An 85,579-nucleotide genomic window follows, 5' to 3' on the forward strand; every position below is an offset into this window, starting at 1 on the left:
GGGTCATATGAGCGAAAACCCGCCAGAGCGAGCAAGGTGCCTTGAAGCAAGGCGGCATAGACCTTCTGGTCATGCCGCCGAAGCTGAAAGGCAGATTGCCGCTCTGGCGGGCTTGCAGCGTCGGCCCGTTACGGCGTTTGGTAAAACGCCGTAACTAAAAACGGTTGCCGCGGAAGCCACCGCCGTTGCGGCCGCCACGGTCGCCGCCTCGACCGCCACGGTCGCCGCCACGGTTGCCGCCGAAGCCGCCACGGTTGCCACCGCGGTCGCCATAGCCACCACGGTTGCCGCCAAAGCCACCGCGACCGCCACGATCGCCGCCACGGTCACCAAAGCCGCCACGGCCACCGCGACCACTACGGTCGCCGCCACGGCCACCGCGGTCGCCAAAGCCGCCGCGACCGCCACGGTCGCCGCCACGGCCACCACGGTCGTCACGGCCGCCGCGAGGACCGCGATCCTCGTCCAGACCCATGGCGACGAGCGGAGCGATAACCTTATCGAGCGCGGCCATCAGCTCGGTGGCCTCCTCGTAAGAAAGCTCGGGCAGGAGCTTCTCCTTCTTGTTGGCAAGCTCGACCAGGCCCTCAGCGGCATCCTCGGCAGCGAAGACGACAATCTTGCGCATATCGCCCTCGGCGTTGTCGATGCGGCCGACCAGATCGGCAGCCTCAGCCTCGGCCATCAGGCCATCGAGCTCACGAAGGCGCATGCCCAGCAGATCGGACATTTCCTTCTGCTCCATCTTGGGCTTGAGGTCAAGGAGCTTGATGGCGCGCTCGATGTTCGCCATACGCTCGGCCTTAGCCTCTTCCTCCTTGGAAATAGCAAAGCGACGGCTACGCAGCAGGCGGGCGGCCTTCTGCATCTTGTCCATCAGCTCTTCGTCATCGTAATCAACGGCGGCCTCGACAACCTCGGCCTCCTCCTCGGCGGAAACCTCGTCACCAGCCTCAACCTCGGTAGCTTCGGTCTCCACGGTCTCGACTGCCTCGACCTCGGCAGCCATGGTCTCGTTCTCGGTCTCGTTCATGATCTCTTCGTTCTCGGACATGAGACTCCTTCTTGGCCCTCTCGGGCATCATCGCCCCATTCGCGGGGCCCGTCGCGCACTCTTTGCGCTTTAAACATTCATGCCTCTCGGCAAAACGTCCATTAGTTTATGGTGTCGCCATCCAATCTAGCTGCAGAATCTATGTGCACACATTAATGCGACATGTCGCGGTATCATGGCCTGAACCAAACGTGTCCACCTTAAGGAGCCCGCCATGATTAAGCCCATCATGAAATCCGAGTTCTTTTTGCGCCTGCCTTCCGAAGACGCAGGGCCCGACGATGCCGTGATCGGGCAGGACCTCCTGGATACGCTCCACGAGCATGAGCACGAGTGCGTGGGGCTCGCCGCCAACATGATCGGCGTGCGCAAACGCATCATCTGCGTAAAGGACGGCAACAGGACGCTCCTGATGTACAACCCTCAAATTCTTGAGCAGGTCAATGCCTATCAGACCAGCGAAGGATGCCTCTCGCTGATCGGCGAGCGTCCCTGTACCCGCTATCGTCGCATTAAGGTGGAGTATTTGGACGAGAACTTCGTCCACCGCATCAAAAACTTCTCGGGCTACACCGCCGAGATCATCCAGCACGAAATCGACCACTGCAACGGCGTCGTTATATAGTTCCGCGAGTCAAGGAAAATGATCTGTTTTCCTCCGTCCCCTTTGGATCATGGTAACGACGCAGGCTGAGCACACGACAGCGAGCGAGCCGCATTTGCGCCAAGGTGACGTGAAATGAGAGGGCGCTGACCTTCTGGTCGCGCCCTCGAAATTGAACGTCAGATTGGCGTGAATGCGGCTCGCGTAGCGTCAAGCGGTCCGCCGTTCGGTAGAACGGCGGAACCAATTAGGACTGGCGGTAATGGTCAAAGAAATCGGCGAGGTCTTCGAGCGACTCTTTGAGCACTTCCATGCGCGGCAGGTACACGATGCGGAAGTGATCGGGCTCAGCCCAGTTGAAGCCGCCGCCACGCGTGATGAGGATCTTCTTCTCGTGCAGCAGGTCGAGGGCAAACTGCTCGTCATCGGTGATGTTGAACTTTTTAACATCCATCTTGGGGAAGATATAAAACGCCGCACGCGGCTTGACCACCGAGATGCCGTCGATCTTGCTGAGCGCCTCATACACAAAGTTGCGCTGCTCGTAGACACGACCGCCGGGGCGGATGTAGTCGTTGACCGACTGATGGCCGCCAAGCGCCGTCTGGACGATCGACTGGGCCGGCACGTTGGAGCACAGGCGCATGTTGGAGAGCATGTTGATGCCCATGATGAAGTCGCTCATGCAGCGCTGGTTGCCCGAAAGCACCATCCAGCCAATGCGATAGCCCGCGATCATATGCGACTTGGACAGGCCGCTAAACGTAATGCAGGGCAGGTCGGGGGCGAGCGATGCAATGGAGACGTGCTCGTAGCCGTCCATGCACAGGCGGTCATAGATCTCGTCGGCAAAAATCATGAGCTGGTGCCTGCGCGCGATCTCAACGATGCCCTCGAGCACCTCGCGCGGATAGACAGAGCCCGTGGGGTTGTTGGGGTTGATGATGACGAGGGCCTTGGTCGCGCTCGTGACCTTGGACTCCATATCCTGCAGATCGGGATACCAATCGGCCTGCTCATCACACAGATAGTGCACGGGATGTCCACCGGCAAGAGTTGCGCACGCCGTCCACAGCGGATAATCGGGGCTGGGAATCAGAATCTCGTCGCCATTGTCGAGCAGCGCGTTCATCGAAAGCTGAATGAGCTCGGACACGCCGTTGCCCGTGTAGATATGTTCCATCTGAACATTGGGCAGGCCCTTGATCTGCGAATACTGCATGATCGCCTTGCGCGCAGAGAACAGACCGCGCGAGTTGGAATAGCCTTCGCAGTCGGGCAGCTGCTGGCGCATGTCCTTAATGACCTCATCGGGCGTGCGGAAACCAAAGGGCGCCGGATTACCGATGTTGAGCTTGAGGATGCACTCGCCTTCGTCCTCCATACGGGCTGCCTCGTCGACAACGGGGCCGCGCACGTCATACAGAACGTTCTCGAGTTTGGTGGATTTAGAAAAAGTACGCATGGTGGTGCTCCTTGCAATTTGAGCTGAGGGATAGGGTTCGGGCTTGGAAACGTTGTGGGTCGATGATGTCTCGCCTTGATCGGCGTCACCGGCGAGCAGCCAGGTAACATCGACCTCCAAAATGCGGGCAAGCAGCTCTGCCACATCGCGCCGCGGAATCGTCTTGCCGCTCACATATTGGCTCATCTGACTCTTGCCTAGTTTTTTGCCGAGCATCTCAGATGCGCGGATTACGTCCGACTGGCGAGCGTCGCGATCGGACATAGCCTGTCGCAGGCGATCGCTAAACGTCTCTTGGGTCACAGGAACCTCCTTGCTGGCAAAGTTCAATTTATAGAACACGAATTGAACCAAGGTTCAATTTAGCAAGCAGTATAGCGCCGTGCTATTTCTAAAAGTTCAATTTCAAAAATAACATGACCCAAACCTCAAGATTTACCCCAAGGCGGTAACGACGTGCGCCCATTTAGAGGTATTCGAGAAAACGGGCGGCGGCAAGCGAAACATCGGCCGTTCGATATATGGCGTTGATCTGCCGATGGGGATGCCCTTCGAGCGGACGCACGGCAACATCGAACTGACAACGGCGCATGATGAGCGCGGGAAGAATGCTCACACCCAGGCCGTCCTCGACCATAGCCATAATCGCATAGTCATCCCAGGTCGACAGTTTTGAGTGCACTGCCAGTCCCGCCCGACGAAACAGCGGCGTAATCTCGTCATCGGTGCCGCGTTCTAGCAGAATAAACTGCTCGTTGGCCAAGTCGGCAAGAGAGACGACCTCCGCCGTGGCAAACAACGAGCCTGACGGCGCTACCGCCATTAACTCGTCGCGCACCAAAGGCAGCGATGTCATGCCGCTTTCTCGGGGCTCACGCGGGATAAAGCCCAAATCGCAGCGACCCTCTGCCACCCATTGTTCAATCTCTGAATAGTCGCCCATCAGCAACTCGTAATCGACGTCTGGATGATCAGCACGAAAACGCGCAATCACCGGAGGCAGCACATGGGTCGCCACGCTCGAAAACGTACCGATGCAGATTTTGCCGCGCATGAGCCCGCGCATCTCATCCACCCGTCGCTGCAAGCGAACGAATTCCTCGCAGAGCGCCTCGACAGCCGGCATGACCTGCCGCCCGTCGGCAGAAAGAGCAACACCTTCACGACTGCGGTCGAGCACCTTAAAGCCCCAATCGGCCTCAAGATCGGCCACCATGCGGCTCACGCCCGATTGCGAGTAGCTCAGGCGCTCGGCAGCACGCGTAAAGCTTCCAGCGCGCACGGTCTCCAGCAGCACCTGCATCTTTTGAATATTCGTTTCCACGACATGCCTCCACCTTTGCATGAGTTTTTGTCATGTTTTCCATGCATTATATTCGCTTTTCTTCTAAAGCCAGTTCACCCATAGTGAACATGCACAGATATAGAGGGGACGGCAGCGCATGAACAACGGATTGATTACGTATTTAGCAGCATTGTTGTTGTTTGGCTCCAACGGCATCATCGCTGCGGCCATCGCACTCCCGAGCTCCGATATCGTGCTGCTACGCACTTTTCTGGGAGCCCTTTCGCTTGTCGCCATCCTCGCCATTACCCAACGCCATAAGCTGCAGGCGCCTTCTCGCCCCCGCGAAGCCGCAGCCCTCCTCCTCTCGGGAGCCGCGCTGGGCGCCAGCTGGATTTTTCTGTTCCGTGCTTATCAGACGATCGGCGTCGGCGTTTCTTCGCTGCTGTACTACTGCGGCCCCATCATCGTCATGGCCCTCTCGCCGTTTATCTTTGGCGAAAAACTAACCGGTGGCAAAATCGCCGGGTTTATCGCAGTCGCCTGCGGCGCTTTTCTCATTGCAGCGCAAGGTCTAGGCGGCAATATGCCCATTGCGGGCATCGTCTGCGGAATCGCCTCGGCCTTCTGTTATGCATTGATGGTCATCGCCAGCAAGGGCGCTCCGCACATCGAAGGCCTCGAGAACTCCGCGCTCCAGGTGAGCGCCGCTTTTGTGACCGCGCTGGTCCTTACACTCGTCACCCAAGGCACCCCCTCATTCCTGTCCGCCAGCATCGCCGCAACCATCGATTGGCGCGCCGTCGCTATGCTCGGCGTCGTCAACACCGGCATCGGTTGTCTGCTCTACTTTAGCGCCGTCGCCAAACTGCCCGTGCAGACCGTCGCTGTCGTCGGCTACCTCGAGCCGCTTTCGGCCGTCGTGTTCTCGTCCGCCCTTTTGGGCGAAGTCATAACACCGGTCCGCCTGATGGGCGCCGTGCTTATCATCGGCGGCGCGATCTTTTGCGAACTCGCCGGTAAACGCGCAGGCGCCAAGACCGGTATCGCTCAGGCAGCACGCGTCTAAAAGTTCCCTTTTCAGTTTCAAAGCAGGAGCGCGTCCGCGGTTATTACATTGCAGCAAAGCCATACAGCGGATGCGCCCCTGTTTTGAAATGCTACCTGCGTACATAAATAATCCCCAGCTGGGGATTATTGTCTAAAATTACCCGATGTGCCAAACAGCTCTTGTATGTATAAAGACGGCATAAAAGTTATCTGTCCAAGACAGATAACCGGATGTCCAAGGGAGTCCACGTGGCGCACGCCAAACTGGAGGCAAACCTCCAAGACCAGCACGGTCAAGTACGTGGTAATCGCCATGAAGGCCGACAACCACAGCGAGAGCGGCATCTTCGCCCTGTTTAGCCCGGTGCGCAAAGTGGCGCCGTGGCTGATCCTACCTGCCATGATCGGCGGCGCGGCTCTGCTCGCCAATAACTCCAGCTCGAAGTTCAGATCGAGGAAGCCGAGGAAATGGATGTCGATATCTTCTCGAACGACCTTGTCAACGGCAACGAAGCCGGTAGGGACATGAACGTCGACCCCACCGAGCTGCTCGGGAGCGTCGCCGATACGCCCGAACAGCAACAGTTCGACGGCCTCGAGAGCGAACAACTCAGCGACGCCAACTTCTAACGACGTCGCGCGTCGACGACAGCGGCCCTGCGCCTCACAGGAGGCGCAGGGCCGCTTTGCATTGCAGTAAAACCGCCGGCTACGAACGACGCGGCTCGGGAACCACGAGCCTATCGGGGCTCGCGCCCTCGGCATCCATCAGGCTCACGTAGCGAATCGACGGATCCTCATACGTTGAGTAATAGTAATTGCCCGTGCGCGCGCTAAAGCATCCGGTGTAGATAGTCTTCTCGAACTTGCCGTCACCCATCTTGGACGCACCCTCGATCATCGCCACCCCCTCGAGCGAGCGGAACATGCGAATGACGTTCTCGGCCTCGCTGTCTTTTTGCGGGTAATTGGCATTGAGGTACGCCGCCTTTACAAAACGGCTCGGCGAATAGCAGTCACCCGGAATACCGCGCATGCCGGCACCCGCGCCATAGGGCTTGAGCTCGGCGCCACGCCATGTCGCCGTCTGAGGAAAATCGCTTGTGGCGGTGATATAGGTGCGCAGGTTTTCCATGTGCCACGGGAAGGTCGGCTGATTGGCAAGGGTGTCGACCGGATCGTCGTATACATGCAGACCGTCAGCCATCATCTCGACCACGATGCTGCGTCGGCTGTCGCCGATAATCCAATGGAGCAGCGACACACCCAGCCCCTCTCCGGCAGATTTGGCAACAATCACCGTGTCGCGCAGCGCAGCCTCGACCTCGTCGACCGTCGAGAACGTCGCTGCCACCCACAGGGGAAACTCATAGGCCGCGATATTGGTCTTGCCATCAACCGGGTCCTCGGCATACTCGGCATAACCGGGAAAGTTGAGCCCTGCCACAGCCAGACCCGCATCGTTACCACAGTCGAAAAACATAGGATAGTTCTTGTAATCGATGCACATGCCGATTACCGCGTGTGCCGCCGACGCATCGTTGATAAACGAATACGGGATATGGAACCCGCGGGGCATCACGCGAACCTGTTGGCCGTAGCTAAAGCTCCAGTCGAGGTTGCGACCCAGATACATGTTGCCGGAATTATCGGTAAATCGAATGCTCGTGCACATGGCGCCTCCTAGCCATACGTCCTTGTTAAGCTCATTGTTACCAAACAAATAGGCGCTAAACACAAAAGCCCGGACATGACAATAACGTCACGCCCGGACCACACAAGCAAGATAAACTCAACCAAGTCAACCCCTCGCAGGTCGTCTAAGGAGTCAAAATACCGCAGATTGCCACGAAAGAGGAGCGAAGCGTACTTAAGGTACGCGAGCGATGATTGAGCGGCAAGGTGCGGCGCTTTGGTCCCCTTAGACCAACTTTCCAAGACAGTGATCGATCATATGCTGGATCATCTGTGCCTCAAAGCCCGTGTAGTCGCGGCGGCACTCCTTCATCTTGCCGTCGACGATCTGGTCAAAGGCAACCTTGCACTTGATATAGCGCGTGGACTTGGTGATTTCGTCGTGCGTCAGGCAGCTCTCCTCCATCTTGCTGGCGCCCAGGCCAAACACCAGACGGGGGTTGTAGAGCACGTGGGGCTCGCCGGCGTCGTCCAGATAGACGCAGACCTTCTTGGTGACGCCAATCTGGTTGGCGGCAAGGCAGCCGGCGTCCTCGAGCGACTTGATGGTGTCGATCAGGTCCTGTGCGACCGACTCGTCCTCGACAGTCGCAACCTCGCAACGCTGGGACAGGATAGCCTCGTCGCGGCAGAGCTCTTTAATCATACGTTCCTCCAAAGAGTTCAATGTAACTGCTTAAGTATACGGTACCTACACATTTTCATGCGAACAATACCGTCCGCCTGTTACAAAGCGCCGAACTTCAACATGCGAGAAGCATCGACCTTCCAAAGGCGATATAGTAGGTAAGTTCGTGTCAATCGGCCTAAACTCGGGGCCGAACAAGGAAAGGGTATGCATGGACGAACTTTTTCACGTCAGTGAGCGCAAGTCCACAATCGGGACCGAACTTCGCGCTGGACTGACAACATTCCTGGCGATGGCCTACATCATCGCCGTCAACCCTGCGGTGCTCTCGGGCGCTGGCATCGATGCGGGAGCGCTCGCCTGCGCCACCTGTCTGGGCGCCGGCATCATGACCATCTGCATGGGCATCTTCGCCAACCGCCCGCTCGCCTGCGCGTCGGGCTTAGGCGTCAACGCGATGATCGCTGGAATCACCACCACCGTCTGCGGCGGTGACTGGCACGTGGCCATGAGCGTCATCTTCCTTGAGGGCGTCGTCATCTTGCTGCTCGTGCTTTGTGGCCTGCGCGAGGCCATCATGGATGCCATCCCGGTTGTCCTGCGCCACGCCATCTCGGTGGGTCTGGGCCTGTTTATCGCCATGATCGGCCTGTGCGACGCCGGCATCATCACCGCTGGCGCCGGTACGCTCGTCGGCCTGGGCGACATCACCTCCCCCACCTTTATCGTCGGCATCATCTCCATCGTCGTGACGGTTGCCCTTGCTTCCCGCAACGTGCCGGGCTCGCTGCTCATCGGCATCATCGTCGCCGTTATCGCCGGTATCCCCCTAGGTGTGACCCATGCTCCGACCGGTATTATCGCCCCGCTCGACTTCTCGAGCATCGGTGGCCCCATCGCCGACGCCGGCGGCGTGCCCGCCATCGTCAAGGTCCTTACCGACCCCACGCTCCTCGTCATCTCGTTCTCGCTGCTCATGAGTGACTTCTTCGACACCATGGGCACCGCGATGGCCGTGGCCAAGCAGGGCGAGTTCCTCACCGACGACGGCAACGTCGAGAATATCAAGGAGATCCTGGTCGTCGACTCCGTGGCCGCCGCTGCCGGTGGCTTTATGGGCGTCTCCTCCATCACCACCTTCGTCGAGTCCACCTCTGGTGCTGCCGACGGTGGCCGCACGGGCCTCACCTCCGTCACCACCGGCGTGCTGTTCATTCTCGCCGCGTTCTTCTCCCCCATCGTCACCATCGTTTCCAGCGCCGCCACCTGCGGTGCTCTGGTCTACGTCGGCTACCTCATGATGAGCGAGGTCTCCGAGATCGACTGGTCCGACGTGTCGCAGGGTTTCCCAGCGTTCATGATTGTCGCCGGCGTGCCCTTCACCTACTCCATCTCTGCCGGCATCGGTCTGGGCTTTATCGCCTACGTGGTCGTCGCGCTCTTTAAGGGCGAGGCATCCAAGATCAAGCCGCTCATGTGGATCGCAGCACTCGCCTTCCTCGTCTACTTCTTTGTAGCGTAAGGGCAAAGCTGCCAAAGCAAAACCTCAAGGCGCAGAGTCGTATCAAGCGGCTCTGCGCCTTTCTTTTAGCGACGGTCCCTACGCCGACGTGCGACAATCGTATTTGTAGATGTCGAAATGCAGAGAGAAGCTTGTCATGGAAGCGCGTCAAAAGCAGATAACCATTCATTCAAAACATGTCGAAAGCGCGCCCGTCATTTACCTTCCCGCGGTCATGGGTGACGGCACCGAGGTCTATAGCCGTTGTCTTGAGCTTGATTGCCCGCCATTCACCCTGGTCGCCATTGGCGGGCTCAATTGGAATCGCGAGCTGAGCCCTTGGGAATGCGACGGAACCGTGCGCGATGCCGAGCCCTTTGGTGGACAGGCGTCCGAGTTTCTCGATGAACTGCTGAATCGGATAATCCCAGAGGTCGAGCCATCACTTCCCTGCCCGCCTACCTGGCGCGGCATTGCCGGTTACTCATTGGCGGGCCTCTTTTCGCTTTGGTCGCTCTGGCAGACCGATGCCTTTGACCGCGCCGCAAGCGCATCGGGGTCCCTATGGTTTCCCGGATTTCTCGATTACGCACACGGGCACACGATGCCAGCCGCGCCCAACGCCGTCTATCTATCACTCGGCAAAAAGGAGACCAAGACGCCCAACCGCATGATGCGGCACGTACTCGACGACACACGCGCAATGGAAAAACTACTCGGCGACCGAGGCATCCCCGCGACCTTCGAGCTCAACCCCGGTAACCACTTTGCCCAAACCGGTCTGCGCATGGCCCGCGGCATACACTGGATACTGACGCATTAAAAATGGCGCCCACGCGTACGCACGGGCGCCATTTTTTTTGATTTAGCTGAACACAACTACTACTCGACAGTCTCCTCGAGTTCAGAAACGGCGAACTCAAAGTCGTTGCCAGGCAGAATCGCGTTGAGCACAATGCCCACCAGCGAGCCCACGGCAAGGCCCGAAAGCGAAATCGTCACGCCGAACAGCTTCAGCACGATGCCACCGGCGGCGCTGTAGGCAATGCCGAGTGAAAGCACGAGCACCAGAGCGGCCACCAGCACGTTGCGGTTGTTCTGGAAATCGACCTGGTTCTCGATGAGGTTACGGACGCCCACGGCGCTGATCATGCCATAGAGCACGAGCGACACGCCGCCGATAACGCATGCCGGCATGGCGGCGATCACGGCAGCGAACTTGGGGCAGAACGAAAGCACGATGGCGCAGCACGCGGCAATGCGAATCACGCGCGGGTCAAACACACGCGTCAGGGCGAGCACGCCGGTGTTCTCGCCATACGTGGTGTTGGCCGGAGCGCCAAAGAGCGAAGCCAGAATCGTGGCGAGACCATCACCGAGCAGCGTGCGATGCAGACCGGGATCGGCGATGTAGTTGCGCTCGCAGGTGGAGCCAATAGCGGATATATCGCCGATATGCTCGATCATGGTTGCAAAGGCCAGCGGCATGATGGTGATGATGGCCGTCGTGGCAAGGCCGCTATCGAACTGCGGCCCAAAGAGTGCAAACACCGTGTTGTCCCACACGACAGGCAAGCCAAGCCAGGGAGCGGCTGCGACGCCGGAGAAATCGACCTCGCCCAGCGCAGCCGCAACGGCATAGCTCACCACGACGCCCAGTAAAATCGGCACGATCTTGACCATGCCGCGACCCCAAATATTGCAGATGACGATTACGGCGACGGCAACCACGGCAACGAGCCAGTTAGTCTGGCAGTTGGCAATAGCGGAACTCGCCAGGATCAGACCGATCGAAATGACAATGGGGCCAGTCACCACCGGCGGGAAGAAGCGCATGACGCGCTTGGCACCAAACGCGCGGAAGAGCGCCGCAAGCACTGGGTAGAGCAAACCGGCGCAGGCAACGCCCAGGCAAGCGTAGGGCAATAGCTCGGCCTCGCCGTTGGGCGCGATTGCGGCATAACCGGCAATAAAGGCAAACGATGAGCCCAAAAATGCGGGGACCTTACCGCGTGACAGGAAGTGGAAGAGCAGCGTGCCCAAGCCGGCAAACAAAAGCGTTGCCGATACCGAAAGGCCGGTGAGCACGGGCACCAGCACCGTGGCACCAAACATGGCAAACAGGTGCTGCAGACCGAGCAGGAACATGCGCGGGCGGCCGAGCGACGAAGCGTCGTAGATGGCATCGGTGACGGCGGGCGTCGAGGACTGGGACATGGATGTCCTTTCGAATGGAAGGGCGCTCGGGCATAGCGGATAACCTGCCCGAACGATACGGTCCGAACCATTGTACGCGATACACCATGTCTCGCACGCGCCGTCACTTGCAAACGGTACCGCTATTTCCAAACACGTTCGGCAATACGCTTGACCAGCGCGATCTTTGCCCACTGCTCGCCTTCGGTCAGCTTGTTGCCAATCTCGCAGCTGGCAAAGCCACACTGCGGAGACAGATACAGATTCTCAAGCGGCACGTACTTTGCTGCCTCATGAATACGCCCGACGATCGCGTCCTCGTCCTCGAGCTCGGCTGCCTTGGTGGTCACCAGGCCCAACACGACCTTCTTACCGGGCGCAACATACCTGAGCGGCTCAAAACCACCGGCGCGCGGAGTGTCGAACTCCAGATAGAACGCGTCAACGTCCTCATGCGCAAACAGGTACGGGGCGATGGGATCATAGCCGCCCTCAAAGGCATAAGTAGAGTGGTAGTTGCCACGGCATACATGCGTATTGATCACCAAGTCGTCAGGCTTGCCCGCGATGGCAGCATTGTTGAGCGCCACGCCCAGCTCGCTCACCTTTTGCAGGTCAACCGGGCTCATGCCGGTCTTGGACACAAAGTCAGTATCGCAATAGATGCCCCAGGTGCAGTCATCAAATTGGATGTTGCGGCAACCCGCGGCATACAGATCGGCAATCACGGTGCGGTATGCTGCGGTGATGGCATCGGCGAGCTCTTCGTCGGTCTTGTAGACGGCGCGCAGGCTCTCCTGCTGGCCATCGCAGCGGTCGAGCGTGACTTCGGAGAACGTCTGGATCGGCGCCGGGATGGTTTGCCGCGCAACCTGGCCCTCGCCCTCGAGCGCCTTGACAAACTTGAAGTGCTCGACGAACGGATGGTTCTCGCCGCTAATAGGCCCGGTCACCACGGCGGTGTCGGCGGTAGTCTCCTCATCGTGGAACATATAGCCCGTACGCGAGGTGCGGCGCTCGATGCCGTTGAGACCCCACATAAAATCGAGGTGCCAGTAGCTGCGGCGGAACTCGCCGTCGGTGATGACCTGCAGACCGGCGGCCTTTTGCTTTGCCACCAAATCGCGAATGGCCTCGTCCTCGACTGCCTTAAGTCCCTCGGCATCAAGCGCGCCTGCCGCATAGGCAGCGCGGGCGTCCTTTACGGCCTGCGGACGAAGAAAACTGCCGACGATATCGGCGCGAAACGGCGCTTTGAGCTGGGTGGAATTGCTCATAGGAATCTCCTTTTGCATGGACTGCTTTGGCGAGAAAGAGTATGAGCGCACTCCTGGTTATCGTAAAATATGCGTTTATATATGTTTGCCATATAGTTTTCCTATAGCCATTTCGACAGCTCAAGACAGCAACATCAAACGCTACCGGTTAGATATGCCTCCGGATGGCCTCGACATAAGCCTGTCCATAGCGCGTGAGCGTCGTATTCTTGCGCGTGATAATGCCAATCTCCATGTATTCATCTACATCGAGCGGAATCGAGATAATACCGGGGCCATTAAGCTCGTGGCTAATCACGCCCGAACACACCGTGTAGCCGTTGAGGCCCATGGCTAGGTTGAACAAGGTCGCACGGTCGCGCACGCGGATATTCTTGCGGCGCTCAAACGTCGAGGTCAGTTCCTCGGAATAGTAAAACGAGTTGTAGCTGCCTTGCTCGTAGGACAAAAACGGATACTCCTCGAGGTCATCGAGCGTCACGCTGGCGTGGTCCGCCAGTGGATGGTCGGCGCATACAAAGACGTGCGGCGTGGCGCAGAAGAGTCCTTCGAATACGAGCTCGTTGGCCGCCAGCATGCGCTCGATAACCTCGCGGTTATGTTCGGATAAGTACAGAATGCCCAGTTCACTCTTCATGTGCGCGACATCTTCGATGATCTCGTGAGTCTGTTCCTCGCGCAGGGTAAAGTCGTAGCGCGCGGCATCGAACTCACGGATCACGTCGACAAACGCATTAACGGCAAAGGAATAATGCTGACAGCTCACACTAAAGTGCGGCACTTGCTCGGATGCGCCCTTGTACTTGCCCTCGAGCAGGTCGGCCTGATCGAGTACCTGGCGCGCGTAGCCCAAGAATGTCTCGCCTTCCTCGGACACAATGACGCCCTTGTTGGTGCGCTCAAAGATGTGCACACCCATCTCGTTTTCGAGATCGCGAATCGACGCGGTAATCGAAGGCTGCGACACAAAGAGCCGGCGCGAGGCCTCGGTAATGCTGCCGCATTCGGCAACTTTAACGACATACCTGAGCTGCTGAAGCTTCATGACTTTCTCCCTAGACGTTCGTGACGCCATGACCCGTCGCGTCCACCTGGCGCATAAACGACGGCATCGCCCCCGTCGCGGCGCAGGCGGCAATCTCATGCAGAGCCCCGGCAACCGCATCGTCTGCCGCAGCACCGATATGCCAACGCGCGGAAGCCGTGACGGCCTCATTGGCATTGGCGACTGCAACGGAGTTGGGAACGGCATTAATCATGGGCAGATCGTTATCGGAATCGCCGAACACCGCCACCTCGTCGGGCGTTAGGCCCAAAGCACGCGCCAGCTCCAGCGTGGCACAGCCCTTGTCCCAACCAGCCGGAAGAATGTCAAACAGGCGCACTCGGTTGTTGGGAAACACAAGCGAGAGTTCCGGCACCTCGGCGGCAACGCGCTCGCGTAGCTCCGCGAGCCCTTCACGCGAACGGGCACTCCAGATATTCGCCTTGAACACCGGCGCGTCACCGACAACGGGACGGCACGGGGCCTCTTCGCCTTTGAGCCACGCGTTGCCGCCCGACTCCATAGCGCGATGCACGCGCTCGGGGTCGCTCGTCACACAATAGGCGTCATTGTCCCAAAAGTCATCACCCAGGCTGTAGACCTTCAGATAGGTATCATCGGTCTCTTGCTCCAAGTAGTCAGCCAAGCGAATAAGGGCGGTATTGTCGGTCGCATGCGAGGCTACCACCTCGCCGTCGACAAACATGACCTGGCCGTTGCAGAACGCACCGGTCGAGAAGCACTCGGAGCGATTACGAAACATCCAGCCCATCGCGGACGGCTGACGGCCCGAAACCGGGCCAAAGTGCAGGCCCGCCGCCTGCATGGCATGAATGCCCTCGATGGCGTAGTCGCTGGCGCCGTCATGCCCGGCTGGAATCAGCGTATCGTCCATATCGGTCAGCACAAGTTTGATCATAGAGTCCCCCAGTCATTTTCACCGTATCCATTGTAGCGACCTGCCAATAAGGGACAGGTTTATTTTGGCAGGTTTTATCTGGGAAAATGCGACGCCCCAGTTGCCACCTACCAAAATAAACCTGTCCCTTTTTGGCAGGTGCGCTAGTATAGGGAACAACAGATTCGATGCGGGAGTGCCGGCGGTGCAAACCACAAGGCTGAGAGGGCATGGGGCCCAATCCTTTGAACCTGTCAGTTAATGCTGGCGTAGGGAGCATGCCGCCTTTACAGGGGCGCTGTCTATGCACAGCGCCCCTTTTCTATGCCAAGGAGGCATGTGCAGTGATTGATTCGAAACAGCTTAAACAAAATGTGGTCAAGGCCGTGGAGGAGATTCGCGCCACCAACCCGATGGCCGGCTCCATCACCAACACGGTGACGATCGACTTTGTCGCCAACGCGCAGCTCGCCGTAGGCGGTTCGGCCGCCATGGTCTATCTGCCCGACGAGGGCGAGGCGCTCGTTGCCGGCGGCGGCGCCATCTATCTCAACATGGGCACGCTCTTCCCCATCTACGAGCAGACGATTCCCCGTGCGGCCAAGGCGGCACACGACGCCGGCAAGCCCTGGGTGCTCGATCCGGTGGGCCTGGGCATCGGTAGTCTGCGCACCCAGTTGGTAAACGAGCTCAAGCAGTACAAGCCCGCCATCGTGCGCGGCAACGCCTCCGAGATCATCGCGCTCGCCGGCCTATGGGGTCTTGAAGGCGAGGCGGCTGACCTGAGCCGCGTGCGCGGTGTCGATACCACCGATACGGTCGACGCCGCCCGCGGCGCTGCCGTGGCACTCGCCCGCTACACCGGCGGCGCCGTAGTGGTCTCGGGCGAAGTCGACCTGATTACCGACGGCACGACCGTGGCCAAGTCCCACGGCGGCAGCCCGCTCATGTCCAAGATTACCGGCTGTGGCTGCTCGCAGGGCGGCGTCCTGGCCGTGTACGCTTGCGCCGCCGATCCGTTTACGGCAGCCATCTGCGGTACCGCTGTCTACAACGTTGCCGGCACGCGTGCCGCCTCTGTCGCCGATGCCCCGGCAAGATTTAAGGTCGCCTTTATCGACGAACTCTACCGCGCGACCGCTCAGGATATTGCGAATAACCGCCTCGAGCTCGAGGAGGCATAAGCCATGTCCGAACCCGCAACCGCTGCCGACATGAACACGCTCGTCGCCGTAGCCATCGCCCCGTGCGGCACAGGCGACGAGCTGTCCGCCGAGGTCGCCGAGGTCGTGCGCGTCATTCGCGAGAGCGGCCTTCCCAACCGCACCACCTCGATGTTCACCGAGATCGAGGGCGACTGGGACGAGGTCATGCAGGTCGTACGCGACGCAACCTTTGTGTTGGCAAGCAAGGGCATCCGCACCGAAGTCGTGCTCAAAGCCGATATTCGACCCGGTTTTACCGACACCATGACCGGCAAACTCGAGCGCATGGAAGCGCAGATCAAAAAGCAGGAGGAAGCACGATGAGCATCCGCGACAACCTTGATATCTCGGCCTATCTGGTACTCGGCCCCGAAAACACGCTGGGACGTCCCGTGGGCGATGTGGTAGCGCAGGCGCTGGATGCCGGCTTTACCTGCATCCAGGTGCGCTCCAAGGTGGCAAGTGCCCGCGAGATCATCGCGCTGACCGGCGATGCCGCGCAGGCTATCGCTCGCGCCGGCAAGACCGGCAAGGTCGCCCTGCTTATCGACGACCGTCTGGACTGCGTACTCGCCGCACGCGAACAGGGTATCGCCGTCGACGGCGTGCATGTGGGCCAGAGCGATATTCCCGTCGAGGTCTGCCGCAAGCTTCTGGGCCCCGATGCCATCGTGGGCCTTTCGGCCCGTTGCGAGGAAATGCTCGAGTACGTCAAGACCGCCGACATGAGTCTAGTCGACTACCTGGGCATCGGCCCGCTCCACGAGACCGAGACCAAGCGCGACTGTGGACGCGCGGCAGATGGCTCCATCATCACCAAGAGCTTTGAGGACCTGGCCGCGCTCCATGCGGCAAGCCCCGTTCCCATCGTGGTCGGCGGCGGCGTCAAAAAAGCCGATCTGCCGCAGCTCAAGGCCACCGGCGTCGAGGGCTTCTTTGTGGTGAGCGCCGTCTGCAGCGCTGACGACCCCCACGCCGCAGCCAAGGAGCTTGTCGACACCTGGCAGCAGGCATAGGCATAGGCCGAGCAGCTGATTCGCAGCCTCATATCTTCAATAGCGCAAAGCGCATCCCAGTTTGGACCTCCATTCTGGGATGCGCTTTCCATATAGAGAGTCAGCGGGAAACTGTGTCCCAGTCTAGACGTAGATTCCGGGATGCACTTTCCGGAATCCGCCGTCTGGGAAACTGTATCCCGTTCTGGGCGCAAATTCTGGGACATGCTTTCCGAAATCCGCCCAACGGGAAACTGTGTCCCAAACTACGGCCGAAAAGTGGGGCACGCTTTCCCGAGCGGTCTCCATGGGAAACTATGCCCCATTTCGAAGGCTCATTCTGAGATGCACTTTCCGCCGAGTCAGCGACCGTGGCTCTACCCTGCCAGATACACCTCTAGTGCGGGCAACGTGGCCTCCGCATCACGCCGACCGACCTGGTAGATACGTTCGAGCTCCTCTGGCTCACGACACAGCGATGGCACCTTCACCGATTCGCTCGGACGCACCACAAAAACCTCGTCGCCGGCCTCGCGACGCGTCAGGTCATCGAGCGTGGCGTTATAAACCTCGTGCCGGTGCTCAAGCGCCGCGACAAACTCTGGATAGCGGCGAAACACGCGGCGCAGCATAGGCATCAAGCTATTGGGTTGTTTCACAAAGCCCGCCGGCTGCGTCAGCACCACGATGTTACGGTCATACCCCTGCGCAAACAGCCATGCGCTGGGAATAGAATCGGCCACACCGCCATCCAGATATCGATGTCCATCAATCCAGACGGGCTTGGTCGCCACGGGAATCGCCGACGATGCCCGAATCCACTCGATATCGCGCTCGTCGCCATACGGCAGATCGTGATAGACGGCCTTGCCCGTCTCGATATCGGTACACACGCACGTAAATCGCATGGGGCAGGCGCGATACGCCTCCAAGTCGATGGGATCGCGCTCGATAGGCACCTCGTGATAGGCAAAATCGGCATTGAACATGTCACCGGTTCGCAACCAGCTTGTCACGCTCGCATAGCGCTTGTCGGCACAATAGGCTTTGTTGTAGCGAATGGCGCGGCCGATCTGGCGCGATTTAAAGTTGTAGCCAAACGCCGCGCCCGCCGAGACACCCACCATATGATCGCAGGTCAAACCGTGCTCCATCCAAACGTCGAGCACGCCCGCCGTATACATACCGCGGTAGCCGCCTCCCTCGAGCGCAAGCCCCACTGTGTGTGATGTCTCCGGCTGTGCCATGCAACCATCTCCGTTCCCATGCTTTTGAACTCAACAAGTATATCTGTCAACGTATGCCGTCAAAAACGTGTTTATAAGCATTTATCGAACGTTTCCCAATGCATTCCCCATGCCGTACCGCAATGCCCCTAGATGGCCTTAGGCATGAACGCCCTTAAGAACGTTGCGGGATAAACATCGCCCGCACCATGCCAACGTCATCGCACGCAACGTGAGATAATTCTCAGCAGAAGTCACCGACAGCAGAGGGAGTTTGTGATGAAGGTTCTTTTGGTCAACGGCAGTCCCAAGGCAAACGGAAACACCGCCCGGGCGCTCGCCGAGATTGCAGAGCAGCTTAAAGCCGAAGGCATCGATAGTGAGGTATTTCAGCTGGGCGCCAAGCCCATTCGCGATTGTATCGGTTGCGGCCAGTGTGGCAAGCTTGGGGGTCGCTGCACCTTTGACGACGACGTGGTGAACGAGCTCATCGCTGCCGCTGAGCAGGCAGACGGCTTTGTCTTTGGCTCACCCGTCTACTATGCGCACCCCAGCGGACGCATCCTTTCGGCCCTCGATCGCACCTTCTATGCGGGCGGGCACGCCTTTGCGCACAAACCCGGCGCCGCGGTCGCTGTCGCCCGTCGCGGTGGCACGTCGACCACCTTCGATGTGCTCAACAAGTACTTCACCATCAACCAGATGCCCGTGGTCGCCTCCACGTACTGGAACAACGTCTTTGGTCGCGTGCCCGGCGACGCCGATGGGGATGCCGAGGGCCTTGCCACCATGCGCAACATCGGCAAGAACATGGCCTGGCTCCTGCAATGTATCGAAGCAGGACAGGCCGCCGGCATCAGCGCGCCCGAAGCCGATCGCGAGCGCACCAACTTCATTCGTTAGAACGGCGGAACATGCTATGAACGTGCAAATCTTCGGCACCAAAAAGTCCTTCGATACCAAGAAGGCCCAGCGCTATTTTAAGGAGCGCCGCATTAAGGTGCAGTTTATTGACCTTAAGGAAAAGGAGATGAGCAAAGGCGAGCTCACGAGCGTGATGCAGGCGGTCGGCGGCATCGACAAGCTGCTCAACCCCAAAGCCAAGGACGAGGAGACACTCGCACTTATCCAGCACCTCACTCCCAGCCAGCGCTTTGATAAGCTGCTCGAGAATCAGCAGGTACTGGCCGAGCCCATCGTGCGCAACGGCAAAAAGGCCACCGTCGGCTATTGCCCCGATGTATGGGGAGCCTGGGAGTAGCCTGTGTTATTTGCCGGCGCGTGGGTATAAGAGCAGGCGTTTGGCATATGATTATACTGTAAGCCATGTCTAACAAAGGAGGGCACATGCCCAACAAACCCGTGAAGATCATCATGCTTACCGGATACCTCGGTGCCGGCAAGACCACGCTGCTCAACCATATCCTCGCCAACGACGGCGGTATCCGCGCCGCCGTGATCGTCAACGATATCGGCGAGATCAACGTCGACGCCAGCCTTATCGCCGACGGTGGCCTTTCCGAGACCGACGACCTCATCCCGCTCACCAACGGCTGCATCTGCTGCACGCTTTCGGACGACCTGGCCAACCAGCTGCAGGGCATCGCCGATTCGGGCAAGTTCGACTACATCATCATCGAGGCCTCCGGTATTTGCGAGCCTATCCCCATCGCCTACACCATCTCGAGCTTCTGCGACGAGGCCAAAGTGGGCGGCGAGCCCAAGCTCGCGCTCGACAACATCGTTGCCGTGGTCGACTGCGCCCGCATGTACGACGAGTTCAACGGCGGTCGCGACCTGCTGGCCGAGGATATCGACGAGGACGACATCGAGAGCCTGCTCATCCAGCAGATCGAGTTTTGCTCCACGCTGATCCTCAACAAGACCGATACCGTGAGCCCTGAGCAGATCGCCGAGCTCAAGGCCATCGTGCGCAGTCTGCAGAAGGACGCCGTGATTATCGAGGCTCAAAACGGCGAGGTCCCCATGGAGGAGCTGCTCGATACCGATCGCTTCGACTTTATGCGCGCCTACAACTCCGCCGCCTGGATCGAGGCCATGGAGCATCCCGAGGAGCACGACGACCCCGAGGTGCTCGAGTACGACATCGAGACCTTTGTGTACTCGCGCCGTAAGCCGTTTGACCTGCAGAAGTTCACCGATTTTGTTGAGCAGGAGTGGCCCGACGAGGTCATTCGCGTCAAGGGTCCGCTGTGGCAGACCGGCGATCCGGACATGTGCTACATGTTCGAGCAGGCCGGCCGCCAGATGCGCCTGATGGAGAACGGCTTGTTCGTTGACTCGGCGCCCGAGGGCGAGAAGCAGAAGATCATCGACGAGAACCCCGAGATCATGCAGATTTGGGACGACGAGACGGGCGACCGCATGACGAGCCTGTGCATCATCGGCCGTCACATGGACAAGGATGCGCTCATCGCCGCCCTCGATGCCTGCCTGACCGACTGGCACCGCGCTTAGGTTATCCAAGTGGGCGTTTTCCGCCCACGTAACCATCAAACCACCACGAAGGCGACTGTGAACTGCCCCTTCGTGGTGGTTTTTCGTTCTATGCCAAGGAGATTCATGTTCAATATCGTGCTGTATGCGCCCGAGATTCCGGCCAATACGGGTAATATCGGCCGTACCTGCGTGGTCACCGGCGCCCGCCTGCATCTGGTGGAGCCACTGGGCTTTTCGCTCGACGACAAAACGGTGCGTCGCGCCGGCCTGGGCTACTGGCAAAACTTGGACGTGACGACCTATGCCAGCTGGGAGGATTTCCTTGCGCGCAATGACCTCTCCCCCGCTGACGACCGCTTGCATCTGCTGACCAAAAAGGCACGCCGAACCTATGCGCAAAGCACTTACCGTGACGGCGACTATTTGGTCTTTGGCAGCGAAAGCTCGGGGATTCCCGAAGGGCTGCTCGCCGCAGCGCCCGAGCGCTGTGAGCGCATCCCCATGCTGCGCGATTGCGACTCACTCGACAACGCCGAGGCCTGGGAAGCCCACGAGGAATCGCTCGGACATACCGAGGACGGCCATGAGGCCATCCTTCGGCAGGATATCTGCGGCAACTTCGTCAATCCGGACGACTACCGCATCAGCGCACTCAACCTCTCCAACAGCGCCGCCATCGTCCTCTACGAAGCCCTGCGCCAGACAGGCTTTCCGGGAATGTGACAAAGGAACTGCCCCTTTGTCACATTCAAGCGCCACGCCGATGGCACACACGCCTAATTGACGCTCTTGATAAAGAGCCCTTACTTTTAATCAGAATTAACTAAAGTAAAATGAAGTTAAACGGCGGTGTGAAAGGAGAGCCTTGTGAAATATCTCGAGAACCCGTTTACCCCCCAGTTTTGGTGAGGTTCCTGCCCATCTCGCTGGCAGACAACAGATTATTCGGGATTTGGACCGTGCCTTCTTGAGCCAGCGCAGACGCCCAGAATTGACCTCGATCTTCTCAGGCGCGCGTGGAACCGGCAAAACCGCTCTCATGTCGTCGCTCGCGACAAGGGCGGAATCCCACGGCTGGATAGCCGTAAAGACGACCGCGCTCCCGGGAATGCTTGAGGAAATCGAGTTCGGGGCGAAACGCGCTGCCGGCCATCTTATCGATCCGTCTAAGAACTTCGAAGTCACCGGTCTCGGAATTGCACCGCTCGGCAGCATCGAGGTCGATCGCGTTCACGATGCCTCAACCTGGCGTTATCGCATGAGCGATATCATCGACCAGCTCAACGAGGCGGGCATCGGCCTGCTCGTCACGGTTGACGAGGTGGACCCGCCACTCGACGAGATGATTCAGCTCGCAGCCACGTATCAGCACTTTGTGACCGATGGGAAACGCATCGCCCTGCTCATGGCGGGACTTCCCAACAACGTATCGACGCTACTGAACCACAAGACGGTCTCGTTCCTTCGCCGCGCCCAACAATATCATCTGGGTCGCATTGCCGACTATGACGTACGCGAGGTCTTGATTCGCACAATCCAGGAAAACGACCGCCTGGCAGATGCTGAGGGAATCGATAGAGCCGTTCGCTCGATCTCTGGTTTTCCCTTCCTATTGCAACTCGTAGGCTACCGTGCCTGGGATCTCACAAGCGATTCGAAGGAAATCTCGTCACGCGACTTTGGCCTGGGAATCAAAATCGCGCGCGACGAGATGGACGACCGAATCCTCGCGGCAACCTATCGGGAACTCACGGCAAAGGACAAGCGATTCCTCATCGCCATGCTCGATGACGAGGAAGAATCCACCACCGCTGACCTTGTCGAGCGCCTTAAGCGTTCGCCGCAGCAGGTCTCCCGCTACCGACGCCGCATGATAGATGCCGGCATCATTGGAGAACGCGGGCGCGGAATCGTCGCTTTTGAATTGCCATTCTTCCGCGACTATCTCGCCGCTCAATGCGTGAAATAGGCATCAATGAGGCAAAGGGACTGTCCCTTTGCCTCATTGTCTATAGGTAGCGGCCAGTAATGCTCTTGGAGCAAGCAGCGATATCCGCCGGAGTGCCGGCGCAGACGACTTGCCCGCCCGCATCGCCACCGCCCGGCCCCATGTCGATCACATAATCGGCATTGCGGATAAGGTCGAGATCGTGCTCGATCACGATAACCGTGGCGCCCTTGGCGACGAGGCCGTCAAACACGTTCAGCAGCACCTGAACATCGAGCGGATGCAGGCCGATCGTGGGCTCGTCGAATACGAATACGGCATCGTCCTGCACGCGGCCCATCTCGCTCGCAAGCTTTAAACGCTGCGCCTCGCCGCCCGAAAGCGCCGGCGTGGGCTCACCGAGTGTAAGATAGCCCAAGCCCAGGTCGTGCAAGGTCAGCAAGCGCGCCTGAACCTTCTTGAGCCCCACCGTGGCGTCGAGAGCCTCGTCCACGCTCATGTCCATGAGCTGCGGCAACGTAAGCTTGCTCCCGTCCTTGCCCTCGCGATGGATATGCGAGGCGGCCTCGGCGTAGCGCGAACCACGGCATGCCGGGCAGACGATTTCGACATCGGGCAAAAATTGCACGTCGAGCGATATCGAGCCCGTGCCATCGCATGTAGGGCAGCGCAAGGCGCCAGTGTTGTAGCTAAAGGCACCCGCCTTGTAGCCGGCTGCCTTGGCCTCGGGTGTACGGGCGAAAGCGCGACGCAGCTCATCATGGATGTCGGCATAGGTCGCTACCGTCGAGCGCACGTTGGCGCCGATAGGTGTAGCGTCAATCAGGTTTGCGCGTGCGATACCCTCAGCGTCGACCCAGCGCACATGGCTTGGCACGCGCTCGCCAGCTGCCTGGGCCTTAAGCGCCGGGATGAGTGTCTCGAGCACCAACGTCGTCTTACCCGAACCCGAAACGCCCGTCACCGCGACAAGGCGACCGCGCGGTATATCGACTTCGAGCGGTTTGACGGTATGGATGGCATCGGTTGCCATGCGGATGTGGCCCTGATCGAACATTTCCTCGTCAGTCACCTGCGGACGCATACGCTTGGGGTCTGCGCGCAAAAACGGGGCGATGCGGCTGCCCTGCGATTGTTCGACCTCGTCCACCGTGCCAGCGGCAATCACATTACCGCCGCCTGCTCCGGCAACGGGGCCCATCTCGACCAGATAGTCGGCTTCCGCCAGCACACGTGTATCGTGGTCGACAACAACCACGGTGTTGCCGTCATCAACCAGATCGCGCATCACGCCTACCAGACCATCAACATTGGCAGGATGCAAGCCAATCGAAGGCTCGTCCAACACATAGAGCACGCCCGTCGATCGGTTGCGCACCACGCGGGCGAGCTGCACGCGCTGACGCTCGCCCGTGGAGAGCGTGGCGCCGGCGCGATCGAGCGAAAGGTAGTCGAGACCCAGATCGACCAGGCGACGGGCCGCGCTCAAAAACGAATCGCAGATATCCATCGCCATGGGCCGAATCTCGGGCGGCAAGGATGCGGGCACCCCGTGCACCCACTCAACCGCATCACCAAGCGTCATGGCCGCGGCCTGCGCCAGATTGATACCGCGCACCTGGGGCTGGCGCGCAGCCTCGGAGAGGCGCGTGCCACCACAGTCACGACATGGCCCCTCGCGCAAAAAGCGCGCCACACGTTTTAAGCCCTTATCGTCCTTAACCTTGGCGAGCGCGTTCTCGACGGTATAGACGGCATTGTAATAGGTGAAGTCGAGCGGCGTAGCGCCCTCGCCGTTTTTGGGAACGTAGAGAATGTGCTTCTTAACCGCCGGGCCGTGGAACACAATGTCACGCTCTTGAGGCGTGAGCTGGTTAAACGGCACGTCGGTACGCACACCCATCTCGCCTGCCACTTGCTTCATCAGATCCCACATGAGCGTGCCCCAAGGAAGCACCGCGCCTTCGTTGATAGTCTTGGACTCGTCGGGCACCAGGCTCGCCTCGTCCACCTCGCGCATGACACCGGTGCCGCCGCAGGTGGGACACGCGCCGCTGCTGTTAAAGGCAAGGTCCTCGGCACCCGGCGCGCAGAACTCACGGCCGCACTCGGGGCACGTGAGCGACAGGCCCGCGGCCACGTTAAGGCTCGGCTCCACGCGCGCCCCGCAGTGCGGGCACACGTGATGGGCGCAACGGCTAAAGAGCAGACGCAGGCTATTGTTGAGCTCGGTCATGGTACCAAAGGTCGAGCGCACACCCGGCACGCTGGGGCGCTGATGCAATGCGAGCGCCGCCGGTACGTGCAGCACCTCGTCCACCTGGGCATGTTCGGCCTGCGTCAGACGACGGCGGGTATAGGTGCTAAGCGCCTCCAGGTAGCGACGCGAGCCCTCGGCGTAAAGAACGCCCAGTGCCAGCGAACTCTTGCCCGAACCCGATACGCCAGCAATACCCACGAGCTTTCCCAGCGGAATATCGATATCGATGTCCTTGAGGTTGTGCACACGCGCGCCACGTACCTCTATAGCCTGCGGGCTCATCTTCTGTTCCGTCACCTTTATCACCCTACTCATGCCATAAAACGCGGTCGCGGATGTACTCGCCCAGCATGGGCACGGTAAACCGGACGAGGCCGTATCCGGCAGCCTCGATGACGCGCTCGCGAATCAGGCTTGCGCGATATTTACTCGCCCAGCTTTGGGTGCGGTCGCAGCGCTCAATGATGTCAGCCATGCGCGTCGGCTTGCCCCCATCAGCCGCCATGGCCTCGATAAAGAGGCGCTGCGGACTGCGCAACCCGTAATACAAAGGGGCGTCCACTGCTTCATAGAACTCGGAGATGGCATCGGCGTAGCCAGCCTCGACATCGCACACTTCAATGACCCGCGAGTCACGCCGGACAGCAGACCTCCACATGTAATATCCCACCAGCTGAACCATATAGGGATACCCCATGCTCTTGCGCGCCGCAAGGTCCGCCGTCTCCGCATCAACGCAAAGACCAGTGCCTCTGACCGTCTGGATATATGAATCGCGCACTTTGGGCAAAGAAATCGCCCCCAGCGTACGCTGCTGGGCGCGGCGCAAAAACGTTACGCTCGGCTCTTCGAGCAAGTCATCGACCATGCTGGGCAAGCCGGCAAAAACCAGCGCAAGACCGCGCTGGTCGCTATCGGGCAAGCCCGTAGCATCCTGGTCTCCGAGCACCTGCTGATAGAGAACGGCCAGCGCCGCCAGCTCCTCGATAGATGCCGATTGGGCCTCGTCAATCGCAAACAGTAAGCCCTTTCCTGGCCCGAGTTTCTTGAGGCGTTCGTTGACTAACCCGCGCAACGTCTCGCCTTTTGCCCGCGCCGCCTCGACCGACATTCGGCCAAACGACGGACCAAACTCCATTGACGTCACAACGGGTTTATTCGAGCGAAGCGCGTCGGCCAAGCGGTCGCATAGGCCAAGCGAGGCGGAATCGGAGACAACCGCCCATCCGCGCTCGCTAGCTAAACGCTGCAGCTCCCGCAAGAGAACTGTTTTGCCACAGCCGCGGTTTCCCGTAATGAGCATGAGCCTGCCCGGCGCTCCGGCGCCGTTATCGAGCCCTTCCTCGAAATCTTCGATGACCGACTCGCGGCCGATGAGTATCGGAGGCCGCTTGCCAGCCGTGGGCTTAAAGGGATTTGGATTCATGTCGGCCTCCTCGGATTGGCAAACCCTGGTAACAGTTATACCAACTTATACCGAGTTATACCAACAGGATGCGACAAAGAGACTGACCCTCTATCACCTATGGCCGAAAAACTCGACGTCCGCCGCTCGCCAGGGGCGGAAGGTGGCGGGATCGACCTTTACGTGGGCTGCCTCGGGGACGTCGTACCACTTGACCGTGTAGCCAGCGCCGTGAGAGCAAAAGACCGAGTCGGGCGTGTTGGGTAGATCGGCCTCGGGCTCATAGGCGACAGTCTCGATGATGCGCTCGGCATCATGGCATGCCGCATAACCGGCAAACTCCAGGTACAGATGCCCGCGACCGCTCGTGTAGGCGGCCACCTCCAGCGCATAATCCTGGACCTCGGATGCCGGCACGCGACCCACAAGCTTTGCCCGTTCGCCCGCCATCGTCGGCGGCTCGTAGTCGGCTCCCATACGCGTGGCGTCTGACAACGCCCTGCCCACACACTCCCCCGGCACCTCGAGCTCAAAGCGATACCACGGCTCCAACAGCACCGCCGCGCCGGCCTCACGCGCCTGCATGAGCCCCTGGCGAATCGCGCGGTACGTGGCCTGGCGAAAGTCGCCGCCCTCGGTGTGTTTGGCATGCGCACGGCCACCTGTGAGCGTAATGCGCACATCGGTGATGGGCGAGCCGGTCAGCACGCCCAGGTGATCTCGCTCCATGGCGTTTGTGAGCGCCAGGCGTTGCCAGTTAAGATCGAGCTCGTCGGTCGAAGTCACGGTGCCAAACTGCACGCCCGAACCCGCCGGCAACGGCTCTAGGCGCAGATGCACCTCGGCATAGTGGCGCAGCGGCTCAAAGTGGCCCACGCCCTCGACCGGCTGCGAAATGGTCTCCTTATAGAGAATGCCGCCGGGCTCAAACGAAATCGAAAGGCCGAAGCGATCGGCCAACACCCGCTGCACGACCTCGAGTTGCACGGCGCCCATCAGCTGCAGGTGAATCTGCTCCAGATGAGTATTCCAGCTTACGCCGAGCATGGGATCTTCGTCCGCCAACTCAGTCAGCGCTTTAAACACCGCATGGACATCGTGTTCACCCGGAAGCACCGTATAGGTGAGGACCGGAGCGATGACGGGCGCATCACACACGGGCTCCGCACCCAAGGCGTCCCCTGGGCGAACGTGCGCAAGACCCGTCACGGCACAAATACCGCCAGCAGCAACTTCTTGGGCAAGCTCATACTTTTCGCCGTTATAGATGCGCACCTGATCGACCTTCTGCTCCCATACCTCGGCACCGGAACGTCCGCTGATCATCTGTTTTGCACACAGCGTGCCGCCGGTCACTTTAACCCATGCCAAGCGCTCACCGCGATCCCCGCGGCTGACACGATAGACGCGCGCGGCAAACTCCGGAAGCCATAACTGTTCGCGCATCAGCACGCATATGCCATCCAGCAGCTCGCTCACGCCCTGGACCTTGAGCGCCGAGCCGGCAAAGCAGGGAAAGAGCTTGCGCTCGGCAACCATGCGCGACAGCGTTGCGACGGAAAGCTCACCTGCCTCAAGAAACTCCTCGAGCGCCGCCTCGTCCAACGCAGCAGCGTCCTCCTGAACGGCGCCGCCCTCCAACAGTTCGTTGGCATCCAGGCAGCCTTCGGAAAGACGCCGCCCAAGTTGTGCCAGTAAAACATCGCGGCCGGGATTCTCCAAATCGATTTTGTTAATATAGATGAACGTCGGAATGTCATAGCGCGCAAGCAGGCGCCACAGGGTTTCGGTGTGCCCCTGCACGCCGTCGTTGGCGCCCACAACTAAAATCGCGTAGTCGAGTGCGCGCAGCGTGCGCTCCGCCTCGGCAGAAAAATCGACATGCCCCGGTGCATCCACGAGCATGACGCGGGTATCACCGTGGTCGAGCACGGCCTGCGACGAGAAAATCGTAATGCCGCGCTCGCGCTCGATCGCGTCAGTGTCCAGATGCGAATCGCCATCGTCCACGCGGCCGCGCTTACGAATGCGACCCGCATCGAACAGCATGGCCTCGGCCAGCGTGGTCTTGCCAGCATCGACATGCGCCAAGATTCCAACGACCGCTTGCTTCGACATGGCTCTCCTCTTATTGCAAGCCCGTCGCACGCGGCAACGGGCGCTATCGTTCCACACTGGATGATACAATTTACGGGCCGGCGGGCGAAGCGGGCCCTATCCCCCGACCGAGCTCATTGCCCCGCGTTGCCGCGCGGCGATTTTCGTAGGTTCGCGCCTTGCGAAAGCCGGCACCTCCCCTTTTTGCCTGCTCGGGCTCATCCGGGGCGGTAACAACGCTAACCCCACAACAGCGAGGAGTCATCATGAAGACATTGCTCAACGAGTTCAAGGAATTCATCAATCGCGGCAACGTGATGGACATGGCCGTCGGCGTGATTATCGGTGGCGCATTCACCGCCATCGTGACCTCACTTACCGATAACATCATCAACCCGCTTATCTCCGTGATTGCCGGCGGTAGCGCTACCGAGATCTCGGGGCTGGTGGTGCCGGGCACTAATATCGACTTTGGCGCCTTTATCGGCTCGTGCATCAATTTTTTGATTGTGGCGGCAATCGTCTTTGCCATCGTCAAGGCATTCAACAAGGCGCAGGAGATCGGCGACAGGCTCGCCGGCGTCACCGCCGAGGAAGCCGCACCGGCGCCCGTCTGTCCGTATTGCCTGGAAGAGGTGCACGAAGGCGCGACCAAGTGTTGCCACTGCGGAAGCGAGCTGCCCCGAGCGTAGGTGCCTTAGAGCCGACAGCGAGCGACATCTACCACCTTGCAAAACAGCGCAGCGATCAAAATGGCCCCATCCGGGGCCATTTTCGCTTACATGGAGCGTAGATACGCGCCCCCGCTCTTATGCCTCGCGCAGCCAGTCAAATGCAACACGCGGCGTGCCGTCCGACACATACACGACGCCGGCACGCTCAAACCCCGCTTTAATACTCGCGCCCTGCATGGGCAGGTTGTCCCGATGCGTATCGATACGCAGATGGTCGGCACGCTCTTTGGCAAAGGCGAACATCGCAGCCGCGATACCGTGCACGGTGCCGTCGGACGCCACACGGTGCAGCACGGCGTACGGAGTGTCGCTACGCCATTGCCCATCCTCAATTACGTCATAGCACTCGTCCGGGCCCGGTAAAAAGGCAAACGTCGCCACCACGCGGCCGTCGACTTCGAACACATAGCTACCACCGGCGGCGATATCGGCAGCCAGCTGCTCGGCAGAAGGCGTGCCCTCGGGCCACTGCGTGGCGTTGCCATGCGCGCGCATAAAGGCACGGGCCGCGTCATAGATAGCCATGACGGCGGGAATGTCGGTATCGAGGGTTTTTCTGATCATCACGCGGCGACCTCACGTTTATTGGTATCACTTTGATTGAGCAATGATACCAGCGTTTGAAGAGGGGTGAGAAGCAGATGGGAAGCAAAAAGCGAGCCGCCTGGTCAAAGGCCAAAAGCGAGTTTTTGGGCGCTGCCACCGGCGGCGCTATGAGCGACCTGTTTGCGCGCGAGGACGAGCGCCGCGACGCCCTGAACGCCGAGCGCGATGAAGCCTGGCGCTACAAGTCGTGCGAGCGCAAAAACCGTTACGACACACGCGCCGAGGCCGAGGCCGTTATGGCCGACTGCGAAAACCGCGGGCGGCGTGGTTTGGCCTGCTACAAATGCGAATACTGCGGCGGCTGGCACCTGACGTCGCACCCTTGGAAATAGGCCCCGCATCGGCACGGCACTGACGGAGCGCCAACCATCGCACGCAAGCTACGGGCGCGGCGGCACCAAAACATCGTAACGAACGGCCTTGCCCGCAAGTTGATAGCTCGGCTTAACGCCGGCAAGCAGCGGCCCCTTCACCGGCCGCTTGATAACGACCTTGCGCGGGCGCACCGCAAGCGCAGCTTCGACCAGCGTCTCCTCATCGGCACACGGCTGTTCCAGATGATGCAAGAGTTGAAACTTCTTTTTAACCGCCGCGCTCTTTGTGCGCTCGGGAAACATGGGGTCCAGATACACCACATCGGGAGCGGTGAGCTCGCCCTGCCCGATCAACTCAGTTATATGGTGAAGGCCGGCAATGCTGTCCTCGCCCGCATGCAAGCGCATGTGGGCCACGGCAGTCGCAAGCGCCGGATCATCTGCCGCGCGATCCAAGGCATCCTTGAGGAGCGCCGCGATCACGCAATCCTGCTCATACAGATCGACGGTAAAGCCCGCAGCCGCCAGCAGCAGCGAATCCTCGCCAAAGCCTGCCGTGGCATCAATCGCCCATGGGCACTCGACGCCTTTTGCGCGCGCAGCCTTTACCAACAGCTCTTGCTGCAGACGACCCTGTTTGAGCCGTGGCAGCATGCGGACAAAATCGGCACGCAACTCCATCGTGCCGTCGGTGAGCGTGAGGCCCGCGGACTTCCCGATCAGCTCAAGCCCCGCGGCCCGAGCAACAGAAAAGGGATCGACGACGCCCATGGGTACTCCTTAACAAGCAAAATGAATACGTGAGCGCCGTTTATGCCAGCACCCAACCGTCCGCTATTGTCCCACATGCGACATGGCCCACAGCATCCCAATGCAAAGCACCGCCATCAATCCCGTGCACACGGCAGCGATCACAGAATCGCCCATGCGCCTTCCCAACGACCGCGGCTCATGCACTCGCCCCGCTCCGTACATCATGGCTCCTCCTTAAGAACAGCTCCTTGTTACGGTCTCATCATCGCAGCGCCGCACATGAGCTGCCATCGATTTGGCTTACGTCCAGCTTTCCTTTTTGAAAGGTCGAATTGGGCTGCGCGGGCTCAAAGCGCTTTCAGGCGCACGCATCGCTGCGTTGAACTACAATGTGCTTCACCATATGTGCAGCACATGGGCTACGCCAGATCGGCGTACTCGTATCGAAAGGACCAGCCATGAGCTCCGCTCGCAAGACTCTCAAAATCCTTGCCCTCATCTACTTTGTTTTGGGCATCGCCAGCCTCGTCATCGCCGGTATCGGTATCGCCAGGGGCAGCCTCGATTCCACGTACGGGTCGAACGCCATGCTCGCCGCGGTCGTGCTTGTCGTCAAGGGCATTGTCGATCTTTCCGCAGGTGTTGCGGGCATCAAGGGCGCCAACAAGCCCTCGCAGGTGGATAGCGCGTTTAAGCTCGGCATCGTTGCCGCAATCGCCACGATTGCGCAGGCCGTGCTCACGCTTCCCGCACTCGGCGGCAGCGCCGTCAATATCGGCGCCTTTGTCATCGTGGTCTACGACCTGTTCTTTGTTCAGCAGGCGCGCGCCGTTAAGGCCGAGAACAAGGACCGCCTGTAGGCACTCGCTTCTCATAACCCCTGCAGCCAAGCAACTAACATGGGCCGATCGCGCAGTAACGCGGTCGGCCCTTTACATTTGCCCAGATAAAACCTGCCAAAATAAACCTGTCCCTTTTTGGCAGGTTGGTTAGCTGTGGCGGTACTCGGCAATGATGAAGTCGATGTCGGTTTTAAGGGTGTCCAGGTTTGCCAGGCGCTCTTTGTCGGTAGGGCGTGTGCGGTAGTAGTACGGCGTCATCTGGAACACCGCCTCGATGTCGGCCTGGGTCTGGAGCGTAATATTCGCGGACACCCGCTGTGTGCCGACCAGTTTAAGCTCCATCGTCTTCGGAAGCTTTTCGTCGTTGAGGTACGGCGTGTCGTAGAGCACCTCCTTGAGCCCAAAGAGATGACGGGCACCCGGCACCACGGTGTAGAGCGAACCCTCCGGCGCCAACACGCGGGCAAACTCGCGCTCGTTAAAGGGAGCAAAGAGCTCGGTCACCATATCGAAGGCGCCATCGGCCACTGGGATGTCTTTCATGTTGGCCACAAAATAGGTCGCATCGCCGCGCTTGGCGGCCAGGCGTACCATTTCTTTGCCCAGGTCAAAGCCATAAGCGTCCACGCCCGGCACCGCGCCCATGGCGCTGGTGTAGTAACCCTCGCCGCAGCAAATATCGAGCAGCGTCATGGGACCGCCTGTAGACGCAGCACGCCCAGAAACCCGTTTGCGCACCAGCTCGACCATTGCATCGCGCAGCGGCGCATAGTAGCCACGGTTCAAAAAGTCACGACGGCTGCGTGCCTGCGACTTGGGATCGCCCATGGAGTCGCCGCTCTTGGACGAACGTAGCAGATATAGATAACCCTCGCGCGCACGGTCAAACCGGTGTCCGCCCGCGCATGCAGCACCGCGCTCGTCGTCCACCAACGGCTCATGGCAAACGGGACACAACAACATGGCAACTCCTTAGCGCGAACAACACAACGTACACCATTGTCGCACGCCTTCCCCACCTAGTCATTGGGGACGTTCTTGAATGACTAGTCGTTTAAGAACGCCCCCAATGACTAGGTGATTAGGAGTATCATCGTCTGCGCAAATAAGCACGAAATAGCACGTTAGAGATTGAGAGCGTATGGCTGATACCGCATCTAAGCACATCGACATGACCACCGGCTCACTGTGGCGCAATATCCCCCTGTTCGCCTTGCCCGTGGCCGCCACGAGCATCTTGGAGCAGCTGTCAAACCTCATCGCCACGGTCATTATCGGTAACTTCTCGGGCGACCAGGGAACCCTCGCCATGGCGGCAGTCGGCTCCAATGTTCCGCTTACCAGCCTTATGCTCAACCTGTTTATTGGCATGTCGCTTGGCTCCAACGTGGTCATCGCCAACGCTATCGGCCGCAACGATCAGAATATGGTCAAACGCGCCGTCCATACCTCGATTTTAATGGCGCTCGTGGGCTTTGTCGTCATCGCTCTGGGCGAGATCTTTGCCGAGCCCATGCTCGCCGCGCTCAACGTTCCCTCCGAAACCATGCCGCTCGCTTCGCTCTATCTACGCGTCTTTTTGCTCAGCATGCCCTCAATCTTGCTCTACAACTTTGAGGCCGCGATCTTCCGCTCCGTCGGCATCACCCGCATGCCGCTGCAAGCGCTTGCCGTGTCCACCGTCCTCAACATTGGCCTGGACCTCATCTTTGTCCCCGTACTCCACTGGGGCGTCGCGGGTGTCGCCATCGCCACCGTCATCGCCTACACCGTCAGCGCCGCTACACTCTTTATCCGCCTGCTCAAGACCGACTCCGTCGTCCGCGTCACCCCGCGCGACCTTGCTATCGACCCCGTCGCCCTCAAGCGCATCGTCAAGATCGGCCTGCCCGCCGGCATCCAAAGCGCCGTCTTTGCCGTCGCCAACATCATCATCCAGTCCGCCATCAACAGCCTGGGCACCGAGGTCATGGCGGCCTCGAGCGCCGCCATGAGCCTGGAGTACGTGTGCTACAACCTGCTCAACAGCTTTAGCCAGGCTTGCACCACCTTTGTGGGGCAAAACCACGGTGCCCGTCAGATCGACCGCTGCACCAAGACCCTTAAGGTCTGCCTGGTCGAAGGCGGTATCGTCGCGCTCACCACGATTATTGTTATTGTCGGCCTGGGGCGCGAGATCTTGTCGTTGTTCAACAGCGATCCCAACATCGTCTCGATCGGCTATATCCGCGTGTGCTCGATCTTCCCTGCGTATGCCTTTAGCATGTTCTACGAGAACATGTCCGGCTACCTGCGCGGCTTTGGTATCTCGCTCATACCCGCCCTTATCACCATGATCTGCGTCTGCGGCATCCGCTTCTATTGGGTATTCTGCGTGTTCCCGCACTTCCGCACCTTTGCGAACATCATGATGGTCTACCCCATCAGCCTGGGCACCACGGCGTTCTTTATGGTCGTGGCGGTACTACTCTGCCACCCGGCACGCACCTATCGCGCCACCCAAGCCAAAGCAACAGCCTGCTAAACACCGCACTCAACGCCACGCCAGTCATTAATTGACAATATGCGAGCTCATGTAGTCGATAAAGCGCCTCGTGGCGATAGGCATGGTGTCCCAGCTGCGCCAGGCCGCCACTACGTCGCGTGAGGGAGCGTGCACGATGGGACGTACGCGAATATCGGCCTGCATGCCCTCCACAGTACGACGGTAGAGCATACTCACGCCTAGGCCCTCCTCCACCATCGCCATGATGGTGTAGTCGTCGGTGACCTCGCTCGTCACGTGCGGCGACAGGCCATGCGCCGCGAATGCATCGAGCACCAGGCTCTGTTCGCCCTCATCCAGCAGCACAAACGGCTCGGAAGCCAGGTCGGCGAGCGTCACTTTTTCCTTTGCCGCCAGCGGATGCGCGACAGGCAACAGTGCCACCAACTCGTCGTGATAGACCACGCGCTTCTCGAGCCCTGCGGTAAACCCACGTGCCGTAAAGCAAAAATCCACTACGCCGTCGTGCACCCATTGGGCGTTGCGCGTGTAGTCGCCCTGCTTGAGGGTAAAGCGTACGCCCGGGTGCAGCGCCCCAAAGTCGCGGATCACGCGCGGTAACACGGTTCGACTCACGTTGGTAAACGTCGCGATGCGAATATCGGACGACGAAAGCCCCAGTAGCTCCTGGCGCTTGCCCTCGAGCTCAGCCTCGGCAGTCACAATCTGGCGCAGATACGGCAGATATTGTTTACCGTCGCGCGTAAGCGAAACGCCCTGCTTACCGCGCTCGATAAGCGTGGTACCCAGCTCGCGCTCGAGTGCCTTGACGGCCTGGCTCACCGCACTTTGCGTATAGCCCAGCTCGTCCGCCGCGCCCTTAAGGCTGCCGCAATCGACCACCATACAAACAATCTGATACCGCGACGCCATCGTGCCTCCACAACAATGCAGCCGTAAAACATTTTGCCAGTGCTTTTCCTAATGACATTAGCATTTCTTAATCATACTGAAGATACATTCGCTTTACTACATCCAAATCTGGGAGCAGAATCCTTTTTACGAAACCGTTCTGCAACAAAAGGAGTCCCATGGATCGCAAAAAAGCAATCGCGCTCTCATTTTCCGTTCCCGTCGCATGGGGCTTTTCGTATCCCCTCATGAAGATCGGCATGGACAGCATGAACGCCACGAGTATCGTCGCGCTACGCTGCATCATCGCTTTTGTGGCCTGCCTGCTGCTCTTCCACAAGCGCGCGTTGCGCATTAACCGCGACCTTATGGTCCGTACCGCCATCATCGGCGCCATCATGGCAACCGAGCTCACCTGCATGTGCCTGGGCTCCAGCCTCACCTCTGCCTCCACTGCCGGCTTTTTGCAGAGCCTGACGGTCGTGATCGTGCCGTTTGCCAACGCCGCCCTGCTGCACCGCGCCCCCGAGCGCAAAGTGCTCGTCGGCACCGCCATCGTCACCTGCGGTATGTTGCTGCTCTCGGGCGCCGACTTCACCAGCCTGAACCCGGGCGCGCTCATCATGCTGCTCTCCGCCTTTGTCTATGCCGGCCACATTATCGTGGCCAAGCGCTTTGTCGAAGAAGTCGATCCGCTTGCTCTGGGCGTTTGGCAGCTGGGCTTCGGCGGCTTATTCTCGGGCATCGCCGCATTCACCTTTGGCGGTTTCACACTCCCCGGCACGCCGGGCGAGGTCGTGGTCGTCGTCGCACTCGCACTCATCTGCTCTGCCTACGGCTTTATCACCCAGACGCTCGTGCAGCCCCACGTGCCCGCCGAGACCACCGGCTTTGCCTTCTCGCTCGAGCCAGTCTGTTCCGCCGTCTTTTCGTTCTTCCTAGTCGGCGAGGTCCTGAGCCCCATCGCCTTCCTGGGTGCAGCTCTCATCCTCACCGGCGTCATGGCGGCAACCGTCGAGCTTCCGCACCTCCGCGCACATGGACGCGCTCATATGGCAGGAGTGCCCGAGCGCGCCTCGTAGACCCCGCTCTTCATGCAGCCGCGGCATAAAGGCAACCGGTGCGCCTTTACAATAGATGCCAACATAGCATTTGCCATAAAGGAGCTCCATGGACACCGCAACTCGCGACCGCAACATAGCAACTTGGTTGGGCGATGCGCCGCAGCCGGTACGTGACACTACGAACCAGCTGCTCGAGCGCATCGCCCTTTTGCGTGCCGAGCAGACCATCTACCCGGCACAAGACGACATCCTCAATGCCCTCGCCTACACGCCGGCCGACCAGGTCAAAGTTGTCATCTTGGGCCAAGATCCTTATCACGGGCCCAACCAGGCCATGGGGTTATCGTTCTCGGTCCCCGCGACGCAAACCAAGCTGCCGCCAAGCCTGCGCAACATCTATAAGGAACTCAAAGCCGATCTGAGTTGTCCCATTCCCGCCACGGGAGATCTGACGCCATGGGCACAACAGGGCGTCCTGCTCCTCAACACTACGCTTACCGTGCGCGAGCATGCCGCGAACTCACACGCCAAGCTGGGCTGGAGTACGCTCACCGACTACGTTATCGAACGCTGCTGCCAGCTACCCCAACCGGTAGTCTTTTTGGCATGGGGCCGCTTTGCCCAGCAGATGGTTGAGGGCAAGCTCGCCGCAATCGACGCGGGCAAAACAACCGGCAAGTTCTGCCTTGCCTCCACGCACCCCTCGCCGCTTTCGGCCAACCGTGCCACGGCAGAACTCCCCGCTTTTATGGGGTCGCGACCCTTCTCGGCAGCCAATCGGCTACTCGAACAGCACGGCTCGACCCCCGTCAACTGGACTTGTCTCGGCTAAAAATCGATACATCAAAAATACGCCCGACGGCTTTCCATCGGGCGCGTTTCCTATTCGGGCCAAATAAATTGTGTGCGGCCGGCCTCGCCACCATCAATGAGCAGGCTCTGCCCGGTCATAAACCGGTTGGTCACGCCCACAAAGTAGATCCATTCGGCGATCTCTTGGGCGGTTGCCCAGCGTTTAAGCGGTGTAAGCTCCATAATCTGGTTCCACAGGTGTTCGTCTTCCATCACGCAACGGTTGAGCGGCGTGATAACTCCACCCGGGTCCACACTGTTGGCGATGGCCTGCGGTGCCAGGCGGTTTGCAAGGTTCTTGGTGTAGGCGATAACGCCGCCCTTGCTGGCAGCATAGGCGGGAAACTCCGATCCCGTATGCCCGCTCGCCGACCCCACATTGACCACGGATTTGATGGCGGGCGCCGGCTTGGCAGCAAGCCCCTCCCCCACAAAGGCGTAGCGCTCGGTCACGTTGATGGTGCCACACAGGTTGGCGGCGATATCGTCGACCGAATCCTGCGTACCGGCAACGTTCACGATTACCTGGGGTTCAAGATCGCCTGGAAACGAGTCAGGCTCGCGTACATCAACGACCAGATGGCGGTAGCGCTCGTGTTCGATCACCGCCGGCAGCAGATCAAAGCCCACGACCTCGTGGCCCTCGTCCAAAAAGCGCTGCACGCACGCGGCTCCGATACCGCCCGAAGCGCCCGTAATCAAAACCCGCATACTTGCTCCTTAGGCGGTTGCGTGGCGCTCAAGGTACTCGGCGCCCACATTCTCACGCTCCCAGCCGCGCACGACCTTATAGCCCACGGGGCTCAGGAAGACCTCGCACAGCAGCTCGGCAACAGCGCCGGTCAGCGAGCACATAAGGACCTGCACCCAGGTCCAACCAAAGAACGTGTGGCTCACCACAATGGCAAAGACCAGGTTGTCGATAAACTGGCCAACACCCGTGGACACATAGGAGCGGAAGGCGAAGCTCGCAAAGTTATTCTTTTTGAGCATACGGCCGAGCGACTGGTTGAGCGTGGAGTTAACCACGGCAGAAACGAACATTGCCAGCGAAGAGCCCAGCACCACGTACCAGGTGCCGCCGATGGTGGCGTTAAGGGCGGTGTTGACCTCGATCATGCCCGTGTCGTAGTAGGCGCCCCACATACCGGGTGTGAGCGAGCACACCCAAAAGCACAGGCTCACGGCAAGGTTGACCGCCAGTGCGAGGATAGAGATTTTGATGGATGCCTTGGCGCCAAAGCGCTTGCAGATCATGTCCTGGCACAAAAACGAGACCCAGCTCACCACAAAGCCGCAATCGAGTGCCAGATACGGCAGGCTGATGAGCTCTTTGTTGGCCAGCAGGTTCATCATGATGACGCTCACGAAAAACAGCGAAACCGTTGCCGCGGGAATGCTCCGCAACAGGACCTTGTAGTCCTCCATGACCTTCTTGATCATTATGTACTCCTTTGGTTTTAGGTTTAACGAGCAGGATATCGGACCCGAACTGCTCGGACGCCCCGGTCTTGAGGCGACGGTGGGCATGATAGCCGCTCATGCGGCATCAGGCAAGCAGGCAGCGCGGCAGCCCCGCAGGGCCACCGCGCCGATGCGTTAAAAGACTACGTTGCCAAACTCCGACAGGATAAGGTCGGGGTTGTGGTCGGTTGCCCAATCCACGTTCCACGGGCTCGTAAACAGCAACAGCTTGCCACCGCGCATGTCCTCGACGCGCAGCGTGTCGCGCGTGAGCGAAAGGCCCGGGATATCGATGGTGTCGGGGTCGTTCTGGATCCAGCGAATGTCCGTATAGGGCAGCGGCTGACGACGAACCTCAACACGGTACTCGGCCTTGAGGCGGCGCTCGAGTACCTCAAACTGTAGCACGCCGACCACGCCCACGATGACGCTCTCCATGCCGGCACCAAGCTCGCGGAAGATCTGGATGGCGCCCTCCTGGGCAAGCTCCTCCATGCCCTTGACGAACTGCTTGCGCTTGAGCGTGTCGACCTGCGTAATGCGAGCGAACATCTCGGGGGCAAACGTCGGGATCTGCGGATACTGCACATGGCGCTTGCCGGAGCACACGGTGTCGCCGACGCTAAAGATACCCGGGTCGAACAGGCCCACGATATCGCCCGCGTACGCCTCGTCCACGATGGCGCGGTCGTCGGCCATCATCGACGTGCCCGTGGCAAGCTTAAGCTTGCGGTTGCCCTGCACGTGGAAGGCATCCATGCCGCGCTCGAACTTACCCGAGCAAATGCGCACAAAGGCGATGCGGTCGCGGTGGTTCTTGTCCATGTTGGCCTGGATCTTAAACACAAAGCCGCTAAAGTCGTCGCGGCAGGGATCGACCGGTTCACTGGTAAGCGTATCGGTATAGGCACGCGGCGTCGGGGCCAGACGCAGGAACTCCTTAAGGAAGGGTTCCACGCCAAAGTTGGTAAGCGCCGAGCCAAAGAACGCCGGGCTCAGCTTGCCGCAGGCCACGGCATCCAAGTCGAGCTCGTCGCCGGCACCATCGAGCAACTCGATGTCGTCCATCAGGTTCTTATGGTTCTCCTCGCCGATGAGCTCATCCATAGAAGAATCGCCAAGCTCGGCCTCGACCTCGGCGACCTTCTTGGTGGCGTTGGCGTGACCGTCGCCCTCAAAGGCAATGACGCGACGGGTCTGACGATCGAACACGCCGCGGAAATTGCGGCCGCTGCCGATCGGCCAGTTCATGGGATACGTATTGATGCCCAGGACATTCTCGATCTCTTCCATGAGCTCAAACGGATCGCGGGCCTCGTGGTCGAGCTTGTTCACAAAGGTGAAGATGGGAATGTGGCGCAGCGTACAGACCTTAAAGAGCTTCTTGGTCTGGGCCTCGACGCCCTTGGCGCCGTCGATGACCATGACTGCGGCGTCAGCGGCCATAAGGGTACGGTAGGTATCCTCCGAAAAGTCCTGGTGACCGGGGGTATCGAGGATGTTGACGCAGGCGCCGTTGTAAGTGAACTGCAGCACCGAGGAGGTGACGGAAATGCCGCGCTCCTTCTCGATGTCCATCCAGTCCGAGACGGCATGCTTGGCCGAGCTCTTGCCCTTGACCGAGCCGGCGGTCTGGATGCTGCCGGTATAGAGCAGCAGCTTCTCGGTAAGCGTGGTCTTACCGGCATCCGGGTGGCTGATGATCGCGAATGTGCGGCGCGACGAGATTTCATCCGACAGGCTTGCCATGCGGATCCTTTCTTGCATTGAGTGCATTACGTCGTTGTAACCGCACTATTGTAGCCGCGAAATCTCACTCTAGGGCGCCTATCAGGACAAATTCATCAGTTGGGGCCTGTGTAGCAGTCGATGACGGCACTCCGCAGCACTTTGTCTCGATCTGTAACATCTAGACGGTTTTTGAACCTCTACCTGTTACAGATTTAGACAAACAGGTGGGCGTCCCAGAAAGATCTCGATCTGTAACATCTAGCAGCCAAAAACTTCTCCAGTTGTTACAGATTGAGACAACCAGGTGGGGCCCACCAGCAAAATCTCAATCTGTAACAGGTAGCCGTCCAAATCGGTTCCAGATGTTACAGATTGAGATGAATGAACGAGCGGACAATCCCTATTTACCTCTTGCATAACTGTGCATAGTGTATATATACTGTGCTTACCGGTTATATACACGTGTAGCCCAACAGCTAAGGAGCCGCTGTGGACATCATCCTATCCAATTCGAGCGACAAGCCCATCTACGAGCAGATAACCTCGCAAGTCAAAGCTCAGATCTTATCGGGCACGCTCGCTGCGGGAGCCAAACTCCCCAGCATCCGTGCACTCGCGAGCGACCTGGGTGTGAGCGTCATCACCACCAAGCGCGCCTACGCCGACCTAGAGCAACTCGGGTTTATCTGCACCGTGCAGGGCAAGGGCTGTTTTGTCGCCGAGGGCAACCAGGAGCTCTTGCGCGAAAACCAGCTATGCCATATCGAAGACCTGCTTGCGAAAGCGGCGAGCCAAGCCGAAGCCTTGGGCGTCACGCGCGACAAACTGCACGAAATGCTCGACCTGGTAGCCCCCGAAACCATGCAGTAGCCATCTGCAAGAAAGGCTATACCATGCAAAACTTGCTTGAACTCAAAGGCGTCTCGCGCCGCGTGAGTGACCGTTTTTCGCTGCGCGATGTCACGCTCGCCGTGGAGCCCGGCCAGATTGTTGGCTTTGTGGGCGCAAACGGCGCCGGCAAGACAACGACCATTCGCGCCGCTCTCGGGCTTATCAAACTCGATGCCGGCGAGGTGCACCTGTTTGGGCAGCACTGCGGCGCCGACGCGCCCGGTGAAGCGCAGCGTTGTCTGCGCACTCGTGTCGGCCTCGTGCTGGACACATGCCCCTTCCCTTCCACACTCAAGGTGACCGAAGTTGAGGCACTCGTAAGTCCGGCGTACCCCACCTGGAGCCACGACACCTTCGCCAGCCTCATCGACCGATTTGGCTTGGATCCCAAGGCGAAGGTCAAGGACCTCTCCCGCGGCATGGGCATGAAGCTGCAGCTTGCCTGTGCGCTCAGTCACAAGGCCAAGCTGCTCGTTTTGGACGAAGCCACCGCGGGTCTTGATCCCATGGCACGCGAGGAGCTGCTCGATGAGCTGCTTGCCTTTGTCGCCGACGGCCAGCGCAGCGTGCTGCTCTCGAGTCACATTACGTCCGACCTCGATCGCGCTGCCGACCGCATCATTTGCATCGATAACGGCTCGATTGTGTTTGACCTGCCGCGCGAGGACATTACCGACCGCGCCGGCATCGCCCACTGTACCCAAGCGCAGGCCGCCGAGCTTATGGCTTGCGTCGAAGGCGCCCGTGCCTCCCACCACGCTTACAGCGTGGACGTGCTCGTGCCCAACCGTCGCGAAACGCTCGAGGCCTTCCCCGAGATTCCCTGCGATCGGGCAACCATTGACGATTATCTACGCCTCACGCTGAAAGGGGCTTCGAAATGAAACGCGCCTTTATGTCCGAGCTCGCCATCGTTCGCACGCTTGTCCCAAGCATAGCGGGCGTCGGCCTGTTCATATTCGTTGTGCTGACCCTCGCCAACACGTCAGGTGGCGACTCCGGCATGAGTGCCGGCGCCTGCGCGCTCAGCGCCATGTCACCCATCATGGTCATGAGCTCGCTGGCAGGCTTTGACAATCAAAACGGATGGGAGCGTTATCGGGCAACGCTGCCCCTCACGCGCAAAGACATCATCTGCGCACGCTACCTGAGCATCGTTGTCTTCTCGGCCGTCATGACGTGCGCCGCCACGCTTTTGAGCATCGCCTCCATCCCGCTCTTCAACAGCGCGGGCATTCCTTCGACCGGACAGACGGTCTTTGAAATCGCAATCGCCTCGGCAGCATCGATGCTTATCTCCCTCATGATGGTATTCTTGGCGCAGCCGCTGTTCTTTCGATTTGGACACATGGAGGCGCTGCGCCTATCCGTTGGCCTGTTTGCCCTGCTCGGATGCCTTGCCATGGCCACGCTAAGCTCCTCCAACCCCATCAGCAACTGGCTCATGTCGATTGCCGGGGCGAATCCCGATCCCGCCGTCCTTGGCTGTCTGTGTGCAGGAACTGCAGTACTGGCGCTCGCACTATGTGTAATCAGCTGCGCTGTCAGCACCAAGGTTTATCGAGTACGCGATCTGTAATCGACGGCTAAAAAAGCTTAGGTGGTACCCCGCTTATTTTTTCAATGAAACGAGGCGGCATAGCGTCACCACCGCCCTTCACAGCAGGCCGTCTAGTTCTTGGCAACCAAAAAGACACCGTCAGCATATCGAAGGTGAATACTTTTCCGAGAAGTGAACGAGTAAAAACAGTGCCCTGTAGCATCGACATTTTTAAGGACTCAATTCCTGCGGTTTTTGTCTAAGAATCCTGCAGTTTTGTTCGAAAAAAGTGTGCATGTTCCAGGGGTCCAGATTTACTCGTTCACTTCGCGGAAAACCATTCACCTTCGATTCGAGCCTTAACCAAATGCCCTCTCGAACTATGGCCCCTGTCTCACCACAGCGATATCAAAGCTTCATGGCGGGACGGTATCATCGGACGAGCGCCGTAAATCTGGCGCGGTCGTTCTTTGGGGAGGCATTTCACCCGTGTCGTGGGTCGCAGCAGCATTTGTGTCGGCTTTCTTTGCCGGCGTCACATCAGTCCTGGCCAAATGCGGCATCAAGCAGACCGACTCCGATGTCGCGACGGCCATTCGCACCTGCGTGGTGCTCGTTTTCGCCTGGGCAATGGCGGGCATTTCTGGATCCATTGGAACCATCGGCAGCATCGAACCCAGATCTTGGCTCTTTCTCGTCCTCTCGGGACTCGCTACCGGTGCTTCGTGGATCTGTTACTTTAAGGCGTTGGGCATCGGAGACGTCAATAAGGTCGTACCGGTCGACAAGATGAGCACCGTACTCGCTGCACTGATCGCCATCGTGCTTTTTGGCGAGACGAGCAACCTTGCGGTTAAGCTCGTGGGAACCGCTGTCATCACCCTCGGTACGTTTTTAATGATCGAGAAGAAGCAGTTTGCCGGACCCGAGCGGCAGCAAGACCGGACCTGGCTCGCTTACGCCCTCGGCGCCGCCGTGTTCGCGGCGCTCACGTCCATCCTTGCCAAGGTTGGCATCGAAGGCGTCGAGTCCAACCTGGCCACGGCAATCCGTACCTGTGTGGTACTGGTTATGGCATGGGCAATCGTGGCAGCTAAAGGCAAGATGGACCAAGCCGTGCACGTAGACCGCTACGAACTCGTATTTCTCGCGGCATCGGGCATTGCGACTGGCGCATCGTGGCTGCTGTGCTACTACGCCATCGCCACAGGCCAGGTGAGCGTCGTGGTGCAGATCGACAAACTATCGATTGTCGTATCGGTACTATTTGCGCGCCTGGCATTCAACGAAAAACTCTCACGGCGCAGCGCCATCGGTCTCGCCTTCATCGTCCTGGGCACCGCCGCGCTCGCGATTTGGAAATAGCGCCGATGCCAAGCGAGATCTAGACGCTCGCAAATCCGTGACAAACGGCATATCCCGGCACGCCCGTGACGTTTTACAATATAAACGTCACGGGCCTCGGCTCAGTCTCGGTCATCCAAGGGGATGTCTTTTTGGTCATTGTTCTTTAGGGAACGGTCAATCGCATAGAACCACGAAAACGGCCGTCCAACGGCCGTGGTTTGTTGCGCCGTTCCGCCTCCGTCATCTGCCATTTTTGCACCTGATAGGAAAGAACAATGCAAACCCAGGAATCTCAATCCTTCCCAAAAGCAACTAGCTTCGGCGCGACACTCGTACGCTCTAAGATTATGGGCCCCAATCCCCTCAAGCTCTGCGAAGAGCTGCTTCGCGATGTGCATATCCCCTGCGGCGTCCGCGTCTGCGACCTTGGATCGGGCACCGGTATCACCAGCGCCCTACTCGCCCGCGAATACGGGTTTGACGCCTACGCTGTCGATCTGTGGAGCGACCCCGTCGAAAACCGTGCGTTCTTCGATTCGCTCGGTATCTCGCGCGACACGATTCACCCTGTTAAGGCAGACGCCTCGCAGGGGCTGCCGTTTGAGCACGACTATTTTGATGCGGTCGTAAGTATCGACTCGTACAACTACTACGGCCGTGACCCACACTATCTGGGTGAGCGCCTACTCCCCTACGTAAAGCAAGGTGGGATGCTCTACTTAAGCATCCCCGGCATGGTTCGCGACTGCCACGACAACCTGCCCGTTTGCCTGCTCAAATCCTGGACACCCGAGCAGCTCGACTATATGCACGACATAGCCTGGTGGCGCGCCATGATCGAGCCGACCCCTGGCGTCGAGATTGTCTCGATGCAGCCTATGCTCTGCACGGACGAAGCATGGAAAGACTGGCTCGCCTGCGACAACGAGTACGCAGCAGGCGACCGCGCTGCCGTTGAAGCCGGCGCGCTCGAATACCTCAACACCATCGCCATTGTGCTGAGGAAGCTCTAAACATTAGCCGTGCGACGCCGTAAACAAACGGCCTCGCGCGGCTTCTTCAAAACGAGTTCTGAAGAAACGCAAAGCGCAATATGCTACTTGCGCAGCGGCTTGGGCAGCGGAATGACCGCCGCGATGGCTGCGGCGATGATCATGCAGACGATGCCCTTGAGCGGGAAGCACATGAGCAGCAGGCCCACGACCATAACGGGTTGGCGCATGACGGCGCCCATCGTCGATGCCGTGCAGACGGCGACGCAAAAGACCGGATCGGCGCCGGTGAGAATGGCAAGACCATAGCCCAGGCTTACGCCCGAGAAGATAACCGGGAAGAAGTGACCGCCACGCCAGCCCATATTGATGAGGGCGGGGGTCAGCATAGCCTTGACAAGACCGGTCGCGATAAGCACGCCGGCGGGAATGGTCAGATAGGTTTCCATGAGCACATCGGCCTGGGTCTCGCCGGCAAACATGGTGTAGGGCAGGAGCGTGCCACAGATGGCGAGCGCCAGACCGGCCAGCATGGCCTTGACGACAGGACGCTCCCCTATTGCATGGGACAGCGCCTCGCTTGCATGCTCGGAGACAAAGTACAGCCAACCGCATACGGTGCCGATCAACGCCAGCGGAATGAGCCAGGCAAGCTCCAGGTTGCCCACCTCGGCGGACTCGAACCTGGGCATGCCCATGCCGCCGCCCACGAGCTGGCCAAGCAACAGGTAAGTGCCCAGACCGCCGGCAATCGCAATGCCGTAGACCACGGTCTTTTGCGCCTTGGGCAGTTTGATGGTGATCTCGTCGGACGCGGACTCATCGTCGGCATCTTCGCCCTGGCCGTCGGCGCTACCGGCGAGCGGCGCCACAAAGCCAAAGACAGGCGCGGTAAAGAGCGCCGTCAGGGCAGCCTGGGTACCTAGCAGCGTGAGCTCCCTAAACTCGGCGCCAAAGCGACGCATGCGGTCGCCGACCCAGCTGCACAGGCCCGCGATAACGCCGGTCAGGCCGGCCTCCGGTCCAATACTTCCGCCAAACAGCAGCGGCAGCAATGCCGCAAGCGAAAGCTTGCCCAGATTGTCGTACGGGTAGCGCCCATCTTGCTTGACCTTAGCCATCACCTGATTGAGGTTATCGGTCTTGGTGTCTGTCATCTTTTCGTACAGACCGATTAACAAGCCACCCAGCAGGCAGACAAAAAACGGGTACGGCAGAAAGCCAAACGGGCCGCTGGCAAGCTCGGGCGAAGCGACGCCCAGTGCGTGCGGAATCTCGGTCCATAGATAGTCGATGCCGTGCTCCATCACAAAAAAGAACAGCCAGACCGAGGCACCTGCGAACGCACCGGTCACGGCAACGCTAACTAAAAACAGCGCGCGGTTTGTAGGTTTAGCGAGCTTATCCATCGGGTCCTCCCGCGGTCAAAGTCGACATAGATACGTTTTATTGTAGAGCGAGCGTGGCCCAGACAAGCCAACCGTCTGCGCTGCAAACGGAGCCACCGGGGGCCACAGCGGGACAGGCTCAAGGCTTATCCGTTGATAATTGATGCGATTTCGTACAGATCCTCGGCAAAGTAAATGCCTTGCTGGCGCCGTGGGCTTGATAAACCCTTATCAATCATGTGTCCGAGCAGCGCCTTGAGGTCGTTGTAGTAACCGTCCAGGTTATACAGGATGCACGGAGCACTCAGGTGCCCCAACGACACCGCGGACATAACCTCGGCAATCTCCTCGAGCGTGCCCGTCCCACCGGGAAAGGCAATGAACGCATCGCCGAGCTCGATCATCTTTGCCTTACGCTCCGCCATATCGCTCGTCACGATGAGGTCGTCGATTCCGTCGTGCTGAAACTCGGCCTCGATAAAAAAGCTCGGCTCCACACCCGTCACGTGCCCGCCGGCATTAAGCACGCTATCGGCGAGCGCGCCCATCAGGCCCGATTTGGATCCGCCGTACACGAGCGCGTGCCCGTTGGCGCCAATCCAGTTGCCCAGCTCCTGCACCACAGGCAGAAACGCCGGGTCATTGCCGATACTGGCACCCAGATACACGGTGATATTCAAATTCAGTCCCCCTCATCGTGACGCGCGGCGCCCGTTTTAGCGCTGGCGCCGGCGATATTCGCGCACGCGGCGCGACAGATCGGCGAGCTCGTCACGATCGAGCTCTTCCAAATGCTCAAGATCATCCATAAAGCGCGCCATAGTGTCCTTTTGATGCATCTTGATGAGCATATTGCAGTAGCTCACCGCCACGCCCGTGAGCATGGCAATGTAAAAAATGCTGATAACGCTCAGGACGACCGTGATGACACGGGCGACCGGCGTTTCGGCCGGAATGTCGCCAAAGCCGATCGTCGATACGGTTTCAAAGCTAAACCAAAGGCCATCGCCAAACGTAAGAGTTGTTGGCTCAGAGAGCCAAACAGCCATTGAACACAGAAGATAAAAGACGAGAAAAAGGCCCGTGATGCGGACGAAACCGGCTTGACGCAACACATCGGCCAGCGTCCTCAGCTTTTTCATCGAGACCCCCTTTTTTCAGGACAAGCAATCGCTTTTGGTCGGTATTGTCCCACGCCTCCCCCGCAAACGGAACCAGCCATCGAGAATGCCCCTAGACGACGAGTTGTGAGGGACAATCCTTCCACAACAAAAAGTGCGTTTCAATCTGCGACAAATAGGATGTTCCCGTCGGCCTCGCAGCCTGAACTAGTATCTTGATATAGACATACCACCCACCGCCGTGCACGCAGCACGCGGAAAGAAAGGAAACCCACGATGTTTAGACCTCTTCGTAGAAAGAAGCGTGCTATCACCGATCAAGAGGCACGAGAGCTGCTTGTTAATTGCAAACGCGGCATTTTTGCCGTCAACGGAGACGACGGCTATCCTTACGCCATTCCCGTTAACTACTACTTTGACCCCGAGCACGACAAAATTTACTTTCATGGAGCCAAGGCGGGGCATAAGGTCGATGCACTCAAACGCAGCGACAAAGTCTGCTTTACCGTCTATGGCAACGATTGGTACAAAGACGACGACTGGGCACCCTATGTTCAGAGCACCGTGGTTTTCGGCCGTTGCCGCCTCGTGAACGATGACCCGGCGTTTGTCGAAGACAAAGTCCGACAGTTTGCCCTCAAGTACTATCCTTCTGCCGAAGAGGTCGAAGAGGAGATCAAGCAAAGTATCAGGGGCGTCCAGCTGTATGAAATTACGGTTGAACACCTTTGCGGCAAGCAAATTCAAGAAAAGTAGCAAACGTGGAAAACGCGCTCGCAACCCTCTGCGCCCTATGCGCCCACGCACGTTGACGACACGGGCGCAAGCCGCAGTACCCGAATCGTGCGACCCCTATACCCCAAAAACGTAACGGTCTAGGCGGTCGCACGCTTCCCTTACGCGCGAAAGCGGCAGCGCCAGATTCACGCGAATGTGGCAGGGGCCATGGAACGGACGTCCATCCTGATACCCCACGCCCACGCGTGCCCCCTCGTCGAGCAACCACTGAATATCACGGCCATGCTCGCGGCACCATTCGGTGCAGTCCAGAAACACCATGTACGTGCCCTGCGGACACGAATAGGACACGCCCTCAAAATGCTCGTCCACGTAATCGCAGAAGTACTCGATATTGTCGGCAAGCACCTGGTTGAGTTCGTCCACCCACTCGTAGCCCTGCGGTTGGTAGGCACCGATAAGCGCATGCATCGAAAGGACATTCATCTCGTTGTAATGGGTCTTGTTAGACACAGCGCACATGCGGTCGCGCAGCGTCTCGTTGTAGACAATGTGGTAGCTGCCGACCAGACCCGCCAGGTTAAACGTCTTGCTCGGCGCATAGAGGGCAACCGTGCGCATGCGGGCATCCTCGCTCACCGACTGCGTCGGGATGTGCTTGTGTCCTGGCAGAATGATATCGGACCAAATCTCGTCCGAGATCACCACGCAATCGTGCTCGCGATAAATGTCCATGGCGCGCTCGATCTCGTCGCGCTCCCATACGCGGCCGCAGGGATTGTGCGGCGAGCAGAACACTGCGGCATGGATGTGGTTTTGGGCGAGTTTGCGCTCCATGTCCTCAAAGTCCATGCGCCACACGCTCTGGTCGTCGAGCTGAAGCGGGCTGTGGACAATGCGATAGCCCGCGGCCTCGATGGACTTGGTGAAGCCGATGTAGGTGGGGCTGTGGACCAACACCGCATCGCCCGGCTGGACATACGCGCGCAGTGTCGACACGACACCGCCCAGCACGCCGTTTTCGTAGCCGATATGCTCAGGCGCCAGGCCCTCGACGCCATTACGGCGGCTCTGCCATTCGATGATGCGGTCGAAGTACTCGGAACGCGGATTGAAGTAACCAAACATGGGGTGCTGGGCGCGCTGAATGATGTGCTCCTGGACTGTAGGCACCGTGGCGAAGTTCATGTCCGCCACCCACATGGGAATGCGGTCGAAGCCCTCGTCGGGTGCGTTCGGAGCCATACCGGGGATCTCACCCCAAGAGTCAACGGCGATGGAGTCCATGCCATGGCGGTCGATGATTGAAGTGAAGTCGTATTTCATGCTGAGCCCCCGTGCAGAGCGGAATGATTCGGTAGGCGTTATTGTCCACCAGCGTAGGCGATTTTGGCATGGGGTTTGGCGCTTAATTTGACGGGTGCGGACGAATGGCTGGTTAACGAATGGCTGGTTAGTCTCGCGCGTCGTTGATGGCGGTTACCGTCAACCTGGCCCCGTCAACCGTAAACGATATGTCGAGTCCGGCGTAAGCCAAGTGGTAAACGCGGTTTGGCTCGTGCTTGCTGCCCGCGCGGCGCGGATCTTGGCGAAGAACCTCGACCAGACCGGGGAGCTTTGCGGGCGGGACCATGTCTTGAAGCGCTTGCGGGAACTCAACATCGAGCTCTTGCCACGGAGCACCCTCAATCCAGCCGCCGGTCGCATCCGGGTGGCAGTCCGCAAACGGGATGTAGGGCTTAATGTCGTAGATGGGCGTGCCGTCACGCAGATCGGCCCCCAGTACATGGATGATGGGGCCGTCGTCGGTGCGCTCAACGCGGCTGAGCTTGACGCAGGTAAGACCGATGGGATTGGGGCGAAACGGACTCCGCGTGGCAAACACGCCCACGCGTTCGGCTCCGCCCAGACGCGGCGGGCGCACAGTCTTCGACCACTTGACGTTGGTGCCGGACCTGTCCTGCGTCTTGGCATCGGCAGCTATATCCTTAGCCGTGCCGCCGGGCGTTCCGTTTTCGAAGCGCCACAGCAGCCATAAGTGAGAGAAGGAGTCCAGACCCTCAACTGCTGCGTTGGAGGCAAATTCCGGCTCAAAGACGATGCGTCCCTGCAGGTGGGGCGCCAAAAAGCTGTTGCGCGGAATGCCGAACTTCTGCGGCAGGTCGGTATGTATGTGTGCGATAGGTTCCATGCCGGTCATTGTACGGCATGGAGGTGTGGGGTGCAGCGCGCAATTCTTCGCCGCGGTCTCCCGTCATGCAACCAAAGGTTGCTTGGAAGGGCGCCGGCCGCCGCGTATGCTTAAGCCATCAACCAGCAGAAAGGAGTCGCTATGGCCTTTGCAGAAAAGCTCATTGCCATTCGCCGCGCCCATCACCTTACCCAAGAGCAGCTCGCCGCCAAGCTCTTCGTCACACGCCAAGCCGTCAGCCGTTGGGAACGCGGCGAAGTCACCCCGGGCATCGACATGATGAAGCTCATTGCCGCCGTAACCGGAGAACCGCTGTCCCACCTGCTCGAAATGCCCGAGCACTATTGCCAGAGCTGCGGCATGATACTCACGCCCGACGACTGCGGTACCGATGCTGCGGGCACCGCGACCGATCATTACTGCAAGTGGTGCTACGACCACGGCGAGTACACCTACGAGACCACGATGGAGGCGATGATCGAGGATTGTGCCCCGCGGCTGGCGCAAAACACCGGCATGTCGCTCGACGAAGCCGTCTCGCTCATGGGCGCCGTCCTGCCGCAACTGGAGCGCTGGCGCTCCGTGCAAGAAAACGAGGAGCGCTACGGCGCCGAGGCGCGGGCGCGCTATGGCGACGAGGCGATCGACGCAGCAAACGAAGCACTGCTGGACATGGACCCCGAGACATGGAACGACATGAAGGAACTTGAACGCGCTATTCTGGGCCAGCTTTCGATTGCCATGGGCGACGGCGATGCGGATGGAAGCGAGGCCCGCAAACTTGTCGCGATGCACCGTCGATGGATTGGCCTTAACTGGGGGCACAAGCCCCAAGACGAAGCATACCTGGGCCTCGCCCACGGCTATCTTGCTGACCAGCGCTTTATCGACTACTACGACAAGCCCTGCGGCACCGGAGCCACGGCGTTTCTGGTACAGGCCATCGAGTCGTCGTCAGCTCATGCATAGACCGCGGCGGCTTTGGGTATTTCAATCAAAACCTCAACCGATTGGAGACCTATGGCTACTAATCATGAGCTCACGCTGTACGTTATGACCGGCTGCCCGTATTGCATAAAGGTCAAGCGTTTCCTTGCCGATAACGGTGTGACCATCCCTGAGCGCAACATCTCGACCGACCCCGATGCCGAGCAGACGCTCATCGCCGTTGGCGGAAAACGCCAGGTTCCCTGTCTGTTCATCGACGGCAAACCACTCTACGAATCGAGCAACATCATCGCATGGGTACAGGAGAACCTGCTCTAGCGTGCGCATCCCGTCCGTCCAAGGCCCCACCCCATACGGCCTAAACATGTACACCAGCATCCAAAGTCGACACTTTTCGACATCTTTGGATGCTGGTGTACAGCTTTTTTGCATGAGCCCGGCACAGGTGATTCGTTTTTCTCCGCCCCGAGGGGTCAAACGAAAGGGCGTGGGTGGCTCGCTCTAGCCACCCACGCCCTAAATTGAACAAATGCGCTTAGCGATGTAGCCCACCGTCAGCGTGACCTGCCAACCATCAACTACCTATTGGAATTGGCCCTGCGACGAATCGCCTCACCAAAGCCGAGCACCGCAGTGCCAACACCGGCGAGGGCGGCAGTCATCACTGCGCTGCTTTTATCACCGGTCGAAGGGAGTGACTTGGTGCTCTTAGTCTTCTTGGCACTCTCCGTCTTGGGTTTATCACTCGGCTGAACGGGCTTCTTCGTCCACTTACCGTAGAGCGTCATCGAACCCGTCAGCGAATCGCCGTCGTTCCACAGGACCGTGCAGCCCTCGTCGGTATACCAACCATCGAACGTCCAACCATCGACAGCTTTCTGCTCCTTGGCGGCATACGCAGAGCCAACCTCAAGGCCCTCATCAGCATCGGGCAACTTTGCCTTCTCGGGGGCTTCGCCGACATACTGGTAATCAACGCCCACCAGGCCATGGGCAGCCTTGAATGCAACAGGGGCTTCTTTTGCCTCGTAAGTACCAGGTTGAGCAGCCTCTACATATTTGGCCTCGCCATGGGCGGACCAGCGAGAGTCCTTCCCGTCAACGTACCAGCCGTCGATCGTGTGATCGCAGTCATCAAGGATCCAGTCAGCGCCAACATTGCCAAACTCAGTGACGCCAGCACCGGTGCTGTAGATGTCATCGCCGGCGTTCGCGGCGTGGTTGTTGTAGATAACAACCGACGGATCGAGCTTCATAGTGCCCACGTTATAGACGCCGCCACCCATGTCGGCGCCAATGCCGTCCTTGTTGCAGGCGCCAGTGCCGTTATTGGTAATGGTCGCGGAGCCGATGATCAGGTTGCAGGCCTTTTGAGCAGTGTAGATACCGGAACCAGCGTTGTTCGTAACGGTGACGTTCGCGCCCTTCTCAATCACGCTATCGTATTTGCCGTTGCCCTGGAAGAAAATGCCGCCGTTGGTCTTCGCGGCGAATCCCTTTGTACCGTTTCCCTCGACGTCAACCAGGCAAGAAGAATCAACGTTAAGCACGCGAGTCCAGATGCCACTATATCCGTTGTTGTTCGCGTGGAGCTTCGAACCGTTGCTCATATCGATGCGCCAGGCGGAAATACCCCAGGTGCCGCTGTTCTCGAACGTGACGTCAGAGCCGTTCTTGATGGCGAAATACGTACCGTTCGAGCCGTTGCCCGTGCTGTCAAGAACCTTAACCGTCGACGAATCGATAGTGGCATAGAACGTGCCCGTAAAGCCGGAGCGGTTGTGGTCGGAGATATAGGTGGAACCACCTTCAATATTCACGTTGTAGCCACCGTCACCACCATCCCACTCAAGAGCGTCTTGGCTGTAGTTCTTAATGGTGAGATTAGAGCGATTCTTCAAGTTGAGCTTGTTGTTGCCACCGAAATAGATGGCGTGAGTCTGTTTTTCGCCGCTAGGAGTGCCAGTACCGTCCATGGTAAGCGTAGCGCCATCGAGCGTGAGCGAGGCATCCTTGCTCGCGCTCACAGACATCCAATTCCACTCGGCGGTATACGGAGTGGAGTCGATGCCGGTCATGGTCACGTTGACGTTCTTGAACGTCAAAGCCTTACCCCAAAGGGCGATGCCCTTGTCGGTGAAGTTCAGCGCGTGGCCATTGCCGTCGATGGTGAGGTCCTTGTGCAAATCAAGGCCCGAAGTCACGGCATCGGCAAGGAGCTTGATGGTCGTCGCGCCGTCAGTTTTCTCGGCGACAGCAAGCGCTTCATCAAAGGTCGCGTACTGGGTCCCATTAAACTCTGCGACAGAAGCACCGTTCCTTGCGCCCGCAGAAGCACTTGCGGCAACAGGAGCCGAGGAGGGAGTGGTCGCAGCAGATTCGACAGAAGAGGCGACAGGCGTGCCAGATTCGTTCGCAGACGCGGCATCGACTTGGGGCTTGGCAACCGTGCTCACCGAAGACGCCTCAACGGCAGGCTCGGAAACAGAAGCAAAACCGCCATCCGCAAAAGCCTGAGGCGCAAGAAAGCAGAGGGATGTCATAAGCCCTGCTGTTACCGCAAGAACGGCATGGGAGCGTTTTTTCATGGAATGCCTTTCCTTTCGTATCGAGCCCGACAGAACGCCGGCACAGCTTTCTTACGCCACTATTCTTATGGCATAAGCGAAATGTTCTTTATGGTATAGCTCAAGCTTGTATAGCTCAAGCGTTATCGCATTGCAAACATTTTAAATAGTCATAGCATCATCACATTTTGGCAAGTTTCTTGCACAACTTTTGGTGCCAGTCCCAAGCCTCTGGGAGTTGGCACCAACAAGACGATTTGCTTCCCTCGTCCCCCTACAGATCAGTTATCCGTGGAAACGAGCGGTAGGCGCAAGTGGCTGCTCGCGAAAGACGCGATCGACGGCGGCGCGGTATTCGTCGACCTTTTTAGTCTTGCGTACGAGCTTGTGAACGGTAGCAGGATCGGCGAAGGCGCATTTAGCGTAGAACCACCACTCCTTCATGCGAAAGACCGCGTTGCCGTCAATCTCTTCTGCATATGCCGCAAACAGCGTGTCGTGGAAGCGCTGCAGTTCGGCTGCCGTGGCAGCAGGGCCGCCCTTGACCATGCGAGCCAGCGCGGGGTTCGCAAGCAGGCCACGCCCCAGCATCACATGGCGTGTACCGGGATAGGCCTCCACCAGCGCATCCATGTCCTCAAGATCAAAAATATCGCCGTTGTATGCCACCGGAAACGGTGCCCGCTCCAACGTCTCGCCATAAAACTCTTTGCGTGGCGAGCCCGTATAACGGTCCTTCTGCACGCGCGGATGCACGATCAGTTCTGCCAGCGGCATGCGACAGTACAGGTCGAGCACGCGCTCGTATTCGTCGTCGCTCTCCAGCCCCAGCCTGGTTTTTACCGACACCGGCAACGGCGATCGCTCGCACACATCAAGCAAGAATACCTCGAGCCCATCGAGGTTGCGCAAAAAGCCCGATCCTTTGCCCTTGGCAACAACCGTCCCCGAGGGGCAGCCAAGGTTGAGATTGACCTCGCGGTAGCCCATGTCGGTGAGCACCTGCGCCGCCCACACAAACTCGTCCGCGTTCTTAGACATCAGCTGAGGCACTACGTTGAGCCCCTGGTTATTGGCAGGATCGATCTCCTTAAACGCCTTGCCGCCAAAGCGGTTTCCCACCCGCGGCGGCGGCAAAAACGGCGTGTAATAACAATCGAGCGCGCCAAAGCACTCCGCATGCACGCGACGGAACACATGCCCGGTAATCCCCTCCATGGGGGCCAACGATAGAATCATCAACATCTACTCTCAAATCAATGCGGCAAAGGGACTGCCCCCTTGTCGCATGCATTATGCCTTGTCCTTGAGGCGGCCCACAAGGCGGAAGCGGTTGCTTGACACCAACCAACCCTCCGACCGTCCCTGTGCAACGAAGGTGAATGGCGCCCGCAAACAGCAAGCAGGGCCGCCCCACAGCAGCTCCCTCACTCGCCACTTTTTCCTTGTCCAAAAGAGGACGTTCGCGATCAATCGATCACCAACAGCACGCTGCTGACCGCCATGTCTGAACAACAGACACCCTCCACTCATATACTCAAGAGCGTATGCGCATCGCCCTCGAAAAACGATGAGAGTCGAGGCCCCATGCAGCTGCTCACCGAGCAAGAAAAGAAACACATCCAGCGGTACTGCACATACCCCAAAATCGCAGCGACCGCACTCGTCATGTCGTTCGTAGCATGCCTGTTGATGTTGCCGCTCCAAATGATCAACGATATCGCGTTCCACCAAAAGGAATTCCAACCCGCGGGCATATATACCGCCATTGCACTCACCGCAATCGAACTCGTCATCTTTTGCTATTGCGCTCTTGCGCCGCGCTTTGGAATGCAGGGCAAACAGTGGAAGGAGCTACAGAGCAGACTTGCGGTAGCCCAAACCAACAAAGACCGCCCCGCGGAGGTCGCCGGCGTGCTCGCCGCGCAAGATGCCTTGGAACCCGTGTGCAAACGCGTCGCGGCAGACGACCCATACGAGTCGTATCACGACTACGGCTACCGCATTATCGGCTATCTGCGTGATAATGACCTCGGCGCTCAAGCAGCCTATGTCTACCTTTCTTTCGATGCAGATGGCATGCTCACGGACGTCGATTACACCAGTCAGATCGACCCCGAGGCAAGCCTTGCAGACAACCTCGCCTGCACCGAGCAGGATATCGCGACACTATGCGCCCCGCTCAACGGGTTGGACATTTCCGTTGCCACACCGGGCCTCCTCACGCCATGCAGCCTGTCGGATGAATTTAAACAGGCATTTTAGCCGGATCCCTATATGAAGAAATCAGCATCAAGACGGAGGACGAATCTATCAAGTCGTACTACACCTTTAACGCCGAGCCCAAAGAAGAGTTCGACAAGTACACCCATCCGGAAATTAGCCTCATGCTCTCCGCAAAGGAGGACTAGCAACTTACGCTCTAATTGACGCTCGCAAACGCCGTCTATATCTCAAGGTCTAATACTTTTCCCGAGAAGTGAACGGCTATATTTGGACCCCCGAAGCATCGACATTTTTAGACGCCAAACCCGCAGGATTTGGCTGGCAAAACCGCAGGAAACCGCCTTCAATAAGTGTCGATGCTTCGGGGGTCCATTTTGACTCGTTCACTTCTCGGGAAAAGTATTAGACCTCGAATTACATGTCACTCAATGTGACAAAGGGACAGTCCCTTTGTCACATTATTCGGAGCGCAGGGCTTCTACGGGGTCTTTCTTGGATGCACTGCGGGCCGGCAGCAGGCCGGCAACGACCGTCAGCAGCACCGAAATTGCAATGAGCGCCAGCGCATCCTGCACGGGCAAGCTCATCAGATTGGGTACCTGTTTGGCAGCAAGCGCCCAGGCATTAACCGGAAAACTCACGAGCACCACAACGGCAATGGCAAAGACACCGGCAATGAGGCCCTCGATAAAGGTCTCGGCGTTGAACACGTTTGCCACGTTGCGCTTCGACGCGCCGATCGCGCGCAGGATGCCAATCTCCTTTTTGCGCTCCAGCACGCTGATGTAGGTGATGATGCCGATCATGATGGAGCTCACGACCAGGCTGATGCTCACGAACGCGATGAGCACCAAGCTGATGGTATTCACGATATCAGTCACCGAGCCCATGATGATGCCCATGTAGTCGGTGTACGAGATTGCCTGCTCGTCGTGGCCGGCGGCTTTGACCTGCTTGTTGTACGCATCGATATGGTCGAGTACGCGCTCCTTGGCCTCAAAGTCGCGCGGGAAAATCTTGACCGAGATGGGATCCGCTTCATCCGCGTAGCCCAACGTGGTCAGATTGTTGTCGTAGGTGAGCTTCGACGCCTTGGCATAGCTCATCATGAGCGAGCTCAGGTCCTCGGCGTCCATGTTGAAGTGGATGGCACGAGCAAAGGCGCTCGCATCCACGCGCATGGCGCTCGCCAGGTTGGCAAAACTCGAAGACATCTGCGTCACCATCTGGTCCATGAGCCCTGCCGCGCCGGCCTTAAGCTGGGTCGACACGGTCGTTGCCACCTGCTCGCTGATCGCCTTCATCACCTGATCCATAGCCTGCTGCAGATACGGAGCCAACTGATTTTGGACATAGTCGGTCATCGCCTGTTGCAGGCGCTCGACCAGGGCATCGCCGCCGAGCGCCTTGAGCTGTGCCAGGCACTGCTGCGCCACAACATCGTTCTCGAGATACGCCGAGAATGCGGCAGCAAGCTTTGACGCGTCTTTGAGATCTTCGGGTGACAGCGCCCTAAACTGATCAGACTGCAAAAAGCCCTCAAATAGTTGGTTGGCAAGCGTTCCCACCTGTTGCATTTGCTCGGGCGTGAGCTCCAGACCGTCAAAGATGCCCGAGAAATCGGGGGTCGGCGCTTTGGCCATGATGTCGCTTAAGTCGATGTCTTTGCCAACGCCCGAAAGGTCAATATCCAGGCCCGACAAATCGATGCCCGAAAAATCCATGCCACCGGCAGCACCCGAGAGTGCAGACGCATCGAACGAGAACGCGCTCTTGAGCGCCGCCTCGTCCACACTGAACATACTGCCCAGATCCACGCCTTGCTTGGCCTCGCCTTGCAGTTCGTCGAAAGTTTTGCCCGTAAAGACATCCGTCTCGGGATGGGCAAGTTGCTCTTGCACGATCTGCGAATCGGCGGCGCGCTCCATAAGCTGGCGAGTCAACGCATGCGTATAGGCAATGCCCGGAGACAACGCGCTCGCATTGGCCGTCTCGTTAGGTCGCACCACGCCCACAATGTGCACGTCAATACCGTCGGCAACCTTGGCCGTCATAAAGTCGGCGTCGCCGGACATGTCAGTCCACATGCCGGTCTCTTCGTTTTTGCGATAAGCATCGGCCGGCGACAACACCTTAAACGTCGTGGACAGCGCATCGTCGTAAGTAAAGTCGGCGCCGCTCTCAGGCGTCTCAATCTTACCGTCGGCGGCCATGGCACTGTTCACCAGGTCGTTGAGCTCATCGATATCCAGCGCACCGATGCTGTAAAGCGTATAGTCGCCCACCGTTCCACGGCTCGAAAGCACCATTACGGCTTCGTGAGCAGACGTAGGCCAATGGCCGGCGACGACATCGTACTGGCTGTCGAGCAGACTCTGATCGTCGATCATCTCGTTAAAGACCGAGGTCCCCATGGAGTCCATGCTCACCGTTGCCGCCGAGCTCGCACCACCGCTCATGGCCTCGGTCATAGCGTTGGGCACCAGCCGGACAGGCTTCTCATCGCCCTTGCCGGCACGATAGATAACCGGCGTCACGCCGTAACCGTACTGGATGGCGTTGACCTCTTTGTCGATACCGTCGCCGCCGGCATCGAGCCATGCCTTAAAGCTCGTCATGTCGTTGGACTTAACACTTGCAAACATATCCTTTACGGCCGTGACCACGGGGATCTTTTTGGTTCCCTGAGCCTTGCCGTCGGTGCCGTCGTCGGACGAACCCTCGTTCTTGGACGTATCGTCATCCGTGGCCCCCTGTTCGCCCATCATGGACGACAGGTCGTAATCCTGCTTGGAAATGGTAAGCGGGTAGCTCGAAAGCGTGTCCTCCTCGACCTTTTTGATGTAGCCGTTTACGCCATTGGACAGCGCCAAAATCGCCGCGATGCCAATAATGCCAATCGAGCCCGCAAAGGCCGTCATGGCCGTACGGCCCTTCTTGGTCATAAGGTTTCGGGCAGAAAGCCCCAGCGCCGTCACAAAGCTCATCGAGGTTTTGCGCGTAGGCTTGGCCTCGCGGCGCGTGGCGTCAGCGACATCGAAAGGATCAGAATCGTCGGTAATCTTGCCGTCCGCCAGGTTGACGATGCGCGTGGCGTACTCGTACGCCAGATCGGGATTATGCGTGACCATGATAACCAGACGGTCGCGCGCGACGTCCTTGAGCAAGTCCATGACCTGCACGGACGTTGTGGAATCCAAAGCGCCGGTCGGCTCGTCTGCCAGCACAATCTCGGGATCATTAATCAGGGCGCGGGCGATGGCCACGCGCTGCATCTGTCCACCCGAAAGCTGACTCGGGCGCTTATTCACGTGCTCGCCCAGACCAACGGCCTCGAGCGCCTTGCGCGCACGCTGGCGGCGCTCGGCGTGCCCCACGCCCGTGAGCGCAAGCGCCAGCTCCACGTTTTCCAAAATGGTCTGATGTGGAATGAGGTTATAGCTTTGGAACACAAAGCCGATGCGGTTGTTGCGATAGGCATCCCAATCGCGATCGTGAAAGTCCTTGGTCGAAATACCGTCGATCAGCAGGTCACCCGAGTCAAAGTGGTCGAGTCCGCCGATAACGTTGAGCATCGTGGTCTTACCCGAACCTGAGGGCCCCAGAATGGCCACGAACTCGTTATCCCGAAAAGACAGGCTCACGCTGTCGAGCGCCACCTGCGTAAACGACTGCGTAACGTACCTTTTGCAAATTCCTTTGAGCTCCAGCATAGACGGCAACCTCTCCTGCGCAGGCACCTTGCCCGCTCTCCCCCGCCGTTCGTATTCGACGCGTTTGTCCTACTCTATCCCCATTTTTTACCGGCGCCAGTGAGGAATGTAACAAACCGCACCAAAAAACGAACGGGACGGCACGCCGCGTGGCGCACCATCCCGCGCATACCGTCGATAATGTGACAAAGGAACTGTCACTTTGTCACATCTGCCCAACCCTTATTGGGGCACCCGATTCCCTATTGGATGATAAAGGACGGATGATACGGACACTTTTCGCCCATGCACACTGTATTGACCGCATAGCTATCGCAGGTTGGCGTCTTCTCCCATGCTTTAAGCTGTGGTCCGCCGAGCGCGTTAAAAAACGAAACGGCCTCACGAATCGCCACGCGCGCATCTCGCTTGCAGCACCGTGGGCTTCCCGAGCGCGCGATGGCGGCAAGCAGCTCCGAAACCATAAGCTGCCCCTCCTGCCAGCCTTCACTGCGCAGCGGCGCATTGCCGCGCACGATTGCATATGCCATGCCCGCAGACGCAGCTGCCCCGCACACGCCCCAACGGGCACACGTCGCCCCCGGCACGCAATCCGACCGAGACATCAAATCGGCAAGATCGTCTTTGAGCATCGCATCTCGCTCCCCAGATGCTTCGGCGTTGCGCCAGCACGCAAGCAGCACCGCGCCCACAATAAAATGGTGGATGGGGCCAAAAGCCAAGCAGCGCTCATCTGCCATAACCTCTTCCAAAAGAGCCGCGGGCGCCACCGACACACTGGCCATGAGCATCTCAACAATCCAGCCTGTTTGTTCGTCTTTTGCCATGCGGCATCCTCCTCTAAAACAAATTGTGCGCGCACTCCATTATGGCCTTCTTCTGCCCGGAGCGCTCAATGCGAAACAACCTGCTTCGCTCGTGCCGCCAACAAGCCCTGCTAGTTCTCGTCGCAAACCAGCCCTGCTCAGGAGCAACACCAGAGGCGATGGCAAGCACGATGGACAGTGGCAACACCACGACGGCAGCTCTTTTCGAAAAAGAAGGCCCCGCGCAATCGCGCGAGGCCTCCCCATTCATGGAACTATGATCAAAGCAGCCCAAAAAGCTTATTCCCACTCAACGGTGCCGACGGGCTTGGGCGTGAGGTCGTAGCACACACGGCAGATGCTGGGAACCTCGGCTGTGACGCGAGCGGTAATACGCTTGAGCAGTGCCCAGTCGAGCTCAGGCACCTCGGCGGTCATCACGTCGACGGTGTTGATGCAGCGGATGATGCAGGGCCAGTCGTAGGCGCGCTTGCCCTCGCGCACGCCGGTGGCACGGAAGTCGGGCACCACGGCGAAGTACTGCCAGATGGTCAGACCTGCCTTGTCGATCTCCTCGCGCACGACGGCGTCGGCTTCGCGCAGCGCCTCAAGACGGTCGCGGGTGATGGCACCAAGGCAGCGGACGCCCAGGCCGGGACCGGGGAACGGCTGACGCTCGACCATGTTCTCGGGCAGACCGAGCTCGCGGCCCACGACGCGGACCTCGTCCTTGTACAGCAGCTTGACGGGCTCGCAAAGCTCAAACTGCAGGTCCTCGGGCAGGCCACCCACGTTGTGGTGGGCCTTCACGCCATCCTGGGACTCCAGGATGTCGGGGTAGATGGTGCCCTGGGCGAGGAAGCTGACCTCGTCGCCAACCTTGCGGGCCTCCTCCTCGAACACGCGAATGAACTCGGCGCCGATGATTTTGCGCTTGGCCTCGGGCTCCTCGACGTCCACGAGCTTATCCAAGAAGCGATCGGTCGCGTCCACATAGACCAGGTTGGCGTCCATCTGGTTCTTGAAGACGTCGACGACTTGCTCGCTCTCGCCCTTACGCATCAGGCCGTGGTTCACGTGCACGCAGATAAGCTGCTTGCCGATGGCCTTGATGAGCAGGGCCGCGACAACCGAACTGTCGACACCACCGGAAAGGGCCAGCAGGACCTTCTTGTCGCCGATCTGCTCGCGGATTGCAGCGACCTGCTCATCGATGAACACCTGGGCAAGTTCGGAAGTGGTGATACGCACCATGTCGTCGGGACGCTTGTTGGAATCCATGCAAAGCTCCTTTTCGGTTCGATGGGAATGCGTCACACGTATGCAAACGCACCGTCATATGACCTCATTATATGCAGAACGAGATGTGTTTCCCATCGCTGCGACAAAGCTTTTTGCAGGGGTGGCAATTTTTCCTACTGTCGAGGTCAGCTAGGCTTCGGTAGCCACCTTGGCAGCATCGCCAATAGACTCTTCCTTTATACGTTCTGCGTAATCGTATGCCATACCCGCAAATCCCAGTCCCGAGTAACAGGAGTACAATTGCTGCTATTGTTGCCAGCTGTTGGGAGATGGAAGATGGACTGCGATGGCTACCCATGCGTTCCCATGCCGTTGATGTGCACCGCCTTTGTGCCGGGGCAGATTGACGCTGCGGTTGCAGGCATTTCCGACCCCGATTCGCGCGCCATTGCCACGGCAGAAGCGCTGTACTTTCGCGGACAGGCCACCCTCGCTGCCAAGACGGCGCGCCCCTATCTTGACGCCACCGACCCCGCACTGCGCTATTCCGCATGCTTTATCTGCGGATACGCCAGTCTGTCGCTCAACCGTATCGCCGATGCCCGCCGGTGCCTTACTGGCATCCTCGATACGCCGGCCGACGAGGAATCGCCTGCCGTCCACGCCATGCACATCCTGTTCGCCTCGGCCGCGAGCGTCCTGCTGCACTTGCCTTCCCCGTATTCCGCCGAAGAGTTTTATCCGCTTGCGGCGCATTTGCCCGAAGGCCTGCGCCTGTTCGCCAGCTACGTGATGGCGCACGCCTTGTATCTGCGCGGCGAATACGGCCGCAGCCTGGGCATGGTGGAAAATGCCCTGATCATGAAACAGGGAAGCTATCCCATCTCGGAACTGTTCCTGCACCTGGCGGCTTCCATGGCATGCATGAGCCTCAAGGACATCGACGCCGCAAAGGCACATTTCGGAGCCGCTTGGGACATTGCGCGCCCCGACGGCCTTATCGAGCTCATTGGCGAGCACCACGGCCTTTTACAGGGGCTCATCGAGGCGTGCCTAAAAGCGCAATACCCTGACGATTTCGCACGCATCATCGAGATTACGTATCGATTCAGCTACGGCTGGCGGCGCATCCACAACCCCGATTCGGGCGAGGACGTGGCCGACGATTTAACGACCACGGAGTTCACCATGGCCATGCTCGCCTGCCGCGGATGGACCAACGCCGAAATCGCACGCCACATGGAAGTATCGCCGGGCACTGTTAAAAACCGCCTATCAGGAGTGTATGCCAAGCTTGGTATCGGAACTCGCGCCGAGCTGGTCGCGCATATGTTGCGTTAGCGACCGGGCTGCCAAGCGCATCGAACGCGTTCCGGAACCCGGCGCTTCGCTCGATCAATTTGGACATTTTGACCCTTGAACGGCACTACCGCCACGGGGCACCTTCTCGCAAAATAGGATTATTTCCTCCGTTATTTGCGGGATGGGAGCCCAAAATGCTTGATCGTCGTTCGCTACTTATCGCCGGAGCATCCTCGCTGGCAGGCATCATGCTGCCTCGCGTGCCGAGCAGCGCAAACGCCTTCATACTGCCATTCGCCCCCACCGAGGCCTATGCCGACGAAGAAGACCCCTTCAAGGTGCTCGTTCTCTCGCGCACCATGTTTGGTGTGGTCGTGGTCGACGTCGCCAACAAGAATATGCCCATCAAGGGAGCCCAGGTCACGCTCGCGTCGCGTTATGCCGCGGGCAAGCAGATCTCCGCCACTACCGACGACGAGGGCACGGCCATCTTTGAGGTCGCGCCGCTTTCGGAAGGCTACGTGGACGAGGCAACGCTTCTCGACGCGTACGACTTTAACGGTGGCATCTCCATCAGCATGGCGGGCTACCGTGATGTCGAGATCCCCCTCACGCGCATCCAGGGCGGCACCGCCATTACCGCGCCCACACGTCCGCTTTCCGACGGTGAGCCGTACTTTCGCCAGCTTACGTTCGACGAGTGGGACATCCAGTACGCCGACGCCACGTTCATGGCACTGCCGAAGGACGACGCCGGAAACGACCAACCCGACACGCACGCCTTTACCGTGCAGGCACATCTGCCACAGGGTGGACAGGCAACGCTGTGCATCAACAAGGTAATGCCCGCCACGAGCAGCTCATCCGAAACCGTCACGCAAATTGGCCAAGTCAAGGCCAGTGCATCGGGTTCGGATAATCTGGCAACGTTCACACTCGAAGACACGTTCCTCGATACAGCTTCGGGCCTTCTGGAGGAAGGATGCAAGCTGCGCTTTGTCCTCGACTATCAGGGCAAGACCTATACACTCTCCTCCCCCATGGCCGTTGTCACCGCGCCGGCCGCAAAGGCAGAATCGGGCTCGACCACTATCGTCCCCACCACCATGGACCAAGAGATTACTCCGTTTGATTTCCCGGCGGCGTTTCCCGGCATCGGCGGCAATAAGTTCACGTGCTGGATGCCCTCGTTCCCCATTTTGTTCGATTTCTCTTTTGCCGGATACGTGCTGTTTGGCGGAGGATACAAACCGGTCGGCTACATGAACGATTCGGGCAATCCGGATCCGGAGTACTGGAAGAAGTCACCGCGCGAGTCGGGCGCCAAGCAGGCAAACCGCTACCTCGACGAGATGGAGGGGAAGTGGAATCAGTACAAAAGTATGAGTGCCGGTTCGGGCACCGATCCAAGGAACACTAAGCTGCTTCGTCACCACTGCACGCCGCGTTTTACGATGGATATCGCCACACAGCTGTACGGATCGCTCGCCTACGACTGGGTGGGCAAAACCTGGGGTGACAACAACGACCCCGCATTTGGCAATATTAAGGCCCTCTTCCAGGTAAGAACCGACCTCAATTGGACCGAGCAGTTTACCCTAGGACCGGTGCCGTTTTTCCTAAACGTCAACCCCTGGGTGCTGGCGAAGCTGGCGCTCGCCGTGGGTGCCCACACGCACGGCAGCGGCGCGGCGTTTTTTAAAAACATTTCGCTCGACTATTCAAACACCTCGGGCTCGTTCACCATCCAGATCGGGCTTGCCGTCACCTTTGGCGCCGGCGTTGCAGGCGTCGCTTCGTCTGCCGTGCGCGGCGCCGCATCCCTCACGCTGTTCATTGGGTACGAGAAGGCAGATGGACACCAGCTTCCGCGACTGCGCGTAGGTGCAGACGTCGATGTCGATGTGATACTCCAGTTCGTAATGTTCAAGTGGACCACCAAGGCTTGGTCGGGGTCGTGGCCCACACTCCTCGATTCGTGGAATATGTCGGTGAACAATGGCAACCAGTATGTGCTCCAGCGCTCTGAGCTCGCATTGGGTGGAGATACGCCTTACACGTTGGATGCCCGCTTCGGCACGGCCGGCAACGCCGAGGCAGGCGGCGTGCCGCAATTTATCGCATCGGCCACCATCGTCACCAACGCCGAGCTGCTCGCACGCGCCGAGGTTAAGGCCACTGCCGTAAACGTCGCGCCTGTCGTGCGCGATTGGGATCAAGCGGTCACGAGCATTGAGCTCGAGGCGGATGCAGAAAGCGACGACACGGGACAGATCGAGCATTTCGTCCATACACTGATAGAGAACGACGAAAACGCCGCACCGATGTATGAGTACACCTATATCGGGCAGGCGAAGGACGCCGCTGCGGACCCCAACGCCAATTCTGCTGGTGTATCGGAGGACGAGCGTGGCGGCATCAAGCCCTCGAGCGACAACGTGCTGTTTGCTGGCGTGCTCAGCGAAGCCCACATGAAGCTGGCAATGATTGCCGGCGTAGAATGTCTGTTCCGTATCGCCTCGGTGCGCTACGGCGACAATGGCCGCTCGCGCCTGGTGGTGCACACAAAGGCAAACGGCACGTGGTCCGCTCCCACTCCCGTGGACTTTCCCCTTGGGTTTGGCGAGGGCGACGTGGAGCGCGACGGCATATTCGATTACGACTTCGACGTGGTGGAATATACGGACGGAAGAGGAAACCAGGACGCCTACGTGCTGCTGATCTCGGGCGAGCGCCCCGCCGGTGACAACACCCTTTTCGATACGGCAAGCACAGCCGGCATACTGTCCGTCGTGCGCCTGCGCATAAGTAATAGCGAAGTTCGCGTGGTGTCGTATACGTCGTGGCGCAGCATCTCGCACGGCCGCCTTCAGGAGGATGGCTACCATTGTCTGCAGTGCCCGCGTATCACGGTGGGCAAGACGCTCGTCGACGGGCGCCTGTCGGGTGCCTACCTCCACCGCCGCGGAACCACCGCAGAAAAGGCGCTCGGCAGCGAGGCCGAGGTTGTGCTGGAATGCTTTACCTTGTGGTCGGATGATTTGGGCGACAGTCTCACGTTCCGTCAGGTCCTCCGCTTTCCGCAAGCACCGTCGAGTATCGAGCTGGGCAAGCCCGAGAATATCAACGGCAAAATGGTGGTGTCCGTTGCGTACGAGACCGCAGACGGTTGCGGCTGCGCATCGTACGCCGTGATCGGCCAGTCCATTGCGTGCTGGGACGTTATGTCACCAGACGCTACGGTACCTCATGCGGTGCCATGGCCACAACATTCGGGCTTTTTGGCAACCGTCAACGAGCAACTGCAGCATATTACTTGGACGCGAGGCGCATCGGCATTTGCAACGCAGCCCGTGGGTGCCGCAGGCTGTGGCCCGGCATCGTTTAGCGTAAGCAACAACGGCAGGTGCGTGCTCTATGTAGAGAACACCGATGGCAAGGTGGGACAAACCTACGACGAAGAAGGCAACCCGGTAGCAGTGATGGGCAAGCACTTCCGCATCTTCGCCAGCACCTTGGCAGGCGATCTGTTCACGGAGCCGTTCGTGATGTGCGAGCTGGACCATCCCGTCGATCAGATAACGACATTTTTGACGTCGGGAGGCATGCTCTCCGCACTCGCCACGCACATTGTGAGCGCGGAGAAGAGCGAGGCAGAGCTGCACGGCATCGAAGTGCCCTTGGTGGCGTGTGCCACTCCGACGGGCGCGGTCGCTACCTCGGGCGCGGTGGTACCCGGAGCAGCAGGCGAATCCTTCATGGTCACGGTGCGAAACGACGGCAACACCTTGCTGACCGCCGGCACGATCGATCTGTACCGAGAGGGCTCCAGCCAGCCGTTCTCCAGCGCATCCATCGGATTCGGACTGAACGCACGCATGGTTTCGATCTACGATCCAGAGCTTGCCGAGGATGCTTCGGCCAAAGACATGGCACACGTGAAGTACGCGCTCGAGACGCTGGGCGCACGTTTTGCAACGCACCCGCTGGTAGCCGACAACGGCAACGCCGTGCTGGCACCGGGTTGCACGGCACAATTCCGCATGAGCTTCGCCATCCCCGAGAGTTGGAGCGACGAAGTGGGCAAACGTGTAACGCTGTATGCGAAGGCGCATAATCTGGTGGCGCTCGATCCCGTAACGCTCGAGGAAATTCGACCGGGTGCAAACTCGGCGCTGGGTGCCGTCCTGCACGAGCTTCATGTGCCCGACGCGGCATGCGAACGCTCCGAAGTTCAGGTCGGCGTATGCGACAGCGCGGATACGACGGGGCTTCACGATGCACCGATGACGGCGGACGACGGTGGCGGCTCGAGTGGCGGCGGTACTGACAAGGGCGGCGGCTCCGGCGGAAGCAGCTCCAGCAGCGGCAAGGACCACAACAATAGCAAGCGCCCCGGAAAAGCGGGCGCGCTTGCGGGCACGGGCGATACATGCGCTCCCCTTACGGCAGCCGCTGCAGCACTCGCCGCGGCAGGCGCCGGCCTCGTCGCCTACAGCGCCCGCCGCACGGCGCTCGAAGCCGATACCGCCAATGAGGTCAATTCGGATAGGCCCCGCTAGCTCCTAGTTACTTTTGTGAGAGACGCCGACTCGGCTCATTCGTCATCGCTATGCGGACATTACAACTTCGGTTCGCTATTCAAACTTACTCGCACAAAACCGACTCGGTTTTGTGCGAGTAGACGAATCCCCATCGAACTCCGAACGATTGTTCGATGGATTTCGTGTTGGTTGGAATCGCCCAAGGGCTGGGCTATGCTACCTTGACTATCTATATGACTAAAACGTGGCAAAGGAGCATCGAGAGAGCGAGCATGGCAAAAAACACCGCAAACTATGGTAACGACAGTATTCGTCAGCTCAAGGACGAGGAGCGCGTACGCCTGCGCCCTGCCGTCATCTTTGGCTCGGACGGGCTCGACGGCTGCGCGCATGCCGCCTTCGAGATCCTGTCCAACGCCGTTGACGAGGCGCGCCAGGGCTACGGCAAGCTCATCACCCTTACCGCCTTTCGCGATGGCTCCATTCAGGTAGAGGACAACGGCCGCGGCTGCCCGCTTGACTGGAACCCCTCCGAGAAGCGCTTTAACTGGGAACTCGTCTTTTGCGAGCTTTACGCCGGCGGTAAGTACAACAACAACCAGGGTGGCGACTACGACTTCTCGCTCGGCACCAACGGCCTGGGCTCGTGCGCAACCCAGTACGCCTCCGAATACATGGACGTCACGGTTTGGCGCGACGGCAACAAGTACTCCCTGCACTTTAAGAAGGGCAAGGTCGTCGGCGCCAAAAAGAAAGCACTCGAGGTTGAGCCCAGCGACGAGGACCGCACCGGTACCACTATCAAGTGGCGCCCCGATCTTGAGGTCTTTACCTCCATCAGCATCCCCCACGAATGGTATCGCGAGACCATGCGCCGCCAGGCCGTGGTCAACGCCAACGTGACCTTCCGGCTGCGCATCGAGGGCGACGACGGCGAGTTTTCCGAAGAGGACTTCTGCTATCCCAAGGGCATCGAGGACTACGTGCTCGAGAAGGTCGGTGCCGACTACCTTACCGATCCCTTCTTTATCGAGGCCGACCGTCGCGGTCGCGATCGCGAGGATCTGCCCGATTACAACGTAAAAATCACTGCTTGCATGTGCTTCTCGCGCACTTTCACGATGCAGGAGTACTACCACAACTCCTCCTGGCTCGAGAACGGTGGCTCGCCGGAGAAGGCGGCCCGCAGCGCCCTGACCAGCGCCATCGATGCTTACATTAAGCAACAGGGCAAGTACAACAAAAACGAGAGCGGCATCAAATGGCAGGACGTCCAGGACTGTCTGGTGCTGGTGACCAACTGCTTCTCCACCCAGACGTCCTACGAAAACCAGACTAAGAAGGCCATCAACAACCGCTTTATCCAGCAGGCCATGACGGCATTCTTTAAGGAGCGCCTCTCGACCTACTTGATCGAGAACAAAGATGCCGCCAACAAGATCATGGAGCAGGTGCTCATCAACAAGCGCTCGCGCGAGAATGCCGAGAAGACGCGCCAGAGCATCAAGACCAACCTGCAGCAGAAGACCGACATGGCCAACCGCGTGCAGAAATTCATCGACTGCCGCTCCAAGGACAAGAGCCGCCGCGAGATCTACATCGTAGAGGGCGACTCGGCAGCAGGCGCCATTCGCACCTCGCGCGATGCCGAGTTCCAGGGCGTTATGCCCGTCCGAGGCAAGATCCTCAACTGCCTAAAGGAGGACTATCCGCGTATCTTTAAGTCCGACATCATCATGGACCTCATGCGCGTGCTGGGCTGTGGCGTGGAGATCAAGGACAAGCGCATCAAGAACCTCGGCGCCTTTGACCTGGACAACCTCAACTGGAACAAGGTCATCATCTGTACGGACGCCGACGTCGACGGTTATCACATCCGTACGCTCGTGCTCACCATGCTCTATCGCCTGGTGCCCACGCTTATCGACGAAGGCTACGTATATATCGCCGAGTCGCCGCTCTACGAGATCAACTGCAAAGAAAAGACCTACTTTGCCTATACCGAGCTCGAGAAGAACGGCATTCTTAAGGAGATCGGCGACCAGAAGTGCTCCATCAACCGCTCCAAGGGTCTTGGTGAGAACGACCCGGACATGATGTGGCTCACCACCATGAATCCCGAGACGCGTCGTCTGATCAAGGTGGAGTCCGAAGACGTCACCAAGATGGAGACCATGTTCAACCTTCTGCTGGGCAGCGACGAGGCGGGCCGCAAGCGCCATATCTCGGAGCACGGCAAGGAATACCTGGACCAGCTGGACCTGCAGTAGCAGCAAATCGATAACGACGGCCCATAAGAAGTTCAAGAGGAAATCGTGGCAAAGAAGAAGACGAAGAACCAGCCAAAGAAAAAGCAGGTCAACGCCGAGAACGTCATCGGCCTGCACTCCGAGGTCACCAATCAGCCGATCACGCAGACGCTCGAGGTCAACTACATGCCCTACGCCATGAGCGTCAACGTCTCGCGTGCGTTCCCCGAGATCGACGGTTTTAAGCCCTCGCACCGCAAGCTGCTCTACACCATGTACAAGATGGGCTTGCTCAAAGGTGAGCGCCAGAAGAGCGCTAACATCGTGGGTCAAACCATGAAGCTCAACCCGCACGGCGACGCCGCAATCTACGAGACGATGGTGCGCTTGGCCACCGGCAACGAGGCGCTGCTCGCCCCCTTCGTGGAGTCGAAGGGCAACTTTGGCAAGTACTATTCGGGCGACCTGAGCTACGCCGCCTCGCGTTACACCGAGGCCAAGCTCTCCCCCATCAGTGCCGAGATCTTCAAAGACATCGACAAGGACCCGGTCGACTTTGTCGACAGCTACGACGGCGCCATGAAGGAGCCGCGCCTGTTGCCCACCACGTTCCCCAACATCCTTGTCTCGGCCAACAAGGGCATCGGCGTCGCCATGGCGTCTGACATCTGCGGCTTCAACCTCAACGAGGTCTGCACCGCCACCATGCACTACCTGCAGGATCCCAACTGCGACCTGCTCGAGTACATGCCCATGCCCGACTTCTCGACCGGCGGTGAGATTATCTACCGCCGCGAGGAGATGGAAAAGATTATCGAGACCGGCCTTGGCAGCTTCCAGATCCGCTCCCGCTGGCGCTGGATTCCCGAAGAGCGCATTATCGAGGTCTACGAGATCCCCTACACCACCAAGACCGATGTCATCATCGATCGCATCGTCAAGCTCTCCAAAGAAGGCAAGGTTAAGGAGATCGCTGACATCCGCGACGAGACCGACCTCTCGGGCCTGCGCATCGCCATCGACCTTAAGCGCGGTGTCGACCCCGACAAGCTCATGGCCAAGCTCTATCGCTCGACTACGCTGCAGGATTCGTTCTCATGCAACTTTAACGTGTTGGTCGATGGTTACCCCCGCGTTATGGGCGTACGCCAGATCCTGCACGAGTGGGTCAAGTGGCGTATTGAGTCCACGCGTCGCCGCATTAACTTTGACTTGGGCAAAAAGTCCGAGCGCCTGCACCTGCTGCACGGTCTTGAGGCGATCTTGCTCGACATAGACAAGGCCATCGCCATCATCCGTGGCACCAAGCTCGAGGCCGAGGTCGTGCCCAACCTTATGAAGGGTTTCGACATCGACGAGACCCAGGCCGAGTTTGTTGCCGAGCTTAAGCTCCGCAACATCAACGAGGAGTACATCCTCAACCGTACCAAGGACATCGCTAAGCTTGAGGGCGAGATTGCCGAGCTAGAGGAGATCCTCTCCAGCGAGGACAACATCAAGAAGGTCATCAGCGACGAGCTGGCCGCGGTCAACAAAAAGTACGTGATGCCGCGCCGCACGGGCAGGATTGAGCCCCATGAGGTTATCGAGGTAAGCCTGGAGCCCGAGGTCGAGGAATATCCGGTTACCATCATGCTCTCGCGCGAGGGCTATCTCAAAAAGATGACCGACCGCGTGCTCAAGAAGGCGGCCACGCTCAAGTACAAAGACGGCGACAAACCCTTTATCGAGTTCCCGTCCTCCAACACCCACGAGCTGCTGGTCTTTACCAACAAGAGCCAGGTGTACAAGTGCAAGGTCGCAGCGTTTGAGGACACCAAGTCGGCCCAGCTGGGCTCGTACCTGCCCACCGATCTTGAGATGGAACCCGACGAGAGCGTGATCTGGGTCATCGACCCCGAGGACTACAAGGCCGACGTGCTGTTCGTCTTTGAGAACGGCCGCGTGGTGCGCGTCGCGCTTTCTGGATACGTTACCAAGACCAACCGCAAGCGCCTCAAGAACGCCATCTACGGCGGCAGCAAACTGCTGTATGCACAGGTGCTCAAGGAGGACCGCGACATCGCGCTGGTCTCGAGCGACTACCGCTTGATGAACTTCAACACGTCGCTGCTCAAGACCAAGACGACCACCAACACGCAGGGCGTCCAGGCCTTTACCGCCAAGAAGGGTCGCTCGGTCACCACCGTCGGCACGACCGAGGAAATCCTTGGCGCCGGCGTCTCGGCCGAGAAGTTCACCGCGCAGAGTCTACCCTCCGCCGGTGCCCTCATGAAAGAAAACGACATGCCGAGTTTGTTTGACTAGGACGACGGCAGCCAAACCGTCATGGTTTTACAAAGCAGCGGGGCCCGGAGCGCAGCAACATCGCGCTCCGGGCCCCATGCATTACAGCAGTATCATCCCTATAGACAAAATGTCGCATAAAGCGGAACAGGCATAAGCCCATCATTCATTCCAAAGGGCACGGCGGACAGCCTTTAGAGGTTCGATATCGACGAAAACGCCCGCTTTGAAACTCAAGTGCCTTTTCGTGTGCGAGCCGCCAGCTGCAATAGGAAGCGAATCAACGCAGGCGCCTTTCAAGCAGTTTGCAAAACTGCAGGTCGCAGGCCTTCATTGCTAGTAGGGGAAATGAGTAGTCTCAGGTGGCTTGCCCATGAGTTAGCGAGCAGGTTGGGGCTTTGTTGTTGGCGCAATCACTTCGTGCGCACTCGAAAGGTCTGTTTAACAAAAGACTAATCGGATGCGACTGGCCGCCCATACGGCGACGACGTTTCCCGTGCGAGCACAAACGGCCCTGCGTGCCCTATCGAGCGATATCCCCGTATGACGCTCAGAACTCCTGCTCGCCGAGCAGTCACCTCGCGAGATCCAGCACGAGAACGCCCTCCCGGGTATAAGGCCCGCGCCTCGTGCGGGCGATGAGGACCTTCGTGAATGCATCCCTGATGGACAGAAGCGACGAGAGCCCCTTCTCGAGCGTCGACTCAGAGCTAACGACGTCTCTTGCTTAAACTCTCCTTCGCGGTTTCGAAACTCAAGGTCTTTTAAAGTTTCGAAACCGAGAAGACGATATGCGCAAGGGCGCGTCGGGTGGTAAGCCCCAACCATGTCATGTCGCCAGCGATGAAGGGCACGTCTGCGCGTGCTACAATCCAACTACCAGAGATAAAAACACAGTCCCCGTCGGGTAGTCGTGGGCGTGCGGGGGTCCGCATCAGTAACCTGCCTCCTTGGTTGTCCCTTCTCTGCATGGTCATCTACATAAAGGAGGAACCAACCATGCAGATCAGTGTGTCGTCCACCCTGACCGTATATCACGACGGCCAATTCTGGGTCGGGCTGACGGAGCATGTCGAGGACGGCAGATACGGCGTCGCCCGCATCGTCTTCGGCGCGGAGCCGTCCGATGAGGAGATCCTGCAATTCGTTGTCGGCAAATGGGAGAAGCTCTCGTTCTTCGGCGACAAGGCCACTGAGACAAGCAAGCCCGCGAAGAACCCCAAGCGGCGTGCTCGCGAGGCAGCGAAAGCCCTTAAACGGCCCGCGGTGAGCACCAAGGCACAACAGGCGCTCGCGGCACAGCGGGAAGCGATGAAGCGGGAGTCGGCTCAAGCAAGAAGTCAGCGTCGCGCGGATGAGGCGGAGGCGCGCTTCGAGCAGCGGAAGTTGAAGCGCAAGCAGAAGCATCGTGGGCATTGATTGCCATTTGCAGCAAGGCATTCCAGCTTTCCAATGCGTCCAACGCTGACCTTGTAACCCCGCACGCGAGCGTAGCGATAGACGATGTTCTCGAGGACAGGCCCGTAGTTGATGCGGTTGTCTGTATTGAGGACGAAGTAGAAGCTCAGGTCTGCCAGGTAGTACTTCTGCTCACCCCTTAGCGATTTTCGCGACTTAAGGTCAAAGCGGGCACACTTGCTGACGACCTCCGCGTCCTCGAAGGTTTGGAGGTATCGCGCAAGCGTCTCGCGTTTGATTTTCACGCCCCGCTTGCTCTCGAGGTCGGACTGGATGTTACTAAGCGACATGATGGCGCCGAAGTTGTTGATGACGTATTCGCGCACCTGGTTGAACACGGAGACGTTCTTGATCTTCACGTGCCTACGGACGTCCTTTTCGAAGATCTCTTGGATTACCGCCGTGACGTAAGCGCGCTTGTCGGCGAGCCCGGGGTAATCCATTGCCTTCGGGAAGCCCCCCCCCGAGGATGTAGGCATCGAATTCCGCGACCGGGTTCGGGCTCACGAGCAGTCCCAAGAAGCGCTTCATCTGGCAATACTCGCCAAAGTCCAGCGTCTGCATCTCGAATTCGATGTAGCACCCGGTTAGCTTCGTAGCCAGTTCGCCCGAGAGCAGGTAGGAGTTCGACCCGGTGATGAAGATGGAGAAGCCACCTTCGGTGCGGAACTCGTTGAGGACGTCCTCGAAGCCCTCGACGTTTTGCACCTCGTTGATGAAAAGGTACTCCGTCCCCGAGATAGCGAGCTGGGGCTCGATGAGGGCCCCGGGGCGCACCTTGAACCTCTTCCTGCCCTATGCGTCGAGCGCATCGGCGACGCCGCGCGCATTTTGGAGGCCCAGAACGAGGTCCTCTACGCTGAGGAGTGGAAGTTATCAGAGATTCCTGTAGTCGGAACCATGCAGGCCGACTGAGGGGCGGTCGCGATTCACCCTTTCACGTGCTTCAACGCCTCCTGCGCTTTATGTGGCCGTGAGATAATGAGTGGCGAAAAGGAGTGCGAGCATCTGCGGGCTATTATGCGAGGTGTCGGCGGCATCGCAAGCGGAATCGCCGACGGTTCTTTCATGCCTCAACTAGAAAGAGTCAGATCCGCGAGTAACCGCAGGCAAACCGAGAAAGGCGGGATGAATGAACGACAAGGATCTCGGCCTGCCAAGGCCGAAGAAATACGAGGGTGAGCAGTTCACTGTCGAAGATTACGAGACGGAAGAATACGCGGAGGCGCGGACGCTCGAGGAGGCCATCGCTATCCGGGGTGCTAAGGCGTTCCTCAGGGATGTGACTCCGGACGATTTCCTGGACGACGCTCCGCTGGGCGTCAAGAAGATCGGAATAGCGGACCTTTGGTCCGAATCCACCTGGGAGGAAGGCGAAACCGAGCGCGACGTGGACCTCGAGAGGTCGGCGGCCTCTCTCAAGGAGGGCGACCTTCTCGAGGTGCGTCCGTGCTCGGAGGACATCAGCGAATGGGGCTACAGGTTCCACCTGGCCGATGGATCCACAGTTCCCTACGAGCCCTACCACGATTACGACGACCAGCTATTCCAGAAAGCTCTCGAAAACCTTAACGGCGGCGAATGGCTCGCATGCCGCGTCAGAGAAGTATCCTGCTTCGGAGAAGACGGCATCGAAGACGATCCCGAGTTCTGCTGGCGAGTCTACTCATGCAAGGTCACGGTGTGTCGCGGCGGCTCGACGAGGGCGTAGCCCAGGTTAGCGCCGAGGCATCCCGAAGAGATCGTCTGGGCCCTTTCTTGCGCGTTGCGCGCTTTCCGGACAGTGGCACCTCGCCGAACCCGTTGAAGATCTCCATGACCAGGGCGAGCTGCCTTTGGAGGTCCGCATCAAGCTCATCGGCGTCGCACACGGCGAGGAGCCGCTCCGAAAGCCCTTTCATGGAATCGCGCAGCACCCGCTGCGTCCGCGCAACAGGCTGTTCCATCTTGGACCTCCTGTCTATTCGCACGAATATATACGCTGATATTCCCGAGAATAATCGTACGTATCCGTACTTCAATAGAATCGCGTACAAACTCGTACGCTGATAGAATGACGCCAATTAAATACGCATGAGGGCAAGTGCACATACGCAGCAGGAAACCAAAGAACGGAGGGGCCGGTGCGTGGATTCGATAATGACGTGTTCAGCTTCAGCATAGGCGGGTTTTTTCAGGGGCACTCCTCCTTTGAGATCAGCAAAGACGGAGAGGCTTACTCTTTCCGCCACAGCCAGTCGCATCTTTTGGAGCAGGGAGAGAACCAGGGGATATTGGACAAGACGCAAGTCGATGCGCTCATGGCATTCCTCCGCGATCTTGGCACCGACGATTGGTTCACCTACTACGATTCACCGGTGCTCGACGGCGAACAATGGAGCCTCTTCGATGGGCACGGCTCGCACGGGGGCTCTAATGCATATCCCAAAGGTTTCGAAAAACTATTGAAGTATTTGGCAGACGAATTCGGCTGCGAGGAGATGAGACCGGAGACCGGCGAAACCTACGATGGCCCGACCGAGACGGAAGGCCTCGCGATGCTGGCTTTTTACAATCTGCCGAGTGCCGAAGGGGTCGGCCAAGGGCTCGAAGACGGTAAGGCTGACGGCGATCACAAGAAGTGGCTGCAAGCCATAAGGGATGCAAAGCGCGATTTTCTGCACGACGTATACGCCTTCGCGGAAGCATATCCCGAATACAAATGCTATGGCGATATTCTGGCGCAACATGGGTTGGAACTCGATATCGAACAGATCGTAAACCAGGACGTTTCCAAAGCAGATGCGAAGCTGGTCGTGGCCTCGATGATTGCAATCGCGAGATCCGATCGCTGGTGCGAGCGCGTCGATTTCGGAAGATGCGTCGAGAACGGCACTTTCGCGCTTTGGACAAAAAGACTTCGCGAGCTTTTGTAAAGGCTCACAGAAGGCTTGGATTTGTCCCCAATCCCCTACGGTAGATAATGCGGGCCCATGGCGTCCGTAGGTAACAAGTAGCCACTGTAGGCAGCTGCACCATCCTGGTTTAACCGCTCATTCATAAAGTTTGGCACAATCGTGTGCACAGATCCCTCCATGCACATTCGTGCCGTCAATGGAATCGCGTACATTTGCGTACGCTGATAAAATGACGCCAATGAATCTACAGGAGGGCACATGGCGACAGGCGACAACATTCGGCGGCACCGCAAGGCGAAGGGGCTGACGCAGGCCCAGCTCGCCGATGCCGTGGGGCTCACCGAGGGCGCGATCAGGCACTACGAGAGCGGCATACGCGCGGTGAAGTCCGAATTGCTGGAGGAGATCGCGAAGGAGCTCGAGGTCTCCGTAGGCGCGCTCAAGGACTACGGAGTCGAGACGTCACGCGACCTCATGGCCCTGCTGCTGCAGCTGGAAGAGAGCTACGGCCTCGTGCCCAGCGAGGACGGCATGGGCCTGGCGGTCGACCCCAAGGCGCCGTATGCCCCAAAGCTCTCGCAGTCAATCAAGTCCAGGGCGAAAAAGCGCAAAGAGCTCGAGCACGGCGAAGTCGACGAGACCGCTTACGCCGACTGGAAGGCCTCTTTCTGACATTTCCTCAGGTAAATTAATGCTTTCTTGCGAACAGCCTCCTGTTTTTTCGGAGGCTGTTCCATTATTCCCGTATGAAATCGGCGCCCAGGAAGAACCGTTAGGGGAATAATTGCATGCTCGAATACGGCAAGGTTCGCGGCGTCATTCGACGGCATTCGGGGTTACCGAACCTGCGGAAACCGATTATCGCGTTTTATTATTCCCGTTTGCTGACCTGGGCAAATGCAATTGACGAGGGCTTGTATCTACTTCCTCAAAGAATGCCTTCAGCTTTCCAAACGGAATGATGTCCATCTGATCGTAAAGGTCGGTGTGGCTGGCACCGGGGATAATGAGCAATTCCTTGTTGTCCCCGGTCAGCTTGCCGTACGCGGCTTCGCTGAAATAGCGGGAGTGCGCCTTCTCGCCATGCACCAGCAATACAGCAGAGCGGATTTCGCTGCTATATTGCAAAATCGGCATATTCAAAAACGACAGCGAGGACGTCACATTCCAGCCGCCGTTGGAGTTCAAGCTGCGGGGATGGTAGCCTCGCGGAGTCTTGTAGTAGGCGTAATAGTCCGCCACAAACTGCGGCGCGTCCTCCGGCAGCGGATCGGCCACGCCGCCCGCCAGCGCATAGCTGCCGTTTTTATAGTCCTCGGTGCGCTGCGCGTTCAGCGCTTTCCGCTTTTCAAAGCGCGCCTGCTCGGAATCCTCGGCGTCAAAATAGCCGTTTGCGGTCACGCGGGTCATGTCGTACATGGTCATAGCCGCGGCAGCTTTGATACGGGTGTCGATGGCCGCCGCATTGACTGCCATGCCGCCCCATCCGCAGATACCGATGATGCCGATGCGCTCCGGATCGACGCTTTCCTGCACAGAAAGGAAGTCCACCGCTGCGCAGAAGTCCTCTGTGTTGATGTCCGGCGATGCTACATAGCGAGGCGTGCCGCCGCTCTCGCCGGTATAGGACGGGTCGAAAGCGATTGCGAAAAAGCCCAGCTCCGCCATCTTCTGCGCGTACAGACCGGAGGACTGCTCCTTCACCGCGCCAAACGGACCGCTGACGGCTATAGCGGGCAGCTTGCCTTCCGCGTTCTTCGGCACGTAGACGTCGGCAGCCAGCGCGATGCCGTATCGGTTGTGGAAGGTCGCCTTGCTGTGTTCAACCTTGTCGTTTTTGGGGAAGACCTTGTCCCATTCCTGCGTCAGTTTCAGCTGCTCCATGCCTAAGCCTCCTTGTCGGTCGCTTTAAGGTATTGCTCGTCGTCCACAGGCTCCAGCCATTCGCTAGAGGCCTCCTCGCCCGGAACCTCCACCGCGAGATGGGAGAACCAGCTGTCGGACGCGGCTCCGTGCCAGTGCTTTACGCCCGCGGGAATATTTACCACGTCGCCAGGGCGCAGCTCCTGTGCCGGTTTGCCCCATTCCTGGTAACGCCCTCGACCGGCCACGCAGACGAGGATCTGTCCCCCACCGCTCTTGGCGTGATGGATGTGCCAGTTGTTGCGGCAGCCGGGCTCGAACGTCACGTTGTAGACGCCGACCTGCTCGGTGGAAAGGGGCGCGAGGTAGCTTTGCCCGATAAAGTACTTCGCAAATGCGTCGTTGGGGGCACCGACGGGAAAGGCCATTTCGTTTTGATGCTTAGCTCTTGCGTCGGCGGCATCGCTATCCGCCCAGACCTCCTTCGCCATGCGGAAGGCCGCCCACGCCTTGGGCCATCCCGCGTAAAACGCCGCGTGCGTAAGGATTTCCGCTATCTCCGCCCTGGTCACCCCGTTGTTCTTTGCGGACATCAGATGATACTGGAACGAAGAGTCCGTCAGCCCCTGCGCCATCAGGGCCACCACCGTCACCACGCTGCGGTCTCGAAGGGAGAGCCCGTCTTCTCGGCTCCACACCTCGCCGAACAGCACATCGTCATTGAGCTGTGCGAATTTGGGGGCAAAGTCCCCCAGGGTATCTCTGCCCGCTGTCTGCTTAATCGTCATGTTTGATTCCTCCTGTCGATGGTTTTGAGTGCAAAACTGCTTCCGCGCAGCTGAGCCGCGCCTAGACTCCCATGCCCATTCGTTGCGCTTGCTCAAGTGCGGGATGTCCGGCGATATCGCCCACACCGTTCACGCCGCCGGCGAAAACCGTTCCGGCAAGCGCGCGCCTTTGGCGAAATCATCCGCCAGCGTCTCGGAATTGCCATTCTTTCGAGGACTTGAAGAGACCATCAAAACCGTTTTGCTCATTACGGAATACCCCTTGAACTCGCGATTCATATTGACGAGAATGAAGGTAATACCTAAACCTGACTTTAGGTCAAGGAGTGAATTCGAGATTTGTCCGGAGGGACCATGTACACAATCGGACAGGTAGCGGAGATGTTCGGTCTGCCCGTTTCCACGCTGCGGTATTACGACAAGCAGGGGCTGTTCCCAGGATTGGAGCGGGCGTCGGGCATTCGCCGATTCGGCGATACGGAACTCGAGGAGCTTCGAGTCATCGAATGCCTGAAGAAGGCGGGGATGGAGATCAAGGACATCCGGCTGTTCATGGAATGGTGCGCGGAGGGCCCGTCGACATATCCCAAGCGCAAGGCCATGTTCAAAGAGCGAAAGGCCCACATGGAGTCGGAGATCGCGAAGATGAACCGCGCGCTGGACATGCTGAGGTTCAAATGCTGGTACTATGAGCAGGCGATCCAAGATGGCAACGAGGATAGGGTGAAGGTGCTGATTCCCGACAATTTGCCGGAGGAGATTAAAGGTGCCTACGAGAACGCCCACGCTCGATAATGCCATCTGCCTGAAATGGTCCGCGGTCAAGCAACGTGATCGAGGGAGGGGTGAACAGCGTCCCCGCCGACACCTTGTCGCGGTGTCGTCGCACCTCACCGTCGTCGACGCGCCGCGGGCCGTGCGCCTCCACCGCTGGGACCCCGATGAGGTCCTGCCGTTGCGCTTGGCCCGACCGCCGCAGTAAGGGCAATAGCCGGCCTTCATGGACACCTCCTCCGAAAGGGTATTTAACGGTTCCGGAAAAGGTTATATACCTGAGGGAACGATAGGCAACAGTACACACATTCTGTCCGAGCAGTTAAAAGCGGGCACGAAATTCAAACGGCTGAAAAAGGGGCATCGGCCTGCGCCGATACCCCCAACGTGGACACACATTATGTCCTATAAGCCCTAGACTACGCCATGAACCCATTCAGGCGCTTTTGTTCCTTTGCAGCAAGTGCGATGGAAACCAGGCCGGTAATGGCATCGGCTGCAACCAAGGCAATCCAAACGCCCTGCGCACCCATCATACCGCCAAGCAAGTACATGAGCGGCACGGAACAAATCACGTAACGGAGCAGGCCGCAGAACGTAGCGACGCCGACCTTTTCGACCGCCTGATAGTATATGGACATGGTCATCGCAAGGTACCCAAGCGCGACGGCCAGGACTACGATACGTGTAGCGCTGGCAGCGACCTCGACAAGTGCCGGGTCGGAACCCGCGAAGAACGCACAGACCGGCGTTGCAGCCGCCCACAGGACAGCAGTGACCATAAGCAGCACACCAATCTGATACTTGAGTGTGCAGGAGAGCGTCTCCTTGAGTCGAGCCCAGGCCTTGGCGCCGGCATTGAAAGCAGCGATGGGCTGCAGACCATAGGAGAAGCACTGGGCGACCATCATGGTGATGTAGAGAATGTAGCCGTTGATTACGCCGAAGGCAGCGATGTAGAGCGAACCCATGTCACCGCCAAGCGTGCCGAGCAGCGAGTTGGCAACGGTATTGAAGACAAATGTCGCACCCTGGACCAGGAAGAACGGGAAGCCGATCTTAACGATCTGCCCGCAGATACCCATGTCGAGTTTGAGATCGACCAGGTTGATCTGGAGCTGAGACTTCTTGCCACCAACATACCAGAAGATGCCGATGGCCCAGATACCAATGGACAGGCCATAGTACACGCCGGCACCCATGACGCCGAGCTTGAGTACGAAAGTCGAGAGCGCAAGCCAGCAAATGGCAACGATGGCAGATACGGTCATGAGATTTGCCGAGACCTGGACCTTCTCATCGACGCGCATAACGGCGGTGACCATCTGGCCGATGACTGTGAGCGGTAATAGCACGGCGAACGTGCGCACGCCGGCGACCGTGTCAGCCATGATATCGGGCGTTGCGCCAAAGAATGCACAGATGGGCTCGGTGAGGGCTGCCATCACGACGGCGAGCAGGACCGAAACAATCGTCGTGAGCCAGAAACCCTGGCTAAATGCCTTACTCGCCCCCTTGATGTCGCCGGCGCCGAGCAGGTTGCCCACGACGGCCGGTACGCCCGTACCGAAGAGGTTGCCGAAGGCCAGATTGATGTACTCGACAGACATGATGATCGAGACGCAAGCAAGACCGTGAGAGCCCAGGCCCCAGCCCATCACGAGACCCTCGAGCACGACCATAATGATCTGCGCGAGCATGCCCTGACCGGTCACAATTGTGTAGCGGCGCACGAGTTCTGGAATCGGCTTTGAGGCGAGCTCGTGCTCCTCCCCAACGACAGCGGCTGTTTCTTCTGCCATGGTTCTCCCCTTTCCTTGAGAGATTGAAAGACTGTGGGGCTACTTCTCGTAGACGACCTTACCGGCGACCACCGTAAGCTCAGCTGTGGCGCCGAGAACGTCTGCCGGCTCGCAGGTAAAGAGATTGCGGTCGAGTACGCAGATGTCGGCTTGCTTGCCGCAGGCGAGTGTGCCGATGCGGTCCTCAGCATGCATAGCATAGGCGCCGCCGTAGGTGTATGCGCGCAGGGCCTCGGCCATAGTGATTCGCTCCTCAGGGAACCAACCCTCAGGATTAGATCCATCCTCGAGCATGCGATAGACCGCTCCATAGACTTCCTCCATAGGCTCAAGCCCCACGACCGGGAAGTCGGAGCCCAGATGCACGCAGGCACCGCTCGCAAGCAAGCTATGAATTGGCCACGAGAGCGCCGCGCGCTCGGGACCAACGGCGTCGTCCTTTGCCAAGTCGGCCATATCAAGCAGCATATGCCACGGCTGCATAGCCGGACAAACGCCGAGTTCCGCATAGCGCGGCAAATCCTCAGGTTGAACAGTCTCGTTGTGCTCCATGGAGTGACGACAGCCCATAAGACCGTAACGCTTCTCACCCTCCTCGAAGCAGTCGAGGATAAAGCGTACGGAACGATCGCCTATGGCATGGATGCGCGTGTCGACACCCCACTCAAGCGCTTTAAGGATGGCTTTGCGCACGCGCTCTGGTTCCTCAGCCGGCTCGCCACAGGTCTCGGGAGCATTAGCATAGGGCTCGAGCATCCAAGCAGTATGATCGGAGCACACGCCGTCAATGAACTGCTTAAAGCCATGCCACTCGACTTGCGTGCCCGGGAAGTCGTATTTCGCCCGAATCTCCTCGAGCGTCATGGTCTCGTTCTCAAAAAGGTCTGTGTACATGAACACGCGCAACGGATGTTCGCCCTTGCGGTTGAGTTCCGCGAGGAATTTATAGGGGTTATCCATGCTCACAAAAGTGGGGTTAACCATGCCGACTGTCGTAATACCGAGAGCGTTGGCGCGATGCGCGGTCTTTGCTAAGGAAGCACTAGCCACCTCGGGGGCAGGATTGTATACCTCATCCATGAAAAGGGCTCCCGCGTTGTTCGAGAAGACCCCAGTGGGGTTGCCAGCTTCATCCCTAAGAATCTTGCCGCCTGATGGGTCTGGCGTTTCAGCAGTAACGCCGATTTTCTCGATTGCGCAGGTGTTGGCACTAAACGTGTGCATGTCAACCTGCTGCAAAAAGACCGGACGGTCCGAAATGTACTCATCGATCATTGCCGCCGTAGGCATCTCGGGCACGTCCCACTGGAACTGGATAACCTGACAGCCCACGATCCACTCGTTGTTCGGGTGGTCTTCGGCAAACGCCTGCACGCGTTCCATACACTGCTCGAAGCTTGTGCAATCGATGAGATTGACGGAGAAATCGGGATCGGACAAAAAGGCGCCCTGGACATAGTGAGTGTGCGAATCGATGATGCCAGGCATGACGAGCTTATCGCCATAGTCGCGCACCTCGGTATCGGACCCGATAAAAGCGTCGAGGTACTTATCTTCGCCGCACGCAACAATTCTGTCACCCGCGATAGCAACGCCGCCCTTGAACGGTGCCAGCCCGTCACCAGTGAACACAGCATTACTTTTGATGACTAAATCCGCTTTGTCCATATGAGCCTCCTCAGACGTTACAGGACAATGGATAAGCGCCACAATACGTCGCGCCCAATCGGTGAGGGAGCATTTGCCGCCCCCCGTGACACGTGCCTACAGGCAGTTGGGCGTCTGTCCAGCGCCCTACGCCCCGCGTCAACACCCATTGACGCACCTCCAGCACAAGCTGACAAGATGGAGCCGAGCGAACGGACGGATTAAGCAGGTTTACACGTCTGAACAGGTATTTTATTGTCTAAGTTTATTGTCGCTTCTTTACGCCGAGCGGTCTGCGATACACCATCAGCCGGACCGCTCCAGCCTCACGAGCGCCAGAATGCCTCAATCAAGTCGTCACGCGCCTTGACTTCGCTCTTTACATAGATGCGATGCAGGTGAGCCTTGACGGTACCCGGACTAATCACAAGTTCATTAGCAATCTTTTGGACATCGAGTCCACGCAATACGAGTGTAAGCACTTCCTGTTCGCGCTTTGAAAGCCCATACTCGTCCGAGAAAATCACAACTCGCGAGACAAGGTCCTCCCGTGCATCACGGCGCTCTGTCGCTACCTCTTCATCGGCACGAGGATGACGCGAGAACGCACGTAAGATATGGCTGAACTGTTTAAATAGCTGAACGGCTGCAGCCACAAACAATAAATTCTCTGAGATATTCCGCTCGCTCAGATACCATAAAAAGGCGCTCACCATCACGTTGTCAACGTCAGGCGTGCAGAATAGGATCATATAGGTATCCTCGATAACCACCATCACGGTAAGCACGCAGGCTATGCGAAAGAACGTCCGAGAGCGCTCAAGATCGAGCCGCTCAGCTCTATTCTCCGTCTTGCGATAGCGGGCGTAAGCATATACCAAGCAGAATGCCATTCCCAAATCGCGCGCAAGCCAAAAAAGATATTGCTGAATCTGGCCCGCAAAGCCAGTACGAGGCACCAGAGCAAGCTGAAGCACGGCGATCGGTACGACATATGCGGCAACTCGCTTAACGGTCACCTCGTCGTGCAAGCGAAACATTACCCAAAGCCATACGCACGCAAGAATCGCCACGCCCAGCGCACAGCGCAGCAACGGGTGTTGAAGCGGCTCATTAAACGTCACCGTATAGTCATATTTGAGCCGGTTGTACTCATCAAAGAAGATCACCGACATATCGATGATATAGAGAAGGAAACCCGCGGCCGCCGCCAAACAATCGCGTCGACGAGTCATGAGCCATATTACGAGCGCAGTTGATGCCGTCACCAATCCAACGCCCATGACAAGAATCGTGTAGATAAAAAATGCGAAGCTCATACGACCCTCATTCCCCGCACAACCCACTTGATTCCATAATACGGTTGTGGTAAAAAAATCCAACGAATGCCAAGATCGAAAGGAAATACCATGGTGCCAATTGCACCGTTCAAGATTATTGTCGCGCCTGCCGCCAAGGCCATCGCCAAAATCGGTTCAACCATGACCTACGATAACGTTCTTTGCATCGTTGATGAGCGCAACGACAGCTGCCCTTACCTGGGACACGTCCCCTACTTTGCGCCTAAGCTCACCTCTTCACTCGACCAGCGCAACCATTAGCATAACCTTCACGATTGCCGTAGTAATCCTCGCAACAATTTATTAACTTGGAAGCAGCCCCGGTTTTAGCCCCGTGCCGGTGGGCCAAGCCCCTCACGGTTAGCGTTTTCTATACACGCCAACGCCGGGATTATCGACGCTGCGGCCGCGGCGCGATATGAGGCGCGAGACCTCGCCCAACAGCACACCGATTACCACGCCCACGAGAATCGGCAACTTTGCCATCTCGGCGGGTGAGCTGTTGAGCGGCACAATCGTGGCGACAATCGAAAGCACAAGCTCCGCCACGGGAATCGCAAGTGCCACCGCGAGCACCTTGCCCTCGAAGGGCGCGCGGAACACGCGCGGGCGATCGTCGTATCTGCGCAGGCGCCAAAACGCCGGGAACATCGGAATATAGCTCATAAGCAGGAAGACGACGTTCATCGAGAAGAAAACCCAAAAGACGTCGGAGCCCTCGCCCAGCGGAATCTGAAGCAGCAGCACCAGGCTGGCGAAACAACCGTTAATGAGTGCCGAGCCATTGGGCATGCCGGTCCTCTTGGACACCAGCGCAAAGGGACGCGGCATATTGCCGTGACGCGCGGCATAGCTCGCCACGTTGTTG

The 85,579-nt window shown here is 58.8% G+C and carries 77 protein-coding genes, 2 pseudogenes and 1 riboswitch; of the genes and pseudogenes, 39 read left to right on the forward strand and 40 right to left on the reverse strand.

The window, feature by feature from the left end; all coding sequences use genetic code 11:
• Window positions 1-154 precede the first annotated feature (154 nt).
• Window positions 155-1,054 carry a hypothetical protein gene (locus tag ACTQWD_RS05345; protein WP_441559445.1) on the reverse strand — a complete coding sequence of 300 codons (900 nt, stop codon included), beginning with the start codon at window positions 1,052-1,054 and terminating at the stop codon, window positions 155-157.
• Window positions 1,055-1,268: 214 nt separating this feature from the next.
• Here ACTQWD_RS05345 and ACTQWD_RS05350 point away from each other — a divergent pair, with 214 nt between their 5' ends.
• On the forward strand, window positions 1,269-1,679 hold the full coding sequence (locus tag ACTQWD_RS05350) for a peptide deformylase (RefSeq protein ID WP_154517072.1): 411 nt from the start codon (window positions 1,269-1,271) through the stop codon (window positions 1,677-1,679).
• A gap of 226 nt (window positions 1,680-1,905) precedes the next feature.
• Here ACTQWD_RS05350 and ACTQWD_RS05355 read toward each other — a convergent pair whose 3' ends face one another.
• Both ACTQWD_RS05355 and ACTQWD_RS05360 read right to left on the reverse strand, forming a co-directional pair.
• Window positions 1,906-3,387: an aminotransferase class I/II-fold pyridoxal phosphate-dependent enzyme gene (locus ACTQWD_RS05355; protein ID WP_441055809.1), complete on the reverse strand. Its 1,482-nt coding sequence runs from the start codon at window positions 3,385-3,387 to the stop codon at window positions 1,906-1,908.
• A gap of 202 nt (window positions 3,388-3,589) precedes the next feature.
• A complete protein-coding gene (locus ACTQWD_RS05360; protein ID WP_441559446.1) occupies window positions 3,590-4,447 on the reverse strand; it encodes a LysR family transcriptional regulator in 858 nt (285 codons plus the stop codon).
• Between the two features lie 118 nt (window positions 4,448-4,565).
• On the opposite strand from ACTQWD_RS05360, the gene ACTQWD_RS05365 reads away from it, so the two are divergent.
• The 3 genes from ACTQWD_RS05365 (at window position 4,566) to ACTQWD_RS05375 (ending at window position 6,088) form a co-directional block, all read left to right on the forward strand.
• Window positions 4,566-5,477, forward strand: a complete 912-nt coding sequence (locus ACTQWD_RS05365) for a DMT family transporter (RefSeq protein ID WP_441559447.1) — start codon at window positions 4,566-4,568, stop codon at window positions 5,475-5,477.
• A 165-nt stretch (window positions 5,478-5,642) separates the two neighbouring features.
• Entirely contained in the window at window positions 5,643-5,987 is a 345-nt protein-coding gene (locus tag ACTQWD_RS05370) for a KUP/HAK/KT family potassium transporter (RefSeq protein ID WP_441559448.1), read from the forward strand.
• Window positions 5,927-6,088, forward strand: a complete 162-nt coding sequence (locus tag ACTQWD_RS05375; protein WP_441559483.1) for a hypothetical protein — start codon at window positions 5,927-5,929, stop codon at window positions 6,086-6,088. Before ACTQWD_RS05370 ends, ACTQWD_RS05375 begins: the two co-directional genes overlap by 61 nt.
• A 79-nt stretch (window positions 6,089-6,167) precedes the next feature.
• Here the strand turns inward: ACTQWD_RS05375 and bsh are convergent, their stop codons facing one another.
• Window positions 6,168-7,133: a choloylglycine hydrolase gene (gene bsh / locus ACTQWD_RS05380; protein ID WP_441559449.1), complete on the reverse strand. Its 966-nt coding sequence runs from the start codon at window positions 7,131-7,133 to the stop codon at window positions 6,168-6,170.
• 246 nt (window positions 7,134-7,379) lie between these two features.
• Window positions 7,380-7,799 carry a peptide deformylase gene (locus ACTQWD_RS05385; protein ID WP_154517060.1) on the reverse strand — a complete coding sequence of 140 codons (420 nt, stop codon included), beginning with the start codon at window positions 7,797-7,799 and terminating at the stop codon, window positions 7,380-7,382.
• Window positions 7,800-7,992: 193 nt separating this feature from the next.
• Here ACTQWD_RS05385 and ACTQWD_RS05390 point away from each other — a divergent pair, with 193 nt between their 5' ends.
• Window positions 7,993-9,303 carry an NCS2 family permease gene (locus tag ACTQWD_RS05390; protein WP_441559450.1) on the forward strand — a complete coding sequence of 437 codons (1,311 nt, stop codon included), beginning with the start codon at window positions 7,993-7,995 and terminating at the stop codon, window positions 9,301-9,303.
• A 136-nt stretch (window positions 9,304-9,439) separates the two neighbouring features.
• Window positions 9,440-10,105, forward strand: coding sequence for an alpha/beta hydrolase (locus ACTQWD_RS05395; RefSeq protein ID WP_427719770.1), 666 nt, complete (start codon window positions 9,440-9,442; stop codon window positions 10,103-10,105).
• Between the two features lie 59 nt (window positions 10,106-10,164).
• Here ACTQWD_RS05395 and ACTQWD_RS05400 read toward each other — a convergent pair whose 3' ends face one another.
• The 4 genes from ACTQWD_RS05400 to ACTQWD_RS05415 all read right to left on the reverse strand — a co-directional run bounded on the left by ACTQWD_RS05400 (window position 10,165) and on the right by ACTQWD_RS05415 (window position 14,719).
• The gene (locus ACTQWD_RS05400) at window positions 10,165-11,499 is read right to left on the reverse strand and encodes a uracil-xanthine permease family protein (RefSeq protein ID WP_441559451.1); all 1,335 of its coding nucleotides are present in this window, start codon (window positions 11,497-11,499) and stop codon (window positions 10,165-10,167) included.
• Window positions 11,500-11,621: 122 nt separating this feature from the next.
• On the reverse strand, window positions 11,622-12,755 hold the full coding sequence (locus ACTQWD_RS05405; protein WP_441559452.1) for a 5-methyltetrahydropteroyltriglutamate--homocysteine S-methyltransferase: 1,134 nt from the start codon (window positions 12,753-12,755) through the stop codon (window positions 11,622-11,624).
• A gap of 148 nt (window positions 12,756-12,903) precedes the next feature.
• Window positions 12,904-13,800, reverse strand: coding sequence for a LysR family transcriptional regulator (locus tag ACTQWD_RS05410; protein ID WP_441017188.1), 897 nt, complete (start codon window positions 13,798-13,800; stop codon window positions 12,904-12,906).
• Window positions 13,801-13,810: 10 nt separating this feature from the next.
• Window positions 13,811-14,719 (reverse strand): HAD-IIB family hydrolase, encoded by a 909-nt coding sequence (locus ACTQWD_RS05415; protein ID WP_441041835.1) that lies wholly within the window; start codon window positions 14,717-14,719, stop codon window positions 13,811-13,813.
• A gap of 161 nt (window positions 14,720-14,880) precedes the next feature.
• Window positions 14,881-14,991: riboswitch (TPP riboswitch) on the forward strand.
• A gap of 51 nt (window positions 14,992-15,042) precedes the next feature.
• Between ACTQWD_RS05415 and thiM the strand changes: the two genes are divergently transcribed.
• The 3 genes from thiM to ACTQWD_RS05430 are packed head-to-tail and all read left to right on the forward strand — an operon-like array spanning window position 15,043 to window position 16,919.
• Entirely contained in the window at window positions 15,043-15,882 is an 840-nt protein-coding gene (thiM, locus tag ACTQWD_RS05420) for a hydroxyethylthiazole kinase (RefSeq protein WP_441559453.1), read from the forward strand.
• Window positions 15,883-15,885: 3 nt separating this feature from the next.
• Window positions 15,886-16,227: a thiamine-binding protein gene (locus ACTQWD_RS05425; RefSeq protein WP_427719764.1), complete on the forward strand. Its 342-nt coding sequence runs from the start codon at window positions 15,886-15,888 to the stop codon at window positions 16,225-16,227.
• Window positions 16,224-16,919, forward strand: coding sequence for a thiamine phosphate synthase (locus tag ACTQWD_RS05430; protein WP_441056301.1), 696 nt, complete (start codon window positions 16,224-16,226; stop codon window positions 16,917-16,919). Before ACTQWD_RS05425 ends, ACTQWD_RS05430 begins: the two co-directional genes overlap by 4 nt.
• Window positions 16,920-17,275: 356 nt before the next feature.
• Here ACTQWD_RS05430 and ACTQWD_RS05435 read toward each other — a convergent pair whose 3' ends face one another.
• Window positions 17,276-18,145, reverse strand: coding sequence for a patatin-like phospholipase family protein (locus ACTQWD_RS05435; RefSeq protein ID WP_427719865.1), 870 nt, complete (start codon window positions 18,143-18,145; stop codon window positions 17,276-17,278).
• 258 nt (window positions 18,146-18,403) lie between these two features.
• Here ACTQWD_RS05435 and ACTQWD_RS05440 point away from each other — a divergent pair, with 258 nt between their 5' ends.
• From ACTQWD_RS05440 to ACTQWD_RS05460, 5 genes are all read left to right on the forward strand, one after another.
• On the forward strand, window positions 18,404-19,027 hold the full coding sequence (locus ACTQWD_RS05440; protein WP_441559454.1) for a flavodoxin family protein: 624 nt from the start codon (window positions 18,404-18,406) through the stop codon (window positions 19,025-19,027).
• 16 nt (window positions 19,028-19,043) lie between these two features.
• Window positions 19,044-19,385: an arsenate reductase family protein gene (locus ACTQWD_RS05445; RefSeq protein ID WP_055252194.1), complete on the forward strand. Its 342-nt coding sequence runs from the start codon at window positions 19,044-19,046 to the stop codon at window positions 19,383-19,385.
• Between the two features lie 86 nt (window positions 19,386-19,471).
• Window positions 19,472-20,602 (forward strand): GTP-binding protein, encoded by a 1,131-nt coding sequence (locus ACTQWD_RS05450; protein ID WP_441033699.1) that lies wholly within the window; start codon window positions 19,472-19,474, stop codon window positions 20,600-20,602.
• A gap of 105 nt (window positions 20,603-20,707) precedes the next feature.
• Window positions 20,708-21,307: a tRNA (cytidine(34)-2'-O)-methyltransferase gene (locus ACTQWD_RS05455; RefSeq protein WP_441068575.1), complete on the forward strand. Its 600-nt coding sequence runs from the start codon at window positions 20,708-20,710 to the stop codon at window positions 21,305-21,307.
• 385 nt (window positions 21,308-21,692) lie between these two features.
• Window positions 21,693-22,553, forward strand: a complete 861-nt coding sequence (locus tag ACTQWD_RS05460; protein ID WP_441559455.1) for an ATP-binding protein — start codon at window positions 21,693-21,695, stop codon at window positions 22,551-22,553.
• A gap of 40 nt (window positions 22,554-22,593) precedes the next feature.
• On the opposite strand, the gene ACTQWD_RS05465 is transcribed toward ACTQWD_RS05460, so the two are convergent.
• From ACTQWD_RS05465 to ACTQWD_RS05475, 3 genes are all read right to left on the reverse strand, one after another.
• Entirely contained in the window at window positions 22,594-25,107 is a 2,514-nt protein-coding gene (locus ACTQWD_RS05465; RefSeq protein WP_441559456.1) for an excinuclease ABC subunit UvrA, read from the reverse strand.
• On the reverse strand, window positions 25,100-26,218 hold the full coding sequence (locus tag ACTQWD_RS05470; RefSeq protein ID WP_441559457.1) for an AAA family ATPase: 1,119 nt from the start codon (window positions 26,216-26,218) through the stop codon (window positions 25,100-25,102). Before ACTQWD_RS05470 ends, ACTQWD_RS05465 begins: the two co-directional genes overlap by 8 nt.
• A gap of 93 nt (window positions 26,219-26,311) precedes the next feature.
• Window positions 26,312-28,315 (reverse strand): GTP-binding protein, encoded by a 2,004-nt coding sequence (locus ACTQWD_RS05475; protein ID WP_441559458.1) that lies wholly within the window; start codon window positions 28,313-28,315, stop codon window positions 26,312-26,314.
• A gap of 245 nt (window positions 28,316-28,560) precedes the next feature.
• Here ACTQWD_RS05475 and mscL point away from each other — a divergent pair, with 245 nt between their 5' ends.
• Window positions 28,561-28,986, forward strand: coding sequence for a large conductance mechanosensitive channel protein MscL (mscL, locus tag ACTQWD_RS05480; protein WP_441559459.1), 426 nt, complete (start codon window positions 28,561-28,563; stop codon window positions 28,984-28,986).
• A gap of 117 nt (window positions 28,987-29,103) precedes the next feature.
• Here mscL and ACTQWD_RS05485 read toward each other — a convergent pair whose 3' ends face one another.
• On the reverse strand, window positions 29,104-29,592 hold the full coding sequence (locus ACTQWD_RS05485) for an N-acetyltransferase (protein ID WP_154517003.1): 489 nt from the start codon (window positions 29,590-29,592) through the stop codon (window positions 29,104-29,106).
• Between the two features lie 77 nt (window positions 29,593-29,669).
• Here ACTQWD_RS05485 and ACTQWD_RS05490 point away from each other — a divergent pair, with 77 nt between their 5' ends.
• Window positions 29,670-29,966, forward strand: coding sequence for a hypothetical protein (locus ACTQWD_RS05490; protein WP_427747514.1), 297 nt, complete (start codon window positions 29,670-29,672; stop codon window positions 29,964-29,966).
• Between the two features lie 48 nt (window positions 29,967-30,014).
• On the opposite strand, the gene ACTQWD_RS05495 is transcribed toward ACTQWD_RS05490, so the two are convergent.
• Window positions 30,015-30,719: a class I SAM-dependent methyltransferase gene (locus tag ACTQWD_RS05495; RefSeq protein WP_441554613.1), complete on the reverse strand. Its 705-nt coding sequence runs from the start codon at window positions 30,717-30,719 to the stop codon at window positions 30,015-30,017.
• Window positions 30,720-31,159: 440 nt separating this feature from the next.
• On the opposite strand from ACTQWD_RS05495, the gene ACTQWD_RS05500 reads away from it, so the two are divergent.
• On the forward strand, window positions 31,160-31,561 hold the full coding sequence (locus tag ACTQWD_RS05500; RefSeq protein WP_441559460.1) for a hypothetical protein: 402 nt from the start codon (window positions 31,160-31,162) through the stop codon (window positions 31,559-31,561).
• A gap of 129 nt (window positions 31,562-31,690) precedes the next feature.
• Here the strand turns inward: ACTQWD_RS05500 and ACTQWD_RS05505 are convergent, their stop codons facing one another.
• Window positions 31,691-32,506, reverse strand: a complete 816-nt coding sequence (locus ACTQWD_RS05505; protein WP_154516992.1) for a putative RNA methyltransferase — start codon at window positions 32,504-32,506, stop codon at window positions 31,691-31,693.
• 178 nt (window positions 32,507-32,684) lie between these two features.
• Here ACTQWD_RS05505 and ACTQWD_RS05510 point away from each other — a divergent pair, with 178 nt between their 5' ends.
• Complete coding sequence (locus ACTQWD_RS05510; RefSeq protein ID WP_441559461.1) at window positions 32,685-34,067, forward strand: MATE family efflux transporter; 1,383 nt, start codon at window positions 32,685-32,687, stop codon at window positions 34,065-34,067.
• 27 nt (window positions 34,068-34,094) lie between these two features.
• On the opposite strand, the gene ACTQWD_RS05515 is transcribed toward ACTQWD_RS05510, so the two are convergent.
• Window positions 34,095-34,961 (reverse strand): LysR family transcriptional regulator, encoded by an 867-nt coding sequence (locus ACTQWD_RS05515; RefSeq protein WP_441068590.1) that lies wholly within the window; start codon window positions 34,959-34,961, stop codon window positions 34,095-34,097.
• 158 nt (window positions 34,962-35,119) lie between these two features.
• Here ACTQWD_RS05515 and ACTQWD_RS05520 point away from each other — a divergent pair, with 158 nt between their 5' ends.
• A complete protein-coding gene (locus tag ACTQWD_RS05520) occupies window positions 35,120-36,022 on the forward strand; it encodes a DMT family transporter (protein WP_441559462.1) in 903 nt (300 codons plus the stop codon).
• 88 nt (window positions 36,023-36,110) lie between these two features.
• Window positions 36,111-36,836 (forward strand): uracil-DNA glycosylase, encoded by a 726-nt coding sequence (locus tag ACTQWD_RS05525; RefSeq protein ID WP_441559463.1) that lies wholly within the window; start codon window positions 36,111-36,113, stop codon window positions 36,834-36,836.
• Between the two features lie 50 nt (window positions 36,837-36,886).
• Here ACTQWD_RS05525 and ACTQWD_RS05530 read toward each other — a convergent pair whose 3' ends face one another.
• The 3 genes from ACTQWD_RS05530 to ACTQWD_RS05540 form a co-directional block, all read right to left on the reverse strand.
• Window positions 36,887-37,567: an SDR family NAD(P)-dependent oxidoreductase gene (locus tag ACTQWD_RS05530; protein ID WP_441063998.1), complete on the reverse strand. Its 681-nt coding sequence runs from the start codon at window positions 37,565-37,567 to the stop codon at window positions 36,887-36,889.
• A 9-nt stretch (window positions 37,568-37,576) separates the two neighbouring features.
• Window positions 37,577-38,299 carry a VUT family protein gene (locus tag ACTQWD_RS05535; RefSeq protein ID WP_441559464.1) on the reverse strand — a complete coding sequence of 241 codons (723 nt, stop codon included), beginning with the start codon at window positions 38,297-38,299 and terminating at the stop codon, window positions 37,577-37,579.
• A 156-nt stretch (window positions 38,300-38,455) separates the two neighbouring features.
• Complete coding sequence (locus ACTQWD_RS05540) at window positions 38,456-40,069, reverse strand: peptide chain release factor 3 (RefSeq protein ID WP_427719358.1); 1,614 nt, start codon at window positions 40,067-40,069, stop codon at window positions 38,456-38,458.
• A gap of 471 nt (window positions 40,070-40,540) precedes the next feature.
• Between ACTQWD_RS05540 and ACTQWD_RS05545 the strand changes: the two genes are divergently transcribed.
• The 5 genes from ACTQWD_RS05545 (at window position 40,541) to ACTQWD_RS05565 (ending at window position 44,842) form a co-directional block, all read left to right on the forward strand.
• Window positions 40,541-40,921 carry a GntR family transcriptional regulator gene (locus ACTQWD_RS05545; protein ID WP_370450620.1) on the forward strand — a complete coding sequence of 127 codons (381 nt, stop codon included), beginning with the start codon at window positions 40,541-40,543 and terminating at the stop codon, window positions 40,919-40,921.
• Between the two features lie 23 nt (window positions 40,922-40,944).
• The gene (locus ACTQWD_RS05550; protein WP_441055086.1) at window positions 40,945-41,826 is read left to right on the forward strand and encodes an ABC transporter ATP-binding protein; all 882 of its coding nucleotides are present in this window, start codon (window positions 40,945-40,947) and stop codon (window positions 41,824-41,826) included.
• Window positions 41,823-42,521, forward strand: a complete 699-nt coding sequence (locus ACTQWD_RS05555) for an ABC-2 transporter permease (protein ID WP_427794271.1) — start codon at window positions 41,823-41,825, stop codon at window positions 42,519-42,521. The genes ACTQWD_RS05550 and ACTQWD_RS05555 overlap by 4 nt, the downstream gene beginning before the upstream one ends.
• Before the next feature lie 450 nt (window positions 42,522-42,971).
• Window positions 42,972-43,847 carry an EamA family transporter gene (locus ACTQWD_RS05560; RefSeq protein WP_441055084.1) on the forward strand — a complete coding sequence of 292 codons (876 nt, stop codon included), beginning with the start codon at window positions 42,972-42,974 and terminating at the stop codon, window positions 43,845-43,847.
• A gap of 329 nt (window positions 43,848-44,176) precedes the next feature.
• Window positions 44,177-44,842 carry an SAM-dependent methyltransferase gene (locus tag ACTQWD_RS05565; protein ID WP_441559465.1) on the forward strand — a complete coding sequence of 222 codons (666 nt, stop codon included), beginning with the start codon at window positions 44,177-44,179 and terminating at the stop codon, window positions 44,840-44,842.
• An 83-nt stretch (window positions 44,843-44,925) separates the two neighbouring features.
• On the opposite strand, the gene ACTQWD_RS05570 is transcribed toward ACTQWD_RS05565, so the two are convergent.
• The 3 genes from ACTQWD_RS05570 to ACTQWD_RS05580 form a co-directional block, all read right to left on the reverse strand.
• Window positions 44,926-46,230, reverse strand: coding sequence for a chloride channel protein (locus ACTQWD_RS05570; protein ID WP_441041808.1), 1,305 nt, complete (start codon window positions 46,228-46,230; stop codon window positions 44,926-44,928).
• Between the two features lie 125 nt (window positions 46,231-46,355).
• Window positions 46,356-46,889 (reverse strand): TIGR00730 family Rossman fold protein, encoded by a 534-nt coding sequence (locus tag ACTQWD_RS05575; RefSeq protein WP_441041806.1) that lies wholly within the window; start codon window positions 46,887-46,889, stop codon window positions 46,356-46,358.
• 36 nt (window positions 46,890-46,925) lie between these two features.
• On the reverse strand, window positions 46,926-47,351 hold the full coding sequence (locus ACTQWD_RS05580) for a potassium channel family protein (protein ID WP_154516963.1): 426 nt from the start codon (window positions 47,349-47,351) through the stop codon (window positions 46,926-46,928).
• A 255-nt stretch (window positions 47,352-47,606) separates the two neighbouring features.
• Here ACTQWD_RS05580 and ACTQWD_RS05585 point away from each other — a divergent pair, with 255 nt between their 5' ends.
• On the forward strand, window positions 47,607-48,086 hold the full coding sequence (locus tag ACTQWD_RS05585) for a pyridoxamine 5'-phosphate oxidase family protein (protein WP_154516961.1): 480 nt from the start codon (window positions 47,607-47,609) through the stop codon (window positions 48,084-48,086).
• 96 nt (window positions 48,087-48,182) lie between these two features.
• Here ACTQWD_RS05585 and ACTQWD_RS05590 read toward each other — a convergent pair whose 3' ends face one another.
• Together ACTQWD_RS05590 and tsaA are read right to left on the reverse strand one after the other, a co-directional pair.
• Window positions 48,183-49,394 (reverse strand): MalY/PatB family protein, encoded by a 1,212-nt coding sequence (locus ACTQWD_RS05590; protein WP_441559466.1) that lies wholly within the window; start codon window positions 49,392-49,394, stop codon window positions 48,183-48,185.
• A 127-nt stretch (window positions 49,395-49,521) separates the two neighbouring features.
• The gene (tsaA, locus tag ACTQWD_RS05595) at window positions 49,522-50,259 is read right to left on the reverse strand and encodes a tRNA (N6-threonylcarbamoyladenosine(37)-N6)-methyltransferase TrmO (RefSeq protein WP_229770708.1); all 738 of its coding nucleotides are present in this window, start codon (window positions 50,257-50,259) and stop codon (window positions 49,522-49,524) included.
• Window positions 50,260-50,400: 141 nt separating this feature from the next.
• Between tsaA and ACTQWD_RS05600 the strand changes: the two genes are divergently transcribed.
• Together ACTQWD_RS05600 and ACTQWD_RS05605 are read left to right on the forward strand one after the other, a co-directional pair.
• Complete coding sequence (locus ACTQWD_RS05600) at window positions 50,401-51,228, forward strand: TipAS antibiotic-recognition domain-containing protein (protein WP_441559467.1); 828 nt, start codon at window positions 50,401-50,403, stop codon at window positions 51,226-51,228.
• A gap of 51 nt (window positions 51,229-51,279) precedes the next feature.
• Window positions 51,280-51,525 (forward strand): glutaredoxin family protein, encoded by a 246-nt coding sequence (locus ACTQWD_RS05605; RefSeq protein ID WP_441559468.1) that lies wholly within the window; start codon window positions 51,280-51,282, stop codon window positions 51,523-51,525.
• 260 nt (window positions 51,526-51,785) lie between these two features.
• Here the strand turns inward: ACTQWD_RS05605 and ACTQWD_RS05610 are convergent, their stop codons facing one another.
• Window positions 51,786-53,795, reverse strand: a complete 2,010-nt coding sequence (locus ACTQWD_RS05610) for an InlB B-repeat-containing protein (RefSeq protein WP_441559469.1) — start codon at window positions 53,793-53,795, stop codon at window positions 51,786-51,788.
• A 264-nt stretch (window positions 53,796-54,059) separates the two neighbouring features.
• Window positions 54,060-55,013: a tRNA dihydrouridine synthase gene (locus tag ACTQWD_RS05615; protein WP_441559470.1), complete on the reverse strand. Its 954-nt coding sequence runs from the start codon at window positions 55,011-55,013 to the stop codon at window positions 54,060-54,062.
• 348 nt (window positions 55,014-55,361) lie between these two features.
• On the opposite strand from ACTQWD_RS05615, the gene ACTQWD_RS05620 reads away from it, so the two are divergent.
• Window positions 55,362-56,039 carry a hypothetical protein gene (locus ACTQWD_RS05620; RefSeq protein ID WP_441559471.1) on the forward strand — a complete coding sequence of 226 codons (678 nt, stop codon included), beginning with the start codon at window positions 55,362-55,364 and terminating at the stop codon, window positions 56,037-56,039.
• Between the two features lie 419 nt (window positions 56,040-56,458).
• Here ACTQWD_RS05620 and ACTQWD_RS05625 read toward each other — a convergent pair whose 3' ends face one another.
• The 3 genes from ACTQWD_RS05625 to guaA all read right to left on the reverse strand — a co-directional run bounded on the left by ACTQWD_RS05625 (window position 56,459) and on the right by guaA (window position 61,800).
• On the reverse strand, window positions 56,459-59,713 hold the full coding sequence (locus ACTQWD_RS05625) for an ABC transporter ATP-binding protein/permease (RefSeq protein WP_441559472.1): 3,255 nt from the start codon (window positions 59,711-59,713) through the stop codon (window positions 56,459-56,461).
• Between the two features lie 242 nt (window positions 59,714-59,955).
• Entirely contained in the window at window positions 59,956-60,540 is a 585-nt protein-coding gene (locus ACTQWD_RS05630; RefSeq protein WP_441559473.1) for a DUF5714 domain-containing protein, read from the reverse strand.
• Window positions 60,541-60,819: 279 nt separating this feature from the next.
• Window positions 60,820-61,800 carry a glutamine-hydrolyzing GMP synthase gene (gene guaA, locus ACTQWD_RS05635; protein WP_441559474.1) on the reverse strand — a complete coding sequence of 327 codons (981 nt, stop codon included), beginning with the start codon at window positions 61,798-61,800 and terminating at the stop codon, window positions 60,820-60,822.
• A 297-nt stretch (window positions 61,801-62,097) separates the two neighbouring features.
• Here guaA and ACTQWD_RS05640 point away from each other — a divergent pair, with 297 nt between their 5' ends.
• From ACTQWD_RS05640 to ACTQWD_RS05660, 5 genes are all read left to right on the forward strand, one after another.
• Complete coding sequence (locus ACTQWD_RS05640; protein WP_441540995.1) at window positions 62,098-63,102, forward strand: helix-turn-helix domain-containing protein; 1,005 nt, start codon at window positions 62,098-62,100, stop codon at window positions 63,100-63,102.
• 155 nt (window positions 63,103-63,257) lie between these two features.
• Window positions 63,258-67,625: a hypothetical protein gene (locus ACTQWD_RS05645; protein WP_441559475.1), complete on the forward strand. Its 4,368-nt coding sequence runs from the start codon at window positions 63,258-63,260 to the stop codon at window positions 67,623-67,625.
• Window positions 67,626-67,879: 254 nt separating this feature from the next.
• Window positions 67,880-69,877, forward strand: a complete 1,998-nt coding sequence (locus ACTQWD_RS05650) for a DNA gyrase/topoisomerase IV subunit B (protein WP_441559476.1) — start codon at window positions 67,880-67,882, stop codon at window positions 69,875-69,877.
• Window positions 69,878-69,922: 45 nt separating this feature from the next.
• Entirely contained in the window at window positions 69,923-72,163 is a 2,241-nt protein-coding gene (locus ACTQWD_RS05655) for a DNA gyrase subunit A (protein WP_427794287.1), read from the forward strand.
• Window positions 72,164-73,141: 978 nt separating this feature from the next.
• Window positions 73,142-73,561 carry a YjdF family protein gene (locus ACTQWD_RS05660; protein WP_441554634.1) on the forward strand — a complete coding sequence of 140 codons (420 nt, stop codon included), beginning with the start codon at window positions 73,142-73,144 and terminating at the stop codon, window positions 73,559-73,561.
• Here ACTQWD_RS05660 and ACTQWD_RS05665 read toward each other — a convergent pair.
• Both ACTQWD_RS05665 and ACTQWD_RS05670 read right to left on the reverse strand, forming a co-directional pair.
• Window positions 73,483-73,959 carry a DUF4143 domain-containing protein gene (locus tag ACTQWD_RS05665; RefSeq protein ID WP_441559477.1) on the reverse strand — a complete coding sequence of 159 codons (477 nt, stop codon included), beginning with the start codon at window positions 73,957-73,959 and terminating at the stop codon, window positions 73,483-73,485. The genes ACTQWD_RS05660 and ACTQWD_RS05665 overlap by 79 nt on opposite strands.
• A gap of 4 nt (window positions 73,960-73,963) precedes the next feature.
• Window positions 73,964-74,377 carry an AAA family ATPase gene (locus tag ACTQWD_RS05670; protein WP_441559478.1) on the reverse strand — a complete coding sequence of 138 codons (414 nt, stop codon included), beginning with the start codon at window positions 74,375-74,377 and terminating at the stop codon, window positions 73,964-73,966.
• Window positions 74,378-74,732: 355 nt separating this feature from the next.
• Between ACTQWD_RS05670 and ACTQWD_RS05675 the strand changes: the two genes are divergently transcribed.
• Window positions 74,733-75,311 carry a hypothetical protein gene (locus ACTQWD_RS05675; protein WP_441559479.1) on the forward strand — a complete coding sequence of 193 codons (579 nt, stop codon included), beginning with the start codon at window positions 74,733-74,735 and terminating at the stop codon, window positions 75,309-75,311.
• On the opposite strand, the gene ACTQWD_RS05680 is transcribed toward ACTQWD_RS05675, so the two are convergent.
• Complete coding sequence (locus ACTQWD_RS05680; protein ID WP_427729255.1) at window positions 75,277-75,546, reverse strand: hypothetical protein; 270 nt, start codon at window positions 75,544-75,546, stop codon at window positions 75,277-75,279. The two genes, ACTQWD_RS05675 and ACTQWD_RS05680, sit on opposite strands and share 35 nt — an antisense overlap.
• A 177-nt stretch (window positions 75,547-75,723) precedes the next feature.
• Here ACTQWD_RS05680 and ACTQWD_RS05685 point away from each other — a divergent pair, with 177 nt between their 5' ends.
• Window positions 75,724-76,515 (forward strand): hypothetical protein, encoded by a 792-nt coding sequence (locus ACTQWD_RS05685; protein WP_441559480.1) that lies wholly within the window; start codon window positions 75,724-75,726, stop codon window positions 76,513-76,515.
• 240 nt (window positions 76,516-76,755) lie between these two features.
• Window positions 76,756-77,169: a helix-turn-helix domain-containing protein gene (locus ACTQWD_RS05690; protein WP_441554639.1), complete on the forward strand. Its 414-nt coding sequence runs from the start codon at window positions 76,756-76,758 to the stop codon at window positions 77,167-77,169.
• A gap of 186 nt (window positions 77,170-77,355) precedes the next feature.
• Here the strand turns inward: ACTQWD_RS05690 and ACTQWD_RS05695 are convergent, their stop codons facing one another.
• The gene (locus tag ACTQWD_RS05695; protein WP_441554640.1) at window positions 77,356-78,381 is read right to left on the reverse strand and encodes an alpha/beta hydrolase; all 1,026 of its coding nucleotides are present in this window, start codon (window positions 78,379-78,381) and stop codon (window positions 77,356-77,358) included.
• Between the two features lie 2 nt (window positions 78,382-78,383).
• A complete protein-coding gene (locus ACTQWD_RS05700; RefSeq protein WP_441559481.1) occupies window positions 78,384-79,148 on the reverse strand; it encodes a carboxymuconolactone decarboxylase family protein in 765 nt (254 codons plus the stop codon).
• A gap of 354 nt (window positions 79,149-79,502) precedes the next feature.
• Here ACTQWD_RS05700 and ACTQWD_RS05705 point away from each other — a divergent pair, with 354 nt between their 5' ends.
• Window positions 79,503-79,943 (forward strand): MerR family transcriptional regulator, encoded by a 441-nt coding sequence (locus ACTQWD_RS05705; protein ID WP_441559482.1) that lies wholly within the window; start codon window positions 79,503-79,505, stop codon window positions 79,941-79,943.
• Between the two features lie 84 nt (window positions 79,944-80,027).
• Here the strand turns inward: ACTQWD_RS05705 and ACTQWD_RS05710 are convergent.
• The 4 genes and pseudogenes from ACTQWD_RS05710 to ACTQWD_RS05725 form a co-directional block, all read right to left on the reverse strand.
• Window positions 80,028-80,150: pseudogene (locus tag ACTQWD_RS05710) on the reverse strand (transposase-like zinc-binding domain-containing protein); the annotation flags it as partial.
• 191 nt (window positions 80,151-80,341) lie between these two features.
• On the reverse strand, window positions 80,342-81,724 hold the full coding sequence (locus tag ACTQWD_RS05715; protein WP_441554643.1) for an MATE family efflux transporter: 1,383 nt from the start codon (window positions 81,722-81,724) through the stop codon (window positions 80,342-80,344).
• A 39-nt stretch (window positions 81,725-81,763) separates the two neighbouring features.
• Window positions 81,764-83,392 (reverse strand): amidohydrolase, encoded by a 1,629-nt coding sequence (locus ACTQWD_RS05720; RefSeq protein ID WP_441554644.1) that lies wholly within the window; start codon window positions 83,390-83,392, stop codon window positions 81,764-81,766.
• A 305-nt stretch (window positions 83,393-83,697) separates the two neighbouring features.
• The gene (locus ACTQWD_RS05725; protein ID WP_441554645.1) at window positions 83,698-84,690 is read right to left on the reverse strand and encodes a helix-turn-helix transcriptional regulator; all 993 of its coding nucleotides are present in this window, start codon (window positions 84,688-84,690) and stop codon (window positions 83,698-83,700) included.
• 90 nt (window positions 84,691-84,780) lie between these two features.
• Between ACTQWD_RS05725 and ACTQWD_RS05730 the strand changes: the two genes are divergently transcribed.
• Entirely contained in the window at window positions 84,781-84,972 is a 192-nt protein-coding gene (locus ACTQWD_RS05730; protein WP_441554646.1) for a hypothetical protein, read from the forward strand.
• Between the two features lie 99 nt (window positions 84,973-85,071).
• On the opposite strand, the pseudogene ACTQWD_RS05735 reads toward ACTQWD_RS05730, so the two are convergent.
• Window positions 85,072-85,579, reverse strand: a pseudogene (locus ACTQWD_RS05735) (amino acid:proton antiporter); the annotation flags it as partial.

It is taken from the genome of Collinsella sp. LCP19S3_B6, assembly GCF_052121815.1.
Classification (GTDB): Bacteria; Actinomycetota; Coriobacteriia; order Coriobacteriales; family Coriobacteriaceae; genus Collinsella.

Excerpts from the sequence above, each read along its gene's own strand:
- ACTQWD_RS05725 (WP_441554645.1), bottom strand. The coding sequence starts at position 84,690 with ATGAGCTTCGCATTTTTTATCTACACGATTCTTGTCATGGGCGTTGGA.
- ACTQWD_RS05730 (WP_441554646.1), top strand. The coding sequence starts at position 84,781 with ATGGTGCCAATTGCACCGTTCAAGATTATTGTCGCGCCTGCCGCCAAG.
- ACTQWD_RS05580 (WP_154516963.1), bottom strand. The coding sequence starts at position 47,351 with ATGAAAAAGCTGAGGACGCTGGCCGATGTGTTGCGTCAAGCCGGTTTC.
- ACTQWD_RS05605 (WP_441559468.1), top strand. The coding sequence starts at position 51,280 with ATGGCTACTAATCATGAGCTCACGCTGTACGTTATGACCGGCTGCCCG.
- ACTQWD_RS05615 (WP_441559470.1), bottom strand. The coding sequence starts at position 55,013 with ATGATTCTATCGTTGGCCCCCATGGAGGGGATTACCGGGCATGTGTTC.
- ACTQWD_RS05530 (WP_441063998.1), bottom strand. The coding sequence starts at position 37,567 with ATGCGGGTTTTGATTACGGGCGCTTCGGGCGGTATCGGAGCCGCGTGC.
- ACTQWD_RS05590 (WP_441559466.1), bottom strand. The coding sequence starts at position 49,394 with ATGAAATACGACTTCACTTCAATCATCGACCGCCATGGCATGGACTCC.
- ACTQWD_RS05690 (WP_441554639.1), top strand. The coding sequence starts at position 76,756 with ATGGCGACAGGCGACAACATTCGGCGGCACCGCAAGGCGAAGGGGCTG.
- ACTQWD_RS05680 (WP_427729255.1), bottom strand. The coding sequence starts at position 75,546 with ATGGAACAGCCTGTTGCGCGGACGCAGCGGGTGCTGCGCGATTCCATG.
- ACTQWD_RS05405 (WP_441559452.1), bottom strand. The coding sequence starts at position 12,755 with ATGAGCAATTCCACCCAGCTCAAAGCGCCGTTTCGCGCCGATATCGTC.
- ACTQWD_RS05695 (WP_441554640.1), bottom strand. The coding sequence starts at position 78,381 with ATGGAGCAGCTGAAACTGACGCAGGAATGGGACAAGGTCTTCCCCAAA.
- ACTQWD_RS05485 (WP_154517003.1), bottom strand. The coding sequence starts at position 29,592 with ATGATCAGAAAAACCCTCGATACCGACATTCCCGCCGTCATGGCTATC.
- ACTQWD_RS05495 (WP_441554613.1), bottom strand. The coding sequence starts at position 30,719 with ATGGGCGTCGTCGATCCCTTTTCTGTTGCTCGGGCCGCGGGGCTTGAG.
- ACTQWD_RS05570 (WP_441041808.1), bottom strand. The coding sequence starts at position 46,230 with ATGGATAAGCTCGCTAAACCTACAAACCGCGCGCTGTTTTTAGTTAGC.
- ACTQWD_RS05645 (WP_441559475.1), top strand. The coding sequence starts at position 63,258 with ATGCTTGATCGTCGTTCGCTACTTATCGCCGGAGCATCCTCGCTGGCA.
- ACTQWD_RS05475 (WP_441559458.1), bottom strand. The coding sequence starts at position 28,315 with ATGTCGAAGCAAGCGGTCGTTGGAATCTTGGCGCATGTCGATGCTGGC.
- ACTQWD_RS05450 (WP_441033699.1), top strand. The coding sequence starts at position 19,472 with ATGCCCAACAAACCCGTGAAGATCATCATGCTTACCGGATACCTCGGT.
- ACTQWD_RS05465 (WP_441559456.1), bottom strand. The coding sequence starts at position 25,107 with ATGAGTAGGGTGATAAAGGTGACGGAACAGAAGATGAGCCCGCAGGCT.
- ACTQWD_RS05435 (WP_427719865.1), bottom strand. The coding sequence starts at position 18,145 with ATGGCACAGCCGGAGACATCACACACAGTGGGGCTTGCGCTCGAGGGA.
- ACTQWD_RS05505 (WP_154516992.1), bottom strand. The coding sequence starts at position 32,506 with ATGTTGTTGTGTCCCGTTTGCCATGAGCCGTTGGTGGACGACGAGCGC.
- tsaA (WP_229770708.1), bottom strand. The coding sequence starts at position 50,259 with ATGGAACCTATCGCACACATACATACCGACCTGCCGCAGAAGTTCGGC.
- ACTQWD_RS05390 (WP_441559450.1), top strand. The coding sequence starts at position 7,993 with ATGGACGAACTTTTTCACGTCAGTGAGCGCAAGTCCACAATCGGGACC.
- ACTQWD_RS05425 (WP_427719764.1), top strand. The coding sequence starts at position 15,886 with ATGTCCGAACCCGCAACCGCTGCCGACATGAACACGCTCGTCGCCGTA.
- ACTQWD_RS05500 (WP_441559460.1), top strand. The coding sequence starts at position 31,160 with ATGAGCTCCGCTCGCAAGACTCTCAAAATCCTTGCCCTCATCTACTTT.
- bsh (WP_441559449.1), bottom strand. The coding sequence starts at position 7,133 with ATGTGCACGAGCATTCGATTTACCGATAATTCCGGCAACATGTATCTG.
- ACTQWD_RS05445 (WP_055252194.1), top strand. The coding sequence starts at position 19,044 with ATGAACGTGCAAATCTTCGGCACCAAAAAGTCCTTCGATACCAAGAAG.
- ACTQWD_RS05585 (WP_154516961.1), top strand. The coding sequence starts at position 47,607 with ATGTTTAGACCTCTTCGTAGAAAGAAGCGTGCTATCACCGATCAAGAG.
- ACTQWD_RS05620 (WP_441559471.1), top strand. The coding sequence starts at position 55,362 with ATGCAGCTGCTCACCGAGCAAGAAAAGAAACACATCCAGCGGTACTGC.
- ACTQWD_RS05470 (WP_441559457.1), bottom strand. The coding sequence starts at position 26,218 with ATGAATCCAAATCCCTTTAAGCCCACGGCTGGCAAGCGGCCTCCGATA.
- ACTQWD_RS05525 (WP_441559463.1), top strand. The coding sequence starts at position 36,111 with ATGGACACCGCAACTCGCGACCGCAACATAGCAACTTGGTTGGGCGAT.
- ACTQWD_RS05610 (WP_441559469.1), bottom strand. The coding sequence starts at position 53,795 with ATGAAAAAACGCTCCCATGCCGTTCTTGCGGTAACAGCAGGGCTTATG.
- ACTQWD_RS05415 (WP_441041835.1), bottom strand. The coding sequence starts at position 14,719 with ATGATCAAACTTGTGCTGACCGATATGGACGATACGCTGATTCCAGCC.
- ACTQWD_RS05455 (WP_441068575.1), top strand. The coding sequence starts at position 20,708 with ATGTTCAATATCGTGCTGTATGCGCCCGAGATTCCGGCCAATACGGGT.
- ACTQWD_RS05565 (WP_441559465.1), top strand. The coding sequence starts at position 44,177 with ATGGGCCCCAATCCCCTCAAGCTCTGCGAAGAGCTGCTTCGCGATGTG.
- ACTQWD_RS05520 (WP_441559462.1), top strand. The coding sequence starts at position 35,120 with ATGGATCGCAAAAAAGCAATCGCGCTCTCATTTTCCGTTCCCGTCGCA.
- ACTQWD_RS05350 (WP_154517072.1), top strand. The coding sequence starts at position 1,269 with ATGATTAAGCCCATCATGAAATCCGAGTTCTTTTTGCGCCTGCCTTCC.
- ACTQWD_RS05660 (WP_441554634.1), top strand. The coding sequence starts at position 73,142 with ATGCAGATCAGTGTGTCGTCCACCCTGACCGTATATCACGACGGCCAA.
- ACTQWD_RS05715 (WP_441554643.1), bottom strand. The coding sequence starts at position 81,724 with ATGGCAGAAGAAACAGCCGCTGTCGTTGGGGAGGAGCACGAGCTCGCC.
- ACTQWD_RS05490 (WP_427747514.1), top strand. The coding sequence starts at position 29,670 with ATGGGAAGCAAAAAGCGAGCCGCCTGGTCAAAGGCCAAAAGCGAGTTT.
- ACTQWD_RS05385 (WP_154517060.1), bottom strand. The coding sequence starts at position 7,799 with ATGATTAAAGAGCTCTGCCGCGACGAGGCTATCCTGTCCCAGCGTTGC.
- ACTQWD_RS05550 (WP_441055086.1), top strand. The coding sequence starts at position 40,945 with ATGCAAAACTTGCTTGAACTCAAAGGCGTCTCGCGCCGCGTGAGTGAC.
- ACTQWD_RS05700 (WP_441559481.1), bottom strand. The coding sequence starts at position 79,148 with ATGACGATTAAGCAGACAGCGGGCAGAGATACCCTGGGGGACTTTGCC.
- ACTQWD_RS05440 (WP_441559454.1), top strand. The coding sequence starts at position 18,404 with ATGAAGGTTCTTTTGGTCAACGGCAGTCCCAAGGCAAACGGAAACACC.
- ACTQWD_RS05720 (WP_441554644.1), bottom strand. The coding sequence starts at position 83,392 with ATGGACAAAGCGGATTTAGTCATCAAAAGTAATGCTGTGTTCACTGGT.
- ACTQWD_RS05345 (WP_441559445.1), bottom strand. The coding sequence starts at position 1,054 with ATGTCCGAGAACGAAGAGATCATGAACGAGACCGAGAACGAGACCATG.
- ACTQWD_RS05640 (WP_441540995.1), top strand. The coding sequence starts at position 62,098 with ATGGACTGCGATGGCTACCCATGCGTTCCCATGCCGTTGATGTGCACC.
- ACTQWD_RS05625 (WP_441559472.1), bottom strand. The coding sequence starts at position 59,713 with ATGCTGGAGCTCAAAGGAATTTGCAAAAGGTACGTTACGCAGTCGTTT.
- ACTQWD_RS05510 (WP_441559461.1), top strand. The coding sequence starts at position 32,685 with ATGGCTGATACCGCATCTAAGCACATCGACATGACCACCGGCTCACTG.
- ACTQWD_RS05460 (WP_441559455.1), top strand. The coding sequence starts at position 21,693 with ATGCTTGAGGAAATCGAGTTCGGGGCGAAACGCGCTGCCGGCCATCTT.
- ACTQWD_RS05370 (WP_441559448.1), top strand. The coding sequence starts at position 5,643 with ATGTATAAAGACGGCATAAAAGTTATCTGTCCAAGACAGATAACCGGA.
- ACTQWD_RS05410 (WP_441017188.1), bottom strand. The coding sequence starts at position 13,800 with ATGAAGCTTCAGCAGCTCAGGTATGTCGTTAAAGTTGCCGAATGCGGC.
- ACTQWD_RS05365 (WP_441559447.1), top strand. The coding sequence starts at position 4,566 with ATGAACAACGGATTGATTACGTATTTAGCAGCATTGTTGTTGTTTGGC.
- ACTQWD_RS05535 (WP_441559464.1), bottom strand. The coding sequence starts at position 38,299 with ATGATCAAGAAGGTCATGGAGGACTACAAGGTCCTGTTGCGGAGCATT.
- ACTQWD_RS05515 (WP_441068590.1), bottom strand. The coding sequence starts at position 34,961 with ATGGCGTCGCGGTATCAGATTGTTTGTATGGTGGTCGATTGCGGCAGC.
- ACTQWD_RS05540 (WP_427719358.1), bottom strand. The coding sequence starts at position 40,069 with ATGGCAAGCCTGTCGGATGAAATCTCGTCGCGCCGCACATTCGCGATC.
- ACTQWD_RS05600 (WP_441559467.1), top strand. The coding sequence starts at position 50,401 with ATGGCCTTTGCAGAAAAGCTCATTGCCATTCGCCGCGCCCATCACCTT.
- ACTQWD_RS05395 (WP_427719770.1), top strand. The coding sequence starts at position 9,440 with ATGGAAGCGCGTCAAAAGCAGATAACCATTCATTCAAAACATGTCGAA.
- ACTQWD_RS05555 (WP_427794271.1), top strand. The coding sequence starts at position 41,823 with ATGAAACGCGCCTTTATGTCCGAGCTCGCCATCGTTCGCACGCTTGTC.
- guaA (WP_441559474.1), bottom strand. The coding sequence starts at position 61,800 with ATGGATTCCAACAAGCGTCCCGACGACATGGTGCGTATCACCACTTCC.
- ACTQWD_RS05375 (WP_441559483.1), top strand. The coding sequence starts at position 5,927 with ATGGATGTCGATATCTTCTCGAACGACCTTGTCAACGGCAACGAAGCC.
- ACTQWD_RS05430 (WP_441056301.1), top strand. The coding sequence starts at position 16,224 with ATGAGCATCCGCGACAACCTTGATATCTCGGCCTATCTGGTACTCGGC.
- mscL (WP_441559459.1), top strand. The coding sequence starts at position 28,561 with ATGAAGACATTGCTCAACGAGTTCAAGGAATTCATCAATCGCGGCAAC.
- ACTQWD_RS05705 (WP_441559482.1), top strand. The coding sequence starts at position 79,503 with ATGTACACAATCGGACAGGTAGCGGAGATGTTCGGTCTGCCCGTTTCC.
- ACTQWD_RS05400 (WP_441559451.1), bottom strand. The coding sequence starts at position 11,499 with ATGTCCCAGTCCTCGACGCCCGCCGTCACCGATGCCATCTACGACGCT.
- ACTQWD_RS05650 (WP_441559476.1), top strand. The coding sequence starts at position 67,880 with ATGGCAAAAAACACCGCAAACTATGGTAACGACAGTATTCGTCAGCTC.
- ACTQWD_RS05630 (WP_441559473.1), bottom strand. The coding sequence starts at position 60,540 with ATGGCAAAAGACGAACAAACAGGCTGGATTGTTGAGATGCTCATGGCC.
- ACTQWD_RS05355 (WP_441055809.1), bottom strand. The coding sequence starts at position 3,387 with ATGTCCGATCGCGACGCTCGCCAGTCGGACGTAATCCGCGCATCTGAG.
- ACTQWD_RS05675 (WP_441559479.1), top strand. The coding sequence starts at position 74,733 with ATGAACGACAAGGATCTCGGCCTGCCAAGGCCGAAGAAATACGAGGGT.